General features: G+C 68.3%; 96 protein-coding genes and 1 pseudogene (1 of these 97 running past the window's edge). 56 read left to right on the plus strand and 41 right to left on the minus strand.

Translation table 11 applies throughout. The features are described 5' to 3' along the window. Together ACFQ9K_RS17170 and ACFQ9K_RS17175 are read left to right on the plus strand one after the other, a co-directional pair. Window positions 1-324 (plus strand): annotated as a pseudogene (locus tag ACFQ9K_RS17170) (esterase family protein); the annotation flags it as partial. Between the two features lie 177 nt (window positions 325-501). After that, complete coding sequence (locus ACFQ9K_RS17175; RefSeq protein ID WP_378716791.1) at window positions 502-1,908, plus strand: M14 family zinc carboxypeptidase; 1,407 nt, start codon at window positions 502-504, stop codon at window positions 1,906-1,908. Window positions 1,909-1,962: 54 nt separating this feature from the next. Here ACFQ9K_RS17175 and ACFQ9K_RS17180 read toward each other — a convergent pair whose 3' ends face one another. The 3 genes from ACFQ9K_RS17180 to ACFQ9K_RS17190 all read right to left on the minus strand — a co-directional run bounded on the left by ACFQ9K_RS17180 (window position 1,963) and on the right by ACFQ9K_RS17190 (window position 5,063). Beyond that, window positions 1,963-3,450 (minus strand): alpha/beta hydrolase, encoded by a 1,488-nt coding sequence (locus tag ACFQ9K_RS17180; RefSeq protein ID WP_378716792.1) that lies wholly within the window; start codon window positions 3,448-3,450, stop codon window positions 1,963-1,965. A gap of 100 nt (window positions 3,451-3,550) precedes the next feature. Continuing rightward, window positions 3,551-4,294, minus strand: coding sequence for a hypothetical protein (locus ACFQ9K_RS17185; protein WP_378716793.1), 744 nt, complete (start codon window positions 4,292-4,294; stop codon window positions 3,551-3,553). Window positions 4,295-4,304: 10 nt separating this feature from the next. After that, complete coding sequence (locus ACFQ9K_RS17190) at window positions 4,305-5,063, minus strand: hypothetical protein (RefSeq protein ID WP_378716795.1); 759 nt, start codon at window positions 5,061-5,063, stop codon at window positions 4,305-4,307. 225 nt (window positions 5,064-5,288) lie between these two features. Between ACFQ9K_RS17190 and ACFQ9K_RS17195 the strand changes: the two genes are divergently transcribed. Next, complete coding sequence (locus tag ACFQ9K_RS17195; protein ID WP_378716894.1) at window positions 5,289-6,728, plus strand: ATP-binding protein; 1,440 nt, start codon at window positions 5,289-5,291, stop codon at window positions 6,726-6,728. On the opposite strand, the gene ACFQ9K_RS17200 is transcribed toward ACFQ9K_RS17195, so the two are convergent. From ACFQ9K_RS17200 to ACFQ9K_RS17220, 5 genes are read right to left on the minus strand one after another with little or no spacing between them, the layout of a single operon-like run. Then, window positions 6,720-8,429, minus strand: a complete 1,710-nt coding sequence (locus tag ACFQ9K_RS17200; RefSeq protein WP_378716797.1) for an acyl-CoA dehydrogenase family protein — start codon at window positions 8,427-8,429, stop codon at window positions 6,720-6,722. The two genes, ACFQ9K_RS17195 and ACFQ9K_RS17200, sit on opposite strands and share 9 nt — an antisense overlap. A 2-nt stretch (window positions 8,430-8,431) precedes the next feature. Next, window positions 8,432-9,259: an acyl-ACP desaturase gene (locus ACFQ9K_RS17205; RefSeq protein ID WP_378716798.1), complete on the minus strand. Its 828-nt coding sequence runs from the start codon at window positions 9,257-9,259 to the stop codon at window positions 8,432-8,434. Beyond that, window positions 9,256-9,510 carry an acyl carrier protein gene (locus ACFQ9K_RS17210; protein ID WP_378716800.1) on the minus strand — a complete coding sequence of 85 codons (255 nt, stop codon included), beginning with the start codon at window positions 9,508-9,510 and terminating at the stop codon, window positions 9,256-9,258. The genes ACFQ9K_RS17205 and ACFQ9K_RS17210 overlap by 4 nt, the downstream gene beginning before the upstream one ends. A 48-nt stretch (window positions 9,511-9,558) precedes the next feature. Further along, window positions 9,559-10,416: a class I SAM-dependent methyltransferase gene (locus tag ACFQ9K_RS17215; protein WP_378716802.1), complete on the minus strand. Its 858-nt coding sequence runs from the start codon at window positions 10,414-10,416 to the stop codon at window positions 9,559-9,561. After that, window positions 10,400-12,076 carry an AMP-binding protein gene (locus ACFQ9K_RS17220; protein WP_378716804.1) on the minus strand — a complete coding sequence of 559 codons (1,677 nt, stop codon included), beginning with the start codon at window positions 12,074-12,076 and terminating at the stop codon, window positions 10,400-10,402. Before ACFQ9K_RS17220 ends, ACFQ9K_RS17215 begins: the two co-directional genes overlap by 17 nt. Window positions 12,077-12,402: 326 nt before the next feature. On the opposite strand from ACFQ9K_RS17220, the gene ACFQ9K_RS17225 reads away from it, so the two are divergent. From ACFQ9K_RS17225 to ACFQ9K_RS17250, 6 genes are all read left to right on the plus strand, one after another. Continuing rightward, window positions 12,403-13,740 carry a hypothetical protein gene (locus ACFQ9K_RS17225; protein ID WP_378716805.1) on the plus strand — a complete coding sequence of 446 codons (1,338 nt, stop codon included), beginning with the start codon at window positions 12,403-12,405 and terminating at the stop codon, window positions 13,738-13,740. Window positions 13,741-13,793: 53 nt separating this feature from the next. Further along, window positions 13,794-15,035: an AAA family ATPase gene (locus ACFQ9K_RS17230; RefSeq protein ID WP_378716807.1), complete on the plus strand. Its 1,242-nt coding sequence runs from the start codon at window positions 13,794-13,796 to the stop codon at window positions 15,033-15,035. Continuing rightward, complete coding sequence (locus ACFQ9K_RS17235; protein ID WP_378716809.1) at window positions 15,032-16,261, plus strand: VWA-like domain-containing protein; 1,230 nt, start codon at window positions 15,032-15,034, stop codon at window positions 16,259-16,261. The genes ACFQ9K_RS17230 and ACFQ9K_RS17235 overlap by 4 nt, the downstream gene beginning before the upstream one ends. Window positions 16,262-16,379: 118 nt before the next feature. Then, window positions 16,380-17,600, plus strand: a complete 1,221-nt coding sequence (locus ACFQ9K_RS17240) for a Tm-1-like ATP-binding domain-containing protein (RefSeq protein WP_378716896.1) — start codon at window positions 16,380-16,382, stop codon at window positions 17,598-17,600. Next, a complete protein-coding gene (locus ACFQ9K_RS17245) occupies window positions 17,597-18,427 on the plus strand; it encodes a phosphoenolpyruvate hydrolase family protein (protein ID WP_378716810.1) in 831 nt (276 codons plus the stop codon). Before ACFQ9K_RS17240 ends, ACFQ9K_RS17245 begins: the two co-directional genes overlap by 4 nt. Window positions 18,428-18,468: 41 nt before the next feature. Further along, window positions 18,469-18,879: a cupin domain-containing protein gene (locus tag ACFQ9K_RS17250; RefSeq protein WP_378716811.1), complete on the plus strand. Its 411-nt coding sequence runs from the start codon at window positions 18,469-18,471 to the stop codon at window positions 18,877-18,879. A 38-nt stretch (window positions 18,880-18,917) separates the two neighbouring features. Here ACFQ9K_RS17250 and ACFQ9K_RS17255 read toward each other — a convergent pair whose 3' ends face one another. After that, window positions 18,918-20,063, minus strand: coding sequence for an acyl-CoA dehydrogenase family protein (locus tag ACFQ9K_RS17255; protein WP_378716812.1), 1,146 nt, complete (start codon window positions 20,061-20,063; stop codon window positions 18,918-18,920). A 157-nt stretch (window positions 20,064-20,220) separates the two neighbouring features. On the opposite strand from ACFQ9K_RS17255, the gene ACFQ9K_RS17260 reads away from it, so the two are divergent. Beyond that, window positions 20,221-20,895, plus strand: a complete 675-nt coding sequence (locus ACFQ9K_RS17260) for a TetR/AcrR family transcriptional regulator (protein WP_378716814.1) — start codon at window positions 20,221-20,223, stop codon at window positions 20,893-20,895. A gap of 153 nt (window positions 20,896-21,048) precedes the next feature. On the opposite strand, the gene ACFQ9K_RS17265 is transcribed toward ACFQ9K_RS17260, so the two are convergent. Next, a complete protein-coding gene (locus ACFQ9K_RS17265; RefSeq protein ID WP_378716815.1) occupies window positions 21,049-22,317 on the minus strand; it encodes a matrixin family metalloprotease in 1,269 nt (422 codons plus the stop codon). Between the two features lie 322 nt (window positions 22,318-22,639). On the opposite strand from ACFQ9K_RS17265, the gene ACFQ9K_RS17270 reads away from it, so the two are divergent. After that, on the plus strand, window positions 22,640-23,005 hold the full coding sequence (locus ACFQ9K_RS17270; RefSeq protein WP_378716818.1) for a hypothetical protein: 366 nt from the start codon (window positions 22,640-22,642) through the stop codon (window positions 23,003-23,005). 33 nt (window positions 23,006-23,038) lie between these two features. On the opposite strand, the gene ACFQ9K_RS17275 is transcribed toward ACFQ9K_RS17270, so the two are convergent. Next, a complete protein-coding gene (locus ACFQ9K_RS17275; protein ID WP_378716819.1) occupies window positions 23,039-23,473 on the minus strand; it encodes a MarR family winged helix-turn-helix transcriptional regulator in 435 nt (144 codons plus the stop codon). Window positions 23,474-23,548: 75 nt separating this feature from the next. Here ACFQ9K_RS17275 and ACFQ9K_RS17280 point away from each other — a divergent pair, with 75 nt between their 5' ends. From ACFQ9K_RS17280 to ACFQ9K_RS17290, 3 genes are all read left to right on the plus strand, one after another. Continuing rightward, window positions 23,549-24,355 carry an alpha/beta fold hydrolase gene (locus tag ACFQ9K_RS17280; protein WP_378716820.1) on the plus strand — a complete coding sequence of 269 codons (807 nt, stop codon included), beginning with the start codon at window positions 23,549-23,551 and terminating at the stop codon, window positions 24,353-24,355. 130 nt (window positions 24,356-24,485) lie between these two features. Then, window positions 24,486-24,713, plus strand: a complete 228-nt coding sequence (locus ACFQ9K_RS17285; protein ID WP_378716821.1) for a hypothetical protein — start codon at window positions 24,486-24,488, stop codon at window positions 24,711-24,713. Window positions 24,714-24,836: 123 nt separating this feature from the next. Continuing rightward, on the plus strand, window positions 24,837-25,277 hold the full coding sequence (locus ACFQ9K_RS17290) for a nuclear transport factor 2 family protein (RefSeq protein WP_378716823.1): 441 nt from the start codon (window positions 24,837-24,839) through the stop codon (window positions 25,275-25,277). A gap of 7 nt (window positions 25,278-25,284) precedes the next feature. Here the strand turns inward: ACFQ9K_RS17290 and paaK are convergent, their stop codons facing one another. From paaK to ACFQ9K_RS17330, 8 genes are read right to left on the minus strand one after another with little or no spacing between them, the layout of a single operon-like run. Then, window positions 25,285-26,592 carry a phenylacetate--CoA ligase PaaK gene (paaK, locus tag ACFQ9K_RS17295; RefSeq protein ID WP_378716824.1) on the minus strand — a complete coding sequence of 436 codons (1,308 nt, stop codon included), beginning with the start codon at window positions 26,590-26,592 and terminating at the stop codon, window positions 25,285-25,287. Between the two features lie 15 nt (window positions 26,593-26,607). Further along, window positions 26,608-27,678, minus strand: a complete 1,071-nt coding sequence (paaE, locus tag ACFQ9K_RS17300) for a 1,2-phenylacetyl-CoA epoxidase subunit PaaE (protein ID WP_378716825.1) — start codon at window positions 27,676-27,678, stop codon at window positions 26,608-26,610. Between the two features lie 2 nt (window positions 27,679-27,680). Then, window positions 27,681-28,187: a 1,2-phenylacetyl-CoA epoxidase subunit PaaD gene (gene paaD, locus ACFQ9K_RS17305; RefSeq protein WP_378716827.1), complete on the minus strand. Its 507-nt coding sequence runs from the start codon at window positions 28,185-28,187 to the stop codon at window positions 27,681-27,683. Then, entirely contained in the window at window positions 28,184-29,104 is a 921-nt protein-coding gene (paaC, locus tag ACFQ9K_RS17310) for a 1,2-phenylacetyl-CoA epoxidase subunit PaaC (protein WP_378716829.1), read from the minus strand. The genes paaD and paaC overlap by 4 nt, the downstream gene beginning before the upstream one ends. A gap of 10 nt (window positions 29,105-29,114) precedes the next feature. Then, entirely contained in the window at window positions 29,115-29,417 is a 303-nt protein-coding gene (gene paaB, locus ACFQ9K_RS17315; protein ID WP_378716830.1) for a 1,2-phenylacetyl-CoA epoxidase subunit PaaB, read from the minus strand. Beyond that, on the minus strand, window positions 29,414-30,364 hold the full coding sequence (paaA, locus tag ACFQ9K_RS17320; RefSeq protein WP_378716831.1) for a 1,2-phenylacetyl-CoA epoxidase subunit PaaA: 951 nt from the start codon (window positions 30,362-30,364) through the stop codon (window positions 29,414-29,416). The genes paaB and paaA overlap by 4 nt, the downstream gene beginning before the upstream one ends. Before the next feature lie 22 nt (window positions 30,365-30,386). Then, entirely contained in the window at window positions 30,387-31,166 is a 780-nt protein-coding gene (locus tag ACFQ9K_RS17325; protein ID WP_378716833.1) for an enoyl-CoA hydratase/isomerase family protein, read from the minus strand. Then, on the minus strand, window positions 31,163-31,882 hold the full coding sequence (locus tag ACFQ9K_RS17330) for an enoyl-CoA hydratase/isomerase family protein (protein ID WP_378716835.1): 720 nt from the start codon (window positions 31,880-31,882) through the stop codon (window positions 31,163-31,165). The genes ACFQ9K_RS17325 and ACFQ9K_RS17330 overlap by 4 nt, the downstream gene beginning before the upstream one ends. A 111-nt stretch (window positions 31,883-31,993) precedes the next feature. Between ACFQ9K_RS17330 and ACFQ9K_RS17335 the strand changes: the two genes are divergently transcribed. The 4 genes from ACFQ9K_RS17335 to ACFQ9K_RS17350 all read left to right on the plus strand — a co-directional run bounded on the left by ACFQ9K_RS17335 (window position 31,994) and on the right by ACFQ9K_RS17350 (window position 35,389). Continuing rightward, entirely contained in the window at window positions 31,994-32,605 is a 612-nt protein-coding gene (locus ACFQ9K_RS17335) for a TetR/AcrR family transcriptional regulator (protein WP_378716836.1), read from the plus strand. A gap of 104 nt (window positions 32,606-32,709) precedes the next feature. After that, window positions 32,710-34,749 carry a phenylacetic acid degradation bifunctional protein PaaZ gene (gene paaZ / locus ACFQ9K_RS17340; RefSeq protein ID WP_378716837.1) on the plus strand — a complete coding sequence of 680 codons (2,040 nt, stop codon included), beginning with the start codon at window positions 32,710-32,712 and terminating at the stop codon, window positions 34,747-34,749. Beyond that, a complete protein-coding gene (locus tag ACFQ9K_RS17345; RefSeq protein ID WP_378716839.1) occupies window positions 34,746-35,057 on the plus strand; it encodes an EthD family reductase in 312 nt (103 codons plus the stop codon). The genes paaZ and ACFQ9K_RS17345 overlap by 4 nt, the downstream gene beginning before the upstream one ends. Before the next feature lie 29 nt (window positions 35,058-35,086). Beyond that, complete coding sequence (locus tag ACFQ9K_RS17350; RefSeq protein WP_378716898.1) at window positions 35,087-35,389, plus strand: hotdog fold thioesterase; 303 nt, start codon at window positions 35,087-35,089, stop codon at window positions 35,387-35,389. A 27-nt stretch (window positions 35,390-35,416) separates the two neighbouring features. On the opposite strand, the gene ACFQ9K_RS17355 is transcribed toward ACFQ9K_RS17350, so the two are convergent. Beyond that, window positions 35,417-35,698 carry a hypothetical protein gene (locus ACFQ9K_RS17355; protein ID WP_378716841.1) on the minus strand — a complete coding sequence of 94 codons (282 nt, stop codon included), beginning with the start codon at window positions 35,696-35,698 and terminating at the stop codon, window positions 35,417-35,419. Window positions 35,699-36,027: 329 nt separating this feature from the next. Here ACFQ9K_RS17355 and ACFQ9K_RS17360 point away from each other — a divergent pair, with 329 nt between their 5' ends. Continuing rightward, the gene (locus tag ACFQ9K_RS17360; protein ID WP_378716842.1) at window positions 36,028-36,726 is read left to right on the plus strand and encodes a GNAT family N-acetyltransferase; all 699 of its coding nucleotides are present in this window, start codon (window positions 36,028-36,030) and stop codon (window positions 36,724-36,726) included. Between the two features lie 33 nt (window positions 36,727-36,759). On the opposite strand, the gene ACFQ9K_RS17365 is transcribed toward ACFQ9K_RS17360, so the two are convergent. Genes ACFQ9K_RS17365 through ACFQ9K_RS17375 form a run of 3 tightly spaced genes read right to left on the minus strand, consistent with a single transcriptional unit; the run spans window position 36,760 to window position 41,520 of the window. Further along, window positions 36,760-38,157 carry a pyridoxal phosphate-dependent decarboxylase family protein gene (locus tag ACFQ9K_RS17365; RefSeq protein ID WP_378716843.1) on the minus strand — a complete coding sequence of 466 codons (1,398 nt, stop codon included), beginning with the start codon at window positions 38,155-38,157 and terminating at the stop codon, window positions 36,760-36,762. Window positions 38,158-38,183: 26 nt separating this feature from the next. Next, window positions 38,184-40,169 carry an asparagine synthase (glutamine-hydrolyzing) gene (asnB, locus tag ACFQ9K_RS17370; RefSeq protein WP_378716844.1) on the minus strand — a complete coding sequence of 662 codons (1,986 nt, stop codon included), beginning with the start codon at window positions 40,167-40,169 and terminating at the stop codon, window positions 38,184-38,186. 43 nt (window positions 40,170-40,212) lie between these two features. After that, entirely contained in the window at window positions 40,213-41,520 is a 1,308-nt protein-coding gene (locus ACFQ9K_RS17375; protein ID WP_378716845.1) for a glutamine synthetase family protein, read from the minus strand. Between the two features lie 318 nt (window positions 41,521-41,838). Here ACFQ9K_RS17375 and ACFQ9K_RS17380 point away from each other — a divergent pair, with 318 nt between their 5' ends. The 4 genes from ACFQ9K_RS17380 to ACFQ9K_RS17395 all read left to right on the plus strand — a co-directional run bounded on the left by ACFQ9K_RS17380 (window position 41,839) and on the right by ACFQ9K_RS17395 (window position 46,057). Then, window positions 41,839-43,305, plus strand: a complete 1,467-nt coding sequence (locus ACFQ9K_RS17380; RefSeq protein WP_378716847.1) for a cytochrome P450 — start codon at window positions 41,839-41,841, stop codon at window positions 43,303-43,305. 70 nt (window positions 43,306-43,375) lie between these two features. Next, entirely contained in the window at window positions 43,376-44,647 is a 1,272-nt protein-coding gene (locus tag ACFQ9K_RS17385; protein WP_378716899.1) for a family 1 glycosylhydrolase, read from the plus strand. Between the two features lie 108 nt (window positions 44,648-44,755). Beyond that, complete coding sequence (locus tag ACFQ9K_RS17390) at window positions 44,756-45,706, plus strand: hypothetical protein (protein ID WP_378716848.1); 951 nt, start codon at window positions 44,756-44,758, stop codon at window positions 45,704-45,706. A 15-nt stretch (window positions 45,707-45,721) separates the two neighbouring features. After that, on the plus strand, window positions 45,722-46,057 hold the full coding sequence (locus ACFQ9K_RS17395) for a hypothetical protein (RefSeq protein WP_378716849.1): 336 nt from the start codon (window positions 45,722-45,724) through the stop codon (window positions 46,055-46,057). 3 nt (window positions 46,058-46,060) lie between these two features. Here ACFQ9K_RS17395 and ACFQ9K_RS17400 read toward each other — a convergent pair whose 3' ends face one another. Beyond that, on the minus strand, window positions 46,061-46,615 hold the full coding sequence (locus ACFQ9K_RS17400) for a TetR/AcrR family transcriptional regulator (RefSeq protein ID WP_378716850.1): 555 nt from the start codon (window positions 46,613-46,615) through the stop codon (window positions 46,061-46,063). A 111-nt stretch (window positions 46,616-46,726) separates the two neighbouring features. On the opposite strand from ACFQ9K_RS17400, the gene ACFQ9K_RS17405 reads away from it, so the two are divergent. Next, window positions 46,727-47,608: an oxidoreductase gene (locus tag ACFQ9K_RS17405; protein ID WP_378716851.1), complete on the plus strand. Its 882-nt coding sequence runs from the start codon at window positions 46,727-46,729 to the stop codon at window positions 47,606-47,608. An 11-nt stretch (window positions 47,609-47,619) separates the two neighbouring features. Here the strand turns inward: ACFQ9K_RS17405 and ACFQ9K_RS17410 are convergent, their stop codons facing one another. From ACFQ9K_RS17410 to ACFQ9K_RS17440, 7 genes are all read right to left on the minus strand, one after another. Further along, window positions 47,620-48,216 (minus strand): TetR/AcrR family transcriptional regulator, encoded by a 597-nt coding sequence (locus tag ACFQ9K_RS17410; RefSeq protein WP_378716852.1) that lies wholly within the window; start codon window positions 48,214-48,216, stop codon window positions 47,620-47,622. Between the two features lie 76 nt (window positions 48,217-48,292). Further along, window positions 48,293-49,450, minus strand: a complete 1,158-nt coding sequence (locus tag ACFQ9K_RS17415) for an alanine racemase (protein WP_378716854.1) — start codon at window positions 49,448-49,450, stop codon at window positions 48,293-48,295. Between the two features lie 66 nt (window positions 49,451-49,516). Beyond that, window positions 49,517-50,326, minus strand: coding sequence for an SMP-30/gluconolactonase/LRE family protein (locus tag ACFQ9K_RS17420; protein WP_378716855.1), 810 nt, complete (start codon window positions 50,324-50,326; stop codon window positions 49,517-49,519). Then, on the minus strand, window positions 50,323-50,814 hold the full coding sequence (locus ACFQ9K_RS17425) for a cupin domain-containing protein (protein WP_378716857.1): 492 nt from the start codon (window positions 50,812-50,814) through the stop codon (window positions 50,323-50,325). The genes ACFQ9K_RS17420 and ACFQ9K_RS17425 overlap by 4 nt, the downstream gene beginning before the upstream one ends. A gap of 55 nt (window positions 50,815-50,869) precedes the next feature. Then, a complete protein-coding gene (locus ACFQ9K_RS17430; protein ID WP_378716858.1) occupies window positions 50,870-51,802 on the minus strand; it encodes a ketopantoate reductase family protein in 933 nt (310 codons plus the stop codon). Then, window positions 51,799-53,067: a glutamate synthase-related protein gene (locus ACFQ9K_RS17435; RefSeq protein WP_378716859.1), complete on the minus strand. Its 1,269-nt coding sequence runs from the start codon at window positions 53,065-53,067 to the stop codon at window positions 51,799-51,801. Before ACFQ9K_RS17435 ends, ACFQ9K_RS17430 begins: the two co-directional genes overlap by 4 nt. Continuing rightward, window positions 53,064-54,050 carry an asparagine synthetase A gene (locus ACFQ9K_RS17440; RefSeq protein ID WP_378983337.1) on the minus strand — a complete coding sequence of 329 codons (987 nt, stop codon included), beginning with the start codon at window positions 54,048-54,050 and terminating at the stop codon, window positions 53,064-53,066. Before ACFQ9K_RS17440 ends, ACFQ9K_RS17435 begins: the two co-directional genes overlap by 4 nt. Window positions 54,051-54,706: 656 nt before the next feature. Between ACFQ9K_RS17440 and ACFQ9K_RS17445 the strand changes: the two genes are divergently transcribed. The 8 genes from ACFQ9K_RS17445 to ACFQ9K_RS17480 are packed head-to-tail and all read left to right on the plus strand — an operon-like array spanning window position 54,707 to window position 64,142. Beyond that, the gene (locus ACFQ9K_RS17445) at window positions 54,707-55,819 is read left to right on the plus strand and encodes an LLM class flavin-dependent oxidoreductase (RefSeq protein WP_378716862.1); all 1,113 of its coding nucleotides are present in this window, start codon (window positions 54,707-54,709) and stop codon (window positions 55,817-55,819) included. Window positions 55,820-55,830: 11 nt separating this feature from the next. Continuing rightward, window positions 55,831-57,063: an MFS transporter gene (locus ACFQ9K_RS17450; RefSeq protein ID WP_378716863.1), complete on the plus strand. Its 1,233-nt coding sequence runs from the start codon at window positions 55,831-55,833 to the stop codon at window positions 57,061-57,063. After that, window positions 57,060-57,545 (plus strand): cobalamin B12-binding domain-containing protein, encoded by a 486-nt coding sequence (locus ACFQ9K_RS17455; protein ID WP_378716865.1) that lies wholly within the window; start codon window positions 57,060-57,062, stop codon window positions 57,543-57,545. Before ACFQ9K_RS17450 ends, ACFQ9K_RS17455 begins: the two co-directional genes overlap by 4 nt. Further along, window positions 57,545-58,783 carry an acetyl-CoA carboxylase biotin carboxylase subunit family protein gene (locus ACFQ9K_RS17460; protein WP_378716866.1) on the plus strand — a complete coding sequence of 413 codons (1,239 nt, stop codon included), beginning with the start codon at window positions 57,545-57,547 and terminating at the stop codon, window positions 58,781-58,783. Before ACFQ9K_RS17455 ends, ACFQ9K_RS17460 begins: the two co-directional genes overlap by 1 nt. Beyond that, window positions 58,780-60,261: a hypothetical protein gene (locus ACFQ9K_RS17465; protein ID WP_378716867.1), complete on the plus strand. Its 1,482-nt coding sequence runs from the start codon at window positions 58,780-58,782 to the stop codon at window positions 60,259-60,261. Before ACFQ9K_RS17460 ends, ACFQ9K_RS17465 begins: the two co-directional genes overlap by 4 nt. A 1-nt stretch (window position 60,262) precedes the next feature. Further along, entirely contained in the window at window positions 60,263-61,528 is a 1,266-nt protein-coding gene (locus tag ACFQ9K_RS17470) for a methylaspartate mutase (RefSeq protein ID WP_378716868.1), read from the plus strand. Then, window positions 61,515-62,756 carry an ATP-grasp domain-containing protein gene (locus ACFQ9K_RS17475; RefSeq protein WP_378716870.1) on the plus strand — a complete coding sequence of 414 codons (1,242 nt, stop codon included), beginning with the start codon at window positions 61,515-61,517 and terminating at the stop codon, window positions 62,754-62,756. Before ACFQ9K_RS17470 ends, ACFQ9K_RS17475 begins: the two co-directional genes overlap by 14 nt. A gap of 45 nt (window positions 62,757-62,801) precedes the next feature. Continuing rightward, window positions 62,802-64,142, plus strand: coding sequence for a cation:proton antiporter (locus ACFQ9K_RS17480; protein ID WP_378716871.1), 1,341 nt, complete (start codon window positions 62,802-62,804; stop codon window positions 64,140-64,142). Window positions 64,143-64,298: 156 nt separating this feature from the next. On the opposite strand, the gene ACFQ9K_RS17485 is transcribed toward ACFQ9K_RS17480, so the two are convergent. The 3 genes from ACFQ9K_RS17485 to ACFQ9K_RS17495 form a co-directional block, all read right to left on the minus strand. Next, window positions 64,299-65,750, minus strand: a complete 1,452-nt coding sequence (locus ACFQ9K_RS17485) for an alpha/beta hydrolase (RefSeq protein ID WP_378716873.1) — start codon at window positions 65,748-65,750, stop codon at window positions 64,299-64,301. A 32-nt stretch (window positions 65,751-65,782) separates the two neighbouring features. Then, on the minus strand, window positions 65,783-66,700 hold the full coding sequence (locus tag ACFQ9K_RS17490; protein WP_378716875.1) for a cyclase family protein: 918 nt from the start codon (window positions 66,698-66,700) through the stop codon (window positions 65,783-65,785). A 171-nt stretch (window positions 66,701-66,871) separates the two neighbouring features. Beyond that, window positions 66,872-67,060, minus strand: a complete 189-nt coding sequence (locus ACFQ9K_RS17495; protein ID WP_378716877.1) for a hypothetical protein — start codon at window positions 67,058-67,060, stop codon at window positions 66,872-66,874. A 149-nt stretch (window positions 67,061-67,209) separates the two neighbouring features. Between ACFQ9K_RS17495 and ACFQ9K_RS17500 the strand changes: the two genes are divergently transcribed. From ACFQ9K_RS17500 to ACFQ9K_RS17515, 4 genes are read left to right on the plus strand one after another with little or no spacing between them, the layout of a single operon-like run. After that, window positions 67,210-68,166: an ABC transporter ATP-binding protein gene (locus tag ACFQ9K_RS17500; RefSeq protein WP_378716879.1), complete on the plus strand. Its 957-nt coding sequence runs from the start codon at window positions 67,210-67,212 to the stop codon at window positions 68,164-68,166. Continuing rightward, entirely contained in the window at window positions 68,163-68,978 is an 816-nt protein-coding gene (locus tag ACFQ9K_RS17505) for an ABC transporter permease (protein ID WP_378716880.1), read from the plus strand. The genes ACFQ9K_RS17500 and ACFQ9K_RS17505 overlap by 4 nt, the downstream gene beginning before the upstream one ends. Beyond that, window positions 68,975-70,117 carry a sensor histidine kinase gene (locus ACFQ9K_RS17510; protein WP_378716881.1) on the plus strand — a complete coding sequence of 381 codons (1,143 nt, stop codon included), beginning with the start codon at window positions 68,975-68,977 and terminating at the stop codon, window positions 70,115-70,117. Before ACFQ9K_RS17505 ends, ACFQ9K_RS17510 begins: the two co-directional genes overlap by 4 nt. Continuing rightward, entirely contained in the window at window positions 70,114-70,734 is a 621-nt protein-coding gene (locus tag ACFQ9K_RS17515) for a response regulator (RefSeq protein WP_378716883.1), read from the plus strand. The genes ACFQ9K_RS17510 and ACFQ9K_RS17515 overlap by 4 nt, the downstream gene beginning before the upstream one ends. Here ACFQ9K_RS17515 and ACFQ9K_RS17520 read toward each other — a convergent pair. Together ACFQ9K_RS17520 and ACFQ9K_RS17525 are read right to left on the minus strand one after the other, a co-directional pair. Further along, window positions 70,731-72,140 (minus strand): metallophosphoesterase, encoded by a 1,410-nt coding sequence (locus ACFQ9K_RS17520; protein WP_378716884.1) that lies wholly within the window; start codon window positions 72,138-72,140, stop codon window positions 70,731-70,733. The two genes, ACFQ9K_RS17515 and ACFQ9K_RS17520, sit on opposite strands and share 4 nt — an antisense overlap. An 84-nt stretch (window positions 72,141-72,224) precedes the next feature. After that, entirely contained in the window at window positions 72,225-72,854 is a 630-nt protein-coding gene (locus ACFQ9K_RS17525) for a TetR/AcrR family transcriptional regulator (protein ID WP_378716886.1), read from the minus strand. Between the two features lie 96 nt (window positions 72,855-72,950). Between ACFQ9K_RS17525 and ACFQ9K_RS17530 the strand changes: the two genes are divergently transcribed. The 4 genes from ACFQ9K_RS17530 (at window position 72,951) to ACFQ9K_RS17545 (ending at window position 77,093) form a co-directional block, all read left to right on the plus strand. Then, the gene (locus ACFQ9K_RS17530; RefSeq protein ID WP_378716888.1) at window positions 72,951-74,171 is read left to right on the plus strand and encodes a cytochrome P450; all 1,221 of its coding nucleotides are present in this window, start codon (window positions 72,951-72,953) and stop codon (window positions 74,169-74,171) included. A gap of 23 nt (window positions 74,172-74,194) precedes the next feature. Then, a complete protein-coding gene (locus ACFQ9K_RS17535; protein ID WP_378716890.1) occupies window positions 74,195-74,389 on the plus strand; it encodes a ferredoxin in 195 nt (64 codons plus the stop codon). Window positions 74,390-74,618: 229 nt separating this feature from the next. Then, window positions 74,619-75,629 (plus strand): alpha/beta hydrolase, encoded by a 1,011-nt coding sequence (locus tag ACFQ9K_RS17540; RefSeq protein WP_378716901.1) that lies wholly within the window; start codon window positions 74,619-74,621, stop codon window positions 75,627-75,629. Between the two features lie 36 nt (window positions 75,630-75,665). Beyond that, window positions 75,666-77,093 carry an MFS transporter gene (locus ACFQ9K_RS17545; RefSeq protein WP_378983340.1) on the plus strand — a complete coding sequence of 476 codons (1,428 nt, stop codon included), beginning with the start codon at window positions 75,666-75,668 and terminating at the stop codon, window positions 77,091-77,093. On the opposite strand, the gene ACFQ9K_RS17550 is transcribed toward ACFQ9K_RS17545, so the two are convergent. Both ACFQ9K_RS17550 and ACFQ9K_RS17555 read right to left on the minus strand, forming a co-directional pair. Then, entirely contained in the window at window positions 77,086-79,191 is a 2,106-nt protein-coding gene (locus tag ACFQ9K_RS17550; protein WP_378722618.1) for an AMP-binding protein, read from the minus strand. The two genes, ACFQ9K_RS17545 and ACFQ9K_RS17550, sit on opposite strands and share 8 nt — an antisense overlap. Before the next feature lie 221 nt (window positions 79,192-79,412). Continuing rightward, entirely contained in the window at window positions 79,413-80,783 is a 1,371-nt protein-coding gene (locus tag ACFQ9K_RS17555; RefSeq protein WP_378722599.1) for an ABC1 kinase family protein, read from the minus strand. 113 nt (window positions 80,784-80,896) lie between these two features. Here ACFQ9K_RS17555 and ACFQ9K_RS17560 point away from each other — a divergent pair, with 113 nt between their 5' ends. The 3 genes from ACFQ9K_RS17560 (at window position 80,897) to ACFQ9K_RS17570 (ending at window position 83,713) form a co-directional block, all read left to right on the plus strand. Beyond that, window positions 80,897-81,526 (plus strand): TetR/AcrR family transcriptional regulator, encoded by a 630-nt coding sequence (locus tag ACFQ9K_RS17560; protein WP_378722600.1) that lies wholly within the window; start codon window positions 80,897-80,899, stop codon window positions 81,524-81,526. 173 nt (window positions 81,527-81,699) lie between these two features. Next, on the plus strand, window positions 81,700-82,884 hold the full coding sequence (locus ACFQ9K_RS17565) for a PucR family transcriptional regulator (protein ID WP_378722601.1): 1,185 nt from the start codon (window positions 81,700-81,702) through the stop codon (window positions 82,882-82,884). Between the two features lie 148 nt (window positions 82,885-83,032). Continuing rightward, window positions 83,033-83,713 carry a hypothetical protein gene (locus ACFQ9K_RS17570; protein ID WP_378722603.1) on the plus strand — a complete coding sequence of 227 codons (681 nt, stop codon included), beginning with the start codon at window positions 83,033-83,035 and terminating at the stop codon, window positions 83,711-83,713. Window positions 83,714-83,727: 14 nt separating this feature from the next. Here the strand turns inward: ACFQ9K_RS17570 and ACFQ9K_RS17575 are convergent, their stop codons facing one another. Next, complete coding sequence (locus ACFQ9K_RS17575) at window positions 83,728-84,528, minus strand: glycerophosphodiester phosphodiesterase (RefSeq protein ID WP_378722604.1); 801 nt, start codon at window positions 84,526-84,528, stop codon at window positions 83,728-83,730. A gap of 300 nt (window positions 84,529-84,828) precedes the next feature. Between ACFQ9K_RS17575 and ACFQ9K_RS17580 the strand changes: the two genes are divergently transcribed. From ACFQ9K_RS17580 to ACFQ9K_RS17595, 4 genes are all read left to right on the plus strand, one after another. Next, window positions 84,829-86,013: an alanine--tRNA ligase-related protein gene (locus ACFQ9K_RS17580; protein WP_378722605.1), complete on the plus strand. Its 1,185-nt coding sequence runs from the start codon at window positions 84,829-84,831 to the stop codon at window positions 86,011-86,013. A 46-nt stretch (window positions 86,014-86,059) separates the two neighbouring features. Beyond that, window positions 86,060-86,533, plus strand: coding sequence for a GNAT family N-acetyltransferase (locus tag ACFQ9K_RS17585; RefSeq protein WP_378722607.1), 474 nt, complete (start codon window positions 86,060-86,062; stop codon window positions 86,531-86,533). Window positions 86,534-86,569: 36 nt separating this feature from the next. Beyond that, window positions 86,570-87,076 (plus strand): O-acetyl-ADP-ribose deacetylase, encoded by a 507-nt coding sequence (locus tag ACFQ9K_RS17590; RefSeq protein ID WP_378722609.1) that lies wholly within the window; start codon window positions 86,570-86,572, stop codon window positions 87,074-87,076. 185 nt (window positions 87,077-87,261) lie between these two features. Beyond that, on the plus strand, window positions 87,262-87,756 hold the full coding sequence (locus ACFQ9K_RS17595) for a histidine kinase (protein WP_378722611.1): 495 nt from the start codon (window positions 87,262-87,264) through the stop codon (window positions 87,754-87,756). A 62-nt stretch (window positions 87,757-87,818) separates the two neighbouring features. On the opposite strand, the gene ACFQ9K_RS17600 is transcribed toward ACFQ9K_RS17595, so the two are convergent. Both ACFQ9K_RS17600 and ACFQ9K_RS17605 read right to left on the minus strand, forming a co-directional pair. Beyond that, complete coding sequence (locus ACFQ9K_RS17600; protein WP_378722612.1) at window positions 87,819-89,222, minus strand: condensation domain-containing protein; 1,404 nt, start codon at window positions 89,220-89,222, stop codon at window positions 87,819-87,821. Continuing rightward, on the minus strand, window positions 89,219-95,563 hold the full coding sequence (locus ACFQ9K_RS17605; RefSeq protein WP_378722614.1) for an SDR family NAD(P)-dependent oxidoreductase: 6,345 nt from the start codon (window positions 95,561-95,563) through the stop codon (window positions 89,219-89,221). Before ACFQ9K_RS17605 ends, ACFQ9K_RS17600 begins: the two co-directional genes overlap by 4 nt. 381 nt (window positions 95,564-95,944) lie before the next feature. Here ACFQ9K_RS17605 and ACFQ9K_RS17610 point away from each other — a divergent pair, with 381 nt between their 5' ends. The 9 genes from ACFQ9K_RS17610 to ACFQ9K_RS17650 all read left to right on the plus strand — a co-directional run. Then, a complete protein-coding gene (locus ACFQ9K_RS17610) occupies window positions 95,945-98,128 on the plus strand; it encodes an MMPL family transporter (protein WP_378722615.1) in 2,184 nt (727 codons plus the stop codon). A 755-nt stretch (window positions 98,129-98,883) separates the two neighbouring features. Then, on the plus strand, window positions 98,884-108,201 hold the full coding sequence (locus tag ACFQ9K_RS17615) for an SDR family NAD(P)-dependent oxidoreductase (protein WP_378983345.1): 9,318 nt from the start codon (window positions 98,884-98,886) through the stop codon (window positions 108,199-108,201). Further along, a complete protein-coding gene (locus ACFQ9K_RS17620; RefSeq protein ID WP_378723404.1) occupies window positions 108,194-109,867 on the plus strand; it encodes a beta-ketoacyl synthase N-terminal-like domain-containing protein in 1,674 nt (557 codons plus the stop codon). Before ACFQ9K_RS17615 ends, ACFQ9K_RS17620 begins: the two co-directional genes overlap by 8 nt. 71 nt (window positions 109,868-109,938) lie before the next feature. Further along, window positions 109,939-110,781, plus strand: coding sequence for a 3-hydroxyacyl-CoA dehydrogenase family protein (locus tag ACFQ9K_RS17625; protein ID WP_378723403.1), 843 nt, complete (start codon window positions 109,939-109,941; stop codon window positions 110,779-110,781). A 47-nt stretch (window positions 110,782-110,828) separates the two neighbouring features. After that, complete coding sequence (locus tag ACFQ9K_RS17630) at window positions 110,829-111,098, plus strand: acyl carrier protein (RefSeq protein ID WP_150401156.1); 270 nt, start codon at window positions 110,829-110,831, stop codon at window positions 111,096-111,098. Further along, complete coding sequence (locus ACFQ9K_RS17635; RefSeq protein ID WP_378723402.1) at window positions 111,095-112,264, plus strand: acyl-CoA dehydrogenase family protein; 1,170 nt, start codon at window positions 111,095-111,097, stop codon at window positions 112,262-112,264. Before ACFQ9K_RS17630 ends, ACFQ9K_RS17635 begins: the two co-directional genes overlap by 4 nt. A gap of 18 nt (window positions 112,265-112,282) precedes the next feature. Next, window positions 112,283-113,350, plus strand: a complete 1,068-nt coding sequence (locus tag ACFQ9K_RS17640) for an HAD-IIIC family phosphatase (RefSeq protein WP_378723401.1) — start codon at window positions 112,283-112,285, stop codon at window positions 113,348-113,350. 2 nt (window positions 113,351-113,352) lie between these two features. Next, window positions 113,353-114,156, plus strand: coding sequence for a thioesterase II family protein (locus tag ACFQ9K_RS17645; RefSeq protein WP_378723399.1), 804 nt, complete (start codon window positions 113,353-113,355; stop codon window positions 114,154-114,156). Next, window positions 114,153-115,343, plus strand: the 5' portion of a protein-coding gene (locus ACFQ9K_RS17650) for a fatty acyl-AMP ligase (RefSeq protein WP_378723397.1). The gene runs 606 nt beyond the window's last position; only the first 1,191 of its 1,797 coding nucleotides appear in the window; it begins with the start codon at window positions 114,153-114,155; the stop codon falls past the right edge of the window. Before ACFQ9K_RS17645 ends, ACFQ9K_RS17650 begins: the two co-directional genes overlap by 4 nt.

A 115,343-nucleotide genomic window follows, 5' to 3' on the forward strand; every position in this document is an offset into this window, starting at 1 on the left:
TGGGCCGCCAACGACCCCTACCTCCACGCCCAAGACCTCCACCACACCACCCTCTACATCAGCACCGGCACCGGACAACCAGGACCACTCGACACGCTCGACCAAACCCGTGGCGACGCAGGCAAACTCGTCGGCCAGCTCACCAGCGGCGCGCTGCTGGAGGCGATCACCAGCGGGTGCACGCTGCAGCTCCGGGACCGCTTCCGGGAGCTGAACATTCCGGCGACGTTCGAAATCCGTCCGTCCGGCACCCATTCCTGGGGCTACTGGCAACAGGATCTGCACAACTCCTGGCCGCTGTTCGAAGCGGCGCTGGACAGGTAAACGCGGACAACCCTTTTCCCCACTTCGACTGGGGCTTCACCGGGCCGACGGAGAGGCTTAATCTCCGCCCATAGGGAATTCACCCGTCCCTGCGGAGGAGCCGACATGGCCCGCATCGAACAACGCCACGCCGCGAAATATGTTGCCGGCCAGTGGCGCGAGAGACAAGGGAAGTCCATGAGCAGATCTCGGAAATTGCTCGCCTGTATCAGCGCCGTGGTCGTCGGCGGTTTCTCGACGGTTGCGCTGCAACCGATGATCGCGCACGCCGCCGATGACACCCCGTACTACTGGGATGTCTCGGTCCCGTCGAAAGCGCAGCGCGACATCATCGAAGGCGCCGGAATCGAGATGGTTCCCGCAGGCCCGGGCAAGGTGACCATCGCGGTCGACGAGGCGGGCGCGCAGGCGCTGCGGGACAAGGGCCTGAAGCCGTCGAAGCGGGAGCCGGTATACAAGTCGGCGCCGGGGGAGTTGCGCGCCCCGGAGGCGAACAAGTCGTACTACGGCGGATATCACACCTCGGCGGAAATGCTGAAACATACCCGCGACGTCGCCGCCAAGTACCCCGGAATCGCGCAGGTGCACGATATCGGCAAAACCTGGCTGGCCGGCCGGGGTTCCGGCGGCAGCACCATGAACGTCATCTGCCTGACCGGAATCGCGAAGCAGGCGACCGACCAGGAAAAGGTCTCGGCGAAAACGACGCTCGCGCCGAATGGCTGCGCCCTGTCGCCCACCTCGACCAAGCCGCGTTTCCTGCTGACCGCGCAGATTCACGCCCGCGAACTGGCGACCGGTGAAATCGCCTGGCGCTGGATCGACTATCTCGCCAACGGATACGGCACCGACAGCACGGCGACGTCGATTCTGGACAACACCGAGGTCTGGGTGGTGCCGGTGACCAACCCGGATGGTGTCGACGTGGTGGCCAGCGGCGGCAACCGGCCGAAGATGCAGCGCAAGAACGTCGACAACAGCCAGACGCCGTCGTCCTGCTCGGTCGTCGACGGGTCCGGCAACGGTCCCGGTGTCGACCTGAACCGCAACTTCACCGTCCGCTGGGGCGGCGACTCGCGCAACCCCTGCTCGCAGACCTTCCAGGGTCCGCGCGCCGCCTCGGAGCCGGAAACCCAAGCGATTCAAAGCCTTTACGCGAAGCTGTTCACCAACCAGCGCCCGGCCGGCAGTCCCGACGTCCCGGATACCGCCAAGGGCGTGGTGATCGATCTGCATTCCTACGGGCAATACGGGATCATTCCGACCGCCGCGACGCCGAAGAACCGGGAACAGTTGCGCGCCTTGATCAAGAAGGTCGTGCCCGCCGGCTTCACCGTCGGCACCGATGAGGAGACCGTCGGCTACTCGACCTGGGGCACCACCGACGACCAGGCGCACGGTGCGCTCGGACTGGCCAGCTTCACTATCGAGGTCGGCCCGAACGGCGGAACGTGCGGTGGCTTCATGCCGCGCTACACCTGCGTGGACAGCACCCTCTGGCCACAGATGAAGAAGTCGTTCACCACCGCCGCCCAACTGTCCGGCGCGCCCTACAAGCAATCGCAGACCAGTCCGGTTCGCTGATTGCCGCCACCACACATTCACCGGCTCGGTCGTTCGTGACCGGGCCGGTGAATGTCATCGTGGCGCAGGCGGATCGATCAGGTACTCGATTTCCCGGCGGGTGGTCTCGACGTCGTTGAGGTAGGCGGTGTGGCCATAGCCGTCCCAGGTCACCAGGAACGATCCCTGGATCCGCCTCGCCAGTGCTTCGCCCCACGGCAGCGGGGTCGCCGGATCGTGGGTGCCCGCGACGATCATGATCGGCGGTGCGCCGCGTACCTCGACGGGAGAGGGCGGGTTGGCGGCCGTGACCGGCCACCCGATGCAACCGCCTTGCACGTCCGCGCCCTCGACGTGGGCGCGGGTCAGCGGGGCCGCGCGCCGGGCGGTGTCGATCCGGGCCGCCAGGTCGGTGAAATCGCGGACGTCGGCGGGAAAGTCGTGGCACATGATGGTGCGGTAGGCCGCGGCGCCGGCGTCGGCTCCGCCGGGTTCGGCGAAGCCGGAAGCATCCGGTGTGTTCGACACCGCGGCGGCGATCGCCTCGGCCAATTGCGGCCACGTCCGGCGCCAGCTCAGCAATCCGTAAGCGCCAGTGCCGATCTGGCTTGCGGTCAGGCCCTCCGGATTGTCCCTGGCGGGCACCGGTTGCCGTTCGGCTCGGTCGAGCAGACCGCGGTAGTCGGTGGCGGCATCGCGGTCGTGCAGTGCGCAACCGGGGTCGGCTCTGCACCAGTCGAGGAATCCCGCGAAACTGTCTTCGGCGCTGCGGGTTTCGTCGAGAAAGAACTGCCCTGCCGAGATCGCGTGGTCTACCGGTCCGTCGAGCACCGCGGCTCGAATGTTGCCCGGGTACAGGTGGGCGTACGTCGCACCGAGCAAGGTGCCGTAGGACAGGCCGAGCCAGTTGAGCTTGTCCCCGCCGAGCGCGCGCCGCGCCGCTTCGAGATCGCGGGCCGCGCTGATCGAGTCGACATGCTCGAGCAGCGGACCGGTCGCCCGCAGGCATTCGGCGCCGACAGCTCGGTTGTAGGCCGCCAACGCGTCGAATTCCGCAGCGCTGGAGGGGAACACGCGCACCGTCGGGCTGGTCGGTGCGATCGGACAGGTGATGGCCGGACGGCTTTCGCCGACGCCCCGCGGGTCGAGGCCGATGAGGTCGAACCGATCACGCAACTCGTCCCGAAAGCGGTCGGGATAGTCCCGCACCATCAGCACCGCCGGGCCGCCCGGGCCACCCGGATTGAAAAACACCGACCCGACTCGCTGCTCGGCCCGGCGTGCGGGTTGGCGAGCAAGCGCGAGCGTGATCCGTTCCCCTTCCGGCACACCCCAATCCAACGGCACCCGTAGCGTGGCGCACTCCGCCCCCTGCTCGCCACACGGCTGCCAGATCAGCCGCTCCCACTGAACGGCATCGACCGGGTCCGCGGGTTCTCGGGCAGGCTCCGCGGCGCAGGCGCCGGCGAATATCGTTGCGGCCAGCAGAAACACCGTTGCGACCAAGCGTGCCAACGGCCCACCGTGCCGCGGCGCCTGCGCCTTGTTCGATGCCAGCCGCATCGCGATCCTCCCCGTCGCCCGCCGTTTCACCGGTGGTCAAGACCCTACCGTCGTGATTCGTACGACCCGCAAGGGTATCGGGATATCAGCGATAGGGTTCTCAGTGCATGAGCTGGCGGAGTCGCAGCGGTTCGCCGGGTGCGAGTGAGCGGATGCCCGGGGTGCGGGTGAGGTTGTTCGCGCGGAGGAAGGCGCGCAGACTGGGGCCGTTGGCCCGGCTGCGGGTTACCGACCAGGTGACGGTGTAGTCGGAGTTGCTGCCGCAGCCGGCGCGCGAGTCGTAGCCGGGGTAGCGGATGGTCTGTCGGTAGGTGGTCCCGCCCGCGACATCGATGGCCCGGTCCCAGCCTGTCTTGTTCTTGCCGACGGTGCCCGCGGCGACGAAGCCGTCGCAGTTGGGAAACAGGAACTGGCCGAGACGGTAGATGTCGTTTATGACGTTGAGCCAGGAGAAATCCAAGAAGCCGATGCCGCTGCCGTCGAGTGCGCTGCCCGCGGGGTATTCGACCGCTCCGTCGGGCTCGGCGGCGGATCCGCGCATGGCGTCGATCGCCGTGGTGAGCGACTGATCGTTGGCGGCGGCAAGGTCTTTCGGCAGTTCGCCGAGTTCGCCGTTGTAGATCTGATAGCTGAACGCGACGGGTGTCGCCGGGTCGGCGATCGCCGCGGTGAAGGTCAGTCCGACACCATGGTCACCGTTGTCGACGTCGCCCGCGTCATACGATCGCGACCCTACCGGCCGATTCCCGGCCCGCACGCCGAACTGCACCGTGTCGGTGTCGTCGTTGCGCGAGCGGGTGTTGTCGATATGGAACTGCTCCAGCGTGAATCGATAGACGGCCATCCCTGTCCCCTCAGCTCATCAGTTGTCGAACGCTCATCCGTTTGTCCGGCCCCAGCGCGCGTAAGCCGCCCGCCGCGCCGAGGCCGTGCTCGCGCAGGAACCCGCGCAGGCTCGGTCCGACCGCGCGCTGCCTGGTCACCGACCAGGTGACCGTGTAGTCGGAGTTGCTGCCGCAACCGGCATTCGAGTCCGAGCCCGGGTAGCGGATCGTTTTCCGGAATGTGGTGCCGCCCGCGGCGTCGATGGCGCGGTCCCAGCCCAGTTTGTTCATGCCGACCGTGCCGACCGCGACGAAACCGTCGCAGTCGGGGAAGAAGAAGGTGCCGATGTTGATCAGCCGGACGAAGTCGAACCAGGACGCGTCGTTGAAGTCCGCCGCGTTGAAGTCGTCCGGTGTGGTCTGGCCGACATCGAGATAGTTGAGTTCGGTGACTTCGTTTCCGGGCTGTGCCGCCTCGGCGAAAAAGTCGAGCGCCCTGCCCGAGAGGCGATCGCTGATCGCCGCCAGGCCACCTTCGAAATGTCCGGTGTTGCCGTTGTATATCTGATAATCGATGACCGCCGGGGTAGCCGCGTCGGCCAGCACGACCGACGAAAAGCTCAGGCCGACACCGTGATCACCGTTGTCGACGTCGCCCGCGTCGTGCGACTGGGAGCCGAACGACCGCCGACCGGCGGCGAGACCGAACTGCACGGTATCGGTGTCGTCGTTGCGGGAGCGGGTGTTGTCGATATGGAACTGCTCCAGCGTGAACGTGTAGATGCCCATGTCCGCCCCTCTGTCGAATGCCCCCTGGCCTGGGTTCCGCGAGTCCGCTTCGCCGCCGCCGAGCCTGACACCGCGTCGCGCCTGCGTCGATGGTTCGGTTCGCTGACCGAACAGCGGGACGCTCTCAGTCGTCTCTCAGTCGGCGGGGCCAGATTTGTAGGCATGCGCATTCAGGTGGTTCGTGGGGGGAACGGGGCCGTCGGGTCGGCGAGTTCGCGGCAGGCGATGGTTGCGGGGGTGTCACCGCGGGCGGGTGCGCGGGAGCTGTGGCAGGTGGCGGGGACGAGTTCGGTGACGCTGCGCTGGCGGGTGACGTTGCTCGCGGCGACGGTGGTGGCGGTTGCGGTCGCGTTGGCGGCGATCGCCGCGTACGCGATGGTGTCTCGGGCGTTGTACGCCGACGTGGACAAGCAGTTGCAGGCGCGGGCCACGGGGATGATCGACAGCGATCTGGACGCGCTGGATTTCCGGTTCGTGCTGACGCTGGGCAGCCTGTACTCGAGTGACGTGTCGATCGCGCTGCAATATCCGGGTACCAACCAGTGGGTCGCGCTGCCGCGTGAGGTGCGGGTGCCGATCGGCGAGGTGGAGTCGGCGGTGGCGCGCGGTGCGGCCGAGTTCTCGTTGCGCACCAGAGATAACCGGCGGGTGCTCGCCCAGCGCATGAAAACCGGTACGACTCTAGTGATTTGGCAGTCGCTGCGGCCGACGCAAAGCGTGCTCGATCGGCTGGCGTTGCTGATGTTCGTGATCGGCGGCAGCGGCGTGGTTTTGGCTGCCGCCGCCGGAGCCGCCGTCGGCCGCACCGGATTGCGCCCGGTCGCGCGATTGACCTCGGCGACCGAGCGGATCGCGCGGACCGGCGAGCTGACCCCGATCCCGGTCACCGGCGACGACGAACTCGGCAGGCTGACCGAGAGTTTCAACACGATGCTGCTCGCGCTGGCGGAATCGCGGGCGCGGCAACGCCGCCTGGTCGCCGACGCCGGGCACGAACTGCGCACACCGTTGACCTCGTTGCGCACCAACATGGAACTGCTGATCGCCTCGTATCGTCCTGGCGCACCCGCGATCCCGGAGGAGGACATGGTCGGCCTGCGCACGGATGTGCTGGCGCAGATCGAGGAAATGTCTACGCTGGTCAGCGATTTGGTCGATCTGGCGCGGGAGGATGTCGCCGTGGAGGCCTACGAGCAGGTCGACGTCGGCGAGGTCGCCGAGCGGGCGCTGGAACGCGCGCGCCGGCGCCGCACCGGCATCACGTTCGTCGCCGAGCTGCGTCCGTGGTTCCTCTACGGTCACGAGGCGGACATGGAGCGAGCGATACTCAATGTGCTCGACAATGCCGCCAAATGGAGCCCCGACGGCGCGGAGGTAGTCGTGGCGATGCGGGAAACCGGCACCGGCCTGATGGAACTCGCGGTGCACGACGCCGGTCCCGGAATTCCGCCCGACGAGCGAGAACTGGTCTTCGAGCGCTTCTATCGAAGCACGGCCGCGCGGTCCATGCCCGGGTCCGGGCTGGGATTGGCGATCGTCAAACAGGTCGTGGCCCGACACGGCGGAACGATCACGGTCGAGACCTCCGACCGCGGCGGCGCGCTGCTGCGCGTCATGCTGCCGGGTGCGAACGTGCTCTCCGAGAACAGTTGCCAGCTAACCTGATTCACCGATTTCGCGGGCGGCGGTCACGGTGCGACGGACGTAGTCCGGATGTGCCAGTGGCACGTCGAGCAGCGCCGCGGGCACGTCCAGCAAGTCGAGCACCTCGGCGTGCCGGTCGGCGCACCGGTCACTGAGCGCGGCCCGCTGCGCCAGCAGACCACGAATCCCCGCGCCGTCGATCAGGTCCTCCGCCACCAGATAGTCGGACAAGCCGAGCAGGCAGCTCACGACATGCAGCAGCCGGACGTCATCGTCGACCGCGCCGCGGGAATGATTCGTCCAGCGACGCAGCAACCGGGCGGTACAACTCGCGTGCACGTGCGGTCGGCACAGCGCGCCCCGCTGCGACGCCTGCCAGCGCCGTAACAGCCGCTCCGCCAACGCCTCCAGCAGGTCGACACCTTGCTCACCCGAGCTCAACCCGTCCTCACCGACCGCGGCAACGGTGGGCGAGACGGTGTCCGCGCCCCGCGCGGCGACGCGAACGCTCTCGTAACACAGCACGGTGTTGTCCCCGCCGAACGTCGTATTGATCTCCCCGTCCACCCGCGCGGTGACGATCTCGTTGTAGCTGTGGAACCCGTGCCCACCGCAAAGCTCCCGCAGCACAACCAAAGCCGCGTTGGTCACCCAGGAGGCGTGCGCCTTGGCGCCCGAGGTCAGCCCATAGAGCGCCCGCCCGTGCAAGGCGATCGGCTCGGACGGGTACCGGCTCGTCCACTCCTCGATGAGCAGCTCGGTCAGCTGGTGCAGGGCAAGCGCCTCGGCGACGACGGGCATGAGCCGTTCGCGGTAATGCGGAAAGCTCAGCAGGGTTCTGCCGGAAGACTCTCGATGCGTGCTGTACCGAAGGGTGATCGCGGCACAGCGCCGCATCGCCCCGGCAGCTCCGGTCACCGGGAAGATGCGTTCCTGTGAGAACGTCCCCAGGCAACGCAAATAGCGCTCACGCCTGGGGATCTCGCACACGTAGCTGCCGTTGTCGTCGATCCGGGCCCAGGCGCTCAGCAGCGCGTCCGGCGGAATGCGGTACTGATCGAAATGGATCATGCCCGTCTGATTCCCGGTCAGCCCACCCTTCGGATCGGCGCGCCGGATACGCACACCGGGGAATGGCTGCGCGCCTTCGGTCGCCCGCAAGGGAACTCGGAACCAATGGTGCCCCTCATCGACGCCATCGATCACCAGGCGGGCCAAGACCATCGCGTGCGTCGCGGAGAACAGGCTGTTGCCGATCCAGTACTTCGCCGCGTCATCCGAGGGCGTCACGACGTACAGCGAGCGCTCCGCGTGCCGGTAGTGCACCTCGGTCCCGATAGACATGAGGTTGGTTCCCCGCCCGATCTCGGTGGCCGCGAACGCGTAAACCCGCTCCATCCGGTCGATCTCATCGCGATGCGCCGCCACCTGCGCCGGATTGCCGTGCGCGAGCAGCGCATTGCCCGCCAGCTGCTGGTTGCCGACGGTCGAGACGAGCGAGATATCGAAGGCGCTGACCCACCCCATGGTGCGGATCAGGTCGGGGAACCGCTCTTGCCTGCTGCCACCGCACCAGGCCTCGCTGCCGACAAACCCTCTCTCGTGCAATACCTTCGCTCGTTCGACCGTCAGCAGCATCAGATCATCGGCACCCAGTTCGTATCGGGCGTGCGGGTCGAAGAGCGGATCGCCGAACAGGTCGATGACTCGCGAGTCGGACACGGTCACTCCTCGGATCGGGCGGGCAGGACGAGACCTGACGGCTCTACCGGCGGCGCTTGCCGCGGCCCGGGCAGGTCATGGCGGGTCAGGCGCAATGCGGAGAGCGTGGGCGCGACGATCTCGCGAAGGTAGACCCGACCGTCGATACCGGTCGAACGCATGAGTTCGGTGCGCGCCTCGGCATCCGGGAGCAGCTGTTCGGCGGGCATCCGGAACGTCCGCAGCACATGTGCCAGGTCGGCGAGGGTTCCGTCCCGATCGTCATCGAGATGCAGGGCCACCATGTGCTGATAGAACTTCGTGTGCGCCATCTCGTCGCGGCCGATGAGCCGGTAGATGTCGGCGAGCACCGAGTGCCCGGTCTCGATCGCCACCGTGCGCTGGGAGCGGTAGACCACGAAGGTGGTGAGTTCCTGAATCATGCCGTAGACCAGCATCTCCCGGGCGCTCGCGTACGGACGCTCCCACCGTGTGGACAGGACCGTGTCGGCATAGTCGTGCAGTTGCTCCGCGCTGCGCTGACCGCTGCGAAGCAGGTACTCCCGCAGGGCGAATGAGTGTTTCGACTCCTCGTACCCCCAGTTCGCGGCGAACCAGGCCTGAGCGTAGTCGCGGCCGAACAGCTCCAGATGCGTCTGCAGGTAGTCGGGCAGGAACATCTCCACACCGCAGAACGTCTCGGCGTTGGTCGCGAGGTGCGGATCGGGTGGCGCGCTATCGACGGCGTCCCAGTCGATGTCGGTGAACGGATTCCACCGGCGCGTCCGCTCGGCGTGCTCGAAGAACGTCATGTACTCGCGATGGAAGGATTCGCGTAGATCGCGGTTCATGCGACGGTCCGGTTCGCGAGCTCGGCGGAGATGAGCTCGCACAGTCCGCTGACTTCGGTTACGGCGTAGAGCTTTTCGTCCGGTAGGCGGATGCCGAGCTCCTTCTCGGTCCAGGTGACGAGCTCCAGCAGCTGCAGGGAGTCGATCCCCGCCGAGTGGAGGTCGGATTGCGCGGTGAGCGTCGGATGCGCGGCGGAATTGAGCTGGCGCAGACCGCGTCCGAGCAGGGCCAGCAGTTCGTCATCGGTCATCGAAGTTCCTCTTTCCTGAGGTAAGGCCGGTGGTTCGGTAGGGGTGCCTCATTCCGGATCATCGATCCGGCGCAAGCACCACTGGGACAGCGACATGTGCCTGCGGGCGAAAGAATTGACACAGCAGGTCAGGTAGCGGTCGTAGGTCTCGAACAGTTCGCTGCCCCAGCGGTCGCGAATCTCGATTTCGTTGGCGCGCAGTCGAGCACGCCAGTGAGTGGTGGTCCGCTCGTAGTCCTCGCGCCGAGTGCGCAACTGCATGACCTCCCAGTACGGGCTGACCGCCACGATGAGGTCCTCGGCGCGCGGTGTCATACCGCCGGGGAAGATGGTCCGGCTGAGCCACTGCAACTCGCGCGCCTCCTCGGGGCGGCGTGGCATACGGTCGCGCAGTCCGGTCTGTAGCGCGAAGTAGGCGCCGGGGCTGGTCCACGTCCATGCCTTACGGAAGTACTCGCGGTAGCGTGCGACGGCCTGGCCCGCACGGGCCTGCGCCGGGGTGCAGACGTGTTCGATCATGCAGATGGACTGCACCGCGTCGAAGGTGTGCGATGGTTCGAAGTCACGGAAGTCCGAGCAGGAGACGGTCACTCCCGGCATGTCCCGCCGGACGATGTCGGCGTACTGGGCCTCGGAGAGGGTGATGCCGTGCGCGTGCGCGACCCCGCGCTCCTGCGTGAGGTAGGTGAGGTTGTTGCCCCAGCCGCAACCGATGTCGAGCACCCGGCTCTCCGGGGTGATCCGGGCGAAGTCGTACAGGATGTCGAGCTTGGCGAGCTGCGCGGCGTCCAGGTCGTCGGTGTCGTCGAAGACGGCGCAGGTGTAGTTCATCCGGCGGTCGAGCCAGAGCCGGAAGAATTCCGGATCGAGGTCGTAACTGACCGCTATGTCAGCCTTGCTGGACATGCAGGGCTCCTTCCAGGTATCGGCGGCGGGTTTCCTGCCTGCGCGGCTTGCCCGAGGTCGTCTTGGGCACGGTGCCGGGCTGCACGACGACCACGTCATGGACCGGAATGCCGAGGGCGACGGCGACCGCTTCGCGCACGGCGGGTATCAGGCCGGGGTCCTCGGCGGTGCGGGACTCCGCGACGATCACCAACTCCTCGGACTGCGGGCCGGGGCGGGTACACGCCACGACGCCACCCGGCCGCACTTCCGGAACGGATTCGGCCAGCCACTCCACCCGTTGCGGATCGATGTTGCGGCCGTTCAGGATCAGCAGATCCTTGACCCGGCCGGTGACGAACAGTTCGCCGTCGGCCAGATAGCCGAGGTCGCCGGTGCGCAGCCAGCCGTCGGTGGTGAAGGTCGCGCTCGCTTCGGGCGGATCGCCCACGTATGTGTGCGCGACGGACGGGCCGCGGACCCAGATTTCCCCGACCGCACGCTCGTCGAGGGCGGCGCCGGCCGCGTCCCGGATCACGATCTCGTGCCCGGGCAGCGGTACGCCGCACCCCACAAGGGTGTCGGCCTGATCCAGTTCGGTCGGGGCGGCCCGCCCGGCGGACAACGCGGCCGCCTGGACATGGTCGACGAGGTACCGGCGGTCCGGCGGCGAGAGTGTGATCGCCAGGGTGGCCTCGGCCAGTCCGTAACACGGTGCCAACGCCTCGGGTTCGAGGCCCGCAGGCGTGAAGGTGTCGAGGAATCGTTGCAGCACAGCGTGATTGATCGGCTCGGCGCCGCAGCCGAGGACGCGCACCTGCTTCAGGTCGAGTGCGGCGACCTCCTCGGGCGAGGTCCGCCGGGCGCTGAGCGCGAAGGCGAAGTTCGGCGCGAAGCTGATGGTTGCGCGCCGTTCGGACATTGCGCGCAACCACAGCCCGGGATCACGAACGAAAGCGCGGGTCGGGACGAAGGAGACAGGCACGCCAACCAGTAAGGGGGACAACACGAATCCGACCAGCCCCATGTCATGATGCAGCGGTAACCAGGACAGGCCTCGGTCGATGGCGGAGCCGCTGCGCAGGCCGTCACGCATGATCGCCAGGCCGTTGGCGAGTATCGATGCCACCCGGGCCGGGATCCCACGGGGGATTCCGGTACTGCCACTGCTGAACTGGATGTAAGCGGTCGCGTCCGGCCCCGGGCGGTACGGCGTCGACTCGTCCGGCGTCGCCGCGATCACGTCGTCCAGGACGATCGAATGCGCACCGGCAGTGGGTGGTTCGGTGCCATCCCGCAACGCGATCGCCCGGGGTTGTGCGGCATGCGCCGCCGCGGCGACATAGGCATCCCACTCGGCGCGACGTGCCGCGGGAGGCCGCGGTGGCAAGGGAACCGGAACCACGCCGCTCCACAGCGCGCCGAGGAAGGCCGGGATGAAGATCTCCGGATCGGTCGCCTCGACCGCCACCCGGTCGCCGGGGGCCAGGCCGGCCGCGTGCCATCCGTGCGCCGCCGACCGGACTCGCCGGAGTAACTCGTGACGGCTGACCGTGGACCACTCACCGTTCGCATGCAGATATTCGTGGGCGGGGCCATGGTCGTCCGCGTAGCCGGCCAGAACGTCGGTCACCCAGGCCGTACGCAGGTGCTGGGCTGTGTCGCTGTAGTCGATAGACAAATCTGTGGGTGCTCCCGGTCAGGGCTACCTCGATGCGGGTGGCCGGTGTGTCGGTGACGCCGGCCGGGAGGTCGTCGACCAGCGGGGCGATGAGATCTGTTGCCTCCCTGCGCAATATGCCTGGATCGAGGTGATCCGCCACTGAGTACACGGGAATTCGGGGTCGTGGACTATGCGCCGGATTGCGGGGAATCGATCGGTTCTTGCTGTGCGCTACGGCTGACCTACCTCGGTTGGCCGGGATCCGGAGGAGCCTCTATGATCAACGTGATGACTACTCATTCTGTGCAAAGATTGGGGGTCCCATTCGTGCAAGGTGAGTGCTGATGCGCACTGACCACGCGAATGGAGATCGCTCCCGCTTTTCCTTCTGGCCGCGCGTGCGCGAATTCGCCGTGCCGCCCGACATGATCCGCACCGCTACCGCCCGCCGCCGCGTCGGGGACTGGGCAGGCGCTTGCGCCGCAGCAGGTTTCGATGTGGATTTCGATCTACGAGCCGTGGCGCGTGCGCACGGCTCCGAACTCGCCGCCCGAATCCGGGCCGACCTTCGCCACCTGGCGCCCGACCTGCTGCGCTGGCATATGCCGCGGGTCGCGCCGGACGGATTGCTGCGGCCGGGGCTGACCATCGCGGTAGCACGCTACGAGCGCGACGGCCCACGCCCGGTGCAATTGGTCGTGCGCACCGCGCCGGCCTGGGCCGATGCCGGTCAACGAATCAGCATCGCGCTGTGGGACGGGTCCGCGACCGGCCCGCACCCGCACCCGCGGCCCGACCGGCGCTTCCGCCTGGATCTGCATCGCCACCTGTGGGACGCCCGCAGGGCCGACGAACTGCCGATCCGGTGCGGGGCCGCGGATCGCCGACCGCCACCGGGCCCGGTGCCGACGGTGCCTGCGGGCTGCGCCGTCGACCGATGGGCGGATGAGGGCGAGATCCTGTGCCGCGCTGAGGGTTCGACGTCCACCGCGTTCGTCGTGCGGCTCCGCGGCAGGCATCGGTTGGTGCTGGATCGGGACGGTCCCGAGCTACGGATTGCCGCGGATTACCCGGCCGGCCGGGTCTCCGCGCTCCCGGTCCTGCCCGATGCGGCGACCTGGATCCTGCCCGATCTGGAACTGCTCCGTTCCGGCGCGATGACGGCCGATCAATTGCACCCGCTGGTCGCCGCGGCCCTGGTGCCGGACCACCCGCCGGGCGACGCGCCCCGGATCCAGGACCCGCCCGGCCGCCCACGCGTCATCGAGTGCCGAGGCGAACAACACCGGATCGGCCTCGTGGACGGCGTGCTGGCCGCGCTCGACCACGACCGGGACGAACTGCGCCGAGAGGAACTGCTGGTCGCGCTGACCGGCACGCCGCTGCCCTGCCTACAGGCCATCGACGCGATACACCGTCGCCCGGACGCTCTCACCGGCGTCCGGGAACGGCTCGATCACGGCGATACCGCGGGCGCACTGGCCGTCGTGACCGGGCTGCTCGGCGCCGACGCGTCCCTGCGCCACGGCGCCTTGCTCGACGAACTCGAGGCCGCCGTGCGCCGCGGCATCACGTACGGGCTGTTCAAAGCCGGTCTCACGAACGCCGGAGCGAATCGGCACCCCGCGCGGGACAAGGTCCGTCCCGGCCACTACCGCACCCATCCGCGCCACGCGCACTGACTCGACGACGCTTCGTCCCACTCCACAATCTTTCGACCCCAAGGTGATCACCCATGCTTACTGCTGTCCGCACGTCCGCTGACCGTGCCCCGCGCGCCCAACTCGACATCGCAGGCGAACTGCTGACCCTGCTGCGCGAGGCGACCACCGAGCCACGCCCCAACAACCAACTGGCGGCCCTCGCGCTGGCCGTGGCCGCCGACCTACCGGTTCTGCTGTGGGGCGAGCCGGGCATCGGAAAGACCGCCGCCCTCACCCAGCTCGCCGCCGACCTGGACCTCCCGCTGACCACCGTGATCGCGAGTGTGCATGAGCCGTCCGACTTTTCGGGTCTGCCCGTGATCGGAGACGATCCGGCGGTGCAGGGCGTCCCGATGGCGCCGCCGGATTGGGCCGTGCAGCTCGTCCGCGCCGGCCGCGGACTGCTGTTCCTGGACGAACTGTCCACCGCGCCGCCCGCCGTGCAGGCCGCGCTGCTTCGGCTGGTCCTCGAACGCCGGATCGGCACCCTGCGACTGCCGCCGGACGTCCGCATCGTCGCGGCGGCCAACCCGCGCTCCTCGGCGGCCGACGGCTGGGAGCTGAGCCCGCCGCTGGCCAACCGGTTCGTGCACCTCCAGTGGACACACGAGCACGATGTCGTCGTCCGCGGTCTCGGCGGAACCTGGCCGCACGCGACGCTGCCCCGCTTGGCGCCGGAGAAGCTCACCGAGGCAGTGGCTTTCGCGCGCCGCGCGGTATGCGTCCTGCTCGCCGCGCGGCCCGCGCTGGTGCATCAGATCCCCACCAGCGAGGCGCGCAGGGGTGGTCCGTGGCCGTCGCCGCGAAGCTGGGAGATGACCCTGCGGCTGGTCGCCTTCGCCACGGCGGCGGGCTCTTCCCGCGATGTGCTCTCCCTGCTGGCCCGGGGCACGGTCGGCGACGGGCCCGGCTTCGAACTGCTGGCCAGTCTGGACCGGATGGATCTGCCGGACCCGGAGGATCTGCTCGCCGACCCGGCCTGCGCCGTGCTGCCCGAACGCGGGGATCTGCGCCAAGCGGTGCTCGACGCGGTGGTGGCGGCGGTCCGGAAACGTCCGGAGCGTTCGCGCTGGGACGCCGCATGGGCGATCCTGGTCAAGGCCCTCGAGAGTGGCGCTCCGGACCTGATCGTCGTTCCCGCAACGACTCTCGCGACGCTGCGCCAGGGCGACTGGGATGTTCCGGCGGCGATCGAAGAACTCGCCGGGGTGGTAGCGGTCGCGCAGGAAGCGGATCAGGCGGCGGGCCGCGTCGCCGCGCGGGCAGGCCGATGACCACGCCGAAAACGCTGGATCGCGACAAACTCTTCGCCGCCCGGCTGCACGCCGCCCGGGTCCGGCCCTACCTGGCGACTGCCCTGTTCGCCTTGGCCGTCGTCGAGTCCCGCACCGTACCGACGATGGCGGTCGATCGGCACTGGCGGTGCTACGTGTCGCCGGCGTTCGTGGACCGGATGCCGGTGGAGGACCTGGCCGCGGTGTGGGTGCACGAGGTGTCGCACCTGCTGCGCGACCATCACGGTCGCAGTGCGCGATTCGCCGAGCGGCACGCGCTGACCGGACCGGCGGAACACCTGCGCATGAACATCGCCGCGGACTGCGAGATCAACGACGACGCGTTCGGCGACGGACTGGTCCAGCCGGCGGGCGCTGTCCTGCCATCGATGTTGCGGTTGAACGCGGGCGAACTCATGGAGGACTATCTGCGCCAGTTCCGGCTCGGCCCGCTGACCGACGGCATGGCCTGGCTCGACTGTGGCAGTGGCGCGGACGGAATGGACCGGGAATGGGATCTGGGGCCGGACGGCGCCGACGGGCTCAGCGCGCAGGAACGCGACGCGGTCCGATTCCTGGTGGCGCAGGGCATCATCGGGCGTCCGGGGAACGCGTCCCAGGGCTGGAAGCGGTGGGCGAAGGAGACCTTTCATCCACCACAGCCGTGGCGCGATCTGCTGGGCTCGGCGCTGCGGTCCGCGGTCTCCAGTCCCGGTGTCGGCGAGGACTACACCTATGGGCGTCCGGCCCGGCGCTCGGCCGGGGTGCCCGGCGTCGTGCTGCCGAGCCTGCGGCGGACGCCGCCGCGGGTCACCGTGCTCATCGATACCTCGGGGTCGGTCAGTGACACCGAACTCGGCACGGCGTTGCTCGAGGTGGCCGCGATCAGCCGTGCCGTCGGTGGGCGGCGCGACCTGGTCAGCGTCTTGTCGTGCGACGCGGCGGCCGGGGTCGTGCACCCGCTGTGCCGGGCGGAGGGCATACCGCTGGTGGGCGGTGGCGGCACGGATCTGCGCGCCGGGTTCGCGAAGGCGCTGCGAAACCGGCCCGGACCCGATGTGCTCGTGGTGTTGACCGATGGTCAGACACCCTGGCCGGACCGACGACCGACGTGCCGGACGGTGGTCGGTCTCTTCCGTCGACCGGCCGGGTCGCCGAACGAGGACGATCCCGATTACGTTCCGGACGCGCCACCGGCTTGGGCCAGGGTGGTCGAGATCGGGTAGTGGAACGCCTTGCCGGTCAACGCTTATCCCGCATTCGGACCACGCGGACGGGCGAACTGGGACAGATTGGGAGGGGACGTCGGAAGCGGATCGACAGGAGGGACGTCGCGTGGCCGTCATGTTGCTGGGCACCTTCGATACCAAGGGGGAGGAGTACGCGTACGTCCGTGACGTGATCGCCGGGGGTGGCACGGACGTCGTTCTCGTCGACGTCGGTGTGCTGGGCACCGCGCCTCTTGTCGCCGATGTGGACGCGTCGGCCGTCGCCGCCGCGGCGGGCGCCGATCTCGCCGAGCTGCGACAGCGTCGCGACCGTGGCGCGGCCCTCGACGCGATGGCGGCCGGGGCGCGCGCCATCGCGGTGGATCTGCACGCGCGGGGCCGGCTCAGCGGGGTGCTCGCGCTCGGCGGCAGCGGGGGCTCCTCGATTGCCGCGAAAGTCATGCGGGCGTTGCCCGTCGGCCTGCCGAAGCTGTTGGTCTCCACCATGGCCGGCGGGGATGTCTCGCCCTACGTCGGGACGACGGACGTGACGCTGATGTACAGCGTCGTCGACGTGGCGGGGATCAATTCGATCTCCCGCCAGGTGCTGGGCAACGCCGCCGCCGCGATCGCCGGGATGGCCGGTGAGTACACGCGCAGACGGTCGAATCCCGGTGCTGCTCAAGACAAACCGCTCGTCGCCGCGACGATGTTCGGCGTGACCACCCCCGCGGTGGACACGGCCCGAGCCCGATTGACCGAATTGGGCTACGAGGTGCTGGTATTCCACGCGACCGGCTCCGGCGGCCGCACCATGGAGAACCTGGTCGCCGACGGGTATTTCGCCGGTGTCCTCGACCTCACCACCACCGAGCTGGCCGATGAGATCGTCGGCGGGGTGCTGTCCGCCGGGCCGGATCGGCTGACCGCCGCGGCCGAGGCGGGCGTTCCGCAGGTGGTCAGCCTCGGCGCGTTGGACATGGTGAACTTCGGGCCGCGCGGTACCGTGCCGGAGCGGTTCGGGGCACGACACCTGCTCGTGCACAACGAGACCGTCACGCTGATGCGGACGAATGTCATGGAGGCGGCCAGAATTGGTGCGGTGCTCGGCCAGAAGCTCGCGGCGGCAACGGGACCCACCGCGTTGTTCGTTCCGCGTGGCGGACTGTCCGCCGTCGATGTGGACGGCGGGCCGTTCTGGGACCGTGCGGCGGACGCGGCATGCATCGAGGCCGTGCTCGCGGCGGTGGCCGGAACCCGGGTCGAGGTGATCGACAGCGACCAGGACATCAACAGCACGGCGTTCGCGACGGCGGCCGCCGAGCATTTGCACCGACTCATCAGGAGCGCACCGTGAATCGTGTACAGGCTCTCGCCAGGTTTCGCAGTCAGCTCGAGGCCGGTCACCCCATCATCGGCGCCGGTGCGGGCACCGGACTCTCGGCCAAGTCCGCCGAGGCGGGCGGGGCCGACCTCATCATCATCTACAACTCGGGGCGGTTCCGGATGGCCGGGCGTGGGTCGCTTGCCGGGCTGATGCCCTATGGCGATGCCAACGCGATCGTGGTCGAGATGGCCGCCGAGGTGCTGCCCGTGGTCGAGCAGACCCCGGTGCTCGCCGGTGTGTGCGGCACCGATCCGTTCCGGCAGATGCCGCGGTTTCTCGACGAGCTCCGCGCGATCGGGTTCGCCGGCGTGCAGAACTTTCCCACCGTCGGGCTGATCGACGGTGTGTTCCGCGCGAATCTGGAGGAGACCGGCATGGGTTTCGAGCTCGAGATCGAGCTGATTCGACTGGCTTCCGAGCGTGAACTGCTCACCGCGCCCTATGTGTTCGACACGGAGCAGGCGACCGCGATGGCGCAGGCGGGCGCCGACATCATCGTGCCGCACATGGGGCTGACAACGAAGGGGAGCATCGGTGCGACCACGGCGATCACCCTCGACCAGGCCGTGCGGCGAGTGCAGGAGATGCGGGACGCGGCCGCGGCGGTCGATCCCGGCATCATCGTGCTCTGTCACGGCGGTCCGATCGCCGAACCCGCCGACGTGCGCTACGTGCTCGAGCGCACCCACGGCGTCGCGGGGTTCTTCGGCGCCTCGTCGATGGAGCGGCTGCCCACCGAGCGGGCCATCGCCGAGCAGCTGCGCGCGTTCAAGGACGTCCCGCCCAATCGATCCTAGTGAAAGATCCCGCCTAGCTTCATCGTTGGAAGGAGAGTCCTATGTACCGCGATCCGAACGCCGTTGCGACAATGGTTTTCGACTGGGGATCGATCAAATGGCATGTCTCGCCCGACACCGTCGACGGCGCGTCGTCGACGCTCGGTGAGGTGGTGATCAATCCGAACAAGGGTCACGACCGGCACGAGCACCCCGAGTCCGACGAGATCCTCTACGTGATCGAGGGGGAGGGGCGGCAAACCGTCGGTGACAGTGGTGAATTCGCGATCAAGGCGGGCGACGCGGTGTGGATTCCGCGGGGCACCCTGCACTCCACGTACAACACCGGTTGGCGGCCGCTGCGACTGGTGGCGACGTACACGCCCGGCGGCGCCGAGGCCGCCCTGCGGGGGCTGCCGGATTTCGTCGAGCTGGCGCCGGGGGCGTTCCCGACCTGGAAGCAAGACGGCTGAGCCTGCGCGGGTAAGTCCGCCGCGCAGGCCGACGCCCGTCAGAGGGTACGGGCGATGATCTCCTTCATGATCTCGTTGGTGCCCGCGTAGATCATCTGCACCCGGTTGTCCACCCACAGGCGCGAGATCGGGTACTCGGTCATGTAGCCGTATCCGCCGTGCAGTTGCAGGCATTCGCTGGCCACCGACATCGCGCGGTCGGTGGTCCACCACTTGGCCATCGCGACCGTGGCGATATCCAGTTCGCCGACAATGTGCTTGGCGATGCAGTCGTCGGTGAAGACGCGCGCGATCTTGGCCTCGGTGGCGACCTCGGCGAGCTTGAACTTGGTGTTCTGGAACTGGAAGATGGTGCGGCCGAATGCCTCTCGCTCCTTGGTGTAGCGCAGCGTGTGTTCCAGGGCGGTCTCCATGCCCGCCACCGCGCCGACCGCGATGATCAGGCGCTCCTGCGGCAGCTGCTGCATCAGCTGCACGAAGCCCTGGCCCTCTTCGGTGCCGAGCAGATTCGCCACCGGGACGCGGACGTCCTCGAAGAACAGTTCGGAGGTGTCCTGGCCCTTCTGCCCGATCTTGTCCAGCACCCGGCCGCGCCGGAATCCGGCCCGGTCGGCCTCGACCAGCACCAGGCTGACCCCGGCGGCGCCCTGCGTGCTGTCGGTCTTGACCACCACGATGATCAGGTCGGCCTGCGCGCCGTTGGTGATGAACGTCTTGGATCCGTTCACGACGTACTCGTCGCCGTCACGGACTGCCTTGGTCTTGATGTTCTGCAGATCGGAGCCGGTGCCGGGCTCGGTCATCGCGATCGCGCCGACCACCTCGCCGCTGGCCATCTTCGGCAGCCACTGCCGCTTCTGCTCCTCGGTGCCATAGGCGAGCAGGTAGTGCGCGACGATGCCGTTGTGCAGGCTCGCGCCCCACGCCGTGTCCAGCGCCCTGGCCTGCTCCTCGATCAGCACCGCCTCGTGCGCGAAGGTGCCGCCACCGCCGCCGTATTCCTCCGGGATGGACAGGCACAGCAGCCCGAGCTCGCCCGCCTTGTTCCACAGGTCGCGGTCGACGTGGTGCTGGTCGATGAACTTGTCGATGTTCGGCGTGACCTCCTTCTGGAAGAAGGCGCGGGCCAGGTCACGCAGCGCGTCCAGATCGTCGTTCATCCAACTCGACCGGTAGGCGGCCATCGAAGCTCCTTTGGTTCGGCGCACCACTGGCAAATATATGTAACCAGGGTTCGCGGGTACAGCATGTACCCGGCGGGAACAGTGTGTACCAACTCGGCCGCGCGGACAAGACACGATTCGGTATGGCCGGGCTGAACGTCCGATAGCGTGAGACCCCGTGGAGCAACGACGCTGGACCGACACCGCCGCCGCGCGGCGCTCGACCAGCCGCGCCCCTGGCCGGGACGAGCGTCGCCGCACCATCGTGGACGCGGCCATCGCGGCCATCGAAGAGCACGGGCCCGAGGCGTTGACCGGTCAGATCGCGGATCGAGCCGGATTGGCGCGCAGCCACGTCTACCGGCATTTCGCCAGCAAGGAAGAGTTGGACCGGGCGGTGGCGCGCAGGGCGCACGACGATCTCACCCGGCAGATCCGGGCCGCGCTCGAGATCGAGGGTTCCCCGTACGCCATCATCCGAGCCCCGATCGCCGAGCACGTCGGATGGGCCAGTGAACATCCGAACCTGTACATCTTCCTGCTCGGACGAAACTACCGCCGCGGCAACGACGAACCCAGAATCGGCGGCAGCGCCTTCGCCTCCGAGATCTCTGCCGCCGCAACAAGATACATCCCCAGGTTCGGCGCCGACCCACTGGCCGCCGACCGCCTCGTCGTCGCCCTGCTCGGCCTCATCGACGCCTCGGTCCGCTGGTGGCTGGTCCACCGCGAAATGAGCGAACCGGAATTGGTGGACCAGCTCACCACCGAAGCCTGGCTACTCGTCGATCACCGGCTCCGCGGCCTCGGTATCCGACTGGACCCGCACGCGAACCTCAACGGCGACGGTTGATCGGTTCCTGCGCATAGCTCCGATTCGGCTCGAAATGGCCTGGGCTGCAAGCACGCAAGGCGTGCAATGTTGCACGGTATGCCAAAACGGAGGGGTTTGTGCGGGCGAACTCCCCGGCGGCGCAGGGGAGTTCGGCATCTTCTCGTCGGTTGGTCAGAACAGGCTGCCTGCGCCTGCGAGGTCGCCGAACATGTCGCCACCGCTGAATCGATCGGTGCCGGACTTGCCGAACCAATCGAAATCGTCGTTGCCGCCGCCGGTGAACAGGTCACCGGTGTCGAAGAAACCGCCGGTGTCGCCACCGAATTGGTTGCTGTCGCCGAACAGGTCGCCGGTGCTGAATTGGTTCGTGTCGCCGAACGGGTTGTCTCCGCCGTCGCCCAGCCAGTCGAAGCCGTCTCCGCTGCTGGACGGGTCGCTGACGTCGCTGCCGAAGCGGTCGCCGGACTCGTCGGTGCGGTTGTCGCCGAGCCAGTCGAAGTCGTCGCCGAACGGGTTGCCGCCGTCGTCGCTGAACATGCCGTCGTCGGACGAGTTGTCACCGCCCAGCCAATCGAATTCGTCACCGGGATCGCTCGGCGAACTGTCGCCGGCGTCTTCTCCTGGCCCGCTCTGCCAGTCGTCGCCGGAGTCCTGACCGGGCCCGCTCTGCCAGTCGTCGCCGGAATCCGGTCCCGGCCCGCCCTGCTCGTCGTCGCCGCTGTCTTGTCCCGGCCGAGGGCGCTGCGCGGTCGGCCCGGTGCCTGGATCCTGCGGTCCACCCGGCTTCGTGGTGCTGTCCGGTGTGGTGCTCGTCGGCTTGTTCGGATCCGCTTTCCCGCGCTGGTACATGCTGTTGAGCTGACCGATTTCATTCTTGCTCAACGGAGTCGGGCCGCTGTGGCAGCGATTGACCGAGCTGGCCATGATGCTGCACCCGCTGTCGTTGTGGTCGAGGCCGATCGAGTGCAGGAGTTCGTGTGCGGCGATCTCGGTTCGGTCGTCCGGATCGAAGTTCTGATTCTTCGGATCGAGTTTGACGAACGGGCCGCCGTTATCCCAGCCGCCGAGCCCGGCCACGCCGCCTTCGAAACGCTCGTTGCTGATATTGATCGCGCCGTTGCCCGTTCCTGGTTTCAGCACGAAGTTCAGTCCCGGCGTCGAATTCAGGTGTTTGACCGCGTTCTCGATGCCCGCGTCCTTGATTCTATTGTTGTAGTGAATGATCGCCCGGCCATCGGAGTCGTAGCCCTGAACCTTCGCGCGGAAGCCGAAACTCGGGGCCGCGGCGGATGCGGTGGCGGTGGTCGTCAGGCCGAGCCCGACGGGGGTGAGTAGGGTGCCTGCGACCAGCGCGGCGAATAGTCGGGGTGTGCCATTCCTCGGCGACTTCGCGGCTCGATGCTTCCCGTGATAGTTGCGACGTCCGGCAACAGTCGGCATAACCTGGAGACCTCCGTGTGTATGAAAAGCGAGCTCCACCACTCGCTGCTCGGCACCGGCGACTGTACTGCCGAAACATCCGACAAGCACCCTATGTAAGCACCGCCTTAACCACTGAAAAGTGGCCTACATACACACTTTTCGAACTCTTAAGTACGTCCTTGCAGATCTATTAGTTCGGGGAAATCACCGCCGGACTTCTTGATTGCCGTCGTTCGGCTGTACGCCCGCCGGGACGGCGGGCGCCGATGCGGTAGTTCTACTCACCGGCACGCGTAGTTCCTCGGTGTATCGCGGCGCGCGGGGTCCCTATGCTCGGGCTATGTCCGATGCCTCCACCGAGAATGCGTTCGCCCTGAAAACCGCTGGTCTGGGCGCGGTTGCCGCGGTTGTGCCGGCGCCGTTGGCGGCGGCTGTGGTCGCCGTGGTCTACCGGTTTCCGGTGCCGCTGGCGGAGGACTATGCCCGTGGGTTCGGAGGAGCCGGCGATGCCGCGCTGGCCAGCGTGTTCTATCTGCTTCTCGGTGGTGCGCTGGTGCTCGGAATCCTCGGCGGCATAGGCGGTTTCGTTGCCGCTCGGCTCGACGCCCGTCGCGCTCGATACCGCACGCTGGCCGTCTCGGTGGGTATCGCGCTGCTCGCCGCGAGCGCCCTGTCCGTGCTCGAATTCTCCATCGGCGCTTGGTGAGCGCAAGGGCATCGAGAGACGCGACGGCTCGGATCAGGTCTTCGGCTGGTCGTGGTCCAGCGGCGTGGTCAGGATGAGGTCGAGGAGATCGCCGAGGGTGTCGATCTGGGTGGGCGAGAGAGCGGCGAAGGAACGTCGTTGGACGGCTTGTACGCGCTGGGCACCTTCGGCGCGGATCTGTTCGCCCTTGGGGGTGAGGCGGTGGCGGACGGCGCGGCCGGGGCCCTGCATCCGCTCGATGAGCCCGCGCTCGACCATTCTCGCGGCCAATGTCCCGAACGATTGATCGGTCTGAAAGGTCAACTGCGCCAAGTCGTGTAGCGAGGCGTCGGGATGGCGATCGAGATGACGGAGGGTATCCCACTGCACCAGCGAGACGCCCAGCGCCGCGAGTTCGGCGGTGAGCGCGCGGTGGTGGCGGTGCTGGACGCGCTTGATCGACAGGGCCACGTCTCCGATCGAGGTCATGGGGCCAGCATAACTCAGGTTGTTTATATCAACATCCTTGTATAAGGTTGCTGATATAGATCCCAGGAGGTTTTCATGAGCACCACCCGCACCGTCGACGTGACCCTGCCCGAACTCGGCACCATCGCGGTACGCGTTAGCGAACGAGGGGAGGGCCGCCCGATCCTGCTGCTGCACGGCGGGGCCGGCTCCGTTTCGGTCACCGGTTTCGCCGACCGCCTCGCCGCCGAACGCAACGCCCACGTCTACACCCCCACCCACCCCGGCTTCGACGGCACCGAGCGTCCCGAACGCCTCACTTCCGTCGGTGAACTCGCCGCCCTCTACGCGCAGCTGCTGGACGTCCTCGGCCTCACCGACGTCACCGTCGTGGGCAACTCCGTCGGCGGCTGGATCGCCGCCGAACTCGCTCTCCTGCACTCGAATCGGGTGTCCGGCCTGGTGCTCGTCGACGCCGTCGGCCTCGAGGTCGCCGGCCATCCGGTCATCGATTTCTTCGCCCTCGACCTCGCCCGGATCGCGGACTACAGCTACGCGGACCCCGATCCGTATCGGATCGACCCGACGCAACTCAGCCCCGCCGACTTGCGGGTAATGGCCGGAAACCGCAGTGCCCTACAGATTTACGGCGGTTCGATGACCGACCCGACCCTGCTCGGCCGCCTCCCCGGAATCACCCTGCCCACCCTCGTCGTCTGGGGCGACGCCGATCGAATCGTCGACCCCGAGAACGGCCGCGCCTACGCCGACGCCATCCCCGGCGCTGAATTCGTCCTCATGCCGAACACCGGCCACCTCCCGCAGATCGAATCCCCCGCCGAACTGATCCCGCTCCTGTGGAACTTCGCCGACGCCCACCCCGCCGGCGAGCCTGCCGCCTGAGCTGCCGCGCCGAGCAACGCCCCTGCGGGTTCCCGCCTCCATTCGTTCCGCATCCGTGAATCATGGGTAACAATTGTGTGTACAAAAGGCGAACGATGCACGGGCTGACCCGTGTCGAGGTGGGTGTCCCGTGCACGACGAATCCGATCTGGCGCAGGCGCGGGTGTTCTACGAACTGCTCAGCGCCGAGGCCGAGAACCTGAGCTCGGCGATCCAGTCCACGGCGACCCTGCGGGGCACCCCGCGCTCGACCACGGAGGGCCGGCGCCTCGAACGCGACCTGCGTGAGGTCCGCCGCTGCCTCGATCGTCTCCGCAACAACTTTCCCGAAGTCGGTGACCAGCCGAAAGCCGGGTGAAACCGAATGATCGGCCGGCGGATCGCCGCGGCACCAGAGACCGGCCGTTAGGTTCATGTCGGACAGCAGTGTGGGACCGATGCCGCGCGGACACGCGCAGGTGGCGTGACCGAGGAGGTCTTGTTGGATTTCGAGGATTATCGAGCGATCAACGCATTGGTGTTGCGCTATGCCGCCGCTGTCGACGCGGGCGACTTCGATCAGGTCGGGGAGCTATTCGCCGACGCGGAGCTGACCATGGCGAGCGTCGATGAGCCGATCCGATCGAATGCCGCGGTTGTCGCGGCGATGTTCCGGCGAGCCGTTCGGATCTACCCCGACACCGGAACGCCGAAGACCCGGCATCTGGTCACCAACTTCGCCTGCACACCGGTCGGAACCGATGGGGCGCAGGCGACCTCCGCGATCATGGTGTTGCAGTCGACCGACGACTTTCCGTTGCAGGTGATCGCCTGTGCCGGTTACGACGACAGTTTTGTCCGGGTCGACGGGCAGTGGCGGTTCGCTCGGCGGCGAATCTCCCTGGATCACGTCGGCGACACCTCTCACCATTTGAATCGATAGGTGGCCCTCAGGTTCGGGGGCGGTTGTCGATCAGTCTGCGCGCCTTGCCGATCGAGCGTTCGAGGGTGGCGGGCGGGACCACGTCGACAGCGACGGTGACGCCGATGCGGTTCTTGATCGATTCGCGCAGCGTCGCGCACGAGGTCCACCGTTGATCATCGAGCACTCCGGGGCGGGCTTCGACTCGGATGGTGAGCGTGTCCATCCGGCCGGTGCGTTCGAGCACGCAGTGGAACTGCGGGGCCAAGGCCGGGACGGCCAGGATCAGTTCCTCGATCTGGGTGGGGAACAGGTTGACGCCGCGCAGGATGATCATGTCGTCGGTGCGGCCGGTGACCTTCTGCATTCGACGCATCGTGCGGGCGGTTCCGGGGAGCAGGCGGGTCAGGTCGCGGGTGCGATAACGGATGATCGGTGTCGCCTCCTTCGACAGTGAGGTGAATACCAATTCGCCCTCCGCGCCATCGGGCAGCACCGCGCCGGTCTCCGGATCGATGATCTCGGGATAGAAATGGTCCTCCCAGATGTGCGGGCCGTCCTTGGTTTCCACGCATTCCATGGCGACGCCGGGACCCATCACCTCGGAGAGTCCGTAGATGTCGACGGCGTCCATGTCGAGAGTCTGCTCGATTTCCCGGCGCATCTGTTCGGTCCACGGCTCGGCGCCGAATACCCCGACGCGCAGCGATGTCTTCGCCGGATCGAGCCCCTTGGCGATCATCGCGTCGGCGATGGTGAGCATGTAGGACGGCGTGACCAGGATGGCGTCCGGCGCGAAGTCGGTGATCAGCTGGATCTGGCGATCGGTCATGCCACCGGACATCGGAATCACGGTGCAGCCCAACCGTTCCGCGCCGTAATGTGCGCCGAGTCCACCGGTGAACAGCCCGTACCCGTAGGCGACGTGCACCTTGTCCTTCGGTCTGACCCCGCCCGCGCGCAGGCTGCGCGCGACCAGTTCCGCCCAGTTGCCGATGTCGTTCGCGGTGTACCCGACCACCGTCGGCCACCCCGTGGTGCCCGACGACGCGTGGATCCGCGCCACCTGATCCTGCGGCACCGCGAACATCCCGAACGGGTAGTTCTCGCGCAGCTCCTGCTTGGTCGTGAACGGGAACTTGGCCAGATCGCCGAGATCGTGCACGTCGCTCGGATGGACTCCGGCGTCGTCGAACGCTCGCCGGTAGTGCGGCACATTGGCGTAGGCGTGCTCCAACGACCAGCGCAATCGTTCGAGTTGCAGTGCCGAGATGCGGTCGCGGGTGGCGAATTCGATGTCGGGGGTGTCGGTGGGGGTGGGTAGGACGCCGGTCATCGCGGAACTCCAGGTTCAGCCGTCGAAATCGACGGTCAGGGTGTCGCTGAGGGGATAGGTCTGGCAGGTGAGCACGAAGCCGGCGGCGACTTCGGATTCCTCCAGCGCGTAGTTGCGGCGCATGTCGACGTCGCCGCGGGTGATCCTGGCGCGGCAGGTGCCGCAGACGCCGCCCTTGCAGGCGAACGGGAGATCCGACCGCAATCGCGCACCCGCGTCGAGCAGCGGCTGGTCCCGGGGGAGGGCGCCGGTCACCGAGCGCCCGTCGAGCGCGAGGGTGACTTCGCTGGTCGGACCGCACGTTCCGGGTTCGCGATGGAGCACCGGTGGCGGTGGGAGGTCGTCGACGTAGAACAGTTCGTGGTGGATCCGGCTCTGGTCGACGCCGAGCCCGGCGAGGACTTCCTGCGCGTCGGTGATCATGCCGTACGGGCCGCACAGCCAGAAGTGATCGATGCCGTCGATCGGCACGACGCTGCCGAGGATCGCGCGCAGCCGCTGCGCGTCCAATCTGCCACTGAACAACTCCACTTCGCGCGGTTCCCGCGACAGTACGTGGATGAGGTCGAGTCGCGGGCTGAATCGATCCTTCAGATCGGCGATCTCCTCGGCGAACATCACCGACCGGGCGCGCCGATTGCCGTATAGCAGAACGACTTCCGCTGTGGGATTGATGAGCACCGAGGCGGCGATGGAGAGCATCGGCGTGATACCGGACCCCGCCGCGATCAGGACGTGCCTGCCGCCCCGCGCCGGGTCGGCGGTGAATGTTCCGGTCGGTCCCCGCACGTCGATGATGTCGCCCGGAGTGACCTGATGGACCAGCCAGGACGAGAACACGCCGCCGGGTACCTCGCGAACGCCGACCCGCGGCGGCGCACCGGCCGGCGCGCAGATCGAGTAGGACCGGCGATGTTCGACGCCGTCGACCGTGCGCCGCAGCATCAGCGATTGGCCTGGGCGGAAGTCGAATTCGCCGGCCAGCCGGTCGGGCACGGCGAAGCGGACGGCGACCGCGTCGGCGCAGAGCCGCTCGACGTCGGCGACGGTCAGCGGGTGAAAAGCTCTGGCCCGCGCGGAGGTCATGCTCAGATCTCCTTCACATGGTCGAACGGTTCCAGGCAGTCCGAGCAGCGGTACTGGGCTTTGCACAGCGTCGCGCCGAACTCGGAGCGCAGGACGGTGTCCGGCGATCCGCAGCGCGGGCAGACGATGGGGCGCGGCTTGGGCGTGAGGGTCAGTGGGACGGGTCCCGCCGTGCGCCGCGGTGCCGGGCCCGGCACGGAATAACCTGCCGCGCTGAGCTTTCGACGGCCCTCGGCGGAGATCCAATCCGAGCTCCAGGCCGGCGTCAGGCGAGTTCTGATCTGCACGCGGTCGTATCCGTGTTGGAGGAGTTCGTGTTCGAGGTCGGCGCGCATGGTGGCCATGGCGGGGCAGCCCGAGTACGTCGGGGTGATGGTGACCAGCACACTCCCGTCGGCGCGGACCGTGACCTCGCGCAGCACGCCGAGGTCGTCCAGGGTCAGCGGTGGCAGCTCCGGGTCGGTCACCGACGCGGCGACGGCGCGGGCGCGCCACTGGCCGGCGCTCACCAGAGCCCCTCCGGGTGCGCGCGGGCGACGCTCTGCATGTCCGCGAGCAACGGGCCCATCGCCTCGGTGTGGATGCCGTGCCTGCCCGCGCGTCCGCCGACGGTGCCGACGCAGCCGGCCGGGGGAGTCAGTTCGGCGGCGTGCAGGACCTGGTCGAGCACCGCGTCGAATTCCGCACGGACGTCGCGCGGATCGACGCCGGCCGCGACCTTCGACAGAGCCAGCTCCTCGTCGGTGGGCACGAACAGTTCATCGACGTAGGGCCACACCCGCTGCAGCGCGGCGCTGGTGCGCTGCCTGGATTCGGTGGTGCCGCAGCCCAAAGTGACCGTCCACCGGGCCGCGTAGTCGCGGTGATAGGTCAGCTCCTTGACGCCCTTGTGTGCGACGGCGGCGAGCACCGGATCCCGGGCCGCACGGAGCCGATCGAAGACCGCGAGGCGCCAGGTCGAGAAGATCAGCAACCGGATCATCGACTTGGCGAAGTCGCCGTTGTCGAGCTCGCACAGGCGGGCGTTGCGAAATTCGTGCTCCGGCCGGAAGAATGCCAGAGCGTCTTCGGCCGGCACCGGGGACGTCTCGGAAATGAACGGCACCACCGAACCATCTGCCGCGGCGGCACGAGCCAGCAACAGACGCGCCTGTCCGAGCAGATCGAGGCCGACGTTCGCCAGCGCGACCTCCTCTTCGAGTTCCGGTGCACGCGTAGACCATTGGGCGAGTCGCTGGGCACTGATCAGCGCGTCGTCACCCAGCATGAGGCAGTACCCGGCGAGGGCGGGCAGGTCCACATCGTCGGGCACCGTGGTGTCCACGCCGGCCAGCGGGTCGTCGAAGCCGGTGCCGAACGCCCACTGCCCGTGGGAATCCGCGTCGACCAGGCCGTCGTAGGCGTTGGGTTCCGCTGCTTCGGTCATCTGCGCCCCCTCACATGTGTGGCACGTTGTCGGGGATCGCGTAGAACGTCGGGTGTCGATACACCTTGTCGCCGCTGGGCGCGAAGAACGGATCCTTCTCCGCCGGGCTCGACGCGATGATCGAGGCGGACCGGACCACCCAGATGCTCACCCCTTCGTTGCGGCGGGTGTAGACATCGCGCGCGTGACGCAGGGCCATCTGGTCATCGGCGGCGTGCAGCGATCCGACGTGCACGTGGTTGAGGCCGCGCTTGCCGCGCAGGAAGACCTCGTACAGTGGCCAATCTGCCTTCACCGCAACGGGTTCGGTCACGATGCCGCCTGCTCGCGGGCCGCGAACGCGATGGCGGCCGAGCGCACCCACGCGCCGTTCTCGTGCGCGGCGCGACGGTTGGCGATCCGCTCGACGTTGCACGCGCCGTTGCCGTTGAGCACGGCCATGAACTCGCCCCAGTCCGGCTCGCCGAAGTCGTGCGCCGCGCGCCGGGGGCACCACTTCAGTTCCGGATCCGGGAAGGTCACACCCAGCGCCTCGGCCTGCGGAACGGACATGTCGACGAACCGTTGGCGCAGTTCGTCGTTCGTGTGCCGCTTGATCCCCCACTTCATCGACTGCTCGGTATTCGGCGACTGGTCATCGGGTGGGCCGAACATCATGAGCGCGGGCCACCACCACCGGTTGACCGACTCCTGCACCATCGCGCGCTGCGCGTCGGTGCCGCGCATCATCGTCATCAGCAGCTCGTACCCTTGGCGCTGATGGAACGACTCCTCCTTGCAGACGCGGATCATGGCGCGGGCATAGGGGCCGAACGAGCTGCGGCACAGAGGAACCTGGTTGCAGATCGCGGCACCGTCGACCAGCCAGCCGATGGTCCCGACGTCGGCGTAGGTGAGCGTCGGATAATTGAAGATCGAGGAGTACTTCTGCGTGCCCGCGAGCAGCTGAGCGGTCAGATCGCCGCGATCGGCGCCGAGGGTTTCCGCCGCGGCGTACAGGTAGAGGCCGTGGCCCGCCTCGTCCTGCACCTTGGCCATGAGGATCGCCTTGCGCCGCAGCGACGGTGCGCGGGTGAGCCAATTGCCTTCGGGCTGCATACCGATGATCTCGGAGTGCGCGTGCTGGGCGATCTGGCGGATCAGCGAACGGCGGTAGCCGTCGGGCATCCAATCCCGGGGTTCGATGCGCTGCCCGTCGGCGATCGTCTCGTCGAAAAGGGTCTGTAGCGGGCCCGTTTCGGATGCGTGTGCGGTGGACATCTGCTCTCCTTGCCGAATGTGCCTAAGCGCCGGTGAAAGCCGGTTTTTCCTTGGCCAGGAAGGCCTTCACCGCGGCTCGGTGATCGTCGGTGCGGCCCAGGTGCTGCTGCGCGGCGAGTTCGCGGTCCAGGGCGGCGGACAGTCCGGACGCCGACGCGGCGACGAGTGCCTTCACCCGGCGGTAGGCCGTCGTCGGGCCTGCCGCGAGCTGCTCGGCGAGATCCGTTGCGGTCGAGTGCAATTCATCGTCCGGCAGGACGCGATGAACCAGTCCCCAGTCGAGCGCCTGCTCGGCGGTTACCCGGTCGCCCAGCAGCATCAGTCCGGTGGCCCGGCTGCTGCCGAGGGCTTCGACGAGCGCGTAGCTGAGGCCGGAGTCGCTGGCCAGGGCGATGCCGGTGAACGCGGTCGCGAACGTCGTCCTGGTTCCGGCCACGCGGATGTCGGCCGCCAGCGCGATGCCGAACCCGGCGCCAACGCAGGCGCCCGGGATCGCGGCGACGATCGGCACTTGCACCGACTTCAACGCGCGAATGAGCGGGTTGTAGTGCGTGCCGACGGTGTCCATGGCGGTCGTCGGATCGGTCTCCAGTGCGACGGCGTGCTCGCCGAGATCCTGACCGACGCAGAAGTTCCGGCCCTCGGCGGTGATCAGGACCGCGCGCACGTCCGGATTCTCGGCGGTCGCGGTCACCGCCTCGAAGAACGCCAGCTTCGTCGGGATATCGAGGGCGTTGTGCGCCGCCGGCCTGGCCAGGGTGATCGTGGCGAGTCCGTGCGCGGTCTCCAGGCGAACTGTCATCGTTGCTCCAGAAAGGCGGTCATCCGTTGGTGTTTGTCCTCGGTGTCGAACAGCACGGCCTGCGCGAGATCGTCGGCCCACGGGTGCGCGCCGGGGGCGTCGATGACGGTCTTGGTCAACCGCAACGCGAGCCGGGACTGGCGGGTGATGCGATCGAGGAGCCGATGCGCCGCTGCCACATGATCCTCGGCGACGTCGAGGACCAGGCCGGTGCGCAGCGCGGTCTCGGCGTCGAGGGTGCGCCCGCCCAGCAGGATCTGTTTGGCGATCGACATGCCGAGCAGCGACGGCAATCGGTAGCTGGCGCCGGCGGCGGCCATGATGCCGAGGCCGGGTTCCGGGTTTCCGAATACCGCTGTCGGAGTGGCGATTCGGATATCGCACGCGTAGGCGAGCTCGGCGCCGCCGCCGAGCGCGTAGCCGTTGACCGCCGCGACCGTGGGCAGCGGCAGCCGCGCGACGCGGTCGAACAGATTCCGGTTGATGCCGGTGAGCGCGTCGTCGCGGGTACGCATCCGCAGCTCGTCGATGTCCGCGCCGGCGGCGAAGTCGTCGCCGCGGCCGGTGAGCAACAGCGGCTTGGGGTTTCGCTCGATGGTCGCGCAGACGTCGTGCAACGCGCCGATCATCCGCGCGTTGATGGCATTTCGCTGTGCGGGCCGGTCGAGGGTGACGACGAACCGGTCCGGCAGTTCTGTGACGGCGACGCTAGGCACAGTGCTCCTCCACCGTTGTGTGCTTCATTAATAACCGAACATTCGGTAGGTTGGCAAGAGTTCATCGGTGCATTGCGCTGGCCGATTCCGGGAACTGGGAGGATGTGGGGCATGACGAACGCACGCGTGACGCGCCGGACCGGACTGCCCGGGCGTCCGGGATACGACCTGGACTCGCTCCTGGCCGTCGCGGTGAAGGTGTTCAACGACAAGGGTTACGACGGCACCAGCATGGACGCGCTGGCGCGCGGGCTCGGCATCACCAAGTCGTCCATCTATCACCACGTGTCCGGCAAGTCCGAGTTGCTCGAACTCGCGCTGAACCGGGCGCTCAACGCACTGTTCGCGGTCACGACCGAGGAGCGGGCGATCACCGGGCCGCACATCGACCGGCTCGAATACCTGGTCCGGCGCAGCGTCGAGATCCTGTGCGCGGAATTGCCGTACGTCACGCTGTTGCTGCGGGTGCGCGGGAACACCGCGGTGGAGCGGCGCGCGCTGGCCCGGCGGCGGGAGTTCGACGATTTCGTCAGCGGGCTCGTGGTCGAGGCCGCGGCCGAGGGGGATCTGCGGCCGGGGATCGATCCGGCGCTCACCGCCCGGCTGGTGTTCGGCACGGTCAACTCGCTCGTCGAGTGGTACCGGCCGCGCGCGGGCGGGTCCGCGACGGATCTCGCCGATGCCGTCGTCGCGCTCGTGTTCGACGGTCTGCGCCGCGCCTGAGCGACGCTCGGGGCCCGTCCCCGCGGGGATCGTGGTGCTTGACAAGGCTCGCCGTCCGAGGGGATCGTAATTACCGACCGAACGTACGGTGGGACGGAGACCTCGTGAGCCGACTGTTGGAGAGCTATGTCCAAGGGCACTGGGTTGCCGCGGCGGGCGCGGGCACCCCGCTGCTCAGTGCGATCGACAGTGTCGAGGTGGCCCGGATCTCGTCCACCGGACCGGATCTCGGCGGCGCGGTCGATTACGCGCGCACGGTGGGCGGCCCCGCGCTGGCGCGGCTGACCTTTCACGAGCGGGCGGCAAAGCTGAAGCAGCTCGGGCAAGCGCTGCTGGCGGGCAAGGACGAGTTCTATGCGATCTCCCGGCTGACCGGTGCGACCAAGCGCGACTCGGGCATCGACATCGACGGCGGTATCGGCACCGTGCTCAGCTACGCGAGCAAGGCGCGCCGCGAATTGCCCAACGACACCGTGTATCTCGACGGTGCGGTCGAGCCGCTCGGCAAGCACGGAACGTTCTTCGGGCAGCACATCTACACCTCGCGGCGCGGGGTCGCGGTGCAGATCAACGCGTTCAACTTCCCGGTGTGGGGGTTTCTGGAAAAGCTCGCGCCCGCGTTCATCGCCGGGGTGCCCTCGATCGTGAAGCCGGCCAGTCAAACCGCGTACCTGACCGAGCTGGTGTTCCGGCGCATCATCGAATCCGGGGTGCTGCCCGAGGGTTCGGTGCAGTTGCTGTGCGGTGGCGCCCGTGGGTTGCTCGACCAGCTCGGCGGCCAGGACTCCGTCGCCTTCACCGGATCCGCGGACACCGCCGCGATCCTGCGCGCGCATCCCCATGTCGTCGGCGAGGGAGTGCGGTTCACCGCCGAGGCGGATTCGCTCAACGCGTCGGTGCTCGGTCCCGATGTGGCGCCGGGCGATGCCGAATTCGAGCTCTACATCAAGCAACTCGTCAGCGAGATGACCGTCAAGGCGGGGCAGAAGTGCACCGCGATCCGGCGCGCCTTCGTACCCGCGGCCGTGGTCGAGGACGTGATCGAGGCGACGAAGGCGCGGCTGGCGAAGGTCGTCGTCGGCGACCCGGACGCCGACGGCGTCACCATGGGGGCGCTGGCCAGCGTCGAGCAACGCGACGAGGTCGTGAAATCCATTCGGGGACTGACCAAATCGGCGACCATCGTGTTCGGTGACCCGGAATTGGTGGAGGTGGTCGGGGCTTCCGCGGCGGCGGGGGCGTTCATGTCGCCGATTCTGTTGCGTGGCGGGGACAAAGCGGCGACCGAGCCGCACGAGATCGAGGCGTTCGGGCCGGTGTCGACGGTGCTCGGCTATGCCGACACCGACGATCTGATCGAGCTCGTCGCCCGGGGAAAGGGAAGTCTCGTCGCCTCGGTGGTGACGAAGGATTCCGCGGTCGCCAGGAAGATCGTGCTCGGGCTCGCTCCGTACCATGGGCGGGTTCTGGTGCTCGACAGCGAGGATGCGCGGGAATCGACGGGACACGGGTCGCCGCTCGCGGTTCTCGTGCACGGCGGTCCCGGTCGAGCCGGCGGTGGTGAGGAACTGGGCGGCATTCGCGGGGTGCTGCACCACATGCAGCGCACGGCGGTGCAGGGGACGCCGAATGTGCTTACCGCAGTAGGGAACAGGTGGGTCAAGGGCGCGGACCGGGTGATCGGTGAGGTGCATCCGTTCCGGAAGGACCTGGGCGAGTTGCGGCTCGGCGATACCATCGTCGGCGGTCCGCGTCCGGTGAGTCGCGCCGATATCCAGCACTTCGCCGAGTTCACCGGTGACACGTTCTACGCGCACACCGATCCTGCAGCGGCGGCGGCGAATCCGCTGTTCGGCGGGATCGTGGCGCACGGCTACCTCGTCGTCTCGCTCGCCGCCGGGCTGTTCGTCGATCCGGCGCCCGGTCCGGTGCTGGCCAACTTCGGGGTCGACAATCTGCGGTTCCTGACACCGGTGCGGGCCGACGATTCGCTCACCGTGACCCTGACCGCGAAGCAGATCACCCCGCGCCAGAGCGCCTCGTATGGCGAAGTCCGTTGGGACGCAGTGGTTGTCAATCAGAAAGACGAGGCCGTCGCGACCTACGACGTGCTGACCCTAGTGGCGAAACCGGAGGAATCATGACCTATCGTATTGCCGTCTGCTACGGCAAGCCCGAGAACCCGGCGGAATTCGACAAGCACTACACCGCCGTCCACATCCCGCTCGCCCGCGCGGTCCCCGGTCTGACCGAATTCACCTGGGGCAAAGTAGCTTCGGTGGATAACGGCGAGCCGCCGTGCTACGCGGTGGCCAGTCTCTATTTCGCCGACGAGCAGGCGCTGCGGGCGGGCATGTCATCGCCCGAAATGGTCGCCGCGGCAAGGGATCTGCGCAACTTCGCCACCGGCGGCGTCACCATGTTCACCCAGGAGGAACAATCCGTCAGGTGAGTGCGCCGGGTCTGCGCGCCGCCAGGGAAATGTTCGAAGCCGACGAGGCATCGATGCTCAACGGCCACCGCATCACCCACGGCGGCTACGTCTTCACCCTCGCCGACACCACCTTCGCCCTCGCCTGCAACACCCACGACGACACCGCCGTAGCCGCCCGTGCCGACATCCGCTTCCTCCGCCCCACCAAGCTCGGCGACATCCTCATCGCCGACGCCGTCGAGCGAGCCCGCTACGGCCGCAACGGAATCTACGACGTCACCGTCACCACCGGCGACCAGGTGATCGCCGAGTTCCGCGGCGACAGCAGAACCATCCCCGCCCGGGAGTAACCCGGCGAGCCTCGATGCCCGCGACGTCTAGTCGATCGGCATCTCTCCCCGGGCTTTCAGCGCGGCGAGGAGGTGCGGGGGTGTGAGGTCTTGGAGTATTGCCAGTGCACCCATGCCTTCGTAATGGGCTGCCGAGGTGGTGAATTCGTCGTCGAGGTGCACGTCGGCCGCGCGCAGTCCGGCGGGGAGGCGTCGGATGACGTCGGTGATGGCCGGGGAGGGGTGGTAGTCGTCGTGATCGCGTTCGGGTGGGGTGCCTGCCACGATGCCCGTTCGGATGCAGGCGGGGGCCGGCGCACCATCCGCCACCGATCGCGCCGTGGGCACCGCTGCTGGCAGTGGTCGGAAATGGTTCGACGGGGTTGTGGGGGCGTGACACAGTGGGGACTGTGGTGGACGACGAGGGGGTTAGTGCGGGGGACCTGCGGTTGATGCAGGGGTTGGCGCAGCGGGTTACTGCGGGGCGGCCGGAGTTGGTGAATGATGACGCTACGTTCGGGGAGTTGGCCTGGAACTGGGGGAAGGGATTGGTGGCGGAGGGGGCGAGTTGGCGGCGTCGGTTGTGGTTTTCGGGCGGGGATCTGGTGGGGTGGGGGTGGGCGCAACTTCCGCGTCGGGTGCGGCGCAGTGATGGGTCGGTGAAGGACGTCGCCGGGGCGTACCTGGTGTATCAGGTTGATCCGGACCATGCTGAGCTGGTCGACGAGGTGATCGGTTGGTACGAAGGGGTGGCCGGGGGCGTCGAGCGCACGGTGATACCAAGTGCCGCAGACGAGTTCGGCGTGCGACGGTGGTTGGCGCACGGGTATGTGACCGATCCGGCTTCGCTCGGTGACTTGGGATCCTGGACTCAACTCAACGAGCGGGACCTCGTGGATGTGCAGGAGCCGGTGCTGCCGGCGGGATTTCGGTTCCGCACGGCGGAGCAGGTCGGGCCGGAGGCGGTGGTCCAGGCTCATGTAGATGCTTGGGCCCCTTCTACTTACACGGCGGCGAGCTATCAGGGCGTCCGGCAGACAGCGGCGTATCGGGGGGATCTGCACCTGCTGGTGGAGGCGCCGGATTCGACGATGGCGGCCTCGGCGATCATGTGGCTCGACGAGACGAACAAGACGGTCGAGTTCGAGCCGGTCGGAACGCATCCGGCATACCGGCGCCGGGGATTGGCGCGCGCGATGCTGCTGCACGGGATGCGGCTGGCCCGAGCGGCCGGCGCCACGCATGCGACGGTCGCCTGCCTGGGCGCACCCGGCCATCCCGCGGCACGTGAGCTGTACTACGGCGTGGGATTCCGCGAACTCGTACGCGACGCGCCGCTGATCCGGACCGTGGGCTGAAGACCACTCCAGCCCAACGGTTTCGGTTGATCGTCATGCCTCGGCGACCTCCGCGATCACCTCCAGCAGCTCGGTCAGGGTCTGCCGATCGGTGTTCGGTGACATGAGCGACGCGCGCAGGTAGGGACGCCCGCCAAGCTGGAACGACGACAGGTAGAACCGCCCGTCCTGGATGAGGCGAGCGCGCAATTCGAGCTGCCGGTCACCCCACGGTTCGTAGCGGAAACAGAGGATGTTGCTGTGCGGCTGATAGGGAGCGGTGAAGTCGGGACGCTCCTGGATGAGCCCCCACAGTTCCTTGGCGAGGTCGTACTGCCGCTCTACATACGAGCGCAGGGAGGCCTCGCCGCGGTAGGCGAGTGTGAGCAGGATCTTCAGCCCGAGCGGCGATTTGGAGGTTTCGAAGGTGAACTGCCCGGGATCCACCTCTTCGGCCTCGGGCCGGTAGAGGTAGCTGGCGTCCTGCTTGAACATCGTGTCGAGATAACGCTTTTCGCGAAACAACACGCCCGTGCACAGCGCCGAGGTGCGCAGCATCTTGTGCCCGTCCCACACCGTGGAGTCGGCCCGTTCTATCCCGGCGAGCAGCTCCCGCAAGCGCGGCGAGATCAGCGCGGACGCGCCGTGCGCACCGTCGACGTGGAACCACAGATCGTTGGCCTCGCAGAACTCCGCGACCTCGGCGATCGGATCGTATAGGCCGGTCCCGGTAGCACATCCGTTGGCCACGACGGCAATCGGGCGCCGCCCCTGCGAGCGCGCGTCGGCCAGTGCGGGCCCGAGCCCGGCCGGATCGATCCGGCCCAGCTCATCGGTCGCGAGCGCATAGACCCCGCGTTCACCCAGTCCCATCACCGCGGCGGCCTTCCGCACGGAATAGTGACTGGTGGCCGGCGCGAACACGACGAGATCGCCGGAATTCCCCTCCCGCCACGCGGTGGCGTCGGCGTGCGAGCGGGCGGCGAGCAGCGCGGTCAGATTCCCGAGCGATCCGCCGTTGGTCATCGCGCCGATACCGGTTCCGCCCCAGCCGACGTTGTCCAGCATCCACCGGCACACCGCCCGGTCCACGGCCGCGGCGGCCGGGGCCAGCTCGTAGACCAGCGGGATGTTGTTGGTGACCGCCTGCAGGATGTCGGCGACCACGCCGGGTGTATCCGAGGGCGCGATCTGATGCGCCATGTACCCGGGATGGTGATGGCTGGCCGAGATGTCGCTGTAGGTGGTGACGAAGGAGAGCAATTCGGGCAGCGTCATCCCGCCCTCCTCGACCCACCGGCTGAGCTCGAGCCGCTTCGCCACGGTATCGATGTCGGCGGACGAGACCACCTCGCCCGCACCGGTCCGCACGGATTCGATATGGGCGGTGAGGGTTTCGAGCACCGCCGTCCCGACCTCGCGCACGTCGTCGACCAAATCGACAGGGAGCATGATGATCCTCTCGTGGTTGCAGTCGATCAGCGCGCGGCCGTGCCGACGGGATCGAGATCACCGTCGATGTTGCGCATCATGATTCGGTCGATGTCGACATCGGGTATCTGGAAGTCGTGGATCAGGAACTCCTCCATCAGCAGCACGCTGAGCAGGTGCACGTATGCGTCGCCGTACGGATACAGGATCCGCGTGGTCGCCGATTTCGCCTTCTCCACCAGCTGATTCACCGCCTCGGGCACCAGGAAGCCGACCCGGCGAATGGTGGACGGAGCCAACACGGCCGACACCCAGTCGTCGCCATCGGGCAGCAAGGCTCCGGAGCCGGGCACCCGCATGCCGAACTTGGGCCGGTCGACGATCTCGCGCGGCAGCCGATCGGCGTAAGCCGCACGCAGGATGTGCTTTTCGCGCGCTCCGTTCAGCTTCCATTCGATCGGGAGCGACGCCGCGTACTCGACGACGTTGAAATCCATGAAGGGGTAGCGACCTTCGACGCCGAAGCCGGTTCCGGCGCGGTCGCCGAGACAGGTCATCCCGTAGCCGATCAGGAAGGTGTGCATGTCGAGCAGCATCGATCGATCGACGGCCGGTCGCTGATCGAAGTCGGGGAAGTCGGCGCGCAATCGGCGCAGCAGTACGGCGTGGTCGTCGAGCATGCCGCCGGGTGCGTCGATGAGCTGGTCGACGGGTTCGGTCTCGAATCGCCGCAGATGCGCCCCGAGGGCGAAATCGCGGTCGGCGCGATCGGCGTAGAACTGGAAGATCGCGGTGGTTTTGGTGGCGTCGCTGTAACGCATGTCGTTCAGCGTGGGCGCCAGTTCCTCGGCCGCGCCCGCGAAAGACCCTTGCCGCAAACAACGTTCGAGAATCGTCGCCTCTTTGGCGATGTCGTAGCCGGCCAGGAGTTCGTCCGCTCCTTCGCCGCCGAGGATGACGCGCACGCCGGCCAGGCCCACCTGCTCGGCCAGCACGCCGTAGGCGACCGGTGCGGTGAAGTGCAGCGGTTGTTCGCACTGTCGTACGACATGCGGGAACCGCTCGCGAACCTGCGCGCGGGTCACCGGAATTCGGGTGTGCCGGCTGCCCAGCTGGTCCACCATCGCCTTCTGGTAGGGCCATTCGTCCACCGGGCTGTCCGCCGCGTCGATGGAGAACGTGGTGAGCGGCTCGTCGATCAGCTCGTTCATCACCGAGGAGACGACCGCCGAGTCGATGCCGCCGCTGATATAGGTGCCGAGCTCGTAGTCGGTGCGCAGGCGCAGTCGGATCGATTCCCGAATGACTTCGCGCAGGCCGCTTTTCGCCTCCTCGAAGGACTTCGGCGGCGGGCCTGCGGGCTGCCGGGCGATGCCGTGGTAATACTTCGACAGTTCGGCTTTGCCCTCGCGAACGGTCAGGACATGGCCGGGCGGGATGGCGTCGATGCCGGTGAAGCAGGTCTCGCCGGGGACCGGGCTCCAGTACCGCATCGCGCGCCGCACCTTGTCCGCGGCGAGCTCGCGCGGCACACGGGGGAAGGCGAACAGTCCTTTGATCTCGGAGGCGAAGTAGAGCGTGCCGTCCTGCTCGGTGTAGAAGAGCGGGCGCTCGCCGAAGCGGTCGCGGCCGAGAATCAGCTGCCTCTCCCACTTGTCGTAGAAGACGAAGCCGAACTGGCCGTTCAGGCGCAGCAGGGCGTCGTGTCCCCAATACGCGAGGGAATGCAGCAGCACCTCGGTGTCGGAGTTCGTCGTGAAGCGGATCCCGTAGGTCTCCAGCTCGCTGCGCAGTTCGAGGTAGTTGAAGATCTCCCCGTTGAAGCCGGCGATGTATCGATGGTCCGGCGTCACCATGGGCTGCTGGCCGAGCCTCGGGTCGATGACCGAGAGCCGGACCGTGCCGAGGGTGAACGCCGCGCTGTCGTAGAGGCCTACCTCGTCGGGGCCGCGGTGGGCGATCGCCCGGATTCCCCGCCGCACCAGATCCAGCCGCTGGTCTTTCCGTAATCCGCTGTCAATGAATCCGACCACGCCACACACGAATGTCTCCTAATCCCTGCCGACTACAGATCAACTACACCGAATCCAGATACCGGTTGCGCTCCCATTCGGTTACTTCGCGCTGGCCGGCCGCGGCCTCGTTGGCCGCCACCTGGCACAGGTTCTGCACGGTCGCCGCGCCGAGGGCGCGCCGGGCGAATTCGCTCTCGCCGAAGCGGGCCACCGCCGCCCAGATGTTCGTGGGCAGCGGTGAATACTCCGCCGAGATATAGGAATTCGCGGCGGGCGGCGCCGGTTTCAGCTCCTCGGTGACGCCCGCGAGGCCCGCCGTCAGCTGTCCCGCGGCGAGCAGGTACGGATTGGCGTCGGCCGCCGCGATGCGCGTCTCCACCCTGGTGCCATTGGCGTCGCGGACGAGGACCCGCACGGCGGCGCAACGGTTGTCGAGGCCCCAGGAGAGATTCGTCGGCGCGAACGAATGGTCCGCGACGCGCTTGTAGCCGTTCGGGGTGGGCACGGCCACCAGCTGCAGCTCGGCCGCGTACTTCAGCAGACCGGCGACGTAATTCTCGCCGACGCTGCTCAGCGAGCCGGTGTCCCTGTCCCAGAACGCATTCTCCTTCTCCCGCCACATGCTCTGATGGATGTGCAGGCCGCTGCCGGAGAGGTCGCCGAACGGCTTCGCCATGAAGGTCGCGCGATATCCGTGCCGCGGTGCCAGCTGCTTGACCGCGTACCGGAAGAACAGCAAGCTGTCCGCCGCGGTGAGTGGATCCGACGGCGTGAGGTTGATCTCCACCTGGCCCGGTGCGTACTCGGCGCCACACGCCTCGACCTCGACGTCGGCGCTGAGCAGCATGGCGCAGACCTCGTCGAGAAACGGCTCGAGGTAGTAGTTGTCGTGCAGGCTGTACACCGGGTTGCGATCGCCGTGCGGGCGCAGGGTCTGCCCGTCCAGGGCGTAGAACTCGGTCTCCATGGCGATGTAGGGGGAGAGGCCGGCCTGCTCGAGTTCGGTTACCGTCCGGCGCAACACGTTCCGCGGCGAGATCGCGGCGAGGTTCCCGGCCGCGTCGATGACGTCGCAGAAGACCAACGCGGTCTTCGGTTTCCACGGCACGAGCCGCAGTGTCGACACATCGGGGCGCAGGAAGATGTCGGGATATCCATTGGCCCAGCTGTACTCCGGGGTCTCGATCACGTCCATCTGGTAATCCCAGGCCAATACCGCCGAGGACAGGCCGACCGCATTCGACATCCCGTTGGCCGAGAACGATTCGACCGGAATTCGTTTCCCGCGGATCGCGCCGGTCATATCCGGGGTGGCGAGCTCGACCATGGTGATCGAATGCTCTTTCAGGAATTGCTCAACCGCTTCCATCTGAATCCTCTCACCCCCCGGCGGCACGACTAGTTTCCGCGACTTGTTCGGGTGGGCGGCGGCTTGGCGGCTCGGTCCGGCCTGCGCGGCGGACGATGCGCAACCGGCTTGGCGTGCAACGCATCCCACCCGCGTGGCAGGTCCCTACCGGCATCGTCGCACATGGGTTCAGTCTGGCAGCCCGGCCGGCCATCCGGCATGCCCCGGATGGGGGGTTGCAAATCGGATATCCAGCGGTGATCTTGGTGAAAACGACGTAACATCCAGATTTCCTCACCAGTAACCCATTTCGTGCCGGACATATGGGAAGCGAAGACCGTGACTGACACCTCAACCATTGTCGATGCCGTGGCGGAACCGCGGCAAGCCCCCGGTCCGACGGGCAGGGATGCCCTCCGGGTGATGGCCGAAATGCGCCGGGATCCGTGTGTGGCGTTCCAGAATCTCATCGCGCGGTACGGCAACGTCGTTCGTCTGGATGTCGCGGGACAGAAGCTGTTCCTGGTCAACGACCCGGAACTCGTCGAGGCCGTTTTCGTCGGACGGCAGGCTAACTACGTCAAGACCCTGAACGCCAAGGTCGCGGCCATGGCGCTGGGCAACGGGCTGCTGACCAACGGCGGCGACTCCTGGGCGCGGCAACGCCGGATCATGCAGCCGCTGTTCGCGCGCCGGCAGCTGGACCGTTTCGTCGAATACATGATCACCGCGGCCGAACGCACCCTGCTGCGCTGGGAAACCCGTTCCGACGGAGACCAACTCGACGTATCGGTCGCGATAAACGCGCTGACCCTGGACGTGACCGGTCCCGCGCTGTTCGGCACCGACCTGTCCGACGACGCCGCGCACGTGCACGAGGCACTCGTCGAAATCCTGCGCTGCGTAGGCAAGGCCATGACCTCGCCGCTGACCTGGCTGCCCGCCCGGCTTCCCGGTGTCTCCCCGGATCTGGCGCTGCGACTGCAAGCGCCGCGCTGGCGCAAGCTGGACGCGGCGGTCGGTGTGCTCGATGATGTTGTCGCCCGGCTCATTCGGGAACGGCAGGACTCCCCGCAGGATGACCGGCACGATCTGCTCGGCCTGTTGCTGGCCGCCCGCGACGAGGCCGGGGCATCGGCGATGAGCGCGCGCCAGGTCCGCGACGAGCTGGTGACCTTCCTGCTGGTCGGTCACGACACCACGGCCTACTCCCTGGCGTGGACGTTGCTGCTGCTGTCCAACCATCCCGAGGTTCGCGAGCGGCTCATCGCCGAGGTCGACACCGTTCTCGGCGGCCGCCGACCCACCCCGGCCGACCTCGACGACCTGACCTGGACCTCGGCCGTCATCGAGGAGTCGATGCGGCTCTATCCGCCGTCCTGGCTGATCGAGCGGCAGGCCGCGGCCGACGACGTGCTCGGCGGCTACGCCATCCCTGCCGGCGCGACCGTGTCCGTCGCGCCGTATCTGCTGCACCACGATCCGAAGTCCTGGCCCAACCCGGAAGGCTTCGATCCCCGGCGATTCCTGCCTGAGAACCGGCCCTTCATCTACCCGGCCGTCGGCGCGGAGACGAGCCGCCCACGGTTCGCGTACCTGCCGTTCGGCGCAGGCCAACGCCAATGCATCGGACTCGGCTTCGCCCGGGTGCAGGCCAAACTCATCCTCGCCATGCTCACCCAGCGCTACACCTTCGATCTAGCACCCGGCGCCCGCATCGTCCCCGAACCGACCCTGACCCTGCGCCCACGCGACGGACTACCGATGATCCTGCGCCGCAGAACGGTTTCACCCCAGGGGGAGTGAGCGCCCCTGCTCCGCCAGCTCGTCGGCACCGGGCGCGGTCGGTTCGGCGGCACACTGCTGGGCGTTTCGAATCGTGCCCCTGTGGTACACAGAAGATGTGGCGCGGGATGATGGTTCACCCCAGGCGGTGGCTCCGCTGGGGGCCGATTTCCTCTGGGGTGTGGCAACCTCCGGATTTCAGTCCGAAGGGCATGCGCCGGATAGTAACTGGTTGCGCTATATCGAGCGGTCGGGCTTCGAGCCGCTGGGGAATTCGATCGATTTCTACTCTCGTTACACCTCCGATATTCCGCTCGCCGGTGCGCTGGGGGTGCGGGTGTTCCGGATCAGCGTGGAATGGGCGCGGGTGCAGCCCCGTCAGGGGGAGTGGGACGAAGCCGCCCTCTGCTTCTACGACGCCGTGCTCGACGCCATCGTGGCGGCGGGTATGCGGCCGATGATCACCCTGGACCACTGGGTGTATCCGGGCTGGGAATCCGATCGCGGCGGCTGGAACAATCCGGGCATGGTCGAGGACTGGCTGGCCAACATGCGGGTGGTGGTCGACCGGTTCGCCCCGCGAAATCCGTTGTGGGTCACCGTCAACGAGCCGGTCGCCTACATCGTCTACGAGATGCGGTACACCGGGGTCGAGGCGCAGGCCATCGAAGAGCGGATCGCGGCCGTGCACAACGCGAGCTACGACTACATCCATCGGGTGCAGCCCGGGGCGATGGTGACCTGCAACGTCGGGTACGTGTCCGGGCGCGAGACCGAGGTGAATCAGCCTATGGTCGACCGCATCTCGGGCAAGCTCGACTACTTCGGCGTCGATTACTACTTCGGCGCGGACGATCCGGACGAGCCCGCTCCCGAGGATCGCCAGATCTGGGAACTTCCGTTGCAGGCCGAGGGTGTCTATTACGCCCTGCGGCACTACGCGCGGCGGTACCCGGACAAGCCGCTCTATGTCGTCGAGAACGGAATGCCAACGGAGAACGGGCAACCCCGCCCCGACGGCTACGACCGCGCCGACTATCTGCGTGATCTCGTCTACTGGCTGCAACGCGCCCGGATGGACGGCATGAACGTGATCGGTTACTGCTATTGGAGTCTCACCGACAACTACGAATGGGGTTCCTACACACCGCGTTTCGGCCTCTACACGGTCGACGTCCGCACCGATCCCGACCTGGTGCGCAGGCCGACCGACGCGGTCGGCGCCTACCGCGACATCGTCCGAGCCGGTGGGGTACCGGCCGCCTATCGCCCCACCCGCCCGCCGCTGGCCTGCTCCTACGTCGACCCGCCGAGCAGCTGCACGGACCCCGTCACCCTCCCGGACCCGGCCGCACGATCGTAACCCGGACCGAATTTCCGGCGGCTGTACCGCGCCACGGATCGCGGGCTTGTCCGCCGGCGTCGCGGAAGCGGAAAATTGGTCACCGACAACGCTTCAGTGGAGGCAATAATGGTCGATTCACTTTTCGCGGACGTATCCGAATATCAGGTACCGGTAGACGACTCGTATCCGTATCAGATCTTCTCGCTACGTTCCAACGACGGTACCTATCGGGACCACAATTTCGCTCAGAACTACGCTTGGGCGGCCGCTGCCGCGGACTCCGGCCGGATCTCGTGCTTCATCGTCTACCTGTACTGGCGGCCGAATTGGCTCGAGACCGTCGACACCCATCGGTCGATGATCGGTCAGGCCGGTGGACCGCACCCGAAGATGATCGCGATGGTCGATGTGGAATCCGGCGGCAACCCCGGCGGCGACCAGTCCGACGGCATCAACCGGGCCTACTGGCGGCTGGTCGACTGGCTCGGCTCGACCCAGCGGGTGATCGGGTACGCCAACCGGTCCGACTTCAACACCATGTGGCGGGTCCGCCCGGACGGGCTCCGGGTGATCGGCGCGGGCTACGGCAGCAACCCCAACCTGCCCGGCCAGATCGCTCACCAGTACACCGACGGACGCGGCTACGGCGGCGGATTGCCCGAGGGCGCACCGCCATTCGGCAACTGCGACATGAACGCCGCGGACGGGTACTCGCCGGAGGCGTTCGCCGACGCCTGCGGGGTCGGGTCGGTCGCACCGGATCCGGTCGGCGACATGTGGATCGACTTCATGGGCCTCGGCGGTAACGGCTGGCCGCAGCTGGCCGGGCACACGCTCGTGGACGGTGTCGCGTTGGTCGGTGAAACGCTCGGTATCCGGGGGTTCGCCGTGCCACCGGGGCCGACCCAGGTGCCGCTGCCGCGCGACACCGAGGCCCGCATCCGGGCCGAGTGGATTCAGCTGCGCGGCCCGCGGGGCGAGGGCTGGCCGCAATGCGGCGGACTGTCGCTCGTCGACGCCATCGCGGCGATCGGCGAGAAACTCGATATCCCCGGTTTCGAACGGCCCACCCGATAGTTCGATCGGAGCGACATGGCAACCATCTCTTGCACGAACGGTCATTTCTTCGTGGTCACCGACTGCGTGTCCCGGGGCGAGGCGGCGGCTGTCGCCGACGCGTCCGGCGGCAGCCTGGCCGAGCTCACCATCGACAGCCTCGCCGAAATCAGCTTTGCCGAGGGCGCGTTCGCGGACATAAAACCCTGTGCCGCACCGAATTCCGGGCTCATTGCCTGGTTCGACACCTTCGACGGCGGCGTGCCGGAGGGCACCGTCTACGCCATCGCCCTGCCCACCGGGCAGGTCATGAACGTCGCCGCCCATCGGGCGGCGGCCTGGACCGGATTCGTCCTCGCCGAATCACGCTGAGTATCAGCTGTTTCGGCGGATGCCGCGCAAGAATGTGGTGAGCAGCCTGCGGCAGGTCTCGTCCCAGTCGGGGTCGGTGGGGCGCGGCTGGGTGACCAGTGCGCCGAAGGCGACGATGTCCTGATGGGTGGTGTCCGGCCGCAGGGTCCCGTCGGCGATGCCGCGGTCGATGACCCGCTGCACGAAGTCGTGGATCTCCTCGCGCAGGGCCTCGGTCTCCGGCGCGGTGACCGGGGGCCCGCCGTGCAGCGGCAGGACCAGCTCGTTCCGCTGACTGATCGCGGCCTCGATGAACAGCTGGAGGCAATCGGCCGCGGTCGTGCTGTCCCGTTCGGCCGCACGCGCGTTGGCGAGCACCTGCTCGAACGAGCGGTGGGTGAGCTGGCTGAGTAGGTCCTCGCGCGTGGCGAAGTGCCGGTACAGCGTGCCGATACCGACGCCGGCCTCGGCGGCGATGGTCGCCATCGGAACCCGCAAGCCGTCGCGATAGAACGCGGCGGTCGCGGCGCGGAGCAGTTCCTGCTGATTGCGCAGCGCGTCTCGGCGCAGATCGGTCATAACCCTCATTGAACCCGCTGCCCTACGCCTCCGCAGGAACTCCGGCGCATCGGCTGACGTGACGGCCATGTTGGCGTTGACTACTATGTAGTCGACGCCTACATTGGCGATATGACCGATCACAGATGGACCTCTAGCGATCTACCTTCCTTCGCGGGACGTCGAGTCGTCGTCACCGGTGCCAACAGCGGGCTCGGCCTGGTGGTTACCCGGGAACTCGCCCGCGTGGGCGCGCACGTCGTGCTCGCGGTGCGCGATGTCGAACGCGGGCGCGCGGTGGCCGGGCAGATCGACGGCAGCACCGAGGTGCGCGCCCTCGACCTGGCCGACCTGGGCTCGATCCGGCGCTTCGCCGACGAATGGACCGGCGAGCTCGACGTCCTGGTGAACAACGCGGGCATCATGCTGGTCCCCGCGGGCAAGACCAGGGACGGGTTCGAAAGCCAAATCGGCACAAATCATTTGGGCCACTTCGCGCTGACCAACCGGCTGCTGCCGCACCTCACCGACCGCGTGGTCACCGTGTCCTCGCACGCGCACCGCCGCGGCACCGTCGAGCTGGACGACCTGAACTGGGAGACCCGTAACTACAGTGCGGCAGGCGCTTACGCCCAATCCAAGCTGGCGAACCTGCTGTTCACCCTCGAGTTGCAGCGTCGATTCACGGCGGCCGGCTCGTTGCGGGCGCACAGTGCCCACCCCGGTTGGGCCGCGACGAATTTGCAGAGCCACTCGGGCAGCCGGCTGCTCGACGGCGTGATGCAGATCGGCAACAAGCTGTTCGCGCAGGACGCGGCCGCCGGAGCGCTGCCCACCCTGTACGCGGCCAGCCAGGACCTGCCGCCGGCCAGCTACATCGGACCCGGCGGGCCGTTCCAGCTTCGCGGCAACCCGATCGTGGTCGGCCGGTCCGCGGCGGCCAAAGACGCCGAAAAGGCCAAGCGGCTATGGGAATTGTCCGAGCGGCTGACTGGCGTGCCGTCGCCGGTGTGAGTGCGACGGCGTCAGTCGCGTGGGCGCAGCCCGTGCATGAGTCGCGCGACGGTGTCGGCCAGTAGTTCGTCGGAGTTCTCCGCGCTGACGAATCCGGTGCCGACGAACGTGGCCAGGCCCTGCAGCGCCGCGACGGCAGGCAGGCCGATCCGGATCGGGTCGCCGGCCGCGACCTCCCCGCGCGCCTGCCCCTCGGCGATGGCGGCCATCGGTACCGCGAACGCGCGCTCGGCGGCGGCGGCCATGTCCGGGCCGGAATCGGGGCTGTGCTTGCGGGTGAACATGACCGCGAGCAGTTCCGAATTCTCGATGGCGAAGGTCAGGTAGATCCGCGCGATCGCGAGCATGCGCTCCGGGAAGGTGCCCTCGGTGCCGGCTTCCCGGTTCAGCTCGGCGAGACGCTCGAACCCGCTCAGCGCGAGTGCGTCCAGCAGGGCCTGCTTGTCCCGGAAGTGACGGCTGGGCGCGGCATGGCTTACTCCCGCGTCGCGCGCGAGTTGCCGCAGGGACAGGCCGTCGACGCCGGATTCGCGCAGGGTTTCCTCGGCCCGCTGCAACAGTTCCGCGCGCAGGTCACCGTGGTGGTACGAGCGTTTACGGAAGCTCACAGCGCACCCGGGGTACTCGGCATACGACACAGTGTAGTCGGTGGCTACTTTGTAGTCGGCGCCTGCAACGCCGGGTCTATTGCGATCGGCCGCGGGCGTGCACGGGCCAGAGGTCGACGAGCACGTCGTCCTCGACGACGTGGATGACGTCGTAGCGGTCGACGGTCGGATCGCAGTGCGGGGGCAGCAGTTCGATGTGGGTGCCGAGCCGCGGACGGTCCGCCGCGTCGGTCAGGACGAGCCCCTGTTCGTCGCCGTACCAGCGGTATTCGCCGAGGTCGGTGCCCGGACGATCGGCGTCGGTGGCGAATGCCTTGAGCCCGGCGTCGATGGTCAGCGATGCCGGTTGCGCGGCATTGATCACGGTGGCGCCGATGAACAAGGCGTGTTCGAGGCTGTCGAGCCAATCGCTGCGCACCACCCGATATTGCAGATCCAGCACCGTGTACGAGCCGGGTTGTAGCTCGTTCAGTACACCGATCGCGAGATCGGCGTCGAGGGTGCCGGTGCCGCCGCCGGTCCGAACGGTGGTGTCGTGGCCGTGCCGGTCGAGCAGCTCGATCACGGCACCGAGCCTTCCCATGCCCGCGGCGACCGCCGCATGCCGTTCCGCCGCGTCGGGGAGGTGTTGCCAGAGGCCGCCGTAGCCCTGGACGCCACGCAACCGGAGCCGAGGCGACGCCTCGATCGCCGCGGCCAGTTCCAGTGCGGCGGCCGGCGTCGGTACTCCGGTGCGGTGCATGCCGACGTCGACATCGATGAGCACATCGATGTCCGTGCGGGCGGTGGCGGCGAGCGCGGCGGCGTTGTCGGGATGATCGAGGGTGACGGCGACCGCGGCGCCGGCCGCCGCCAGATCGGCGACCCGGGCCGCCACTCGCGCACCGACGATGGGCGAGGTGATCAGCAGGTCCTGGATTCCGGCCGCGTAGAGCGCTTCGGCCTCACCGACTTTGGCCACGCAGATGCCGACGGCGCCGGCCGCGAGTTGTCGCCGGGCCAGATCAGCGGACTTGTGCGTCTTCGCGTGTGGCCGCAGCGCGACCCCGGCCTCGCGGCAGCTCGTGGCGGCGCGAATCAGGTTGCGGTGCATGGCCGCCCGGTCGATCACCGCCGCCGGAGTCGGAATCGCCCGGCGCGAACCGGGACTGCCGATCAGCTCGAGCGCCTGACGGATGACCGGGCGATCGGCCAGGGCACCCAGCCTGACGCGTGGATCGGCGACGGTACGCATGGCGCTACGCTACCCGACTGCCGGGATGGGATCGCCGGGGTGTAATAGCCTCGGCTGCCGCGCATTTCATGGCACGGGTATGCGGGCGGCGGGTATCGGCAACCCTGCGTGCCCGACGGAACAACTGAGCAGACGTCCGGCCGTGGTGATGTAGAGCGTGTTCCGGTCGAAGGCCAGGGACGAGACGAAACCGTCGGGAAGGTCGATGACCGTGTCGAGGGCGCCGTCGGGGTCGAACCGTGCGATGGCGCTCGCGCTGCCGAGCGCGACCCACACGCCGCCGTCCGCGTCCACCGCCAAGCCGTCGCAGTCACCGCGCGGCGCGGTAGCGAATACCCGGGTCTCGCCGTCCCGAACCGCGAGCACCCGGCGCTCGGCGAATTCGCAGACGTAGAGCGTCTGTTCATCGGGGGCGAACCCTAACCCGTTGGGCCATCGGATATCCGACGCGGCGGTGCTGACCGCGCCGTCCGGATCGATCCGCAGAACCTCACTGGGCCCGGCGGTCTCGCCGCGCTGCGGATTATGCCGCAGTACACCGACATACAGTGAGCCGTCGGGGCCGACGGTGACATCGTTGAATCCGGTCGCGCCGTCCACGGCCAGGATCGGCCGCAATCCGTCACCGCCGGCGTAGGACACGTCGCGTCCGGTCAGCAGCAGACCGCCCGCTGCGTGCCGGGCCAGGCCGCCGATGCCTCGACGCGACTCGACCACGGTGGTGGCCCGCCCGTCGGCGTATCGGTACACTCCGCCGCCGGTGACGTTCGAGAACAGCACACTGCCATCCGCTTCCAGCACCGGCGCTTCGAGAAGCCCTGGCGCGGAGTGCAGTTCGGTCGGCTCCGCACCTTCGCGATGGTGATCCGGTGTCATGGCTGCCGATGAATCGGGTCGATCCACAGGACGGTATCGGGCTGCTCCACCGCATCGATGTCGAGATTGACGACGACGGCCTCGCTGTCGCTGCGGACCAGCACGCATTCGAGGGGTTCGTCGGTGCTCGCGTTGATTTCCTGGTGCGGGACGTAGGGCGGGACGAAGATGAAGTCGCCGGGTCCGGCCTCGGCGACGAACTCGAGTCGCTCGCCCCAGCGCATGCGCGCGCGGCCGCGCAGGACGTAGATGACGCTTTCCAGCGCGCCGTGATGATGCGCGCCGGTCTTGGCGTTCGGATGGATGGTGACGGTGCCCGCCCAGATCTGCTGGGCACCGACGCGCGCGGCGTCGATCGCCGCCGCGCGGTCCATCCCCGGGGTCTGGGCGGTGTTCGAGTCGAGCTGGTCCGCCTTGATGACCCGCACGCCGTTGTCCCGCCACGCACCGGCCGCCGACGAGTTCGGCTGTGGTTCCTCCGCTGTCACGAGTCGACCTCCTGGTTCGAGCTCGAATTCTATCGACGGCGGTGCGGACGGGCGGTCAGCCGCGCGATTCGGCCGTCGCCGAGCCCTTGCTCAGCGGGCTCAGCTCGGCGACCAGACGCTCGGTCAGCGGCATCGGCACGGCATGCCGCCGCGCGATGCGCAGCAGCGCACCGCCGATCGCGTCCAGCTCCAACGGCAGTCCGGCCGCGGCGTCGCGTTGCATCGACGACTGGGCCTCCGGCGGGAAGGCGTCGTAGAACCGCAGTGCCGCTTCGACATCCGCGGGTACGCCAGCGGCCCGACTCAGTGCGGCGATCTCCGCGACGAGGTCGATCAGCCGCTCGCGATGAACGCCGCGCAGCTCGCCGATCGCACACCGATGGGCCGTGCTCAGCAGCGCGAACGGGGCGAGGAAGAACAGCTTTCCCCACAGCATGGCGGCCTCGTCCGCGCGTGCCTTAGCCGTGACGCCGGCGCCGTCGAGCAGCGAGACCAGCTCATCGAGCCGTTCGGGCGAGGCACCGGCACTGGCCAGATCGATCTCGATGAACGGACTCCCGTGCACGACGGACCCCGGCGCGACCCGCGACGAGGCGACCCGAATCACGCCCGGCACAACCAGTTCCGGCCGATACCGCGCGCGCAAGGCCGCCGGATGCTCGATCCCGTTGAGCAGCGGCACCACCAGCCCGTCGCCCAGGGCGGCGGGGGACACCCGTTCGACGGCCGCGCCGAGCATGTTCTGCTTGACCGCCACGAAACACACATCGACGGGGGCGCGTAACTCGCTGTCCGCCTGGGCCGGCACGGTGAAATCGCCGAACAGCCCACTGCGCACCCGCATTCCGCGTTCCCGCACGGTCCGCACCGAGTCCGGTCCGCCGAGAAAGATCACCTCGTGCCCGGCCCGGGCCAGCAGCGCACCCACCAGCCCGCCGACACCGCCGGGGCCGAGTACTGCCACACGCCACGGTCGCTCGTTGCTCATCGCGTCCTTTCGTTCGTCGCGGGGAACCAGATGTCCTCGGCGGCCAGATCCGCGATCCGGTACTTGCCGAGCGCGCTGATCAGGAGCCGCAGCTCGAGTTCGAACGCGGACAGCAGGTTCGTCAGTCCATGGTCGGCATTCTCGTCCGCGGCCACCAGGGCCGCTCGGCCGAGTCCCACCGCGGAGGCCCCGAGCGCCAGGCATTTGACCACTCGGCTTCCCTCCCAGCACCTTCCGGAGACCAGCAGGCTGTGGCCGTCCCGTTCGCGACCGGCCACCCGGTGCAGGCACTCGGCCAGCGGCAGCCCGACATGATCGAGGAACCCGTGCGGCGCCCAGCCGGTGCCCGCCTCGGCGCCGTCGATGGTCACCGCGTCGGCGCCGGCCGCCCAGGCGACCGCCGCCGCGTCGCCCACGTCCCGCGCCGGCGGCAGTTTCACCCAGATGCGGCAGCGCGGATAGTTGTTGCGCATCAACCGAATCTGCTGGCGCAGAATCTCTTCGGTGAAAGTGCCGGGCGTGGCGCAGCGCAGAACCTTGGCCTCGGCGGGATCGTAGATATCCAGAATGTCGTACTGCGCCGACAGATCCGCGCCCCGTTCGCGGGGGAGGAGGGTCATGCCGCCGACGCCCGGTTTCGCGCCCTGACCCACCTTCAACTCGAAGGCCAGCCGGCCCGAGGTCAGCAGCGCCGCACTCGCCGGGTCGCTGTACACCAGGTTCCAGACCTCGGCGTCGGCGTCCTCGGTGCTCTGCTGGACGATCACGCCGCCGGTGTCCTCGGCCGCCATCTTGGTGTACTCGGTGAGCCGGCGCAGCAGCGAACTCTGCTGCTCGTCGGCCATCCGGCCGTACCCGGACACCGGAACGATGTTCTCGCCGATCACCATCGGCACCCCGGCCGCGCCCGCCTGCCCGGCCACCGCGACACCGAGATCGCCGTCGGCCACCGCGGTGGACCCGAACGCCGACACGTACACCGGCAGCGTGGAGCGCAGGCCGCCGATGGTCGTGGTCAGATCGACGTCGCCGGCCAGCGGCTCCCGGCCGAGATCGAACATCTTCTCCGCGCGCAGCGGCACGAACACCGGCGGAACCAGCCGGGCCCGGTCGATCGCGTCCGCGTCCGGCCCCGCCGTGGGCGGTGCCTGGCCGAACAACGTCGAACCGTACTGCGCGCTGTCCGGAAAGACCGAACCCGCCGCCGTGCGCGCCCGCGCCCGCACCTCCCGCTCGGGAAAGCCGGGCGCCGACAACACGCTCATGGACGCGGCTCCCCGGGAATCTTCGGATACGCGGTGGCCTGCCAGACCGCGGCCAGGCCGCCGAGGAACCGGGTGAAGCGCTCGACGCCGAGGCCGAATCCCGCACTGGGCGAGAGTCCGTCCCGAGCCAGGGTGAGGTACCACTCGTATTTGGCCGGGTTCTCGCCGGTTTCCCGCATCCGGGTCAGCAACGTGCGGTAATCCGACTCGCGCTCGCTGCCGCTCATCATCTCACCGAACCCGCCGGGGAAGATGAGGTCGAAGTTGCGCAGCATCCCCGGCTCGTCCGGGTTCTCGCTGTCGTAGAAGCCGCGCGAACCCTTGGGGTAGTCGGTGATGAAGAACGGGCGGGTGGCGGCCGCGGAGATGATTTCCTCGCCCTGCCATTCGATCTCGGTGTGCTCGCGCTGGTCGAAGCCGAGGCCGCGCAGTTCGGTCACCGCGGTGGTGTGCCGCTTGCGGTCGTAGGGGCCGGCGAGCACCTGCTTGAGTTGTTCGAGGTCCCGGCCGAGCACCTCCAGCTCGCGCTGGGCGCTGCTCAGGACGTATTCCACCGCGTACTTCGTCAACCGCTCGGCGATGTCCATCGCGTCCGCGCGGGAGCCGTGCGCGATCTCCACGTCGAGCTGATGGAACTCCGCGAGGTGCCGATGGGTCACCGCGGTCTCCAGCGGCTCGAGCCGCACATTCGGGGCGACGTGGAAGATCTTGTCGAAGGCGAGCAGCGACGCCTGCTTGTAGAGAATCCCGCTCGTCATCAATTTATAGCGGTGACCGTAGTAATCGATATCCACCTGTTTCGCGCCGCGCGCGCCGGGATCGGTCACCGGACCGATGATGGGCGGCAGCAGTTCGGTGAATCCCTCCGCGGTCAGGAATTCCCGCGCCGCGGCCAGGAATCGTGCCTGCACGGTCAACGCCGCAACGGTTCGCTTCGACGTGAGGTGCTCGCGCGGTAGTGGTGGCGCGGTCGGTTCAGTCAATTCAGGCAAAGTCCGATCCGTTCAATAGTCGTGCGAGGGTTTCGGCGGTCCGAATCCGGTATCCGCCGTCTGTATGTGACAGGCGCATTAAATCACCTGATATCCGACGATCCCTCGTATGCAATTGGTCCAATATCGGCTACCGTTTATATCCAAGTTCCCTATCCTGCGAGTCGTCGACTTGAATAATCGGTAACTGGCGGGAAACCATTATGTGACGGTTTTCGTCGAACCCCCCGATCCCGTTCCACTCTGCGGTATACGCACTGGTTGCGGGCCAATTCTCCCCGTCGCGAAAGACGCTGTCCACCCCCCGGGTAGGGGGTCGCGTCTATCCCCCCGAATGGGGGGTTGTTGCGTTGAAGATCATTTAGGGAGCGCCGCGAAGGCGGTTGAGGAAGGGTGGCCGAACAATTGCTGAAACCATGCCGCTGGGGCAGCTTATACTCCTTTGACAGCGACCGGAAGTCCATGTAACTTTGCTTTAACAGGGCCGGGAGTTGTACGGGGTGCGACTTCCGTTGGAAGCATCTGGGGGGTACAGCTTCGGGTGTGGTAATTCTGAGAGGGTGGTCTTGGAGTCAGCTGTTGTCTGAATTGATGCCGATCACCTGCTTATGCCTCCGTTGCGATACCGGAAGTGAATCCCGATAACAATGAACTACGACCGTACGAACTTCGCCCCGCTGTCTGCCGCCCGAAACGTCGACGAGGGACAGTTGAGGTTTCATTGGTGTGCGCCGCTGGACAGCGGGCAGCAAAAAGCGACCGAGAAGTACCGAGTCGGCGAACTCGACTTCGACGGGATGGTGGACTTCGTACAGGAGGCGGACGCGCTCGGCGTCGACTCCCTGCTGATGGGCATCGCCGACTACATGCCCGACCCGCTGCCGATGATCGGCGCGCTGGTCCGGGAGACCCAGGACGTCACCTTCATCCTCGCCTACCGCCCCGGACTGCTCTCGCCGACGCTGTTCACCCAGGTCGTGAACACGATCTCGTGGATGTCCGACGGCCGGATCTCGCTGAACCTGGTGGCGGGCATCTCGCCCGCGGAACAGGCGGGCTACGGCGATTTCGTCGCGCACGACGGCCGGTACGCGCGCACCCAGGAATTCCTGGAGATCTGTCACCGCTTCTGGCGCGGCGAGAAGCCGCTGACCTACGAGGGCGACCACTACGTCATCAAGGAGGCCGCACTGGGCCTCGGCTATAAGGGCGGCGGCCGTCCCGAGATCTATCTGAGCGGCGCCTCGGGCGTCGCGCAGGAGACCGCCGCCATGTACGGCGACTGCTGGCTGCGCTACGGCGACACTCCCGAGGGCATGGGCGCCGCGGCGCAACCGGTGCTGGACAAGGGCATTCGCGTCGGCACCCGCATGCACGTGCTGGCCAGGGAGACCCGCGAGCAGGCACTCGCCGATCTCGCCGCCATGCAGGAGGACCCCGACGAAGCGCACCGCGCGTGGGTCGCGCAGGTCGTCGCCGCGTCGGACTCGGTGGCGGTGAAGACCTCCTTCCGCCTGGCCGAGGGCGCCGACGGCGACTGGCTCTCGCCGATGATCTACTCCGGCTTCGTGCCCTACCGCGGCGGACCCGCGCTGTGCGTGGTCGGCAGCTACCAGGAGGTCGCCGACTACCTCTACCAGTACAAGGCCGTCGGGGTCAGCGAGTTCATCTTCTCCGGCTGGCCCACCCGCGACGAGATGCGCATCTTCTACACCCACGTGCTGCCGCTCATTCGTGAACACGAGAGACGGCTGGGATGACCGCGCGGGCGGTGCCTAAACACAGCGCGCTCTTCGCCACCGGGGTTCTGCTCGGACTGGTCGCTGAACAAGTGGTGCTGTTCGCGGTGCCGCTGTTGATTTTTCACGACACCAAGCAGGTGTCCACGCTCGGCTTCGCGTTCGCGCTGGAGTGGCTGCCGTCGCTGATCGCCTACCCGTTCGCCGGCCTGCTGGCCGACCGGGACGGCGGCGCACGGCTTTTCACCCGGGTCGCGGTGATGCGCGCGGTCATCCTGGTGGTCGTCGTGCTGATCTGCCTGACCCGGCCCGGCTGGATGGTGCCCGCGCTGATGACCGGCGGCGCCTGCCTGTCGGTCTGCGTGGCGCCGATCCGGATGTCGATCGAGCGGATGGTCCCGCAGATCGCCCGCGACTCGCAGATCGCCACCGTGCAGTCCCTGGTGCAGAACATGGAATTGCTCGCCATGGCGCTCGGGCCCGCCCTCGCGATCCTTGCCGCGGCGTTCATCGGCAAGCTGTGGCTCTTGCTGGTCGCCGCAGGCGCTTTCGCCATCAGCGCGCTGACCTGGCTGCCGCTGCCACGGCCGAAGGTGCGCGCGTCCGTGGGCTGGGCGGCCCGGCATGTGTTGCCGGAGTTGGCGATCGGCTGGCAGCTCATGGTGCGCATCCGCCCGGTGCTGCTGCTCGGCATCCTCAACTTCACCATCAACCTGGTGGTCGGCGTGCTGATCGTGTCGAACGCAGCCCTGGTCACCGACGTTTTTCAGGCACCCGACTCGGCCTACGGCGTGCTCAACGCGGCCGTCGGCGTCACCGGGCTGCTGAACCTCCTGCTGATGCCCGCGCTGCTCCGCCGCGTCGGCGTCGGACCCATCGGTGTAACCGGCTTCTGGCTGATGAGTGCCGCACTCCTGATCGCGGCTCTCGCACCGTCCTATTGGGTCTATGCCCCTGCCTTTGTCCTGATGCTCGTCGGCGACGCGCTCTACAACATCTACAACCGCACCCAGCGGGTGAAGGTGATTCCCAGCGAGCATCTCGGCAAGGTCATGGGGCCGTTCTATCTGCTCAACCTGTTGTCCTATCCGATCGCGGGCCTGCTGATCGGTGGCCTCGGCGCCACCATCGGCCCCCAACGACTCGCGCTGGGGCTGGGCATCCTGCTCTGCCTGTTCGGCGCGGTATTCCTGCCGTTGACCATGGCCAGCTTCCGTAAAGCCCTGCAGGCCCGCGAGATCGCTAACGTTGAGGTCGTGACATGAACGTTCGTTTCCGGTGCGTGCTGTGCACCGTGGAGTCCGATTCCCATCTCTGGAACCTGGTCTACCTGCAAAAGCTGCTCGAGGAGCACGGCGCGTCGGTACGCAATCTCGGCACGTGTACGCCGGTGGACAACGTAGCGGCGGCGATTCGCGAGGACCGTCCCGATCTGCTGGTGGTGTCGAGCGTCAACGGCCACGGTTTCCACGGCGCGCAGGTGCTGCTGACCCACCTGAAGGCGAACGGGCTCGAGGTGGCGTGCGCCATCGGCGGCAAGCTGACCACCGCGGTCTCCGACGACGACCGGGTGCGCAGCGAACTGCTCGAGCTCGGCTTCACCGATGTGTTCCTCGGCGACGACGCCATCGATCGTTTCCAGGACTTCCTGAAATTCGGCCTGGCGCAAGGCTTCTCCGCCTGGCGCGCGGACCCGGCGCTGATCACCCCGTGGGATCAGGACGCCGCGACCCGAGAGGTGTACTGATGCACATCGTCATCGTCAATCGATGGCCACGCTTCGACGACGGGATCCGCTGGGACAACGAACTCACCCGCTACGAGGAATTCATCGATCACGACGCCAACCAGGTGAGCTACGTCGTCGACGGGCCCGGCGCCCAGGGCGTGCTCGCGGATCCGGCGAAGATCGCCTGTCAGGTGCAGGTCGGCGACGTCAACGACGTGGACGCCCTGCGCGCCGCCGTCGAGGTGATCCTCGACCGGGTCGGACCGATCGACGAACTGCTCGCGCTGTCGGAGTTCACCCTGGAGATCGCGGCCAAGGTCCGCGAGGACCTCGGGATTCCCGGACCCGACCGCGCGGAGGTCGCGGTCTACCGGGACAAGGTCCGGATGAAGGAGGTGCTGGACAAGGCGGGCATCCGGGTGCCGCGCTTCGCGAGTTGTACGAGCGTGGACCAGGTTCGGGCGTTCGCGGCGGCCAACGGTTATCCGCTGATCCTCAAGCCGGTCGCGGCGGCCGCCAGCATCGGTGTGCGCCGAGTGGACAACGACGCGGACTTGACCGACGCGCTGAGCGACGTCGAGCTGGACGGCTACGAGGTCGAGGAGTTCATCGCGGGGGAGATCTACCACGTCGACGGTTTCGTCGACGATGATTCCCAGGTCGCGTTCCAGGCGGTCTCGCGCTACATCAACGACTGCCTGTCCTTCACCCACGGCGCCCCGCTCGGGTCGGTCCTGATGAGCCCGTCGCCGCGGCGGACGCAGATCGAGCACTTCTCCCAGCGGATCGCCACCACACTCGGCCTGCGCCGCTTGCCTTTTCACCTCGAGGTGTTCATCACCCCGGCGGGTGATCCGGTGTTCCTGGAGATCGGCGGCCGAGTGGGCGGCGCCGAGGTGCCGCACCTGCTCTACCGGGTGTTCGGCGTGAATCTGTACGAGATGTTCCTGCGGGTCCTCTCCGGCGGTCCGGTGCCGCCGATCCCCGAGGTGGTGGACTCCTCCGGCGGGTGGCTGATCATGCCCAAATCCGCCGAGCGGTCCGAACGGGTGCTGCGGGTCGCGTCGATGCGCGAGCAGGTGCCGATCGTCTGGCGGGAACTGCTGCCCGCGCCGGGGCAGGTGCTCGCGCCGGGTGGCGCGTACGACGCGCTGCACCGCGGGCGCTTCATCCTGCTGCACGAGGATGAGCACGTCGTGGAGGCCGGCATCCGAAAGATCATCGAGAACTTCGACTTCGAGGCGGAATCGCTGTGAACCATGATGCCAAGGACGACCAGAAACGCTACGACCAGCTGATCGGCTACCTCACCGAGGAGGAACGCCTTGGCGTCGCGGCCGTCGGCGACAAGTTGATCGAGGACGCGGGCGGGCTCGACGACCTGGCCGACTACAAGGTCATGGTCGCCTACGGCGGCGGCAAGGACAGCACGTACGTCGTCGCGTTCGTGCGCGCCGTGCAACTGCACCTGCAACTGACCCACGACCGGACCTTCCTGATGCGGGTGGCGAACATGCGGCACGCCGGCGTGGTCGGCGCGGTGATGGAGAACATCGATCGGGTGTACTCGGCGCTCGGCCTGCTCGACGACGACCGGGCCGAACTGCTCACCATCGATCACACCGAGATTCGCCCGTTCCGCGTGGATCTGCCGCTGCCGGACAAGCTGGTGGCGATCAACCGGCTCGACGTCCTGATGAACGGACACCGCTCGGCCGGCGACGGGCGCCCCACATTCTGCAACAGCTGCAACCTTGCGGTCGCCGACTTCTACGGCAGGGCCGCGTGGTGGCGCGGCGGCGTCGACGCCATCATGACCGGCGACTCGCGCCGCGAACAGGCCCTCTACGCCGCGTGGATTCTGCGGCTGGCCAAGGGAATCGGCATCGACGTGCAACGCAAGGGCATGACGTTCCAGGACCTGCTCGCCGCCCTGCGCGGCGTCGGCGACGCGTACTTCCGCGAGTTGTTCGGCGACGATCAGCACGAGCCGGCCGAACGCGAGGTCGCGGTCGGGGACCGGTCGGTGCAGCCCACCTTCGTCTCCATCTACGACCTGGTCAGCTACCGCGTGCACGACCACTGGGATCTGATCGTCGATTTCCTCGGCTTCCGCTTCGACGACCTGGCCTTCAGCTTCACCGAATCCGATTGCGCCAACCCGACGCTCATGGCGCACCTGCGCGGACTGCGGGTCGAGTACGTCGAGGGGCGAACCTACGCGGCGGGCATCACCGAGTATCTGGAGTTCGCCGAGACGATGATGCGGCGCAAGGAGATGCCGGATCGGCTCATCGATCTCGCCCTCGCCCGGTACGCCTCGCCGGACAAGATCGTCGAACGGCGCGCGGTCGCGGCCGCGTACGCGGAGAGCGCGTTCGGGCTGGACGAGGACGCGCTCGTCGCGATGGTGTTCTCGCCGTTCACCGATCGAGGCGCGCGGCTCGCGGAATTCGTCGAACGACGCCACCCAGAGCGGGTCGCCGAGCTTCCGGCCTTGCACGCCGCGTTGCGCGGCGAGCCGGGCAATGACCGCGCCGCCGGATGGCTGGCCGAGGTGTCCGGGCTGTCCATCTCGCACCTGCGCACGCTCTACGGCAGCTCGCTGGTGGACTTCGCGTCCGGTGACACCGTGATGGCCAGGGTGCGCGCGGGTGACCCGCACAAGTCCGAGGTGCACACGGTGGACGCGCAGTCGGGACGGCCGACCCTCGAGCTGATTTCGGGTAGGTGACGTGGCCGGGTTCTTCGACAGTTTCGTGGCGGACCGCGCCGCCGCGGGGCAGCTGGTCGTCCAGCCGCGCATGGGCTTCGGCAGCCTGAAGGGCATGCGGGACGGGCTCGCTCGGGTCGCGCGCCTGGATTTCCCGGTGATCGGCACGCTTACGCTGGACAGCTACACCCGCGTCGGCGACTACCGGACGCCGCTGGAACGCCTCGCCGCGGGGGAGGAGCTGAACGGGTATCCGATCGTCTCCCACCCGGTCGAAGAGACCCGGAAGTTGTTGTCCGGCTTGTACAAACCCACGTTTCCGGTGCAGGTCCGGCACGGCACCGCGCTGCCGTTGCGGGTGTTCCAGCGGTCGGTCGAGGTCGGGTTGGACGCGACCGAGGGCGGCCCGGTCTCCTACTGCCTGCCCTACAGCAGGCTGCCGCTGCGCGACGCGGTCGAGGCGTGGGCGGAGAGCACCCGGTATCTCGCGGACGCCGCCGAATTCGGGCACATCGAGAGTTTCGGCGGCTGCCTGCTCGGCCAGCTGTGCCCCCCATCGCTGCTGGTGGCGATGGGGGTGCTGGAGGGGTTGTTCTTCCGGCAGCACGGCCTGCGGTACATGTCGTTCAGTTATGCGCAGGGCACCCTGGCCGAACAGGATCGCGGTGCGCTGCGCGCGTTGCGCACCCTCGCCGCCGAATATCTGGGCGACGTGACCTGGCACGTGGTGCTCTACACGTACATGGGCCTGTTCCCGCGGACACCCGACGGCGCGACCCGCCTGATCCGGGACAGCGCCCGGCTGGCCGCGGCGACCGGGTGCGAACGGATGATCGTGAAGACGGTGTCGGAAGCCTGGCAGATCCCGTCCATAGCGGAGAACGTCGCGGCGCTGCGGATGGCGTCGGAGGAGGCGGCCGGGCCGCTGGACCCGGCGTCGCCGAGCGAGGGACAGTACTTCGCCGAGGTGCTCGACGAGTCGCGCACGCTGATCGACACGGTGTTGAATCTGGACCCGGACGTGGGGAAGGCGCTGCTGGCCGCGTTCTCCGCCGGGCTGCTCGACGTCCCCTTCTGCCTGCACACCGACAACCTCGGCGCGACCACCACGGTCATCGACGAGCAGGGTGCGCTGCGCTGGGGGAAGCTGGGCCGACTTCCCTTGCCCGCCAGCGCCGGTCGCGACGATCTCGCCCGGCTCGGCTCCGCAGCCCTCTACGGGATGCTCGACCACGTGGCCAACAGCTACGACAGCCACCCCGATGGGATGCTCGATGTCCGAAGGTAATCCGTCCGTTGTCGTCCTGGTGGACGCGTTCTCCACCGGCGCGTTGCTGGCCAGGCACGCGCGGCGCAAGCACCGGTTGATCCATGTCCGGTCCAGGGCGCACCTGCCCGCGACGTTCGCGGCGAGTCTGCCCGCCGAGTTGTTCGACGAGGATCTGTCCTACGCGGATCAGGCGGACGACGTGCTGCATCGGCTCGCCGAGCTGTCGCCGGTCGCGGTGATCGCGGCGAGCGAGTTCGGCGTCGAGGTGGCCGACGAGATCGCCGCGAAACTCGGGTTGCGCGGCAATGATCCGGCGTTGTCGTATGTGCGGCGGGACAAGTTCTACATGCTGGAGGCGGTGGCCGCGGCCGGATTGCGCACCGCGCGGCAGCGGCGCGGCCATGATGTCGACGGCCTGCTGGCGTGGCGGCGCGCCGCGGGTCTCGGGCGGACCGTGATCAAGCCGCTGGACAGCGCGGGATCCGAGGACGTGTTCATCAGCGACTCCGACGCGGAGATCCGGGCCGCGGTCGGGGCGATCCTCGGCAAGACGAATCTGATGCTGCGGACCAACGCGGACGTGCTGGCCCAGGAGTACCTGGCCGGCGACGAGTACATCGTCAATTCGGTGAGCCGCGACGGGGTGCACTGGTTCACCGACGCGTGGATCAGCCACAAGGTGACCGTGCGGGACAACCGCCGGATCTACGACTGCGAGGACCTGCTGTCCGAGGCGGACCCGCGATTCGGTGAGATTCTCGACTACGTGTCCGGGGTGCTAGACGCGCTCGGTATCGCGAACGGGCCCGCACACACCGAATTGATCTATACCGCAACGGGTCCGGTGCTGTTGGAGACCGGGGCGCGGCTGTCCGGGCTGGCCAACCCTGCCGCGCTCGATCGGGGCACCGGGGTGAATCAGGTCGACCTGACGATGGACTGTTATGCCGGCGGGGGCCGGGCGCTGGCGGCGCAGCCGCTGGTGTACGCGCGGCGGGAACCGGCGCGCTGCGTGAATCTCATTGCGCACCGGCAGGTTCCGTTGCCCGCCCAGGCGCTGCGCGAGCAACTCGAACGATTACCCGCCATCGAGAGCGTGCGTTTCCGCATCGCCGATCAGCTGATGACCAGGCCGACAGTCGATCTCAATTCCTCGCCCGGTGTGGTGTTCCTGGTGCATCGGGATCCCGCCGAGATCGAACGGTCGTATCGGACCCTGCGCCGGATCGAGCACGAGTTGCTGTAGCCACCGTCCCGGGGGCAGGTGCCGCCAGAAAGGCAGAGAGCTTCGATGACGAATCCGCAACTGGGACAGATCCTGCTCGCCATCCTGGTGCTGCTGCTCGGGGCGAATCTCCTCGGTCAGCTGTTCCGAAAACTGCGTCAGCCCAAGGTGGTCGGCGAGATTCTCGCCGGAATCCTGCTCGGCCCCACCGTTCTCGGGAGGCTGGCGCCCGGCTTCGCCGCCGACCTGTTCGGCACCGGCAACCCGGAGTCGAAGGCCGTGGTGTTCGGATTTCTCTACCACCTCGGCCTGCTCATGCTGATGTTCGTTTCCGGTGGTGCCGCAAAACATCTGCTGGGCAAGGACAATCGCCGGGCGACCGCCTGGATCCTCGGCATCGGCACGCCGCTGCCGTTCTGCGTCGCGCTCTTCGCCGCGCCCCTGCTGCCGCTGGAGAAGTTCACCGGTTCCGCGGGGAGCGAGCAGGCCGTGGTGCTCGTGTTCGCCGCGGCCACGGCGGTCACCTCGATACCGGTCATCACCAAGATCTTCTACGACCTCGGCATCCTGCACACTCGCTTCGCCAGCCTGCAATTGGGTTCCGCGGTGCTCGAGGACATCGCCCTGTGGGGCGTGCTGTCGGTGGCGACCGCCATCGCCGCCGCCACCCTGAACACCGATGGCGGCACCCTGACCGCCGCCATCGGCAGTCACATGGCGGTCAACGCGGCGTATGTGCTCGTCGCCCTCACCGTCATGCCCGCCGTGCTGCGCCGACTGTCGCGGGCAAGCTGGAATGTGGTGGCGCACAACTCGCCCATCGCCTGGATGCTCACGGTGTTCCTCGGTTATGTGTCCCTGGCCGCCGCGCTCGACGTGACCCTCGCCTTCGCCGCCCTGCTGGCCGGCTTCGGCGTCATGGGCGGCATGCGCGGCACCGAGCAGGAACGTTTCCGCGACCCGATGCAGTCGCTCAGCGAGGTGTCCGGCCACTTCTTCGTGCCCCTCTATTTCGCCATAGTCGGCTACCGCCTCGACCTTTCGAAGACCTTCGACCCGCTCATGCTCGCCGGCTTCCTGCTCGGCACCTCCCTGGTCGTCTTTTTGTCCGTAGGCCTCGGCGCGAAACTCGCCGGCATGAACCGCCTCGACATCATCAATCTCGCCGTCACCCAGAACGCCCGCGGCGGCCCCGGCATCGTCATGGCCTCCGTCGCCTTCGACACCGGCATCATCAACGCCACGTTCTACACCACCCTCGTCCTCACCGCCGTCCTCACCTCCCAGGCCTGCGGCTTCTGGCTCGACCACGTCCTCCGCAAGAACTGGCCCCTCCTCTCCGGCGCCGACCTCCGCCGCCGCGGCCTCGACCCGGCCGCCGAGGAAATCCCCGCACGGACAGCGTGAATCCGGCACGGCCGGGCCGAGATAGGGTCGGTCTCGCTCAGCTCCCCGGGAATTCCTGTCGCTCGGCTCGAAGGAGAGGGGTGCGGATGTCGCTGTCCCGGAGGCGATTCCTTCGGCATGCGTTGTCGACGGAGCCGCCCTGTTCGTAGCGTCGCCTCACCCACCGGCAGGCGCGGGTTCGACCGCACAGGCCAGGTCGTGCTGCGGACGCCGGCCAGTAGCAAGGAATTCCGTCACCGAGTCGTTCAAACAGGTGTTGTCTTTGAACAGATAGGCGAGATGCCCGCCCTGATCGGCGGTCACCATTCGAGCGCGGTCACCGAATGCCCGTCGCAGTTCGCGCGCTCCGGACAGCGGTGTCGCCGGGTCGCGCAGGTTCTGCACGATGAGGATGTTCGACGGGCCGTGGTCGTCGATCCGCACCGCGGGTTCCACCGGGTCCGGCCAGTCGGCGCACGGCCAGATATTGGCCGCCGCCGCGCCGAACATGGGGTAGCGGACCCGGTCGGCGGCGACGTCGGCCTGGTAGGTGAGTTCCGATTTCGGCCACGCCGAGTCGTTGCAGATCACGTACAGCTGGCTGGACAGGTAGTTGTCCTGGTCCGGCTGCGCGGGCGGGGGGTCACCGGCCTGTCCGGTGTCGGCCGCGCGCCAGACCTCGGCCAGCCGCGGCAGTGTCTTGTCGTAGTAGAGCATGCCGAAGTTGGCCTGCCGGAACAGCGCGCCGTAGCCGCCGCCGGTCGGGTTCGGTATCGCGTCGAGCTTGGCGGTGAGCTCGTAGTACTTCGCGGTGACCTGCTCGAGCGTGCCGCCCAGGCCGTACTCGGGGTGGCCGGCGAGGAACGCCGCGAAATCGGGGAATCGCTCCTGGAAGCCCTCGGCCAGCCTGCGCGAGTGCACGCTGTCGAAACCGCCGGGCCCGACCGCGCTGTCCAGCACCACGCGATCGGTGCGGTCGGGGAACAGCGACGCGTACACCGCGCCGAGGTACGTCCCATAGGAAATGCCGTGATAGGACAGCTTCTCCGCGCCGAGCGCCGCCCGGATCCGGTCCATGTCGCGCGCGGTGTTCGCCGTGCTGATGAACGGCAGCGTCGCTGCCGTCGCGGACGTAGCGCACTGGTGGGCAATGCTTTTCACCACCGCCGTGCGCTGCGCCACATCGATCGGGTCGCGGGCGTAGGGCGGGATGTTGCTCGTCTGCTGCGCCGGGCTCAGCGCGCAGGTGACCGGCGCGCTGTGGCCGACACCGCGCGGGTCGAAGCCGATCACGTCATAGCTGTCGAGCACATCCCGCGGCAGGCCGAGCTCGGCGAGATCGGCCGGGAAGCTCAATCCCGCCCCGCCCGGACCGCCGGTGTTGGTGAGCAGCACGCCCCGTCGTTGCGCCGGGTTGCCGCTCGTCAAGCGCGAGACGGCGATCTGGATCTGCGGCCCGTCCTGGTTCCGATAGTCGAGCGGGACATCGACAGTCGTGCATTGCAGACCGGGTCCGGTCACATCCGCGGGGCACGCGCCCCAGTGCAGGGTGTCCGTCGCCGCCGCCATCCCCGGCACCATCGACGCCGCGACGATCGCGACGAGCACGGATAACACAGTTCGGCGCATGCCGTTGTCTCCCAACAGAAATCGAGGTCGGATCAGAAGATCGCGACCGGGTTGATCGGAACTCCCGTCATGCCGTGGATGCGTGGTGGCGCGGCGACGAACAGGAAGCTATAGCGACCGAGTTCCGCGCAGACACCGGCGAGTTCGTCGGCGTCGACGGCGTCGATCAGCGGCATGCCGAGTCTGGGCAGTGCCACGCCGTGCATGGCCGAGGGACCGCCCGGCTGCGGCGGGTAGGTATCCGCGAGGTCCCCGGCGTACAACGCGACGCCGCGCTCGTGCATCCAGCGCACCGCGTCGATGGTCATCCCTGGCATCGGGTTGCCGCGAAACCGCGTCGCCACCCAATCGAATCGGGCGACCAGCGCGTCACCGGATTCGAGCCGCACACCCTGGCGCTGCTCCGCGGCGTCGAGATCCACGGAGGTGATCGCGTGATCGGCGGGCACCGGACCGTCGATCGCCAGGTCGAGCAGGACGCCGCGGGTCACGATCCCGGCGGCGAACGCGCCGGTCGACCCGTGCTGGACGCCGCCCATGGTGACGCTCTCGTTCAGCGGCCGCCCGGGATACACCTGATCGTCGACGACGATGTGCGCCAGCGCATCCAGATGCGTCGACCCGATGTGGTGATTGGTGACGGTCATGACGTCCGCGTTCGCGAACACGGGGTTTCCCGTGTACTGCATGAGCAACTGCACCGGCGACGTCTCGGCCGAGCGCGGCCCGAAGGGGCCGCTGATCACCGGCGCGGGCTGGATCGGCACGGCCAGCGACACCGAGCGTCCGGTGCGAACCTCGCGCGCGCCGCGTTCCCGCGCCTCGTCCGTGATCAGATTCAACGTGCCCCGTTCGTCGTCATCGCCCCAGCGACCCCAATTGCTCAGCGGGGCACTGCTTCCGGTGCGTTCGGGGCCTGCGGCCGGAAATGTGGTGGTGTCGGCTGACACGGCGGTCTCCCTCGATAGCGATTGATCGGCGACGTCCGGCGGTGCCCTTCCTCGAGCGGACGAGGGAAGGCAGCGCACCAGGAACGCGGACCAGTCAAGACCATGCCTTTACGGCACAGTCAAGGCCGTCGTATATCGGGGAGGCAAGCTGGCCGGCGCGGTTCTACGACATCACCGGCGGCCGCGGCGACGGAAGCTGAACGAGCGCGCCCCGGTGCCGACGCCGGCCAGGTGCAGTGCCACGAGTAGCAGTCCGATGGTGGTGAGGGTGCCCGCGGTGAGGGAATCACCGAGGGTGGTCGTGGTCAGATCGAGCAGCAACGCGAGTGCGAACGCTACGGCGGCGGCAATGGCCAACATGGGGTACCTCCTGATAGTGACCAGGAGGTACCCCGCGGTTGCGGCCGCAACCGTATGACTTTTGTCATCGCCAATCCATGGACAACCCATCGGGTTTCGATGACTGCGCTTACTACTGCCACCGCCCGCGGTCGGTGATCGTTGAAGTCATGAACAACACCCATTACGCCGATGTCATCACCGCCCGCGGCCTACGCCGCACCTACGGCACCGGCAAGACCGCCTTCGAGGCGGTGAAAGGCGTCGACCTCCAGGTCTTCGAGGGCGAGGTGTTCGCACTGCTCGGTACCAACGGGGCGGGCAAGACCTCGACCCTGGACATGCTGGAGGGACTGGCCGCACCGTCGTCCGGGGTAGTCGAGGTGTTCGGCCTCGACCCGCGCCGGGACCGCGCTCAGGTTCGCGCCCAGGTCGGCATCATGTTGCAGGCCGGCGGGCTGCCTGCCGAGCTGACCATCCGCGAGACCCTGGAGATGTGGCGCGGGACGTGCAGCAACCCGACGACCGCCGACACCGTCCTCGCCCAGGTGGATCTTGTCGATCGCGCCGATGTCCGCGTCGGCGCGCTCTCCGGTGGTGAGCAACGGCGCGTCGACCTGGCCTGTGCCCTGCTCGGCCGGCCCCGCCTGCTGTTTCTCGACGAGCCGACCACCGGGCTCGATCCGGAGAGCCGCCGGGCGACCTGGCAGTTGCTCGCCGGCCTCAAGGCCTCCGGCGTGACCATGGTGCTCACCACGCACTACCTGGACGAGGCCGAGGCGCTGGCCGACCGGATCTCGATCATGCACAAGGGCGCGGTGGCCAGGGCGGGCACACTGCGCGAGATCGTGGACGGCCATCCGGCGCGGATCGTCTTCGATCATCCGGGACTGCCGTTGCCGCAGCTGCGGTCCGCACAGGTGGACGCGCAGGCGCGGGTCACGGTCAGCACCTACGACCTGCAGGGGCACCTGTTCGAACTGCTCGGCTGGGCCCGCGAGCACGGACTGCACCTCGGCGGGCTCGAAGCCACCGCCGCCTCGCTGGAGGCCGTCTTCCTCGACATCGCCAACGAACCGGTCGCGCCGTCCGCGACCACCCCCGAACTGATCGGAGCAGCCCGATGACCACCCTCGCCGCACCCGCCACCGCGTTCCGCCGCCGCCCGCTGGTCGCGCTCGCGAAGGCCGAGTACCTACAGTTCCGGCGCAACAAGACGCTGGTCTGGATGGCGACCCTGTTCCCGATCGGCATTCCGCTCGCCACGTATTTCATCGCGATCAAGGACGACGCGCCGACGACGACCACGGCCGCGGTCGCGTTCGAGATGTTCACGCTGCTCGCTCTGCTGTTCGTGCAGTACTACTCGGTGCTGTCGATGGTCACCACGCGTCGCAGCGAGGGCGTGCTGAAGCGGCTGCGTACCGGGGAGGCCGCCGACTGGCAGATCCTGACCGCGCCCGCGGTTCCCGGTGTCGTGATGACGGCCTTCGGTACGGTCGTCGTCGCCGCGGTCATCTACGGCGCGGGCGCGCCCGCCCCGGTCAACCCGCTGGCGATCGGGCTCGCGCTGCTGGCCGGTATCGTCCTGTTCTCCCTGCTCGCGCTCGCGACCAGCGCGGTGACGAAGAACGCCGAGGCCGCGCAGATGACCTCGTTGCCCATCATGGTGGTGGCGATGGTCGGCCTCGGATCCATCCGCACGATCCTGCCGGACCGGCTGGCCACGCTGGCCGATTGGACGCCGTTCGCGGCCATCTCCGACCTGGCTTCGCTCGGCGCGTCCGGCAAGACGTCCACCGCCGCCGCGGCCGACGTGGCCGTCGACTTCGCGGGCACCTTCGCCGAACTCGGCCGGCCGTTTGCCACACTGGCGATATGGACCGTCCTGGCGCTCGCGCTGACCCGCAAGAGCTTCCGCTGGGACGATCGCGGTTGAGCCGCTTGACCTCCTGGTGGGACGCGTTGTCAGGGCCGGACAAGTTCCGGCTCTACACGCGCGTCACCATCCAGCTCGCGGTGCTCTCGGCGATCGCGGTGATGGCGGTCGGTGCGCGCGGGCCGTGGCTGACCGTCGGGACCGTGCTCGCCGGCGTCGCGTCGGTCGTCGCGCTGGAGGTGCAACCGGACTTCGCCGGACCGTCGGGCGCGCGGTGGCGGCGGTGGGCGCTACCGGCCGCGAGCGTGGCGCTGGTGGGGGTCTGGCTGGGCTTCGCCCTGGTGGCCCGGCTGGCCGACCGCGATTCGGTCGTCGAGCAGGCCAGAGTCGCCAGCCTCTTCGCGGCGGCGCTCGGCATGCTCGCCGTGGTCTCGTTCCTGCGGCACAAATGGTGGATCGTGCTCGGCGTGAGCGTGGCCACCGGGCTGCTCATGGGTTCCTCGCCGCTGACCGGACTGCTACTGGCCGCGGTCACCTACCTCGCCGGATGTTTCGTCGTCGCAACGACATTGCTCACCGTGTGGGGCGTGCGGGTGGTCGACGAGCTGGACCGGGCGAAGGGGGTCGAGGCCGAATTGCAAGTGGCCGAAGAGCGTTTGCGCTTCGCCCGGGATCTGCACGACATCGTCGGTCGCGGCTTCTCCGCGATCGCGGTGAAAAGCGAACTCGCGGCGGTGCTTTCACGATCCGGTCAGGGGGACCGGGCGGCCGCCGAGATGGACGAGGTCAAGACGCTCGCGGTCGAGTCGATGGGGCAGATGCGCGAACTGGTGCGCGGCTACCGGGGTATCGATCTGCGCAGGGAGGTGGGCGGCGCACGCTCGCTGCTGTCGGCGGTGGGCTGCCTGCTCGCGGTCGAAGGCGATGCGGCCAAGGTTCCGGCGCGGTTCCACGAGGTCGCCGCGTGGGTCGTGCGGGAGGGCACCACGAACATCGTCGAACACTCCTCGGCCACCTCGGCGGTGCTCACCCTCGGCGACGCGGGCATGTCGCTGCGCAACGACCGCCCGGACGGCACGCCGGGGGAGCGATCCGGCCTGCGCGGCCTCGGTGAGCGGCTCGCGGCCATCGGCGCGACTCTGGACGTGACCGCGTCCCCCGAGCAGTTTATCCTCGAAATCCATTGGGAGAACAAATGATTCCGGTGTTCCTCGCCGACGATGAAACGCTCGTCCGGGCCGCACTGGCAACCATGCTCGATCTGGAGGCCGACCTCGAGGTGATCGAACACGTCGGCTCCGGCGAGGAACTGCTCGCCGCGTGGCGCCGGCGTAGCGAGCGCGGCGAGCCGATCGCGGTGGCGGTCATCGACCTGCAGATGCCCGGCATCGACGGCATCGAGACCGCCGTCGAACTGCAGCGGCTCACCCCCGGCGCGGGCACGCTGATCGTCACCAGCCACGGTCGCCCCGGCTACCTCAAACGCGCGCTCGCCGCCGGTGTGCGCGGCTTCCTGCCGAAGACCACCTCGGCGGCGACCCTGGCCGAGGTGATCCGCACCGTGCACCGCGGCGGCCGATACGTCGACCCGGAGCTGGCCGCCGAAGCCATCAGCGCCGGCGACACCGTGCTCACCGCCCGCGAAGCCGACGTGCTCGAATACGCCATCGACGGCGCGTCCGTCGAAGACATCGCCCGTCGCGCCCACCTCTCGCCCGGCACCACCCGCAACTACCTGTCCTCGGCCATGGCCAAACTCGGCGTCGCCAACCGCTACGAGGCCGCGCTCAAGGCGCGGGAGAAGGGCTGGATCTAACGCAGGCCGGAGAAGTCGCGCAGGGTGACGTGGTTGCGGTCGGCGCAGCTGCCGAGCGAGTGATCGGGATGCAGGCCGAGGTACTGGCGGCGGGTGCGGGTGCTCCAGCTGCGGGCGGCGTCGGCGCGGGTCTTGTAGAAGTTCGCCGTGTACCCGCCCTCGTAAATGCGCAGCAGCAGGTAACCGCCTGGGTACTCCTTGACCGCCGCGACCTCGAGGAACTCGACCTCGATGCCGATGTTGGGGCGGCTGCGGCGATTTCGGTGCGTGTGGCCGCTGTGATGGAGGAAGACGCCCGGTGCGCTGCGGTAGAGGGCGTGCAGCGCGGCGGCGTTCGACGGGTCGAGGACGAAGCCGGGCCCGCCCGGATTGCTCACCGCCGCATGCGATGTCACCGGGTGGTGGCCGAAGATCAGGGTCGGCCGGTGCGGGTCGGCGGACAGGATCTCGCGGAGTCGATCCCGTTGCGGGGCAACAATAGTGCCGCCGGCGCCGGTCAGCCGGGTGGTGTCGAGCCCGATCAGGCGCAATCCGCCGACGTGATGTTCGACCAGTCGCTGACGGCCGTGGAACACCGCGCCCCAGTGGTCGCGGGTGTGGCCGCGTACTTGCTCGGGCTTGTCGTGATTGCCGCGGCAGACGAAGTAGTCCCGGCCCAGCACGCCCCAGCGGTCCAATCGTGCACGCACCGCCAGTGATTGGTCGCGCGTGCCGCTGTCGGTGAGGTCCCCGGCGATGATCAGGTGATCGGCGGCGCGGTCCGGGCTGCGCACATCGTCGAGCAGGGCGTCCAGCATGATCTCCGGGTATTGCGCGGTGTCGTGGCGGAACCCGGTCGGCAGACCGCTGACCACGAGTCCGCTGGTGCGTTCCCCGTAGTGCACGTCGTTGGCGAGTGCGATGGTGCGCAGCAGCCTGCCCGGTGGGGGTGTCGCGGTGGTGAATGTGCCGGTGGATTCCGGGGTTCCGGATCGGCGGGTCACCAGGGTGCGAGCGGGAACGGCGCGGCGTCCGTTCGAGTACGCCTCGAACCGGTAGGCGCGGCCCGGTTCCAGTCCGGTGATTTCCGCGTAATGATATGCGGTGCAACGAGAATCGAGGTGATAGAGCCGGGCGGGCGCCGGACTGTCCGCCGGTGCGAGACGAACCTCGGTGTCGGTGGGGACCGGGCGCTGGCGTCCCGACCGATCGCGGACCCGGGTGGTCCAGGTCAGGATCGCGGACCGGTCGGTCACGGTGACCAGTTCGAGGTCCGAGGCGGTTATCGAATCGCGTTGTGCCCGAGTCGAATCGGTGCTGATCAGGGTGATCCGCGGGCGCGGGTAGAACGGTGTCCGCACCGTTACCGCCGCCGCGCCCACCGCGATGTTGGCCAGCCAGGCTGTTCTGAGCCGTGGATCGAGCATGGGGATCTCCGTCCGCCGCTACCCGTCGAACGTTACGGTCAGCAGTTGAACGCGTCGTGTGCTGGCACCGTCGCTGAAGTGGCCTTATTGCGACGAAGGTGGGTGACGCAGGACCAGTGGCAGGTAAACCTCGTCCACGATGCCGACGATCACTTCCTCCTCGACCGGATCGCCGAACAGCAGGAAATGGTTGCGCAACAGGTCGGGCGCGACGGTCGCCCGGCGGGAGTCAAGGATAGCGCGATCCACCTCGCCGCGTTCGACGGCCCGTTCCAGGATCGTGTGGATCGTCGCGGGCCCGGCCTTGTGTACATGTTCGCGGATGAGGCGGCCCAGTTCGGGATCGCGGGTCAGCTCGGCGAGCAGGCCGCGCATGATGCCGCCGAACGGCGAGGCCATCTTCGCGGCCATCTGGCGCAACAGGGCGATGACGTCGGCGCGCAGTTCGCCGGTGTCGGGGATCTCGACGTCGGAGCTGCCGCCCAATGTGCAGGCGTCCACCACTAATTCGGCGCGGCCGGCCCAGCGGCGATAGAGCACGGTTTTGCTGGTGCGGGCCCGGACCGCGATCCGGTCCATGGTGAGCGCGGCATAGCCGACCTCGGCGAGCTCGTCCAGTGTCGCGGTGAGGATGGCATGCTCCAATTCCTCACCGCGCCTGCGTGTGCCCTTACGGTAGTCGGCCGCCGCGTCGACGGATTGCTGGACTTTCACTGGCGGCCTGGCTCCTGAAAAACGTTGCGTTGCTTGGGAAGACACTCTAATCTAAAAATAGAGTACTAAGAGTATCTTACGATCTCGAGGGGACCGATGACCGACACTGTTGTGACACCCCGAACCGACAACGCTCCCGCCTTTCCGAGCGACCGCACCTGCCCTTATCGACTGCCCGAGCAGTACACGCGGCTGCGCGACGAGGAGCCCTCGCTGCGCAAGGTGACGCTTTTCGACGGAGCCCAAGCCTGGGTGGTCACCAAACATGAGACCGCCCGCGCCCTGCTCGCCGATCCGCGCTTGTCGTCGGATCGCACGCACGCGAACTTTCCCGCCCTTTCGCCGCGCTTCCGCGTTTTCCAGGAGACCAAACCCGCGTTCATCAGCCTGGATCCGCCGGAGCACAGTGCGCAGCGGCGCCTGCTGATCAGTGAGTTCACGCTGAAACGGGTCAAGGCCATGCGCGCCGACATCGAACGGATCGTGCACGGTTTCATCGACGACATGCTCGCCGCGGGTCCGCCCGCCGATCTGGTGAGCCAGTTCGCGCTGCCCGTGCCGTCCATGGTGATCTGCCGGCTGCTCGGCGTGCCGTACGAAGACCACGAGCAATTCCAGGACGCCAGCCGCCGCCTGGTGCAGTCGACCACCGGCGAGGCCGCGATCGCCGCGCGTAACGATCTCGGCGTCTACCTGGACGGGCTGATCACCCGGTCGCAAGCCGAGCCGGGCCCCGGCCTGCTGTCCAGTCTGGTCGCGGATCAGTTGGCGCACGGCGAGATCGACCGCGAGGACCTCATTGCCTCCTCGATCCTGCTGCTCGTCGCCGGCCACGAGACCACCGCGTCGATGACCTCGCTGTCGGTGATCACCCTGCTCGAACATCCGGACCAGCACGCCGCCCTGCGCGCCGACCCCACGCTGATTTCGAGTGCGGTGGAAGAACTTCTGCGTTACCTCGCCATCGCCGACATCGCGGGCGGCCGTTTCGCCAAGGCCGATATCGAGATCGACGGTCAGGTGATCAAGGCGGGCGAGGGTGTGCTCGTCTCCAATTCCATTGCCAACCGCGATGCTTCGGTCTTCGCCGAGCCCGACACGTTCGACGTGCACCGCTCCGCCCGGCACCACATCGCCTTCGGCTACGGCGTCCACCAATGCCTTGGCCAGAACCTGGCCCGCCTGGAACTGGAGATCATCCTCAGCGCGCTCTTCGAGCGCATCCCGACCCTGCGCCTGGCCGTCCCCACCGATCAACTCACCTTGCGCCCCGGCTCCACGATCCAAGGCGTGAACGAACTCCCGGTCACCTGGTAACCGACCACGAAAGAAGCCCGCATATGCGCGTATCCGCCGACCGCACCGTCTGCATAGGCGCAGGCCTCTGCGCCCTGACCGCCCCCACCGTCTTCGACCAAGACGACAACGACGGCCTAGTCAAGATCCTCACCCCCACCCCCGGCCCCAGCACCACCCCCCAGGTCCGCGAAGCAGCCGACATCTGCCCCTCCGGCGCCGTCACCTTCACCGAGTAGCGACCAGCCGGGCCGCCTCGTCAGATCGAGCCGTAGCCGATGACGAGGCGACCCGGCTGTCTTCGCTCGCTTCTGCCTGCGTTTGTGATGGGGACCAGGTGGGGCCGGGGGCGGGCGGTCAGGTGTCCCAAGGAATGAGGGAAGGGTGGGTGGGGGTGGTGGGAGCGGGTTAGCGTCTGCGCTCATCAGGGACTGCACGGAGTGGCGGAGGTGCCGCGTGGGTGATCGCATGGTCCGGGGGGCGGCGGTGGCGGTCGTGTGGTGTGTGGTGGCGGGGTTGGCCGGTAGCGGGGCGGTGGGCGGTGCGCGAGCGGAACCGGTTATGCCGGAGCCTGTTTCGGCGCCGGACGGCTCGTATGTGGTGAGTTCGGTCGAGGGTCGGGCGGGTGTCGATCTGACTGTCTACTCGGCGTTGATGGGGCGGCCGGTTGTGCTGAAAGTGTTTCGTGCGCCGGATGATTCGACGCCCGCGCCGACGCTGTATCTGCTCAACGGGTCCGACGGCGGCGCCGACAAGAACTGGGCGGATGCGACCGATGTCGCGGAGTTCTTCGCGGACAAGCAGGTCAACGTCGTTATTCCGTTCGGGGGAGGGGGCAGCTACTTCACCGATTGGCGCGCCGACGACCCGGCGCTGGGCACCCAGCGGTGGGCCACCTTCCTCACTCGCGAGTTGCCGCCGATCATCGACGCCACGTTGAAGACCACGGGCGCCAACGCCATCGCGGGGATCTCGATGTCGGGAACCGCGGTCTTTCAGCTGGCGTTGACCGCGCCCGGGGTGTATCGCGCGATCGGTTCGTACAGCGGCTGTGTGCGAACCAGCGACCCGCGCGGTCAGGCCGTGGTCAACGCCGTCGTCACCAGCCAGCAGGGCAATACGGTCAACATGTGGGGGCCGCCGGGCGATCCGGCGTGGGCCGCCAACGACCCCTACCTGCATGCCGAGAAGTTGCGCGGCACAGCGATATACGTGGCCAGCGGGAACGGCAGACCCGGACCCTTCGATACTGTCGACGGCGTCCACGGCGATCTGGTGCAACTGGCCTATCAGTACCTGTTCGGCGCCCCGCTGGAGGCCATCGCGCACGTGTGCACGCAGCAACTCCGGGATCGGTTGCGGGAGCTGGATATTCCCGCGACGGTCGACCTGCGATCGACCGGCACGCATTCCTGGGGGTACTGGCAGCAGGACCTGCACAACTCGTGGCCGATCTTCAGCGCGGCCCTGAATCGGTGACTGAGCCCACGACCCGAGACCGTTGGGAGAACTCTGATGTCGGATAGTGCCCTCGGCACCCACCTGCCCGGTGCGCCCGCGGACGGCGGAATCGACGCGTGGCTCGCGTTCACCGGCTGTCTCATCGCGGTTTTCATGCAGATGATCGACGTGACCATCGTGAACACCGCGCTGCCGAGCCTCACCGCCGACCTGGTCGCCTCGCCGTCGCAACAGCTGCTCGTGGTGTCCGGATATTCGCTCGCCTTCGCGTGCACCCTGCTCACCGCCGCCCGCATCGGCGCCATCCGCGGCCGCCGCGTCGTCTTCCTGGTCTCCGTGGTCGCCTTCACCGCGATCTCGGTGTGGTGTGGCATATCGAGCAGCGCAATGGAATTGGTGATCGCGCGCATCTTCCAGGGGGCCGCGGGCGCCGGGATGGCCGCGCAGACCATCGCGATCCTCATCGCCAGCTTCCCGCCGAATCGCCACCAGCAGGTGTTCGCCCTGTACGGCGCGACCGCGGGCTTCGCGGGCATGCTCGGCCCGATCGTCGGCGGGGCGCTCGTCACGGCCGATATCGCCGGACTCGGCTGGCATTCGGTGTTCCTGATGAACCTGCCGATCGGCCTGCTCGCCTTCGCGCTCGGCTTCCGCTACCTGCGCCTCGGCCGCCCGGTGAGCCGAGACCGGCTCGACCTCGGCGGCGTCGCGCTGTCCACCGTGAGCCTGTTCGCGCTGCTCGCCGCGCTCGCCGACATCCAGCAGAACGGCTGGCGCCCAGGGCGTTTCGGCGTGATTGCCGCGTCGCTGGCGGTGGGTGCGATATTCGTCGGCTACGAGCGCAGGCTGACTCGACGCGGCGGCAGCCCCCTGGTTCGCCTGGATCTGTTCGCCAACCGTGGTTTCGCCCTCGGCTCCGGACTGGTGGCGAGCTTCTTCGGCCTGTTCACCGCGTTCGTGTTCACCGTGTCGATCACCCTCCAGGACGAACTGCACTTCTCCCCGCTGCGCACCGGCATCGCGATGACGCCGTTCGCCCTTGGCGCGGGTGCGGGCGCGCTCACCTCGCCGTTCCTGGTAAGGCGCTGGGGGGTCAAGGTACTCGCGGCCGGCATCGCCGGGTACGGCGGTTGCGTCGCGATCGGCGCGGGCTATCTGTATCTGACCAACGGGAACGTGAACCTTGCCCTTGCCCTCGGCCCGGTCTTCATCGCGGGCCTCGGCGTCGGCCTGTTCGGCGTGCAACTCCAGCCGCTGATGCTTGCCGGCCTGCGCGAACGCCAGATGGCCGAGGCATCCGGCCAGCTGCCCACCATCGAACAGATCGGCAACGCGGTCGGCCTCGCCCTGTTGAGCGTGGTGTTCTTCCGCGCGCACACGCTGGGCGGCAGCGTGCTCATGTTGTCCGCCATCGCCATCGGCGCGATGGCGATGGCGCTACCGACCCTCGCCCTGCCGGACCCCGCCGAGCGGCTCAGGTGATCAAGTGCGGTCCGCCCAGCGCCGACGACAACGGCGCCTCGCCGCCCTGCGGCCCGATGAGCAACTGCTTGAGGATCTTTCCGGTCTCGCCGCGCGGCAGCGTGGCGAGAAAGGTGACGTCGCGCGGCACCGAGAAACGGCTCAGCCGATGCCGGATGTAGGACCGGATCATGTCCGAATCCAGCCCGGACCCTTCGCGTTTCACCACGAACGCGGCGAGCCGCTGACCGAATTCCTGATCCGGAACGCCGACCACCGCCACCTCGCTGACCTGCGGCAGGTGCGCGAGCGCCTCCTCGACCGGGCGCGGGAAGACGTTCTCGCCGCCGGAAATGATCATCTCGTCGTCCCGGCCGGCGATGAACAACCGGCCCGCCACATCGAGATAGCCGAGGTCGCCGGTGTCGAGCATGCCGTCGGCCTCGGTCGGCGGCGCGGAGTTCACGTATCCGTCGAACAGCATGTGATTGCCGACGAAGATGTGCCCGGTGACGCCCACCGGAACCGGGCGCTGATCCGGGCCGAGCACCGCGACCCTGGTGCCGAGCGGCGGCCTGCCCGCCGTGGTCGGCGCGGTCCGCAGGTCGTCCGGGGTGGCGATGGTGGCCCAGGAGACCTCGGTGGAACCGTAGACGTTGTAGAGGATGTCGCCGTAGGCGTCCATGAAGTCCAGCACCGTCGCCCCGGCCAGCGGCGCACCGCAGCTGACCACGGCCCGCAGGCTCGACGTGTCGTACCGGGCCCGCACCCCCGCGGGGAGATCCAGGATGCGCTTCACCATGGTCGGCACGACGATCATGCTGGCGACCCGGTGCTCGGCCACCAGCCGCAGACAGTCCTCGGCGTCGAATCGCTCGGGCAGCACCACCGTCGCGCGCAGCGGTGTGCTGATCTGCAACCCGGCCAGACCCCAGGTGTGGAACAGCGGCGCGGGGATGAGCATGGGCTCCGCGATCGGCAACGGAATCCGCGACAGCAGGGCCGCGATGGTGCCGAAACCCTTGGGCTGCGGGCGGCGCGCACCCTTCGGCGTGCCGCTGGTGCCCGAGGTCAGCACGATCAGCCTGCCCGCGCGGGTCGGCAGCCGAAAACGCTCCTCGCCCTTGGCGATCAGCTCATCGATGGTGACCCGGCCGGGCGCTACGTGGCGCCCGTCGGTATTGAAACGCGGCAGATCCGCGTGCAGGTAGTGCACCAACTGCTCGAGGTCGCCGTCGACGAACAGCGCGGCGAGCCGGTGCCGCTGCACGATGTCCTCGATCTGCCTACCGGACAGCCCGACATTCAACAGCGCGACGTCGACGCCGAGTTTCCCTGCGGCGACCATGCATTCGACCATCCCGGCGTGGTTGCGCGCGAGCAGTCCGATCGTGTCGCCGAAGCCGAGGTCGAGCTTCGCCATGGCGCCGGCCAGCGCACTGGTGCGCGTGTGCATCTCGGCGAAGGTGCGGGTGCCGTAGTCGTCGATGACGGCGATCCGGTCCGGTGTGTGCGCCGCCGCGGTCGCGTAACCGCCGGCCAGGTTGAAGCCCCATTTCGCCAGGGACCGCGCCTGTTTGACGCCGGTCGCGAAGTTCGCGGTCCGGCCGACGCCGACGGTGACCATCTGCTTGGCCACGCTGACCTGCCGCCGGACCGGGGAATTCTCCGCGTTGATCACGGTCGAGGTCCGCGCGCCGCGGATGACGTCGACCGCGCGCTTCAGCCCGGCATTGACCCACGCCACCACGGCGGCGTTGGATCCGCCCGCGATGGCCGGATGCAGTCGGCCCGGCGCGAACACGGTGACGGTGACCTTGGTGCGCTCCTCGTCGCCGCGCAGCCGGACCGACACGAAGCTGCCGGTACCTGGGCACTGCAATTCGAAGCTCTCGTACCAGCGCCACACCGTCAGCAGCAGCTGATGGGTGCGGATACCGGAGGCGGCGGTGCCGATGCGCACCTGCGCGATCCGGCTGTCCGGGCGGGCTTCCACCAGCTCACAGGCGCCGATTCCGGCGAACAGCCGCGGGTAGGTCTGCGGCTCGAGCAGCAGATCCCACAGCGCTTTACGGGCGACCGCGAAGTCCGCCCCCACATCGATGATGTCGGTAACCAACTCATGCACTTCTCGTCGGCCGGTTCGAACAGCTCGGGGGCCGGCGGGTGCCCCTCGACCACGGGTCACCCGGCTGGCAGCACCAGCGCCGGCGACCTGCAATCGATCTCAGTATGCGGCGCGACGGCGCAGTTGCTCACCATTTACTCCTACCTTGTGCGCTGCCCAACCGGGCGGGCACCCGGATGTGAATTCGCCCAAAGTGCACCGGGATTCCGGCGCTACCGGCCGGCCTGCCAGCGGGCCAGTCGCTGCCCGATCTCGGTGACCGGCGGTTCCCGGTAGAGCCATTCGCGGGCGATCCGGTGCCAGTTGTTGGTGGTCTCGATCTGCCCCAGCGCGGCGAAGGTGAACAGGTCGGCCCGGCGGGAGAACACATGCTCGGCGGGCAGCCGCTGCCGGCGCATGCCGCGGAACTCGGCGGCGCGCGGATCGATGGCGAGAATCAATGCGCCGGTAGCCAATTCGGGGGTGATGGTGATTTCCTCGTCGCCGAGGTGCCAGCCGGCGGCCGCCCAGACGTAGTCCAGGACTTCCGCCGCGGCCACGCCGGACGCCGGATCCATGATGTCGTGGCGCAGCCACAGGTCGTACAGATCGTCGGCCCGGTTCTCGCTCGCGGCTTGCAGGCACGCCCGCTCGAACTCCACGTGCACCGGGTTCATGCTGTGGTACAGGCCGAAATCCACGAAACCGAGCCGGCCGTCGCCGGCCAGCATGATGTTGCCCGGATGCGGGTCACCGCAGAATTCGAAGTCGGTGAACAGGGCGCTGATGTAGAAGCGGTAGATCAGCTCGCCGATGTGATCGCGGTCCGCGCTCGGCAGCTCCCGGATCTGTTGGTACGGCTTGCCTTCGAGGAACTCGGTCACGAGAACGTTTGGGCCGCAATGCGCTTCGATGCTGTCCGGCACCGTGACGAACGGATGATCGCGGTAGCGCGCGGCCACCCGATGCTGGGTCTGCCCCTCGCGGACGTAGTCGAGTTCGCTGCCGATATTGCGCGCGATCTCGTCGAGCACCTCCGCGTCGGCCGCGCTCGGCAGCATGGACTTCCAGAGCTTGCTGAACAGCGCCAGGTTCCGCATGTCCGCCTCGACGGCGTCGTCCACGCCCGGGTACTTGACCTTCACCGCGACCGCGCGTCCATCGTGCAACCTGGCCCGATACACCTGACCGATGGACGCCGCGGCGATCGCGGTCTCGTCGAACTCGGCGAACACGCGGGCCATCGGCCCGAGGTCGCCCTCGAGCACCGTGCGCATCGCCGGGAACGCCACGGCCGGCGCCTGATCCCGCAGCTCGGCCAGCTTGACCCGGAACATCTCCCGATGGGCCTCCGGCAGCAGGTCGACGTCGAGCACCGACAGCATCTGGCCCAGTTTCATCGCCGCGCCCTTGAGCCCGCCGAGCACGGTGACAAGTTGTTGTGCCGCTTGCAAAGTCGACCGTTCGGACAGCCGCTGCCGGGCCTGCTCGGTGCGGCCGATCATGGACAGCCGGGTGCCGACGCCGCGCACCGCCTGGCCCGCGGCCAGCCGGCCGAGTTTGCCGCCGCGCGCGAGGCGACCCTTCGGTACTCGATCGCCCACTGTCGCACCTCCATTGGCGAACCTGCCGCGTGATGGCACCCACTCTTGCATACTCGAGCCGGACTAAACTGAGCAAAGCTCATTTTCGAGCACGAGCAGGCAAGGAGTACCCGATGCCGCCGAAAGCCGCCGGGCAGCGCCGTCGTCCGACCCAGGAACGGGCCAAGGCCACCCGCGAACACATCCTGGACACCGCCGCGCAGCTGTTCGGCGAACGCGGCATCGCCAACACCTCGACCAACCGGATCGCGACCGCGGCCGGGGTGAGCATCGGCACCGTCTACCGGTACTTCACCGATCGCTCGGTCATGGTCGAGGAACTGCTGCGCCGCCTGCTGGAGAACATCGAACGCCGCTTCTCCCAGCGCGTATTCGGCCTCGGGGAGAAGCCGAGCGCGGAGGTGATCTACGGAATCCTGGAGGTCATCGCCGACGAACTGGTGGAAAACGCGCTGCTGGTGCGGGCGCTGGTGGCCGGCGTGCAGTTCTACAACAGCGGCATCCCCGAGTTCGAGCCCCGGCTGCGGCTGCTGGTGAAGGTGCTGGTGATCCAGATCCTCGGCCCCGGCGACGACCACGAGTACGACGTGATGACGTTCGTGCTGATCAACACCGGTTTCGCGGCGGTGCTGCGGGCCACCGCGCTGGAGGTGGACGCCCGGGCGCGGGCGGAGTCGCTGCAGATGACCGCCCGGATGATGGCGGCCTGGGTCGACACCGAGATCAGGGCCGTCAAAAAGTGAGCACCCCGCTAGGTAGTCCCTCGCTTTACTTCACCCGAACTCCGCGCGGATTTACTGATTCCGCTGGTAACGGGCACTTGACCCGGCTGTAACTCGGCGGGCAAAGAGGAGTAGAAGGTGAGCGCTGGCTCGGTTTACCGTTGCTTCCAAGTGCAAAGGCAAGGAGGCCACCGGTGACGATCGAAAGTCTCGACCGACCCGAGCTCGGTGCGCTCGGGCGACAGATTTCTTTGTCGGCGCGGGATATCGACGCGCTGACCCGAACCGTGATCGACCATGTCGCGGCGGCCGGGCCGTTCTCCGGCGCCGCGTTGCACGGCGAAGTCAAGATCGTCGTGCGGATCTGCCTCGACTGGCTGATCCATCGGTTGAACGGTCACCCCGGGCCCGCGGGCACCGACAGCCTGGAGGCCGCGGCGGCGACCTGCGCGCATGCCGGAATCCCCATCGACACGGTGCTGCGCGCGGTCAACGAGGCGTTCAAGGCCGGACTCGACCTGGTCGCCCGGCCGGAGCCCGCGGACACGGTCGGGGTCGTCACCGGGATCGGGCGGGTGGTCGAGCTGTCCAAGCTGGTCACCGGCGCGGTGAGCAAGGCCTACGTGCGGGAGTACAAGGCCGACGCGGCCGAGCAGCAGACCGCGACGCACAATCTGACCTCCGCGTTGCTCGGCGGTCATCCGCCGGCGCACGACTTGCTGGTTGCCGCAGAGTATTTCGTGCTCGCCCTGGCGTTGCCCGCGCATCCTGACGAAGACCGGCCCGGGCTCGATCGGCAGGTCGTCGCCCGGCGCAAACTACGCAGGCTGCAATCGGCGCTCGCGGCGCTGCTCGACGGCGAGGCGCTGTCGTTGCTTTCCGTCGACGGGGGCACCGTGCTCGTGCCGTGTACCGCGAGCACCGATGCCGAACTCGACGGGCTGGTACAGGGTTTGGCCGAGGCGGCGCGGGTGCCGATCACCGCGACCGTGGTCAACGCGCGGCCCGACGAGGTGCCGACCGCGGCTCGGCAGGCGCACGAACTCCTCGATACCGCGCAACGGATGGGGCTGGATCCCGGCCTGCACCGATTCGCCGAATTGGCTTTGCAGCACCAGCTGAGCCGCCCCGGGATCGCCCGTGAGGTGCTCGGCAACCATCTCACGCCGCTGGATGACCATCCGGAACTGCGCGACACCTTGCAGATCTACATCGACGCCGATCTGAGCCGGTTGCGCGCGGCCGAACGCCTCGGGGTGCACCCGAACACGGTCGATTACCGGTTGCGGCGCATCGGCGAGCTGACCGGGTTCGACCCGGCCAGGGCCAGCGGATTGTGGTACCTGCGTTCGGCATTGATCGCCCGCCGGCTTGCCTGATCCCGCCGGACCTTAGGCAACTGTGCCAAAACGACCGGCCCGACGGCTGTGAGCTATCCAGTTCCGTGCTGTGCGCGGGCGGTGCCCGCCCGGTGATCGTTAGCGTCGTAGCCGAACTGAATTCGGTCACCGGCCGGCAGGAGGACATGTGCGTACTGCGTTCCGCGACCCCGTGATTCCCGACGGCGAGAAGTCGGTGTACGCCATCGGTGTCGCCGATCAGGTGCAGTCGTTCGAGCTGACGAGCGTGGTGACGCGAGCCGGGCACGACTATCGCTCGACCGTCGAACTCCGTGCGCGCGACGGGAATCCGACGATCACCGTCGAGCAGCGGTTCCGTCGGGCCGGCGGGTGGTTGCGTGCGGCGGACTATCGGGCCGAGACGCGCTCGCAGGACACCGTGGTGTCGCGCGAGGAGGCGCATTTCCTCGATACCACGCACCTCCAATTGGGTAGCGGCGTAGGCCCTTTCCCGCCCGACGTGGTGCCGTTCGCCGGGGCGCTGACCCTGCTGCGCGGTTTGGATTTCGCCGAGGGAGCCGCGACCTCCCTGGACCTGTGGCTGGCCTTCTCCGTGCATTGGCCGGTCACGGCCCGAGTGCTGAAGCAGACCACCGTAGACGTCCCCGCCGGCCGATTACCCAGCTGGCCGGTACAGCTACGACCCGGCTTCGCACACGTGAACAGCCTGCTGGACAAGATGGTCGGCGGCTTCATCCCCTCCGCCATCGCCTACTTCGAAACCGACCTCCCACATCGCCTGGTGCAGCTCAGCTTCCCGACCGAACCGACCACCGCCCCGCGCGGACTGATGGAACTGCTTGCCTAGCAACGCATCCCGGTTCAATCGGAGCGGACGATACCGAGCAGGAGTTCTGGAAGGTCGGTCATGATCCCGCTGACGCCCGCTGCCACGAGCCGGCGGAGATCATCGCCTGGCGCGTCGGGCCTGATATCTTCGTACAGGGTGTCGGCACAGGTCCACACCGGCCTCCCGAGCTCGAGCACCGCGCGCACGAGCCGGTCACCCTCTCGATCCTCGGTAAGCATCCACGACGGCCAGAGTCGAATGAAATCCGCTCCCGCATCGATGAATTCGTCGATCACACGCCGATCTGGCGGCGCATCCGAACGTCCGGGCACCAAGGCGAGTGCACGCAGCCGCGAATCGAACTGCTTGAACGCTCGTAGGTCGGTGACAGTGCGCGGGCCGACGATCACTTCGCGCGACGCGGAGAACTCGGCGGTCGACTCCACCACCTCTGCGATCGCGTCGACCGGGCAATCCTTGATATCGAGCAACAACTGGATTCGACTGTGCTGCGCTACTTCCAGCACCTCCCGATAGGTCGGCACCCGTTCCCCGCCGAATTCCGAACCGGCATAGGATCCGGCGTCGAGCGCCTTGACCTCCGCAAGCGTCAGTTCGGCAACCCGCCCTCGACCATCGGTCGTGCGATCCACCGTGTCGTCGTGCAGCACGACCAACTGCCCGTCGGCAGTCACTCGGAGATCGAGCTCGATACCGTCCACACCGAGCGCGATCGCTCCCCGAAACGCCGCCAAGGTGTTCTCCGGCAGTCCAGGCGCCAGGCCACGATGCGCGATGACCGTGACCTCGCGCGATTCGCTCGCTCGCACCATCCGGTGATTGTGTCACGGCCCACGGTCGGCGGCGAGGAGTCGCCGAACCGCGCGCCGACCGTCCGGGCCACGGGCCGATAATCGGTCGTGCTCCGCACGTCCCGGTTGCTACCGTGCAGCCATGAAGGTCGATTCCCGAATGGCTGCCGCGGCCGCGCGAGCTCTCCGCTCGCCGGTCGCTGCCGCTTGACCTTCTTCCCCTGCCGGCGACCGGAAACGGTCCGCCGGTGTGCGTCGGTCTCATCGCCGAATGTGCCATGCGGTCGTTCCCGGTCGATTCCCATCGATGGAGCAACCACCATGATCACGACAGACCAGACCGTTCGGCTCTTCCTCGACTTCTTCCGCGAACGCGGACACGAACTCACCCCGGGCGGATCGCTCATTCCGTCGCCGGGGGACCCGGTGCTGTTCACCACCTCCGGAATGCACCCGTTGACCCCGTACCTGAGGGGCCGCCCGCACCCGCTCGGCTCGCGGCTCACCGGGCGGCAGCGGTGCCTGCGCACCACCGATCTCGACGAGATCGGCGACGACACCCACCTCACCGTGTTCGACATGCTCGGGTCGTGGTCACTCGGCGACTACGGCGGTCCGCAGAGCCTGCGCTGGGGATTCGAACTGCTGCGCGACGGCTTCGGCGTCGATCCCGGCCGGATGCACGCCACGGTGTTCGGCGGTGACGATCAGGTCGAGCCGGACCACGAATCCTGGCGCACGTGGGCGGAGTTGGGTTTACCGGTCGAGCCGACCACGGACGAGAACTGGTGGTCCAACGGCCCCACCGGACTGTGCGGACCCGACTCCGAGATCTTCGTCTGGACCGGGGGCGAAATGCCGCGGGGCACACCGACATCCGACGATCGGTGGGTAGAGGTGTGGAACCACGTCATGATGCGCTACGTCCGCCATTCGGACGGCAGTCTCGAATCGATGCGCCGACCGTGCGTCGACACCGGCTTGGGCCTGGAACGGCTGGTGAGAATTCTGCGGAATACGCGGTCCGTCTTCGAGATCGACGTGTTCCAGCCCTGGCGGACCGCCCTGCCCCGACTCTGGCATCCGCTGGAGGAACGATCGCTGCGGCTGCTGTCGGATCATCTGCGCTCGAGCATCGTCATCCTCGGGGACGGCGTCACGCCGTCCCCGTCCGGTCGCGGTTACGTCCTGCGCCGCCTGGTCCGCCGCACACTGACCACGCTGTGGCGCGACGATCCGGCCCGAACCCTGTCCGACCTGCCGATCGAGCTGGTGCGGCACGCGCTCGCGCATTTCCGGCAATCCATTGATCCGCACGAGGTGCGCACCCTCCTGCTCGACGAGGAACACAGATTCGGCGAGCTGCTCCAGCGTGGACGAAAGGTGCTGTCCCGCAGTCGTTTCACCGGGCCGCTGACCGACGACGACTACCGCTACCTGCACGACACGCACGGCTTGCCCCGCGACCTCGTGGTGTACCTGAACACCGAAACCGGTGCCGGCTGACCGATCAGTGCCTCGCCCCCGAGGCGGCCCATGATGGAATTGGCGCATGGACGAGATCATCTTCCGATCCGCGACGATCGATGACCTTTCCGCGCTGGTGACGATGCTCGCCGACGACGCCCTCGGCAGCGTCCGCGAGTCCACGGACGATCTCAGCCCGTATCGCGCGGCCTTCACCGAGATCGACAACGATCCGCGCCAGGAATTGGTGGTCGCCGAACACCGCGGCGCCGTGGTGGGCACCGCGCAACTGAGCATCCTGCCCGGACTGGCCCGCCGGGGGGCCGTCCGGGCTCAGATCGAGGCGGTGCGGGTCGACCGGCCGCTGCGCGGCAACGGACTCGGCTCGCGACTGATCGAGGAATGTATCCGCCGCGCTCGCGAACGCGGTTGCGCCCTGGTGCAATTGACCTCACACGGCAGCCGGACCGAGGCCCACCGCTTCTACGGCAAGCTCGGCTTCGAACCCAGCCACGTCGGTTTCAAACTGACGCTCACCGAAACCGCGACGCCGTCCTGATTTCGCCGCGTCGCCGGTGCCGGTGAGAATGGCTCCATGGTCGACATTGTGCTGGTCCGGGGTGACATCACCGAGCAAGCGGTGGACGCGGTGGTGAATGCCGCGAATTCGTCATTGCTCGGTGGCGGAGGCGTGGACGGGGCGATTCATCGCAAGGGAGGCCCGGCGATCCTCGACGCTTGCCGCGATCTGCGGGCCTCGCATTACGGGAAGGGGCTGGCCACCGGGAAGGCGGTCGCGACGACGGGTGGGAATTTGCCCGCGCGGTGGGTGATTCACACGGTTGGGCCGGTGTGGTCGGCGCAGGATGATCGGTCGGCGTTGCTGGCGTCCTGCTATCGCGAATCATTGCGGGTGGCAGACGAATTGGGCGCGGAGACGGTGGCTTTCCCGGCTATTTCCACCGGGATCTTCCGCTGGCCGATCGATGACGGTGCCCGGATCGCGATCGAGACTGTGCGGGCCGCGGATACGGCGGTGCGGGAGGTGCGTTTCGTCCTGTTCGGCGCGGCGGCGTATGACGCCTTCGCGGCGGCGGTGTGAATTCTGTGCAGCCGCTACGCGGCGTGCTCTCTTCTGCTCGAACAGGGTTTCCGGCCAAGCAAATTCGGTACACTCGCAGATGGTGAAAAGGGGGCGGAAGTCACCTCTGTCCGGCCGATCGACGCACCCGGATTCTTTCATCGACCGCAGCTTCGACACCCTATTCCGAGTACAGGGGAACGATTATGAGCATCAGCGAACAGATCAGCGCCGGCGAACTGGACAATCTCACCTTTCACGGCAAGCTCGAGAACGGGCACCTGGTGCCAGGCGGCCTCCTCGGCGACCAAGCCGCGATCGACGACATCGAGGTCGGCATCTACGTGCTGGAGAAGGACGGCACGCTGATCGCCTGCAACAAGACCGCGATCGGCGCCTGGGGCCGCACTCCCGAACTCGGCGCGAGCGAGAAGTACTGCGGCGCCTATCGTCTGCGTTACCCCTCCGGTGAGGTCATGCCGCACGAGGCGGCCCCGCCGTCGGTGGTGATCAACAACGGCGGCACCGTCCGCAACGCCGACGTCATCTGCGAACAGCCCGACGGTTTCCGGCTGCTCGCGCTGGTGAACGTCTTCCCGATCCGCGACGAGTCCGACGAGGTCGTCGGCGCGGTGAACATCTTCCGCCACAACACCACCAAGACCGTGCCCGGCCTGCTGGAGTCCGCCGGCGCCAGCTGAGCAGCACGTGCGCAGCGCCTCGCTCGCGGGAATCTCCGATCGAGCGAGGCGCTGTGCCGCGTTCAGGAGCCGAGCTCCCGCCCGCCGGCCACCGAGGTGAATACCGCCCGCAAGGTCTGGATGTAGCGTTCGACGGAGTCGTGGGCCACCGGCGTGTCCGGAAAGATGACGCTCAACGAGGTTTCCGCGGGCATCCGGTTGATCCAGAGGAGCACCTCCTCGGAGGCGGCGCGGTTGGCGTAGATGCCGCCGTGCACCAGGTCGAAGAATTCGTGCCCGGCGAAGTCGCGGGCGTCCACGTAGGAGATCATCGGGGTCGCCCAGCCCTGGCGCACGTTCAGATCGGTGTCGGCCGGTAGCAGTTCCAAAACGCGGTGAAATGACGTGGGCGCCAGCCGGATTCCGTTCTCGTAGGCGCGCTGTGCGACCGGCGCCACGCGCTCGAAGGAGCTGGCCGCGATCGGCAGGGCGACCGGCACCAGGGTGACATACCAACCCACCGAGGCGCGTTCGGCGGCGGATGTCCTGGTGCTGATCGGGGTCATGCCGAAGTAGTAGTCGCTGCCGGTGAGTTCGGCCTCGGCCAGCGCCGCGGCGGCGAAGATGCCCCCGACGAATTCCGCGCCGTGTGCGCGGCATACCCGTTCGAATCGGCGGGCGTCGGCCTCGGTGAGCAGGGTGACGGTGCGGTGCGCGCTGCGGTTGTAGCCGTCCGATCGCTTGCCGAGATCCAAGGGGAACGACGGCAATTCGCCGTCGTTGCCGCGGATCAGCTCCAGCCACTTCCGGACCCCGGCGGAGGTGAGCGTCAGCTGAGCGGTGTGTTCGCGCTCCGCCGTGCAGTATTCGAGATAGCTGGCGGCGGGCTCCAGGACCTCACCGAAGCTCCACGCCTCCCGCGCGTACAGGTAGGCCAGGTCCGAGCAGGACAGGTACTGCCCGAGCCCGTCGGTGTGCAGATGATCCACCGCGAGATAGACGGTGGTCGACTCGCCGTGCGCGATCGCGCCGAAGGAGAAGCAATCCCATTGGAACGGACCGGGGGTCGTCTTCTGCACGTGCTCCCGGATCGCCTCGGCGTCGTCGAACTCACCCCAGTCGATCGGGGCGAAGTCCACCACCTCCGCGTCGACCAGGTGCCGCACGACCGTGCCGGCGGAGTCGATGCCGAACCAGGTTCGAAAGGTGTCGTGGCGCACCAGGAATGCGTTGACAGCGCGGGTCATCGCGGCCTGATCGAGATCGCCCATCGGGATCTCGACGGTCACCAGGCACAGGCCCGAGTAGCGAAAGTCGGCCGCCGCGTGCCGATCCGCCAGCCGCAGATATTCCTCCTGCTGGTGTGACGGCGGGGCGGGATGCACCGGGGCGGTGGCGGCGCGCGCCACCGCCTCCGGGGTGGCGGTCCAGGTCACCAACCGTCCCGGCGCCGGGTTCCACTCGTCGATCAGCCCCAGATCGATCACAGCGCGCCCACCGGCTCGGAAATCGGTTGCGGCTTACCCGGTTCGGCGGCGAGCACGAGTTCGGCCACCTTCGGGCCTGCCTGTTCCAGGCTGAACGAGCGACCCATCTGCATCGACATCAGGTCGATGCCGAGAGACTTGGTGACCCGCGCCCCGAGTTCCACCGCCATGAGCGAATCCAGGCCGAGTTCGGGGACCGGCACCGTCATGTCGATCGAGTCGACCGGCACCCCCATCACCACGGCGAGTTCCGCGGCCATCTTGCGGGCGATGAACGGTCCCCGCTTGTTGTCCTCCAGTGCGACCAATTCGGCACGCAGCCTGGCCAATTCGGAGGTGTCCTTCGCCGACGCCTTGGCCAGCTCGATCGTGCGGCCGGTGCGGGCCAGCTGCGGGAAGGTGCCGGTGAGCTTGGCCCAGTCGGTGGGGATGATCGCCGCCCTGGTGTCGGCCAGGCGCAGGGTCTGCTCCAGATACGCGGTGGCGTCGGACATGTCGATCGGCCCGAAACCGACCAGGTCGAGGTATTTGGTGGCCGTCGCGTCGGCGGCCATCCCGCCCGTCGCCCCGGAGAGGTGACCCCACCCGACGCACAGCGCCCGCTCGCCGGCCCTGGTCCATTCCTCGGCCAGCGCCTCGACCGCGACATTGGCCGCGCAGTAGTTGTATTGGCCGTAGATGCCGTACATCGAGCCGCCGGAGGAGTACAGCACGAACATGTCCAGCCGGATGCCCGCGTCGCCGACCGCGCGACGCAGTGCGCGCGCACCGTGCACCTTCGGCCGGTACACCTGCGCCAGCTGGTCGTGCGCCATGAGCTCGATCCGGTTGTCCGACACCGAGCCCGCCGCGTGGAACACCCCGCGCAGCGGGTGCCCGGCGGTGTGCGCGCGGGCGACCACCGCGGCCACGGCGTCGGCGTCGGTCACGTCGACCAGCTCCTCGATCACCTCGACCCCGACGGTCCGCCACGCCTCGAGCTGCCGCCGTGCCGTCTCGGTGGTCGCACCGCCGCGACCGAGCAGCACCAGCCTGCGCGCCCCACGCAGCACCAGCCAGCGCCCGGTGGCCAGGCCGAAGCCGCCGAACCCGCCGGTGACGAGATAGGTTGCGTCGCCGTGGATCTCGATGTCCGGCAGATAGGGCCGAACCGGTGGTTCCGGTGCGTCGATGCGCAGCGCGATCCGGGTGAGCCCGGCGGAGCGGATCACCTCCTCGAAAGCGGTTCCCACGTCCTCGGTCTCGAACATCCGGTACGGCAGCGGCCGGTACACGCCGGCCAGCACGTTCTCGTACACCCGGTGCAGCAGACCGGCCAGCCGCTCTGGCCGGATCGCCACCAAGCGGTCGAGATCCATCGAGTAGTAGGCCACGTTCTTGTCGAAGTTGGCCAGCTCCAACAGCCCGCCGGTGTAGATGTCGGCCTTGCCGACCTCGACGATGCGGCCGAATTCGGCGACGGCAGTGAAGTTCTGGCGCAGGATCTCACCCGGCGCGCTGCTGAGCACGACCTCGACGCCGACCCCGTCGGTGAGCGCGAGCACCTCGTCGACGAAGTCGAGCGACCGCGAGTTGATCGCGTGGTCGGCGCCGAGTTCCAGGATGTGCCGCCGCCGTTCGTCGGTGCCGGCCGTGCCGATGATCCGCGCGCCGCGCGCCTTGGCGACCTGGATGGCGGCGGTGCCGACGCCGCCCGCCGCACCGTGGATCAGCACCGTCTCGCCGGGCTCGAGCCGGGCCAGCTCCAACAGTCCGTACTCGGCCGTGGCGAAAGCGATGGCGCTGGTGCAGTATCCGGGATCGGTGTCGGCGGGCAGCGGGATCACCAGCTGCCGATCGATGAGCGCGTAGCGCCGCATCATGCCCTTGGCCGCGACCGCCACCAGGTCGCCGACGACGATATCCTCGATGCCCTCGCCGACCCGCACCACGGTGCCGACGCCCTCCATCCCTGGCACGGTGCCGAAATAGGTCGGTGCCAGTTCGCGCTCGCCGAGCAGGCCGATCACCTTGAGCGGGTCCTTGTAGTTGAGCCCGATCGCCTGCATGCGCACCTCGACCTGGCCGGGGCCGGGTGGCCGGCGCGGGCACTCGCGCCAGGCCAGCGCCGACAGCAGGCGGGTGCGGGGGAGTTCGAGCTCGAAGTTGGCCTCCGGGTCGGTGAGCGGCGCCGCGGTGTCGTGCGCGGCCAAGCGGTCGGGCAGCGGCTTGGTCACCACCGGCGCCCAGCGCTGACCGTCGCGCAACAGGACCTCGTCGGCGTTGTCGTACGAGAATGCCCCTGGCACAACAAGTTCCGTGATCAGGTCGGCGATGGCGGTGTCGGGCTCCACGTCGATCAGGCGCCAGCGCAAGGGCGTCTGCTCGTTCAACAGCACGCGTCGCGCCCCGGCCAGCGCGGACTGCCGGGAGTCCGGCGCGATCGTGCTGTCCGGCAACGCGAATGCCCGCTCGGTGATCAGGGTGGCGTGCACCGAACCGTCGCCGAAGACCGTCTGCGGCGTCTGCGCGTCCGTCTGCGGGTTCGCGAATCCGTGGATGGCGACGGCGATCCGCTTCAAGGTCCACAGGTCCGTCAGATCATCGGCGCCCGCACCGGCCACCACGCAGACGTGGAGTCGCGTGGTTTCCGCCGTCCTGGCCTGCCGCAGCACCTCGACCAGGTCGGTTTCGAGTTCCGCCGCCGGATCGACGAGGAACCGCCGGGCATCCGGGACCGCGGCGGCCAATTGCTCGGCCCGGGCGGTGTTCCCGAGGGCGACCACGACCAAGGTCGCCGAGCCCGGGTCGGGCAGGGCGGCCGGATCGATGGGGTCGCACTGCCGGATGGTCTCGCGATAGTAGAACTCGGCCATCCGATGCAGCGGATCGTCGCCGGGCTTCAGCGCGCCGATCTGCAACCCGGTCAACCGCAGCACCAGGTTGTGCTCGGCGTCCACGACGTCGACATCGGCCCGCAGCCGCGCCTTCGGATCGCGCCGGGCGACCACGGTCGCCCGCTCGGGAATCGGCGCGAGCAGCCGCACCGCGGCCACCCCGACCGGCACCATGACCCCCTCGTTGATCCGTTCGTCGGCGAAAAGCATTGCCGCGGTTTGCATTGCCGCGTCCACCACCGCCGGGTGCGCGAGATGGCCGGAGTCCGCGGCGATCGTGCCGTCGACCGTCGCCACCGCCACGTCCCGACCGACCCGCACCGACGTCACGCGGCGGAACGCCGGCCCATATTGCAGGCCAGCCGCGGTCAGCCCCGCGTAGAACATCTCCGGATCGATGTCGACGCCGACGTCGATCGTGGGCACCGTGGCCTTCGTGGGCGAGTGGCTGCCGGTCAGGGTGCGGCCGTGGGCGTGCACGGTCCACGCGGTGCCGGTCGCGTTGCGCGAGCGGATCAGGAAGCGGCCGCTGGACTCCTCGATGCTCAACGCCATGAGCGGCACGTCCGGCGCGGCCATGATCAACGGTGCGACGAAGCGAACCTGTTCCAGCGCAACGCGTTTGACGCCGAGGCGGGTCGCCGTCGCGCTGAGCGCGGCGTCCAGGTACGCGGCGCCCGGCATGATCCGCACCCCGTTGACCACGTGATCGGCCAGCCAGGGCAGCAGTTCGGAACCGACCTGTAGCAGCCAGTCCGGGCGTCCCTCGACGTCCGGATCGCCGAGCATGGCGTAGCTGTCCGGTGTGCCGAGCCGGGCCTGCTCGAACAGCGGGAGCGTCGAATGCAGTCGCGTCCGCTGCCACGGATAGCGCGGCAGCGGCACATGCGCGGTGACGGGTCCGTCGTCCGGGAACAACTGATCCGGCTCCAGCACCCCGGCACTGTAGAGGCCGATGAGCGTGCGCCGGACGCTCGCGGAATCGGGCTGCTTGCGATCCAAGGTCGGCACCGTGGTGCCGTGCACATCCGCGTCCACCAAAGCCTCGCGAATGTTCCCGGACAGCACCGGATGCGGGCCGATCTCCAGGAAGACCCGGCTGCCCGCGCCGATCGCCTCGGTCACGGCGTCGTGGAATCGCACCGGCTGCCGGACGTTCGCGCACCAGTACTCGGCATCCCAGTCGGCCGTGGTGACGAGGCCGCCGGTGACGGTCGAATACAGCGGCACGCTCGGCGGCCGCGGCGCGAGATCGGCCAGTTCGGTGCGCAGGGCATCCAGGATCGGATCCATCAGCCGGCTGTGATACGGCACCTCCACCCGCAGCCTGCGGGCGAAAGCCGCCTCCTCGGTGAGCTTTTCGGCGATCTCGTCCAATCGGTCCGGATCGCCCGACAGGGTGAGCGAGGTAGCGCTGTTGATCGCGGCGATGTCCACGCGCGGGTCGTCCGCGATCAGCTCGCGGGCTCGATCGAGCGGTAACCCGACGGCGAGCATGCCGCCCGATCCGGCGGTCGTCGCCTGCAACCTGGCCCGGTGATAGGCGACGCGGACCGCCTCGCGCAGGGTCAGCATCCCGCTGACATACGCCGCCGACACCTCGCCCACGCTGTGGCCGACGATCGCGGCGGGCGAGATCCCGTACTGGGCCAGCTCACTCACCAATGCCACCTGGACGAGGAAGTTGGCCGGCTGGGCCACCTCGGTACTCGTCACCCGCGACTCGGCCTCCGGTTGCCGCAGCGCGTCGATGATCGACCACTGCGCGAGCTTGCCGAACTCGGCATCGACCTGCGCCGCGGTCTCGGCAAATGCGCCACCGGCACAGAGCAACTCACGCGCCATGCCCCACCACTGGGGCCCCATGCCGGAGAACACGAAGACCGGCTCCGCGGCGCGCGAGGCGACGGTACGCACCGCGTCGCGACCCTCGCCCGCGGCGAATTGCCGCAGTTCGCGCAGCATCTCGTCGGTCGTGCCGACCAGTACGCCGGTGCGAAACGGGTGGTGCGCCAGCCGGGTCCACGCGGCCTCGGCCAGCCGCTCCGGGTCGGCGCCCGCCCCGATCAGCTCGGCGAAGCGACCGGCGATCGCCCGGGCGGCGCCGGTGCTGCGTGCGGACAGGGGCAGGATCCCGAGGTGGCGCGCGGGCTCGGTGGCCGCCGCCCGCGGCCCGCGATACTCCTGCAGAATCGCGTGGCCGTTGGTGCCGCCGTAGCCGAAACCGTTGACCGCGATGGTCATCGGGTCGGCGTCCGGTGGTAGCGGTTCGGCGTCCACCTGGATGTGCAGGCCGAGTTCGTCGAGCGGGATGTCCGGATTCGGCTTGTCGAGCCACCCCTGCGGCGGAATCACCCGGTGCTGAATCGCCAACGCCGCCTTGATCACGCTGGCGATCCCCGCCGCGGCCTCGGTATGCCCGAGCGTCGCCTTGACCGAGCCGACGCCGAGCGAACTCCGCCGTCCGGCCGGGGCGCCGAAAGCCCGTCCGAGCGCGCGTAATTCGACCGGATCGCCGACCAGGGTGCCGGTGCCGTGTGCCTCGACGTAGGTGATCGCCTCCGGGGTCAGCCCGGCGCGGGCGCAGACCGTGCGGGCCAGCGACTCCTGCGACTCGGCGTTCGGCACGGTGATCGCCGTGGTACGCCCGTCCTGATTGGCCCCGGTGGCCTTGACCACGGCGTAGATCCGATCACCGTCGCGTACCGCGTCATCGAGCCGCTTCAACACCACCATGCCCGCGCCCTCGCCGCGGCCGTAACCGTCGGCGGCGGCATCGAAGGACTTGCACCGGCCGTCGGCGGCGAGGAAGCTGCCCTTGCACATCAGCACGAAGGTCTCCGGTTGCAGCATGACATTCACGCCGCCGGCCAGCGCGATGTGACAGTCGTCGTGCTCCAGCGCCTGACAGGCCAGGTGGAAGGCGACCAGCGACGACGAGCACGCGGTGTCGACGGTGAGCGCGGGCCCGGTCAGATTGAGCGCGTAGGCGATTCGGTTGGACAGCATGGTGTACGACGCACTCGCCGGGGTGTGCATGTCGGTGTGGAACAGCGCGGGCCCGACCACCCCGATCACCGACTGATCCACCACGAATCCGCCGACGTACACGCCGACCGGCGCGCCAGCGGCCCGCCCGGCGACCCCCGCGTCGTCGAGCGCCTCCCAGGTCACCTCGAGCAACAGGCGCTGTTGTGGATCGAGCACGGTCGCCTCGCGCGCCGAGATGCCGAAGAAGTCCGGGTCGAACTCCCACGGATCGGTCGTCATGAACGCGCCGTGCTTGGTGTAGCTGCGGCCGGGGGTGCGTGGCTCCGGATCGTAGTACCGGCGGTAATCCCAGCGGTCCGGCGGGATCTCGACGACGCCGTCCCGTTTGTCGAGGACGAAATCCCAGAACGTATCCGGCGAGTCGATGCCGCCCGCATATCGACACCCGATACCGACAATAGCGATATCCGACACGTAGGCCCTCCAATACGGTCGTTCTGCGCCGCCGCACGAATCGGCGATGCGTAAAACAAAGTTCAGCACAATAGGCACACCGGGCTCGATCGTATCGACGCGATAACCGGCGCCCGGAAATTCTGGAGATCGCCGCACAGGGACCGGCGGTCGTCTGTGAAATGTCCTGATTCAGCGCCCTTTACGACGACGCCCTGCGCTGATCCGGTGTCTGAACTGGGGCTATAGGTACAGTTCACAGCCCGTCCGGTGCGCCAGTTGTGCGCTGTCGGAATCTCCGATGACGGCCGTTCGGGCCGTGGTGGCCCTTGGTACGTTCCAGGCTGTTCGCCGGACGCCACCGAGCGTCGAGCAATTCAAGGCACGGATTAGGAGCGGCCGTTGTTCGCGGATTTTGCGCAGTGGGCGGAGGTGGTCGTCCGGCGGCGATTCGCGGTCCTCGGAATTGTTGTCCTCATCCTGTCCGCGCTCGGTGGGTACGGCCTCGGACTCGGTGCCGAATTGAGTTCGCGCGGGTGGGACGATCCCGGATCGGAATCCGCGCAGGCGACCCGATTGCGGGACGAGGCATTCGGTCGTGACCCCAGCGGTGACCTCATCCTGCTGTTCCACGCGCCGCCCGGCACGACGATCGACGATCCGCACTTCGGCACGCGGATAGCCGACTATCTGAATGATCTCCCGCAGCGCTTCCCGGACGAGATCGCGAAGATCAACGGCGCCTACTGGCCGACCGCGACCGGCCTGGCGCTGCCGGATCTGTTCGGCTCCAAGGATCGACGGCACGCGTTCGCCTCCGTCGCGGTGCGCGGCGGGGACGACACCGCGCTGCTGCGCAATTACGGCAAGGTCGCTGACCGCTTGACCATCCCGGGGGTCGACATGGAGGTCGCGGGCGGCCAGGCGGTCGCGGGCGCGCTCAACGACACCATGGTCGGTGATCAACGGCGGATGGAGCTGATCGCCGTCCCGGTCGTCGCGGTGCTGCTGTTCTTCCTCTTCGGCGGGGTCGTCGCGGCGGCGCTGCCGCTCATCGTCGGCGGACTGACCGTGGTCGCCGCGTGGGGGGTCATCCGCGCGATCACCACCGTGACGGAGGTCAATTCGTTTGTCTCGCCGGTGGTGTCGATGATCGGGCTCGGCTTGGCCATCGACTACGGACTGTTCCTGGTGAGCCGATTCCGCGACGAGCTCGCCGACGGTCACGAGGTGGCGGAGGCGGTGCGCCGGGCGGTGACGACCGCAGGCCGGACCGTGGTGTTCTCGGCGACCATCGTGGTCGTCGCTGCGGCGGGCGTTCTGCTGTTCCCGCAGGGGTTCCTGAAGTCGTTCGCCTACGGCGCGATGGTCACCGTCGCGGTGGCCGCGCTGACCTCGATCACGGTGCTGCCCGCGCTGCTCGCGGTGGTCGGGCGCCGGGTGGATGCGTTCGGTGTCGACTGGTTCCGCCGGACCCGCTCCGCCGACGACGTACGGGACAACGTGTGGGGACGTATCGCGGCCGCGGTCATGAAAAGGCCACTGGCGGTAGTGATCCCGGTGTGCGCCGGGCTACTGCTGCTCATCGCGCCGATACAGCACGTCGGTTTCGGTGGTATCACCGAGCGTTTCCTGCCACCGGACAACCCCACCCGATCGGCACAGCAGCACTTCGACGAGATCTTCCCGCTGCGGCGGATCGATCCGGTGCAGCTGGTCCTGGTCACCTACCGTAGCGCCGATATCGATGCCGTTGTCGCGCAAGCGAATCACGCTCCCGGGCTGGCCGCGCCGTTCCCCGCCCCGATGCAGGGCGTGCAGCCGTTCGTCTACGCCACCGACACCGTGCTGACCGGTCCGGACACCGCGGACGCAACCATCGACTACCTGCGATCGATGGAATTGCCCAAGGGGACAACGCTGTTGGTCGGCGGCGACCCCGCGGCGAAGCGCGACAGCATCGACGCGCTGCTCGACCGGCTGCCGCTGATGCTGACGCTGGTCTTCCTCGCCACGACCGCCCTGCTGGTGCTGACCTTCGGCTCGCTGGTGCTGCCGCTGCAGGCCGCGGTGCTGAACCTGCTCGGGCTCGGTGCCACCATCGGCGTGCTGACCTGGATATTCGTCGAAGGACACGGCGCGGACGTGCTCGGTTTCACGCCGCAGCCGATCATGCCGCTGATCCTGATGCTGATCGTCTCGGTGATCTACGGCCTGTCCACCGATTACGAGGTGTTCTTGCTCGCGCGCATCGTCGAGGCCTATAGGGCAGGTGAATCCACCGCCGAGGCGATTCGCATCGGCGTGGCCCGCACCGGTCGGATAATCACCGCCGCCGCCGCGATTCTCATCGTGGTAACCGGCGTCTTCGCCCTTTCCGATCTGCTGATGATGCAATACATCGCGCTCGGCATGGTGACCGCCTTATGTATCGACGCGACGGTGCTGCGCCTGCTGCTCGTCCCCGCCACCATGAAACTGCTCGGTGACGCGTGCTGGTGGGCGCCGAACTGGGTGCGTCGCCTGCACCGGAACGCTGTTGCCCGGGAGCCGGTGCTGTCCCGTGCCGGGCCGGCCGCTGACTGAAGCGGAGGCGAAATCAGTTGCGTCCAAACGCATATCGATACCTTCGCGCGCCCCGCCGCGTATCATCGGGGGCAGGCTCGTCGGTGCTCGACCTGAGTCGGGAGAAGTCGTCGGTGCCCGATTGTCGGCTCGGCGCAAGGTGATCCGGGCCACGGAGAGTCAGGCAACCGGCGGGCATAATGGCGGCATAACAGCCGGGCGACGGTCGTAATATTCTGGTAAACGTCTGAACAAAATTGAACGATCAGAACGCCTTTCCGGCGAGGCCCCGAAACCATAAGTCCCGCAGATTTCGGGCACGCCCGGGAGAGTTCGCGTAGCGACGCGGTGACATTGCCGGATCGATTCTGAGCGCCACGCGCGAGTCGGCCCGCCGCTCAGATCTAGTAAAAGCAACCGGGCGGTTGGTAGTAAGTAAATCCGCAGCGCCGGGCCGCGATTCGCGGGGATTTCGGGGGCGTCGACCGTGGCCCGGCGACCCCGTCCGTCGAGTGCGCAGCCGCGCTTGCTGACGCCGTCGATCGTGACCGATACCGCGCTCGCATTGGCGCTCGCGTCCCCTCGGCGCCAACGGATTACGCCCGCTGAAAACCCCACCCTGACGTAGGGTCATACTTGTGAGTATTCAATACTCAGCGGTATTGCGGGGGGTCAGGACCGGTGCTAGCTTTCCACTCATCCAGGGGTAAGTCGGTCGAAGATGCTCGAATCCCGGGACTTCCCTCCGTCTGAGCAAGGGCTGAAGCGTGCGCCAAATGCAGGAAAACGGGTCATCGGTAGAGCAGCGAATCCGGATCTGGCTGACCGGCCGGATCGCTGCGATCATGGATGTCGACGCCGCCACCGTCGACACCGAAACCAGCTTTGCCACATACGGTCTCACCTCCGCCGACGTCGTCGGCCTGTCCGGCGAGCTGGAGGAGATGCTGGGCCGCAAGCTCCCCGAGACGCTGCTGTACGAGCATCCGTCGATCGGTCGGCTCGCCTGCGCGCTGGCCGCTCCGCAAGCCGCACCGGAGGCGCTGCCCGAGGCGCTTGACGAAACGCCGGACCACCGCGACGATCCGCTCTGCGTCGCCGGTCTGGCCTGTCGCTTTCCCGGCGGTGCGAATACCCCGGAGCAGTTCTGGCAGAACCTGATCGACGGTGTCGACGCCAGCGCCGAGGTGCCCGCGCAGCGCTGGGACGCGCACTCGTTCTACGATCCCGATCCCTATGCGCCGGGCACCGCGTACACCACCCGCGGTGCGTTCGTCGACGACATCGCCGGCTTCGACGCGAAGTTCTTCGGCATCTCGCCCCGCGAGGCGCTTCGGCTGGATCCGCAGCAGCGCATGCTGCTCGAGGTGGCGTGGTCGGCACTCGAGGACGCGGGCATTCCGGCGGACCGGATCCGCGGCAGCCGCACCGGCGTGTTCGTCGGCATGATGGCGACGAGCCAGTACGCGAACGTGCTGACCGATCGGGGCGGACCGGCGATGCTGGACGACCCCTACGTCGGTCTCGGCACCTCGCCCAGCGTGCTGGCCGGGCGGGTCTCCTATCTGCTCGACCTGCGCGGCCCGAGCCTGGTGCTGGACACCGCCTGCTCGTCGTCGCTGGTCGCGCTGCATCTCGCGATGGCGAGCGTGCGCAACGGCGAGTGCGACCGCGCGATCGTGGCCGGCGTCAGTGCCATCGTGCATCCGGACATGTTCCGGCAGGCGTGCAAGATGCGCATGCTGGCGGTCGACGGGCGCTGCAAGACCTTCGACGCCGCGGCCGACGGGTTCCTGATCGGCGAGGGATGTGGCGCGGTCGTGATCGAACGGCTGAGCACCGCACGGCTGCACCATCATCGGGTCCAGGCGATCCTGCGCGGATCGGCGGTCAACCAGGACGGCATGAGCAACGGGCTCACCGCGCCCAACGGGGCCGCCCAGGTCGACGTCATCCGCGCGGCCCAGCGCCGCGCGGGCGTCCGGCCGGACGAGGTGGACTTCGTCGAAGCGCACGGCTCGGGCACACCGCTGGGGGATGCCATCGAAATCGGCGGCCTCACCGAGGTTTTCGGCGGTACGGAGCGGGCATCGGGTCCCTTGGCGGTGGGCGCGGTCAAGACCAATGTCGGCCACCTCACCGGCGCCGCCGGAATGGCCGGGTTGATCAAGACCATCCTGGCCCTCGGCCACCGGATGATTCCGCCGAATCTGCATCTGCGCGAACGGAATCCGTCGATCGACTGGACGGCGGCCCCGGTCCGGCTGCCGGACGGGCCGACGGCTTGGCCGTCCCGGGACACCGCCCCGATCGCGGGCGTCAGCTCGTTCGGCTGGTCCGGGACCAATGCGCACATCGTGCTCGAGGCGCCGCCCGAAGCGCAACCGGCACCGGATGATTCCGCTCCGGGCCGGTGGTATGTCGCACCCCTCTCCGCGCGCACGCCGACCGCGCTGGCCGCGAGCGCCAGGGAGTTGGCGAATCACCTTCGGACACACGGTGATCTCGCGCCCGCCGAACTCGCCTACACCGCGCAGTTCGGGCGCAGCGCGCTGGAGCATCGCACCGCCGTCGCGTTCCGATCGATCGCGGAGGCCGCGGACCAGCTCGACGCGGTCGGCACGAAGGTGCCGACCGCCCTGGTGCAGCGCGGTGCGGCGGCCGAGGTGAGCTTCGTGTTCCCCGGCACCGGTGACCAGTTCGTCGGCATGGGCCGCGGACTCTACGACACCGACGCCAGTTTCCGGGCCGCCCTCGACGCCTGCGCGGAGCTGGCGATCCCGTTGCTCGGCACCGACTTCCGGACCGTGCTGTTCGCCGAGGCGGACGCGGAGCAATCGGATCTGCTGTCCGCCTTCGGGCGCGGCGGCGCCGCCGCCGATTCGCCCTTGACCAGCCGGACCGAGCTGGCGCACGCCGCGGTGTTCGGACTGGACTATGCCGCGGCGCAGATGTGGCGCGCGCGGGGCATCGAGCCTGCGGCGTTGATCGGGTACAGCCTCGGCGAGTACGCGGCCGCCTGTGTCGCCGGCGTCTTCGCGCTAGAAGCCGTGGTGCCCCTGGTCATTCGACGCGCGCAGCTGGTCGCCGAGTCGGAGCCGGGCGTGATGCTCACCGTGGGTGACAGCGTCGAGCGCCTGTCCGGCTACCTGAACTCCGAGCTGTCACTGGCTGCGGTGAACAGTCCGTCGGCCTTCGTGGTCGCCGGCCGCGAGGCGGCGATCGCCCGGCTCGAGGCGGTGCTCGCGGCCGAGGAGATCGTCTGCCGCCGGGTGCCGACGAGCCGGGCCATGCATTCGCATCTGCTGCGGCCGCTGCGTGACCGGTTCACCGCGATGCTGGCCGAGGTCGAGCTGAAAGCGCCCGCGCTGCCGCTGATCTCGAATGTCACCGGCACCTGGATGACCGCGGAACAGGCCCAGGACGCCGGGTACTGGGTGGACCACATGTGCTCCACGGTCCGGTTCACCGACGGCATCCGTACCCTCGCCGGCGGCCACCCCGGTGTCGTCCTCGACCTCGGCGCGGGCCAGACCGGCAGCCTGGTGCGGCAGTCGCTGACCGGCCACGCGGACGACACCATGGTGCTGCCGACCCTGCGCGCGTCGGCGATGCGCGAGCCCGAGCCCGCGCTGATCGCCCGCACCACCGGCCGGATGTGGACGCGCGGCGTGCCGGTCGACTGGCGCGCCGAGGGCGGCATCGTGCACCTGCCGACCTACCCGTTCGAACACGTGGAGTACTGGCCGGACGCGGCGGACGGGCACCAGGTCGAGCGCGCGGCCGCCCCGAAGCAGCCGAGCACGAACACCGGATTTGCTGTCCTGCAACCCTATTGGGAGCCGGAGCTGCCGACCGGCGGCAGCGTCGCCGGTCCGCATCTGATCTTCGCCGATCGCCACGGCCCGGGAATCCGGCTGGCGGATCGGATGCGCCGCGTGCTGGCTCCGTCCACCCGGGTCGTCACGGTCGTTCCCGGCACCGCCTTCGGCAAGATCGACGAATCGACCTACGCGATCCGGCGTGACGAATCCGGCGACTATGTGCGACTGCTGGACACGCTGGCCGCCGACGGCGCGCTGCCGCGGGTCGTCACCCACCTCTGGTCGGTCACCGGGCCGTGCCCGGACCCACGCTCGCCGGAGCGCGTGGCCGAGCACCAGCGGATCGGTTTCGACAGCGTGGTCGCGCTCGGAAACGCGCTGGGCAGCAAGGTGATTCATGGCGTGCGGCTGATCGTGGTGACCGATTACGCCGAGCTCGTCGACGGCGACGACCACCTGCACCCCGGCAAGGCGACCATCCAGGGGCCCGCGCTGACGCTGCCGCAGGAGTATCCGGGCCTGGCCGTGCGCACGGTCGATCTCGAGCCGTCCGCCGACGACGGCGCCGAATGGGACATGCTCGCCATGCACCTGCTCAGCGAGGTGCGCTGGCCGGGCACGGCGACGTCGGTCGCCTATCGCGCCGCGAAACGCTGCGTCAAGCGCTTCCGCCCCGCGGCCCTGCCGGACCGGCCGCTCGGATTCCGGGCCGGCGGCACGTATGTGATCACCGGCGGACTCGGCAAGATCGGTCTCCAGCTGGCGCGGCACATCGTCGGCGAACAACCGGACGTGAACGTGGTGCTGCTCGGACGCACCGGGCTCCCGGCCGACCCGGAGCCGGCGTCGCAGGACGCGGAGCGCACGCGGGTCGTCGCCGAACTGGCCGCGACCGGCGCCCGAATTCTCGTGCTCGCCGCGGATCTCGGCGATCCCGACGCCCTGCGCGCCGCATTCGAGCTGGCCGAGCGACAGTGCGGATCGATCAACGGTGTCGTGCACGCGGCCGGGCTGACCAGCCCGGAGACCTTCGCGACCGCGAACAAGCTGACCCCCGAACTGATCGCGCCGCACTTCGGCCCGAAGGTCTACGGCACCGTCGCCCTCGCCGAGGCCCTGGACGGCCACGCGGACCTGGAGTTCGTGCTGCTGATGTCGTCGATGTCGGCGATCCTCGGCGGCCTCGGCTTCACCGCCTACTCGGCGGCCAACGCGTTCCAGGACCGGTTCGTCGATTCCGCGGAGCTGCCGGTCCCGGCCGCGTGGCGGTCCGCGTGCTGGGACACCTGGCAGGCCACCGCGGCGGGCGAAGCCGTGGCCGGCGTTGGTGATTCGCTCAACCGCTACTCGATGACCACCGAGCAGGGCCTGGCGACGCTCGATCGGCTGCTGGCCGGCGCGCCGAGCCGGGTGATCGTCTCGGCGGGCGAGCTGACCGGTCGGATCGCCGCCTGGGTGCCCGGTCGCGATCCATTCCGAGGTGTGCCGGAGATGGGGGAGCGGCGTCCCGGCGACGCCGAATCGGCCGATCGCCCACACGCTTTCGCCGGCGAGGCGGTCGGCCTGCAGGAGTACCAGCGCAGGCTCGCCGCGCTGTGGCGGACCGCGCTCGGTGTCGACCAGGTCGACCTGTACGACAACTTCTTCGAACTCGGCGGCAATTCGCTGGTCGGCCTGCAATTGGTGAACGCCATCCAGAAGGAGTTCGGCGTCACGGTGCCCACGCTGGCCCTGTTCGAGGCGCCGACCGTGGCCGACATGGCCGCCTATCTGCTGCCGGACGCCCCGGCGCAATCGCTGCCGGAGACCACCGTCGCGAACGCGCCGGTTCCGGTGTCCGACGGCCTGGTTCGGCGTGACGGCACGCTGGTCGAGGACATCGCCATCGTCGGCATGGCGGGGCGCTTCCCCGGCGCGAACTCGGTCGACCAGTTCTGGCAGAACGTGCGTGACGGCGTCGAGTCGATCAGCTTCTTCAGCCCGGAGGAACTGATCGAGGCCGGCGTGCCCGCGGAGGTGGTCAATCAGCCCGGCTACGTCCGTGCCCGCCCGGTGCTGGACAACATCGAGGACTTCGATGCCGAGTTCTTCGGCTTCACGCCGTTCGACGCCCGGCTGACCGATCCGCAGCAGCGGCTGTTCCTGGAGGTGGTCTGGGAGTCGCTGGAGAACGCCGGGTACGCGCCGCGGTCGATCGGCAAGCCGGTCGGCGTCTTCGGCGGCGCGAACATCAGCACCTATCTGCTGCGCCGGATCTCGCAGGATCCCGACATCATCGACATGATCAACGACTACCAGCTGGTGATCAGCAACGACAAGGACTCGCTGACCACCGCGGCCTCGTACAAGCTCAACCTGCGCGGGCCCGCCGTCTCGGTGCAGACGTTCTGCTCCACCGGACTGGTCGCGGTGCACCTGGCCTGCCGCAGCCTGATCGGCGGCGAGTGCGACATGGCGGTCGCGGGCGGCGTCTCGGTCCGGGTGCCGGACAAGGTCGGCCATCTGTTCCAGGAGGGCGGCATGGAGAGCCCCGACGGCCACATCCGCACCTTCGACGCCAAGGCCAAGGGCGCGCTGTTCGGCGACGGCGCCTCGGTGCTGGTGCTCAAGCGGCTGTCCGACGCACTGGCGGACGGCGATTCGATCACCGCGGTGATCAAGGGCTCGGCGATCAACAACGACGGCTCGCAGAAGGTCGGCTTCACCGCCCCCAGCATCAAGGGACAGGCCGAGGTGGTGGCCAAGGCGCTGAGCGTCGCCGGCGTCGACGCGAACAGCGTCGGTCTCATCGAGGCGCACGGCACCGCAACGGAATTGGGCGATCCGATCGAGGTGGCCGCGCTCACCCGCGCGTTCGGCGACACCGAGCGCAAGCAGTACTGCGCGATCGGCTCGGTGAAGACCAACATCGGCCACCTGGACCGGGCGGCCGGCTCGACCGGGCTGATCAAGGCCGCGCTCGCGGTGCGCGACGGCGTCATTCCGGCGTCGCTGCACTACGAATCGCCGAACCCGGAGATCGACTTCGAGCGCAGCCCGTTCTATGTGAGCACCGCGTCCACGCCGTGGCAGCCCGCCGGGTCGCCGCGCCGGGCCGGGGTGAACTCGCTCGGCATGGGCGGCACCAACGCCCACGTCGTGGTGGAACAGCCGCCGGTGCAACAGTATTCGAAAGACGACGGACGGCCGAACGTGCTCGTGCTCTCGGCCCGCACCAAACTGGCGCTCGACGCCGTGACGAAGAACCTGCGCGCGCATATGGACGAGCATCCGGAGCAGTCCCTCGCCGATGTCGCCTACACCTTGCAGGTGGGCCGGGAACGTTTCGAGCACCGCAGGGCGGTGGTGGTCACCGATCGGCTGGACGCGCTCGACGTGCTCGACGCGGCGCGGCCGGATCGGTTGGTGGACAACCGCGATCGGTCCAACAACCGGCCGGTCGGCCTTCTCTTCGCGGGCGTAGCGGACGCCCGGCCGGATGTCGCCGCCGATCTCTACGCCGGTGGCGGAGTCTTCGCGAAGACGGTGGACGCCTGCGCGGAGCTGGTGCAGCCGTTGACCGGACGCGACATTCGCGACGTGCTGCTCGACGTCGACCGATCACACACCGCGGGCGGATCGCCGAGCGGACTGCCGCACGCCTGCGTGTTCGTCGTGGAATTCGCGCTCGCTCAGCAGCTTTCGGCGTGGGGACTGCGTCCCCAGGTCATGCTCGGCCGCGAGATCGGCGAGCTGGTGGCGATCTGCCTGGCCGGCATGATCGGCCTGCCGGACGCGCTGGCGCTGGTCATCGAACGGGCCAGGCTGCTCGACGAGGCGGGCACCGACCCTGCGGCACTCGACCGAGTTGCCCGGGGCCTCGCCGATTGGGCCGCCCGGCAGTTGAATCCGGCCGAACCGACCGTTCGCTGCGTCTCGACCGTCACCGGAACCGGGCTCGCCGCGCGGGACCTCATCGACCCGGAGTACTGGGCCGGACACGTCCGCGGACCGGTCGCCTTCGCCGCGGCCGCCGACGAGATCCTGGCCGAGCCGGAGCGACTCCTGCTCGAGCTCGGACCGGCCGGCTCGCTCGGCGATCCGATCGCCGAGCGGTGCCCCGCGGAACGCCGACGGATGATCGTCGCCACCGCACCGGCCCGGACCGATCCCACGACCGGCACGGCGCGGCTGGCCGAGACGCTGGCGGCGCTGTGGGTCAACGGCGTCGCGCTCGACTGGAAGTCGGTTCACGACGCACCCCGTCGGCGAATCGCCTTGCCCACCTACGCGTTTCAGCGGCAGCGCTACTGGATCGAGGAACGCCCCGCCGGCGCCGCGCGGGACGGCGGCGTCAGCACCGCCGACGTCGCCCGCGATCCGGCTCGCGCCCTCGCCACCCTGGCCCGCCGGCCGGCCGGCGAGTGGTTCGCCATCCCGGCGTGGCACCAGTCCGCGCCGACCGCCGCGGATCCGGTTCGGGTGGACGGCACGTGGCTGCTGCTCACCGATGTCTCCGTGCGCGCCATGGAACTGGCCGAGTCGATCACGGCCGCGGGCGGATCGGTGGTGTCGGTGACGGCGGGCGTGGAGTTCGCCCGGTCCGGTGACGGTTCGTTCACCGTCGCGCCGGCGTCGACCGCGGACTACCTCGCGTTGCTGTCCGAACTGGTCGCGGAAGGCTCGGTCCCGCACCGGATCGTGCACCTGTGGTCGGGCACCGAGGACGGTGCGCCCGCCGACGTGAACCGGTCCTTCCACAGCCTGCTGGCCCTGGCGAAGGCGGTCGCCGAGACCGGGCTCGGCGACGTCGGCCTGGACATCGTCACCACGGGCGCGTTCGATGCCACGGCCGCCGACCGGGTGGATCCCTACCAGGCCATGGTCACCGGTCCGCTCAAGGTGATTCCGCTGGAGTATCCGGCGGTGCGCGTGCGGCACATCGACATCGGCGCGGGTGAGCTGAACGCCGACCTGGTGCTGCGCGAATTGTGCACCGCCACCGCCGATGCGCAGGTGGCGCTGCGCGGACGCCGCCGGCTGATCCCGCATTTCGAACAGCTCGCCGCGCCCACCGTCCCCGCGCCGGAACAGGTCCTGAGCGAGCGCGGCGTGTACCTGATCACCGGTGGTCTCGGCGGCGTCGGACTCGCCATGGCGCACCGGCTCGCCGAACATGTCCGGGCACGGCTCGTGCTGGTCGGCCGGACCGGTCTGCCGGACGAGTCCACCTGGGACGATCTGCTGGCCGACGACGCCACCCCGGCCGAACTCGCCCGGCGCATCCTCGAGGTGCGTGCGCTGGTCGGGGCGGGCGCGGAGGTGCTGGTGCTGGCCGCCGACGTGTCGAGCCGGGTGGACATGCGCAAGGTGGTCGACGCGACGCTGGCCAGATTCGGTCACATCGACGGCGTGCTGCACGCCGCGGGCCGCCCGGGTCAGGGGCTGATGCAGTTCAAGACCGACGAGCAGATCGCCGAGGTGTTCGCCGCGAAGGTCGCGGGCACGGACGTGCTGCGCGACGTGCTCGCCGGCGTCGACCTGGACTTCCTGCTGCTGTTCTCCTCGATCGCCGCGCTCACCGGCGGCGGCCCCGGCCAGATCGACTACTGCGCGGCCAACGCCTATCTGGACGCGGTCGCCCATGCGAGCGGTGACGCCTACCGGGTGATCTCGATCAACTGGGGCGACTGGCAGTGGAACGGCTGGGACGACGCCCTGGCCGGACTCGACTCGGGCGCCATCGAATTCCTGCGCGCGAACCGGGCCAGGATCGGCATCGACTTCGACGACGGGTGGGAGTCGATCCTGCGCGTGCTCGCGCTGGACGAGCCGCAGGTCTCGGTGTCCACCCAGGAGATGAACACCCTGGTCGCGGTGACCGCGGCGCTGAGCGTAGCCACCCTGGCCGGGGCCAGCGGGCGGCCGCGCGGGCAGAAGCATCCGCGACCGGATCTGGGCATGCCGCTGGTGGCTCCGGACACGGACCTGACCCGGGCCATCGCGGAGATCTGGCAGGACGCGCTCGGTCTGCTCGAGGTCGGCGTGCACGACAACTTCTTCGAACTCGGCGGCAACTCGCTGCTCGGCGTCGACCTGGTGACGACCATGCGCAATCGGCTGCAGCTGCCCGCGTTGCCGCCGCATGTGCTGTACGAGGCGCCGACCATCGCCGATCTCGCCGAGTTCATCGACGACGCGGGGGACAGCTCCGCCGAAGCGGCCGGCGCGGGCACCGACCGGGGCGCGTTGCGCCGGGAAGCCCTGATGAATCGGCGGCGCAATGGATAGCCGCCACGAGCCGCCGCCGTTCGCCGTCGCGATCGTCGGCATGGCGGGCCGGTTCCCCGACGCGGAGGATGTCGACGCGTTCTGGCACAACCTGCAGCAGGGCCGGACGGCCATCCGGCAGCACAGTCCGTCGGCGGCCGTGCTGCGCGCGGCCGGTGCGGACGGGGCCGGACCGGTCACCGCGGGCGTCCTCGGCGACGCGGAGTGCTTCGACGCCGGGTTCTTCGGGGTCGATCCGGGGGAGGCGCTGATCACCGATCCGCAGCATCGCCTGTTCCTCGAATGTGTCTGGACCGCCTTGGAATCCGCGGGCTACGACCCGGGCAACTCCGGGGTCACGACCGGGCTGTTCGGCGGCTCGTGCTTTCCCACCTATCTGCTCGGCCTGCTGGCGCAGCGACCGGACCTGGTCGCCGAGCACGGGCTGATGCCGATCACCGTGGCGAACGACTGCGACTCGCTGACCTCGTGGGTGGCCTACAAACTGAACCTGCGCGGCCCGACGATGACGGTGCGGACCTTCTCGTCGAGTTCGCTGGTCGCGGTGCATCAGGCCGCCCAGAGCCTGCTGTCCGGTGAGTGCGATCTCGCCGTCGCCGGTGCGGCGGCGGTGAAGTTCCCGCAGGCGATCACCTATCCCGGCGTGAGTTCGCCCAGCGGGGTGTGCCGTGCCCTGGATGTCGGCGCGGACGGCTCGATCGTCGGCAACGCGGTGGCGGCGGTGGTGCTCAAGCGCGCGGCGGACGCCATCCGCGACGGCGACCACGTGCACGCGCTGATTCTCGGCTCGGCCACCAACACCGACGGATCGCGCCGGGCCTCGTACACCGCGCCCGGCGTCGCGGGCAAGACGGCCGTCGTCGCCGAGGCGCTGGCCAACGCCGATGTGCGGGCAGGCAGCCTCGGCTACCTGGAGGCGCACGCGATGGGAACCAAGCTGGGCGACGAGGTCGAGATCGCCTCGCTGGCAAAGATATTCGGCTCGGCCAAGGCGTCGCAGCCGTGCTTCGTCGGGTCGGTCGCGGCGAACGTCGGTCACCTGGACGCGGCCTCCGGCATCGTCGGCCTGATCAAGGCCGCGCTGGTGCTCGAGCACGGTCGCCTGGTCCCGCAACCGAACTTCCGTGCGCCCAACGCGGCGCTGCGGGCCTGCGCGAATCTCGCGGTCTCCGCGCAGGGCGGGGAGTGGAAGGGCGACGGGCCGCGCCGGGCCGGGGTGAGCTCGTTCGGCCTCGGCGGGGTGAACGCGCACGTCGTGCTCCAGGAGCCGCCCGCGGTGCAGGCCGGGTTGCCGACCGGCGAGCCGGAGTTGGTCGTCCTGTCCGCTCGTACGCCGCAGGCGTTGACGAAAATGACTGCGCGCCTGCGTGACTGGGTGGAGCGGCGGCCGACGGCGTCGATCCCCGACCTCGCCCATACGCTGCGGGTGGGCCGGCCGGAGTTCCGCTACCGGCGGGCCGTGGTCGCGGCGAACCATCGCGAGTTGCTGTCCGCGCTCGATGCTGCGGCGCCCGTCATCGCCGCCGACGCCACCCGGTCGCGGCTGGCCGCCGCGGGGGCGGCCTGGGTCGACGGCGGCACGCTGGCCGACGTGACCGGAAACGCCGCGGCGCGCCGAATCCCATTACCCACCTATCCGTTCGAACGCACCAGCTTCGCACTGTAACCCTCCGCTGCGCGCTGGTTGACCACCAATCCATTTCGGCAATGGCGCCTACTCGATCGAAAGCAGCAGGTATGAAACAAATAGGAGTTGTCGGGGCCGGCATCATGGGCACCGGGCTAGCCCAGGATCTCGCGGCACACGGCCTGGACGTGGTGCTGGTCGACAATTCGCCGGACCAGCTGGCGAAGGCCGAGGAGGAGGTGGCGCGGTTCTACCGCACCGGCCGGCTCTTCGGTAAGGAGACCGACCGTTTCGGCGACATGACCGAGAAGGTCACCTACACCACGGATGTGGAGCTGCTCGGCTCCGCCGAATTCGTCATCGAGAACATCACCGAGAACTGGGATCTGAAGGCGCGGGTATATCCGGAACTGGATCGGATCTGCGCGCCGCAAACGGTATTCGCCGCGAACACCTCGTGCATTCCGATCACCAAGATCGCGTCGCTGACCGGTCGCCCGGATCGGGTGGTCGGCATGCACTTCATGAACCCGGTGCCGATGAAGCCGACGGTCGAGGTCATCCGCGGCTTCCACACCTCCGAGGCGACCATCGAGGTCGCCGGGAACCTGTTGAGCAGCATGGAAAAGCACGGCATCGTGGTGAAGGACATGCCCGGCTTCGTGTCCAACCGGGTGCTCATGCTCACCGTCAACGAGGCCATCTTCCTGCTGCAGGACGACGTCGCCTCGGCCGCGGACGTCGACGAGATATTCCGGTCCTGCTTCGGCCATGCCTCCGGTCCGCTGGAGACCGCCGACCTGATCGGTCTGGACACAATACTTCTGAGCATCGAAGGGTTGTACGAGTTCTATGCCGACAGCAAATACCGGCCATGCCCGCTGCTGAGAAAGATGGTCTACGCGGGATTGCACGGACGGAAGACCGGCCAGGGTTTCTACACCTACTCCTGAGCTATTGGACGCCACTACCGAACGAAACAACTGGGAGATCGCACATCATGTTCACCGACGCACGCACGGAAATCCGTAACTTCACCGCCCGCCGCTTTCCCGACGGCATGATCGCCGACGACCGGGACATCTTCGAAAGCGGTTTCGTCAATTCGCTGTTCGCGATGGAACTGGTCATGTTCATCGAGAAGAACATCGGCGACCGCATTCCGAACGACGAGGTCCGGCTGGACAACTTCCGCACGATCGACTCGATGACCGCGCTGGTCTCCCGGCTGCTGGCCCGGACCGCGACGCCGGCGGAGAGGTCGGCATGACCCTGGTCGCCGGCCTCGAGCCGGACCTGGCCGACCGGCACACCAGGGCGGGTTTCCGCGCCGTGGTCGACCGCGTCGTCGTGCCGCACGCCGCCGAGTTCGACCGGGTCAGCCGGGTCCGGGCCGACGTGCTGCACGAGTTCGGCGCACACGGGTTCTGGGGCGCGGTGCTGCCCGAGCGGGCCGGCGGCACCGGCCGGGGTATGCGGATGTTCGCCGAGCTGCACGAGGAGGTCGGCCGCGGCTGCTCCTCGATGCGCAGCCTGCTCACCGTGCACAGCATGGCGCTGTACGCGTTGGATCGCTGGGGTAGCCCGGCTCTGCGCGAACAATGGTCGGCGGCAATGGTTTCCGGCAAACGCCTCGGTGCGTTCTGCCTGACCGAACCGCACGCGGGCAGCGACTTCACCGCGTTGCGCACCTTCGCCGCCCGCGACGGCGACGGGTACCTGCTCAACGGGCACAAGCTGTGGGTCACCGGCGGGCAACTGGCCGATGTGTTCCTGGTCTTCGCCCGCACCGACAAGGGACCGTCCGCGTTCTTCGTGTCGGCGGATCAGCCGGGAGTGCACCAGATCGCCGTGCCCGAGATCATGGGCACCCGCGGCAGCCAACTGGCCGAGATCACCTTCGAGGATTGCCACGTCGGCCCCGACGCGCTCCTCGGCGCCGAGGGGATGGGTCTGGCGCTCGCCACGAATGTGCTCGACATCGGCCGGTTCAGCGTCGCCGCCGGCTCGGTCGGCATCCTGCAGGCATGTCTGGAAGCCTGTGTGAGCTACGCGAATTCGCGCACCCAGGGCGGGGCGCTGCTGCGCGAGCATCAGCTGATCCAGCAGATGATCTCGACCATGGCGACCAGCACCAGGGCGGCCAGGCTGCTGGTCTGGCAGGCTGGGTTGTTGAAGGACCAGGGCGACCCCGACACCATCATGGCCACCTGCATCGCCAAACAGTTCGCCGCGACCGGTGCGGTGGCCGCCGCGAACGACGCGGTGCAGTTGCACGGCGCGCTCGGATGCAGCGACGCCTACCCCGTCGCCCGCTACCTGCGCGACGCCAAGGTCATGGAAATCATCGAGGGCAGCACGCAATTGCAGCACGTGCTCATTTCCGCCGACGCGTGCCAGAACCGGGCCCGCATCGTTCCGATCGATGAACAGTAACTCGCAAAGGACACCCGGATGAGTGCACAGAGCGCACCGGAATCGACGCGCACGTCAACGATCAAATGCGTAGTGTGGGACCTGGACCACACACTGTGGGAGGGCATCCTGCTCGAGGACGGCGACCAGGTGCGGCTGCGGCCGGAGGTGGTCGACACGATCGTCACCCTGGACCAGCGGGGGATCCTGCATTCGGTCGCCAGCCGCAACGACTACGAGACCACCATGGCCAAGCTCACCGAACTCGGTGTCGCACAATACTTCCTGTACCCACAGATCGGCTGGGACGCCAAGTCCGAGGCGGTGGCCAAGATCGCGACATCGCTGAACATCGGCATCGACGCGCTGGCGTTCGTCGACGACCAGCCGTTCGAACGCGAGGAGGTCGCGTTCGCGCACCCCGGCGTGCTGTGCATCGACGCCGTGCACGCGGGCGAGCTCGCGTCCCGGCCGGAATTCACGCCGAAGTACATCACCGAGGACTCCGCCGCCCGCCGGGCCATGTACCTCGCGAGCATCGACCGGACCAAGGCCGAGGCGGAGTTCACCGGGAACAGTGAGAAGTTTCTGGCCACCCTCGGCATGGAGTTCACCATCAGCCGTGCGCAGCGCAAGGACCTCGGCCGCGCCGAGGAGCTGGTGGTCCGGACGAATCAGCTGAATTCCACCGGCATCATGTACTCGGCGCAGGAGCTGGCCGACCGAAGCGATTCGGATCGGCACCTGCTGCTGATGGCCGAGTTGACGGACGTCTACGGCACGTACGGCCAAATCGGGCTCGCCTCGGTGGAATTGGGCGAGCGCGAATGGAAGCTCGAGCTGCTGCTGATGTCGTGCCGGGTGATGTCGCGCGGGGTGGGCACGGTGTTGCTCAACCACACGGTCCGACTGGCGCAACGGAACGGTGCCCGCCTGATCGCCGAGTTCGTGCCGACGGGACGCAACCGGATCATGTACGTCACTTACCGTTTCGCGGGTTTCGAGGAACTCGGCGAGCGGGACGGCGTGCAGCTGCTCGGTGCTCCGCTGGCGGCGCCGCCCGAGCCGCCGGAGTACCTGAAGCTCGTCACCGGCCCGGGGGTGTAGGGATGTCGACCGCCGTGACGTCGCCGTGGGTGCCCTATCCCGCGCCGGCGACGCCCGCGGGGCAGGTGACGCTGTATTGCCTGCCGCACGCGGGGGCGGGCGCGTCCGGGTTTCTCGACTGGCGCCGCGCGCTGCCGCCGGAGATCTCGGTGGTGCCCCTGCAACCGCCGGGACGGGAAATGCGGTTCAGGGACCGGCCGTTCGAGGATGTGCATCCGCTGGTCGACGACCTGCTCGAGGCGATGAGGGGGCAGTGGCGTACGCCGTTCGCGCTGTTCGGGCACAGCATGGGCGCGCTCATCGCCTACGAGCTGGCCCGCAGGCTGTGCGCGGAGGGGCACCCGAGGCCCACGCATCTGTTCGTCTCGGGCAGGCGGGCGCCGCAGGTCCCCGCGCAGGTGCCGCTCATCCACGAGGCGGACGAGGCCGAATTCGCCGACGTCGTAAGGAGTCTCGGCGGAACGCCCGAACAGGTGCTGGCGGACGACACGCTGCGGGCGAATCTGTTCACGCTGCTGCGTGCGGATTTCGCGGTGAACGAGACCTACCGGTACCGGCCGGGCCCGCCGCTCGACCTGCCGGTCACGGTGTTCGGCGGCACCGCGGATCCGAAGGTATCGCCGAGTGAGCTGTCGGGGTGGCGCGACTGCACCGCCGGGCCGGTCGGCGTGCGGCTCGTCGCGGGCGGCCATTTCTTCGTCGTCTCGCAAAGAGCAAGTGTGCTCGACCATATCGCGCGCAAACTGATTCGGGCCGAAACCGCTCGAGCCGAACCTCTCGACCGCTCCAGGAGTGCCACGCAATGACTATCGAACTGCAAAACACCGGCCGCGCAAGCCGAGTCGACGATCCGGACTGCGCCGCCGCCACCACGCTGGTCGAGCTGCTGACCGCCAGGGCGCTGCGGCAACCCGACGACACCAGGTTCATCTTCCTCGGCGACGGTGAGAACGAGACGTCGACGCTGACCTACGCCGCGGTCGACACCGCCGCGCGCGCCATCGCCGCCCGGCTCGGTACCGTTGCGCGCCAAGGCGATCGGGCGCTGCTGCTGTACGCGCCCGGCCTGGACTTCGTCGAGGCGTTCTACGGCTGCCTCTACGCGGGCATCATCGCGGTGCCGGTCGCGCCGCCGCAGATCAGCAAGCTGGAGAGCTCATTGGCCCGGCTGGCCGCCATCCGGGCCAACGCCGGCGCGCAGCTGATGCTGACCACCTCCGACATCGCGGCCCAATTGGCCGCGATCCCAGCCGGATTCGAGGGATTCGCCGGACTGGAGACCCTCGCCACCGACACCATCGACCGCGGCGCGGCGACCGCTATCGAGTTGCCGGCGATCGCGGCCGATTCGGTGGCCTATCTGCAGTACTCCTCGGGCTCGACCGGTCAGCCGAAGGGCGTCGTGCTCACCCACCGCAATGTGCTGAGCAACAACGCGCTGGTGCGCGACAACGCCGAGCTCAGCAGGCAGAGCTGGGGCGTGTCCTGGTTGCCGACCTATCACGACATGGGCCTGCTCTCCGCGGTCACGCAGCCGATCTTCAGCGACTCCACCATCGTCAAGATGTCGCCGCTGTCGTTCGTCCAGCAGCCGGTCCGCTGGATCGCCGCGCTGGCCAAGTATCGGGCGGTGATCACCGCCGCACCGAACTTCGCCTACGCGCTTGCGGTGCAGCGGGTTTCGGCCGAGCGGGTGGCCCAGTTCGATCTGTCGCACCTGAAGATCGCGCTGTGCGGCGCGGAGCCCATCCGCCCCGCCGCCATGGCCAAGTTTGCCGCGCACTTCGCCCCCGCCGGGCTGGACGCGCGCTCGTTGTTCCCCTGCTACGGCCTCGCCGAGGCGACGCTGTTCGTCACCGGCGGTCCGCTGGGCAGCGGCGTGCGCACACTGAAGGCGGATCCGGAACAGCTGGCCGCGCACCGCTTCGTACCGGACGAGGCCGACGGGCGCGAGATCGTGTCGAGCGGCCGGACCAACGCCGGGTTCACCATG

The sequence above is a fragment of the Nocardia sp. NPDC056564 genome, from assembly GCF_042793755.1.
GTDB lineage: Bacteria > Actinomycetota > Actinomycetes > Mycobacteriales > Mycobacteriaceae > Nocardia.

What these genes read in the sequence shown, in the direction of transcription:
- ACFQ9K_RS17175 (WP_378716791.1), top strand. Translation starts at nt 502, where the DNA reads ATGAGCAGATCTCGGAAATTGCTCGCCTGTATCAGCGCCGTGGTCGTC.
- ACFQ9K_RS17180 (WP_378716792.1), bottom strand. Translation starts at nt 3,450, where the DNA reads ATGCGGCTGGCATCGAACAAGGCGCAGGCGCCGCGGCACGGTGGGCCG.
- ACFQ9K_RS17185 (WP_378716793.1), bottom strand. Translation starts at nt 4,294, where the DNA reads ATGGCCGTCTATCGATTCACGCTGGAGCAGTTCCATATCGACAACACC.
- ACFQ9K_RS17190 (WP_378716795.1), bottom strand. Translation starts at nt 5,063, where the DNA reads ATGGGCATCTACACGTTCACGCTGGAGCAGTTCCATATCGACAACACC.
- ACFQ9K_RS17195 (WP_378716894.1), top strand. Translation starts at nt 5,289, where the DNA reads ATGGTTGCGGGGGTGTCACCGCGGGCGGGTGCGCGGGAGCTGTGGCAG.
- ACFQ9K_RS17205 (WP_378716798.1), bottom strand. Translation starts at nt 9,259, where the DNA reads ATGAACCGCGATCTACGCGAATCCTTCCATCGCGAGTACATGACGTTC.
- ACFQ9K_RS17210 (WP_378716800.1), bottom strand. Translation starts at nt 9,510, where the DNA reads ATGACCGATGACGAACTGCTGGCCCTGCTCGGACGCGGTCTGCGCCAG.
- ACFQ9K_RS17215 (WP_378716802.1), bottom strand. Translation starts at nt 10,416, where the DNA reads ATGTCCAGCAAGGCTGACATAGCGGTCAGTTACGACCTCGATCCGGAA.
- ACFQ9K_RS17225 (WP_378716805.1), top strand. Translation starts at nt 12,403, where the DNA reads ATGCGCACTGACCACGCGAATGGAGATCGCTCCCGCTTTTCCTTCTGG.
- ACFQ9K_RS17230 (WP_378716807.1), top strand. Translation starts at nt 13,794, where the DNA reads ATGCTTACTGCTGTCCGCACGTCCGCTGACCGTGCCCCGCGCGCCCAA.
- ACFQ9K_RS17235 (WP_378716809.1), top strand. Translation starts at nt 15,032, where the DNA reads ATGACCACGCCGAAAACGCTGGATCGCGACAAACTCTTCGCCGCCCGG.
- ACFQ9K_RS17240 (WP_378716896.1), top strand. Translation starts at nt 16,380, where the DNA reads ATGTTGCTGGGCACCTTCGATACCAAGGGGGAGGAGTACGCGTACGTC.
- ACFQ9K_RS17250 (WP_378716811.1), top strand. Translation starts at nt 18,469, where the DNA reads ATGTACCGCGATCCGAACGCCGTTGCGACAATGGTTTTCGACTGGGGA.
- ACFQ9K_RS17255 (WP_378716812.1), bottom strand. Translation starts at nt 20,063, where the DNA reads ATGGCCGCCTACCGGTCGAGTTGGATGAACGACGATCTGGACGCGCTG.
- ACFQ9K_RS17265 (WP_378716815.1), bottom strand. Translation starts at nt 22,317, where the DNA reads ATGCCGACTGTTGCCGGACGTCGCAACTATCACGGGAAGCATCGAGCC.
- ACFQ9K_RS17270 (WP_378716818.1), top strand. Translation starts at nt 22,640, where the DNA reads ATGTCCGATGCCTCCACCGAGAATGCGTTCGCCCTGAAAACCGCTGGT.
- ACFQ9K_RS17275 (WP_378716819.1), bottom strand. Translation starts at nt 23,473, where the DNA reads ATGACCTCGATCGGAGACGTGGCCCTGTCGATCAAGCGCGTCCAGCAC.
- ACFQ9K_RS17280 (WP_378716820.1), top strand. Translation starts at nt 23,549, where the DNA reads ATGAGCACCACCCGCACCGTCGACGTGACCCTGCCCGAACTCGGCACC.
- paaK (WP_378716824.1), bottom strand. Translation starts at nt 26,592, where the DNA reads ATGACCGGCGTCCTACCCACCCCCACCGACACCCCCGACATCGAATTC.
- paaE (WP_378716825.1), bottom strand. Translation starts at nt 27,678, where the DNA reads ATGACCTCCGCGCGGGCCAGAGCTTTTCACCCGCTGACCGTCGCCGAC.
- paaC (WP_378716829.1), bottom strand. Translation starts at nt 29,104, where the DNA reads ATGACCGAAGCAGCGGAACCCAACGCCTACGACGGCCTGGTCGACGCG.
- paaA (WP_378716831.1), bottom strand. Translation starts at nt 30,364, where the DNA reads ATGTCCACCGCACACGCATCCGAAACGGGCCCGCTACAGACCCTTTTC.
- ACFQ9K_RS17325 (WP_378716833.1), bottom strand. Translation starts at nt 31,166, where the DNA reads ATGACAGTTCGCCTGGAGACCGCGCACGGACTCGCCACGATCACCCTG.
- ACFQ9K_RS17335 (WP_378716836.1), top strand. Translation starts at nt 31,994, where the DNA reads ATGACGAACGCACGCGTGACGCGCCGGACCGGACTGCCCGGGCGTCCG.
- ACFQ9K_RS17345 (WP_378716839.1), top strand. Translation starts at nt 34,746, where the DNA reads ATGACCTATCGTATTGCCGTCTGCTACGGCAAGCCCGAGAACCCGGCG.
- ACFQ9K_RS17350 (WP_378716898.1), top strand. Translation starts at nt 35,087, where the DNA reads ATGTTCGAAGCCGACGAGGCATCGATGCTCAACGGCCACCGCATCACC.
- ACFQ9K_RS17365 (WP_378716843.1), bottom strand. Translation starts at nt 38,157, where the DNA reads ATGCTCCCTGTCGATTTGGTCGACGACGTGCGCGAGGTCGGGACGGCG.
- ACFQ9K_RS17375 (WP_378716845.1), bottom strand. Translation starts at nt 41,520, where the DNA reads ATGGAAGCGGTTGAGCAATTCCTGAAAGAGCATTCGATCACCATGGTC.
- ACFQ9K_RS17390 (WP_378716848.1), top strand. Translation starts at nt 44,756, where the DNA reads ATGGTCGATTCACTTTTCGCGGACGTATCCGAATATCAGGTACCGGTA.
- ACFQ9K_RS17395 (WP_378716849.1), top strand. Translation starts at nt 45,722, where the DNA reads ATGGCAACCATCTCTTGCACGAACGGTCATTTCTTCGTGGTCACCGAC.
- ACFQ9K_RS17400 (WP_378716850.1), bottom strand. Translation starts at nt 46,615, where the DNA reads ATGACCGATCTGCGCCGAGACGCGCTGCGCAATCAGCAGGAACTGCTC.
- ACFQ9K_RS17405 (WP_378716851.1), top strand. Translation starts at nt 46,727, where the DNA reads ATGACCGATCACAGATGGACCTCTAGCGATCTACCTTCCTTCGCGGGA.
- ACFQ9K_RS17415 (WP_378716854.1), bottom strand. Translation starts at nt 49,450, where the DNA reads ATGCGTACCGTCGCCGATCCACGCGTCAGGCTGGGTGCCCTGGCCGAT.
- ACFQ9K_RS17420 (WP_378716855.1), bottom strand. Translation starts at nt 50,326, where the DNA reads ATGACACCGGATCACCATCGCGAAGGTGCGGAGCCGACCGAACTGCAC.
- ACFQ9K_RS17430 (WP_378716858.1), bottom strand. Translation starts at nt 51,802, where the DNA reads ATGAGCAACGAGCGACCGTGGCGTGTGGCAGTACTCGGCCCCGGCGGT.
- ACFQ9K_RS17435 (WP_378716859.1), bottom strand. Translation starts at nt 53,067, where the DNA reads ATGAGCGTGTTGTCGGCGCCCGGCTTTCCCGAGCGGGAGGTGCGGGCG.
- ACFQ9K_RS17445 (WP_378716862.1), top strand. Translation starts at nt 54,707, where the DNA reads ATGAACTACGACCGTACGAACTTCGCCCCGCTGTCTGCCGCCCGAAAC.
- ACFQ9K_RS17455 (WP_378716865.1), top strand. Translation starts at nt 57,060, where the DNA reads ATGAACGTTCGTTTCCGGTGCGTGCTGTGCACCGTGGAGTCCGATTCC.
- ACFQ9K_RS17460 (WP_378716866.1), top strand. Translation starts at nt 57,545, where the DNA reads ATGCACATCGTCATCGTCAATCGATGGCCACGCTTCGACGACGGGATC.
- ACFQ9K_RS17475 (WP_378716870.1), top strand. Translation starts at nt 61,515, where the DNA reads ATGTCCGAAGGTAATCCGTCCGTTGTCGTCCTGGTGGACGCGTTCTCC.
- ACFQ9K_RS17480 (WP_378716871.1), top strand. Translation starts at nt 62,802, where the DNA reads ATGACGAATCCGCAACTGGGACAGATCCTGCTCGCCATCCTGGTGCTG.
- ACFQ9K_RS17485 (WP_378716873.1), bottom strand. Translation starts at nt 65,750, where the DNA reads ATGCGCCGAACTGTGTTATCCGTGCTCGTCGCGATCGTCGCGGCGTCG.
- ACFQ9K_RS17495 (WP_378716877.1), bottom strand. Translation starts at nt 67,060, where the DNA reads ATGTTGGCCATTGCCGCCGCCGTAGCGTTCGCACTCGCGTTGCTGCTC.
- ACFQ9K_RS17500 (WP_378716879.1), top strand. Translation starts at nt 67,210, where the DNA reads ATGAACAACACCCATTACGCCGATGTCATCACCGCCCGCGGCCTACGC.
- ACFQ9K_RS17505 (WP_378716880.1), top strand. Translation starts at nt 68,163, where the DNA reads ATGACCACCCTCGCCGCACCCGCCACCGCGTTCCGCCGCCGCCCGCTG.
- ACFQ9K_RS17515 (WP_378716883.1), top strand. Translation starts at nt 70,114, where the DNA reads ATGATTCCGGTGTTCCTCGCCGACGATGAAACGCTCGTCCGGGCCGCA.
- ACFQ9K_RS17520 (WP_378716884.1), bottom strand. Translation starts at nt 72,140, where the DNA reads ATGCTCGATCCACGGCTCAGAACAGCCTGGCTGGCCAACATCGCGGTG.
- ACFQ9K_RS17530 (WP_378716888.1), top strand. Translation starts at nt 72,951, where the DNA reads ATGACCGACACTGTTGTGACACCCCGAACCGACAACGCTCCCGCCTTT.
- ACFQ9K_RS17535 (WP_378716890.1), top strand. Translation starts at nt 74,195, where the DNA reads ATGCGCGTATCCGCCGACCGCACCGTCTGCATAGGCGCAGGCCTCTGC.
- ACFQ9K_RS17540 (WP_378716901.1), top strand. Translation starts at nt 74,619, where the DNA reads ATGGTCCGGGGGGCGGCGGTGGCGGTCGTGTGGTGTGTGGTGGCGGGG.
- ACFQ9K_RS17545 (WP_378983340.1), top strand. Translation starts at nt 75,666, where the DNA reads ATGTCGGATAGTGCCCTCGGCACCCACCTGCCCGGTGCGCCCGCGGAC.
- ACFQ9K_RS17560 (WP_378722600.1), top strand. Translation starts at nt 80,897, where the DNA reads ATGCCGCCGAAAGCCGCCGGGCAGCGCCGTCGTCCGACCCAGGAACGG.
- ACFQ9K_RS17575 (WP_378722604.1), bottom strand. Translation starts at nt 84,528, where the DNA reads ATGGTGCGAGCGAGCGAATCGCGCGAGGTCACGGTCATCGCGCATCGT.
- ACFQ9K_RS17580 (WP_378722605.1), top strand. Translation starts at nt 84,829, where the DNA reads ATGATCACGACAGACCAGACCGTTCGGCTCTTCCTCGACTTCTTCCGC.
- ACFQ9K_RS17585 (WP_378722607.1), top strand. Translation starts at nt 86,060, where the DNA reads ATGGACGAGATCATCTTCCGATCCGCGACGATCGATGACCTTTCCGCG.
- ACFQ9K_RS17590 (WP_378722609.1), top strand. Translation starts at nt 86,570, where the DNA reads ATGGTCGACATTGTGCTGGTCCGGGGTGACATCACCGAGCAAGCGGTG.
- ACFQ9K_RS17595 (WP_378722611.1), top strand. Translation starts at nt 87,262, where the DNA reads ATGAGCATCAGCGAACAGATCAGCGCCGGCGAACTGGACAATCTCACC.
- ACFQ9K_RS17615 (WP_378983345.1), top strand. Translation starts at nt 98,884, where the DNA reads ATGCAGGAAAACGGGTCATCGGTAGAGCAGCGAATCCGGATCTGGCTG.
- ACFQ9K_RS17620 (WP_378723404.1), top strand. Translation starts at nt 108,194, where the DNA reads ATGGATAGCCGCCACGAGCCGCCGCCGTTCGCCGTCGCGATCGTCGGC.
- ACFQ9K_RS17625 (WP_378723403.1), top strand. Translation starts at nt 109,939, where the DNA reads ATGAAACAAATAGGAGTTGTCGGGGCCGGCATCATGGGCACCGGGCTA.
- ACFQ9K_RS17630 (WP_150401156.1), top strand. Translation starts at nt 110,829, where the DNA reads ATGTTCACCGACGCACGCACGGAAATCCGTAACTTCACCGCCCGCCGC.
- ACFQ9K_RS17635 (WP_378723402.1), top strand. Translation starts at nt 111,095, where the DNA reads ATGACCCTGGTCGCCGGCCTCGAGCCGGACCTGGCCGACCGGCACACC.
- ACFQ9K_RS17640 (WP_378723401.1), top strand. Translation starts at nt 112,283, where the DNA reads ATGAGTGCACAGAGCGCACCGGAATCGACGCGCACGTCAACGATCAAA.
- ACFQ9K_RS17645 (WP_378723399.1), top strand. Translation starts at nt 113,353, where the DNA reads ATGTCGACCGCCGTGACGTCGCCGTGGGTGCCCTATCCCGCGCCGGCG.